The sequence below is a fragment of the Nocardia sp. NPDC056100 genome (genome assembly GCF_042266325.1).
Lineage (GTDB): Bacteria > Actinomycetota > Actinomycetes > Mycobacteriales > Mycobacteriaceae > Nocardia.
Map to the genome: position 1 here is coordinate 86,941 of NZ_JBHJVY010000008.1, position 113,666 is coordinate 200,606.

Consider the following 113,666-nt stretch of genomic DNA (forward strand, 5'->3'; position numbering starts at 1 on the left):
GCCCCGGCGCCCGGCGCGCCGGTGTGGGGGAACAACACCACCCCCCCCTAATCCCCCCCCCCGGGGGCCCCCCCAACCGAGTGGGGGGGCGCCCCACCACTGTATCCAATCCGCAGTGATATCCGTCCGCGCTAACTGCCGACCGGATGCAGGCCGTGGGCCGCCGCGACTTCCGGCGAGTATAGCTCCCCCGCATCGGCGGTGAGCCCCTGCGCCAGACCGTGATCGGCATCGCAGGCCGCGCGCCACCCGCGATCCGCGATGGCGTGCACATACGGCAGCGTGGCATTGGTGAGCGCCACCGTGGCGGTGTGCGGTACCGCGCCGGGCATATTCGCGACGCAGTAGAACAGTGAATTCGCCACCGGGAAGGTGGGTTTCGCATGGGTGGTGGGATGTGAGCTCTGGAAGCATCCGCCCTGATCGATGGCGATATCCACCAATACCGAACCGGGCCGCATGAGCGCGACGAGGCTGTCCGGCACCAGCTTCGGCGCGCGAGCGCCCGGCACCAGCACCGAGCCGATCACCAGATCGGCGGCGGGAACGGCCTTTTCGACCTCGGCGGCATTGGAGCCGATGGTGGTGATCCGCCCGGCGAAGCGCGCGTCAAGTTCGCGCAATCGCGCGATATTGGTGTCCAGCACCGTGACTCGCGCTCCCATGCCGACCGCGACGCTCGCGGCATTGACCCCGGCGACCCCGCCGCCGAGCACCACCACATCGGCGGGCCGCACCCCGGGAACCCCGCCGAGCAGCACCCCTTCCCCGCCCTGCGGTGACATCAGCTGATACGCCCCGACCTGGGTGCCGAGCTTGCCCGCGACCTCGCTCATGGGCGCGAGCAGTGGCAGCGACCCGTCCGCCGCGCGCACCGTCTCGTAGGCGATGGCGGTGATCCCGGAGTTCAGAATCGCCTCGGTGCATTCCCGCGACGCCGCCAGATGCAGGAAGGTGAACAGCGTCCGCCCGCGCCGCATGCGCGAATACTCCTGGGCGATCGGCTCTTTCACCTTCAGGATGAGATCGGCGGCGGCCCAGACCTCATCCGCGGTGGGCAGGGTGCGCGCACCGACTCCGAGGTAATCGGCGTCCGGAAAACCGGAGCCGATTCCGGCCCCGGTTTCGATCAGCACCTCGTGTCCGCCGCGCACCAGCTCCCCGGCTCCGGCCGGGGTCAGCGCCACCCGGAATTCCTGCTCCTTGACTTCCTTCGGTACCCCGATTCGCATACCGCCATCGTGTCGCACGTACGGCCTCACCTGCGTGAACGCCACGAAGCGAATCGGCTAGCGGGCGGCGAGGGTGAGGGTTTCGCCCGGGGTGGGAATCCGGAGCTGATCCGCGCGGCCCGCGTAAGCGAAATTGCGGGCGAGGTAGTCCAGGGATTCGGAGAAGTGACCCCAGCCCTCACCGTGCACCGGCACGATGACCGCATCGCCGAGCGCCTCGGCGGCACGAACCGCACTGCGCCCGTTGAGGGTGACATCGCTGTCCCCGAAGCGATCCACATTGGCCGCACCGACGAACAGGATCGCCGTATCGATCCGCCCGATGCGATCGGCGATCTGCTGCACCAGGTCCACCGACGCGTTGTCGCCGGAGACATAGACGGTGGGCAGCCCCTCACCCTGCAGGACGAATCCGGTCACCACCCCGGAGAACGCTTCCGCGCCTTCGGGCCCGTGCAGTGCGGGCACACCGGTCACGGTGACGTCGCCGATCCGCACCGATTCCCAATTCGCCAGTCCCTGAACACCTTCCAGGCGTCCGGCGGCATCGTTGGTGGACAGCACCCGCGCCACGGTGCCGAGGAATTCGCGCCCGGAGTTGTCCAGGTTGTCGGCGTGCTGATCGTGCGAGAGCAGCACCACGTCCACCGGCCCGACCTGCTCGACGGGGATGGCGGGACCGGTGAGCTTGTGCAGCGTGATCGGCCCGGGGTAGTCGCCGGGCGCGTCGAACGTCGGATCGGTCAACCAGGTGAGGTTGCCGTAGCGCAACCGCACGGTGGGTCCGCCGATGTGCAGGATGTCGATGGTGGCGGTGGTGTTTTCGATCGTGTTCGTCATGAGAACGAGCTTGCTCCGCACGGACAGAGCACAACAGTGGCCCGGAGGCCGCTTATCGATAAGATCGGGCCATGCGTTCCGTTGCGGTGCTGGCGTTCGAGGGCATCAGCCCGTTCCACCTGTCGGTGCCGACCCTGGTGTTCGGCCGGGTCGGCGCGGGCGGCGACTCGTCGTACCGGGTGGACGTCTGCGCGGAACAACCCGGAATCCTCTCCACCCCAGCGGGTTTCGACATCATCGTGCAGCACGGCTTGGACACCCTGGAGCGCGCGGAGACGATCATCGTGCCGAGCTGGGAGCGCGATCGGCCGTTGACGGACCCGACCCGGGACGCGCTGCGCCGCGCGCACGCCAATGGCTCCCGCATCGTCGGCCTGTGCCTGGGCGCGTGGGCCATCGCCGCGAGCGGTCTGGCCGACGGCCGGGAGATCACCACGCACTGGTCCGCCGCCGACGAATTGGCCCGCGCCTATCCGGCCGTGCGGGTGCGCGCGGACAGCCTGTGGTCCGATCACGGTGATCTGATCACCTCCGCCGGCGTGGCCGCGGCCCTGGACTGCTGCCTGCATCTGGTGCGCACCGATCTCGGCAGCCGCCGGGCCACCGAACTGGCCCGCGCCCTGGTACTGGCCCCGCACCGCAGCGGTTCCCAGGCCCAGTACATTCCGGTGGCCGTGCCCGAGGCGATGGATGACGATCCGCTCGAGCACGCCATGGTCTGGGCGCGAACACATCTCGACGAGCCGGTCGACCTGGACACCTGGGCCCGCACCGCCCTCATGTCCCGCCGCACCTTCACCCGCCGCTTCCGCGATCGCACCGGTTCCAGCCCGCAGCAGTGGTTGCTGCAACAGCGCCTGGACCGTGCCCGCCTGTTGCTGGAGTCCACCGACGACACCATGGATCGCATTGCCGCGGAGTCCGGTCTGGGCACCGCGGTCAATCTCCGCCACCATTTCCATCGCCAGTTGGGCACCAGCCCGGCGACCCACCGGACACAGTTCCGGCGGGCGGCGGTAGCTTCCTGATCATGAAGATTCAGCTCGGCGATAACGCGCCCCAGATCGACGAGAGCGCGTGGATCGCGCCCAATGCCACCGTGATCGGCCGGGTGAAGCTGGAAGCCGATGTGAGCGTGTGGTACTCGGCCGTGCTGCGCGGCGATCTCGAGGACATCTCCGTCGGCAAGGGTTCGAATATCCAGGACGGCTCGGTGCTGCATGCCGATCCCGGCTTCCCGTGCACGGTCGGGGCGGGGGTTTCGGTGGGGCACAATGCGATTCTGCACGGCTGCACCGTCGGTGATGATGTGCTGGTCGGCATGGGTGCGACGGTGCTCAACGGCGCGGTGATCGGCGCGGGCAGCCTGATCGCGGCGAACGCGCTGATTCCCGAGGGTGCGCAGATCCCGCCCGGGTCGTTGGTGGCGGGTGTGCCGGGCAAGGTGCGGCGTGAATTGGGTGAGGCCGAGCTGGATCGCATTCGGCTGAATGCGGCCGTGTACCTGCACAACACGAGCCTGCACCGCAACGGTCAAGAGGTGTGACTACAGGGGGTGTGTGATACCCCCCACACTGAACAAGCGACCATATGGCCCGCTGTTAGCATTCGTCGAAGCGTTCCCGGCGGCCCGGGCTGTGCCGCCGCTTGCCGGGTGCGTGCTGTGCGCTAGCAGGAGGTTTCATACGGTGTTGTACGAGCAGAACGGTATACACCGACGGCCGATCAGCGTGGCCGATATCGCGGCCCAGCCGGGTGGCATCGAGGCACTACAGCGGCGAGTACACGAATTGCGTTCCAATGGAATCGATTTCGCCGCCAATGCGATCGAGCGCGAGATGAGCGCACTGAACGTCCAGTGACTGGACAGTAGGTTCACGGCGAGCGCCCGGTTGGCGTACCGCGATGCGATAATGCGGGTTGATCTTTCCCGCCACAGCCGTGGTCCCCGCAATGTCGCGGATGCCAACCGAATCGACTGGAGACTCGATGCCGTCCGTGCCCGCCATCCTGCAACGCATTCTGGAAAAGCCGCGGGCAGAAGGCGAACAGCTGCTGGAGAGCGCGCTCTCGGCCTTCCTGGATTTCGGTATCAAGCGAACCAGCATGGGCGAGATAGCGCGTCGCGCGGGCATCAGCCCCGCGACGCTGTACCGCCGCTTCGAATCCAAAAACGATCTGGTGGAGGCGGTGAGCGTGCGCGAGGCGCAGCAGTTCATCGCCGAGATCGATCAGCGCGTGCGCGAGGTATCGCACAATGGCCAGGCCGGTGAGGAACAGCTGGTCGAGATCTTCGTCGCCTTCATCACCAATCTGGCCAATAACAAACTGCTGCAACGCCTGCTGCGCACCGAACCCGATGTGATCCTGCCCCGGCTCACCACCGAGGCCGGTCCGGTGCTGGCGGTCGGGCGCACCTATCTGGCCGAGAAGCTGCGCGGGCTACAGGAATCGGGCAGCGTCCCGGATTTCGACGCCGATCTGGTCGCCGAAGTCCTTGCCCGCCTGGGGCAATCGCTGGCGCTCACCCCGGACGGGCTCATTCCGCTCGGCGATGAGCGCGCCGCGCGCGAGTTCGCACGGCGCACCATCCTGCCGATGATCGGCGTACAACCCGCCTGAAATCACCCGGCCCGCACCGGTTTCGCGGTGGATCTGCCCGCGAACCGGCGCATGATCGGCACATCCACCAGGTGGTAGAGCAGCGCGCCCAGCGCGAGCGAGACGACCAGGCTCAGCAGTGAGAATCCGGCCCAGCCGAGGATGCCGAACTGCTTGCCGCCGATGAGATATCGGGTGATCACCACCATCACCGGCAACTGCACCAGGTAGAACGCGAAGGTGATGTTCCCCAGCCATACCAGCCGGGGATGCGAGGTGATCCCCTCGATGCCGTGCATATCCCGCGCGCCGAGGGTGGCGACCACCGCGGTCATGGGTGCGAGCATGAGCGCGGACATCTTGTAGTTGACCGGCACCACCCAGGTCGCGGCGTAGGAGAGCGCCAGCACCAGCAGCGGCACCGTCAATCTCGTCGTGCGCCAGCGTCCTTCGAGCACCATGCGCGCGGCCAGCACGCCCAGGTAGAACTCCGGCAGTCGCGAGGCCGGGAAGGTGTAGCTCAGCCAGTACGACGGTGAGACCGGGATATCGGGCTGGGCGAACCAGGCGGGTGAGGAGTGCAGTTCGTAGTACGGCGAGGTGTCACCCGGAACCAGCCGGGGCACAAAGATATTCGCGATCCCCTTGGGCCCGTCCGCCCACAGGTAGAACGCGGTGTGCAGCGCCAGCACGAACAGCACCAGCAGGCCCATCGCGAGCAGCAGTCGCCGCGAGGGAATCCGCCGGATCAGCGGCAGCGCCAGCGGGAAGCTCAGATAGAACAGCACCTCGGCCGCCAGCGACCAGGACGGCACATTGAGCCCGCCGACCATGGTCCACTTGGGCACCCAGGTGTGGATCAGCAGCAGATTCGGGGCCCACACCACCAATCGATGCAGCGGAACCCCTGCCGCCACAATGAATGCCGCCGCCCCCAGCAGATGCGTGGGGTAGATCTTCAGTACCCGTCGCCGATAGAACCCGCGCACCGAATTCCCGGGCCGGAACGACCAGTAGATGATGAACCCGGACAGCACGAAGAAGAAGGTGACGCCCGCCGCGCCCAACTGCATCGGAAACCACTGGTGGATGGTCCGGAACAGTTCGGACTTCTGGAACGGATACACCGGCAGGAATACCAGCGCATGCACGGTGAACACCGCGCAGGCCGCCCACCAGCGCGCACCGGTCAGCGACGGCAGCGCCGGGCGCTCCCGATTCGCCCTGGCCGCAACGCTTTCCGATACGTCGCCGGGCGTCGCGGCCGGTGGCTGCGCCGCGCTGGCCGACGGTGGTGCGGACGCCGCCCGGGCGACCACGTCCTCCGCGCCCGCGGCGAGTTCCGGTGAGGTGGTCATCGGCCGTACCTCTCGTAGACCGCGTTCGCGACGACCGCGTCACCGTGGGCGGAGGGATGGAACGGCAGGCCGCCGATATCGGTGCGATAGTCCAGTACCCCGTTCAACCACGGGTCGGCCGAACACAATCCGTGGCCCAGCGTCGGGGTGCGGGTATCGAGGAAGTCGATGCCCAGCAGGGCGGCCGCTTCGCGCTGCGCCCGATCGATGCGATCGAGGTATTCGATGGCGGCCGCACCGCGCGGCTGTATGAAGGGTGCGACGCCGAAGAGGTTGATGCACAACGTGTTCTGACCGGAGGGGAACAGTTCCGGATAGCCGACCAGCACGATGCGCGCGTTCGGAGCGTAGTACTTGATGTAGGTGACCACATTGCTGATGCGCTGGGCGAAGACGGCGCCCGAGACACCGCGGTAGTCGGTCATCCGGCCCTGTTCGGCCGCTTCCGGACCACACCCGTCGATCAGGTTGAGAATGCATTTCTGCAGCGACCACCACATGATCATGTCGGTGTCGCCCCAGCGATCGTTGAGCCCGATCTGCATGGTCACCAGTTTGGTGCGCGGCCCGAAAGCCCCTGCCTTATCGGCTTTTTGGGCTTCCATGGCGAGGGTGTACCCGGGCGGGGTGTCGATCGAGGCCCCCGGACAGGATGCGTCCAGATAGTCGGCGGGCCGCATGAGCCCGACCAACTGCTGCGGCCAGGAGGTATCGCTGTGCACGCATTTGGCCTCCTCGGAGAGGAAGTCCCATTTATTGGCGGTGTACGAATCACCAAGGACCACAAGCTCTTTGCCCTCGGGCGCGGGATCGGCCGTCGCGAACCCGGTCCCGGTGACGACGGCGGTTGCCGCCATGGCGACGGCGCACAGCCAGCGCCCACTCCTGCCGAACAATTCCAGCTCCCTCAGTATCCGGCGCGCGGTTCGAACCCGGGCACGGCCAGGGTGGGGGGCGCGGGCTTCTCGACGGTTTGGGCGGGCAACTGCTGCACCGGTTTCGGCGCGGGCGCGACGGGTTCGGGCGCGGGCGGCTGCGCGGGCACGACGGGTTGCGCGACCGGCGCTTCGGTCGGCGCGGGCGCGGGCACGGCGGTACTCGCGGGTGCCGCGGTGCTCGCGGCCGCCGCGCTGGTCACCGGCGCGGCGCTGGTCACCGGGGCCACCGCGGTCGAGGTTTCCCCGGCCGATTCGCCCGAATCAGCGCTGCCGCCGCAGGCGACCGCCCCGCCGATCACTGTGAACGCACCGATCACGGCCGCGATCGCGCGGAGGGTTGATCGGACTGGGGCATGAGACTTCATGGCAGACCCTCGAATCATGAACTGAAGTGTTCGCTATTCACTTGCGCGGAAGTGTACAAACCTCCCGACCCCACCCCACCCCGATTCGCCCAAACCCCACGCCCCCAGTTCCGTGGGCATCGCCGCCCCCGCTACCAGCCGGAAGAGGATTCCGTCGCCCCGCGGAATTCGGGCAAACTGACGGCATGAAGGTCCGCGACGCACCCCGCGCCACCCGAGCCGCACTATCGAGGTGGCTGCCTCCGCATCGCGTCGCGAAGCTCCTAGCCGCCGCCGTCACCGCGGCCATCCTGGTCGGAGCGGGTTCGATCGCGTGGATCCGTCTAACCACCCGAAACCTGCAATACGACGTCGCGACCGCCCCGCCCGCCGATATCGCCATCGTGTTCGGCGCACAGGTCTATCGCACCGGCAAACCGTCGCCGTACCTCGCCGCGCGACTGGACCTGGGCCGCCAACTCCTGGCATCCGGCAAGGTGAAGGCAATCCTGGTCAGCGGTGACAACGGTGCGGCCAGCCATCACGAATCCGAGGCCATGCGCGCCTATCTGGTCGAGCGCGGCGTTCCGGCCGCCAAAATCGCGCTCGACGGCGCGGGTTTCACCACCTACGACTCCTGCGTCCGCGCACACGATGTGTTCGGCGTGCGCAGCGCAATCGCGGTGACCCAGGACTTCAGCGTCCCCCGCACCCTCGCGCTGTGCCGCGCGGCCGGTATCGACGCGGTCGCGGTCGCCGATACCGCCCGGACCCATGACGATGTCTATCGGAAGTGCTGGCTCCGTGACCAATTGGCCGCTACCAAGGCCGTGTACTCGATCCTTTTCCGTCCCGAGCCGAGGTCCTCGGGCCAACCGGAGGCCGCGGTGCGCGATGCGATGGCCGCGCCCTAGTTCTGTTCGATGGTCTCGGGCTCGCAGGGCTCGGACACCGCATTCGCGGCGTTCCGGTGTTGCCGCCATTTCCAGTAGCCGAACGCGAGTAGTGCCAGGACCGGGATGATGATGGCGAGGCCGGAGTCGATTTCCCTGGCGATCACCGTGAACGACTGTCCTACCAGGTAGCCCGCCAGCACCAGGGCCGCTCCCCACAGCAGCGCGCCCGCGAAACTGGCGGCGAGGAAGCGTGTATACGGCATCGCGGACATGCCGACCAATTGCGGGAGCATGGTCCGGAAGAAGGCGCTGAACCGGCCCAGGACGATTGCCCAGCCGCCGCGGCGTTGCAGGAAATCTCCCGCCCTGTCGAAATTCTTGCGATAGCGGCGCAGGATCTCCCACTCCAATACCCGCGCGCCGTAGATCTTTCCGATGGTGAATCCGATACTCGCGCCGACCACCGCCGACAGCACCACCAATGCCAGCGTGACGCCCAGATTCAAATGTCCCTGACTCGCGGCCACCCCGGCCAGAATGGCGGCGGTATCGCCGGGCACCAGCAGCCCGAATACCATCGCCTCCTCGGCGAATACCAGCAGCCCGATCACCAGGTAGGTCCACACCGGTGAGAATCCGAGTATTCGCTGCACGAGCGAGTCCATGCCACGACGCTATCGGTCCGCCCGCGCCGATTCGGTAGGACACTCCTCCACCACTGAAAGACGCCGGTAGCGGATCCCTACTTCCCCTACCGGCGTCCTCTTGTCAGCGGCTGACGCCGCGGCAAGTCAGATATTGCCCACCGTTGCGGCGGCGCTACCCGTTGCACCGGCGGCAATGGCGCTACCGGAGCAGAGCCCCGCGAACAGAAGTGCCAGGAGCATTACGAAACCTTTCGAGCAGTGCGTGAATTTCGGAGTGTCTGATGAGGACTCTCGAAAAGTACTGCCCCGCAAGCGAACATCCGATACCCTGAGCGATTCTCCCGGTAACCTCCATGACGATCCCCAGTAATCTCTCAGGCCCCGGTTCGTCGATTCTGTGCTAGGTCGAGAACGGCGAACCCGCACCCTCGGCGCGGGTGCCGCTCTTGCGGCCGGTCGCGGCGAGCGGCAGCGCGATATCCTCGAGCGAGCGGCCTTCCGCGTCCACCGCCAGCGCCCGGGCCACCAGCCCGCCCGTGATCATGACCGCGGCGCCCAGCAGATAACCGATGGCCAGGCGGCCCGGGTAAGAGCCGTCACCGATCAGCGCACCGTAGATGACCGGGCCGAGCGCGCCGAAACACTGTGCGATGGCGAAGAATACGGCGATCGCCTTGGCGCGCACCTCGAGCGGGAAGATCTCGCTCACGGTGAGATAGGCGGCGCTGGCGCCGGCCGAGGCGAAGAAGAAGATGACGCACCAGCAGATGGTCTGGGTGATGGCGTTGAGGACGTCGGCGTAGAACAGTCCCGCCGAAATGGCCAGCAGCACGCCCGAGAGCAGATAGGTGCCCGAGATCATGGTGCGTCTGCCGATGGTGTCGAAGAGGTGTCCGATGGTCAACGGCCCCAAGAGATTTCCCACCGCGAAGGCGATCAGGTAGATCGGGGTGGATTCGGACGGGACACCGTAGAACTTGCCGAGCACCAGCGTGTAGGTGAAGAAGATCGAGTTGTACAGGAAGGACTGGCTGATCATCAGCGTGGCCCCGAGAATGGCGCGGCGCGGATATTCGCTGAACAGCACCCGGGTCAGGGCGACGAAGCCGATCTGGGTGGCCGGTTTGACCTCCATGGCCTTGGATTCGTCCACTGCCGGAAGCGTTTTCCCGGCGGCCTCGACCTCGTGCTCGATTTCGGCGATGGATTTCTCGGCGGCTTCCGCGCGGCCGTGCATGATCTGCCAGCGCGGGCTTTCCGGCAGATGCCGCCGCACCAGCAGAATCACCAATCCGAGCACCGGGCCGATCAGGAATCCCAGCCGCCAGCCCAGTGACAGGCTCATATGGTTGAGCAGAATGTAGGTGCCGATGGTGCCGATAATCGCTCCGGCCCAATAGGTTCCATTGACGGCGATATCGACCCGGCCGCGATATCGCGCCGGAATCAATTCGTCGATGGCGGAATTGATGGCCGCGTATTCACCGCCGATGCCCATTCCGGCGATGAAGCGCGTCAAGTACAGGAACGCCACCCAGCCCGCCCCGTTGCCCAGGGTGAAGGCGGTGAGCCCGCTGCCGATCAGATAGATCGCGAGGGTCACCATGAAGAGATTGCGCCGCCCCAGCCGATCGGACAGATGCCCGAACAGCAACGCCCCCACCACTTCTCCGGCGAGGTATATCGTCGCGATCAAACCGACCGCCGCCGAGGACATATTGAGCGTTTCCGGTTTGGTCAGCGTATCGGCGACCGCGCTGGCGACGGTGATCTCCAGCCCGTCCAGCACCCACGCCACGCCGAGCGCCACCACCAGCCGGGTGTGAAACCTGGACCACGGCAACCGGTCTATCCGCGCCGGTACCAGTGTCCGCACCACCCCGTCCGCCACCTGAGCCATCCCGACCTCCAAGTCCGAACCCCGCAGAATCCCGACTACCCGGCCCAGGCCAGCGCAAACACCACACTGTCAATGACCGCACACCCGGGTGATCAGTAGCAGGCCAGACCTTACCGGCGGGATCGCCGACAACCCGGCAATCCCGCTGCGGCGGGTGCGAACCGGTCAGTCGCGGGCGCGGACCTCGAGGATTTGCAGGGCGCGGCCGATGGGGCCCTGTTCGTCGTGCAGCACGGTGGAGCACATGCCCACGCCGTCCGGTCCGATGGAGGTGGCGACCGACAGTCCGATCCACTCGCTCACCGGCAGCCGGAACAGATCCACGGTGAGATCGGTGTTGAGGAAGGTGTACTTCGCCGGATCGAGTTGCGCGCCAATGCCATTGGCGAGATCGGCGACCGCGAACACGGTGCCCAGCGGCGTCACCGGCTCACCGTCGACGACCGCGCTGTGCGAGCGCACCCAAACATGGCGCGCCCCAAAGGAATCCGGCAGCGCGCGAATATCGACGGTCCGTACATAGCCCACATCCCAGCCCGCCGGAATGTCCCAGCCGATCTGCGCGGCGGGCGGAATCGGCGGTAGCGGGGCGTCTGCGGTCAGCGCGACGCTCGCGGTATCGGTGGTCGCGATGCGCCAGGCGCTCGCCTTGGCCACCACCCGCCGGGTGCCGTCGGGCAGCAGCGCCGCGAGCTCGGCGGCCACCAGTTCGATGCGCTTGCCGGGCCGCTCCACCCAGGCCCGCACATCGATCTCGGCAACCGGAATCGGCCCGAGGATCTCCATGGTCAGCCGGGTGACCCGCATACCCTCGCGGGGCGCGCACCGCTCCACCGCCCGAGCCAGCAGGGCCGAGGGCGGCGCACCGTGCTGCATGGTGTGCGCCCAGACGCTCACCGTGGATTCGGTGGCCAGGTACCGTTCGTACCCGCCCTCGACGGCTCCGACCGGAACGAAGTACGCGGGTGTTGCCACTCGATCGCCGGTCTCCGCCGCATCGGTCCGGGTCGTCTCGCTCACTTGGCTCACCGAGCCAAACTACCAACCCGTTCGACTCGCTAATCACCCCTGGCGGTCGGGCGCGGGCGCACTGTCGAACTCAGTCCAGCGGTTTGGGTGTGCCACGCTGTTCGGCGGCGGTTTCCAGGTACGCGCCGAGCTCGGATTGCAGTACGCGATCCAGGGCCTGCGCGAGGCTGGTCTGCACCGCGGTGACACCCAATTCGCGCAGGTGGTTGAGCATCTTGGTGAGGGCGGCGACCTCGGCGTCGGTATCGGGCAGCCAGCCGGGACCGTGGTCGGCGACGATCTGATCCTTCGCCGAGACGACCATGAGCCGGGCGATGTCCTCCACGCGCTTGACCACCGCGGCGTAGACGTCGATCAATCCGGTGAGCCCGTAGCCGTAGCCGTGCAGGGCGGCGAAGGTCGCCAGCAGTTCGGGCTGGGTGAATTCGATGGTTTCCTCGTGCAGCCGGGCCAGCCCGACTTCGGCGAGGCGGTCCAGTTCCTCGGCGGTGACGGGCGCGGTATCGCCCTCACCGAGGAAACTGTCCATGAGTTCGCGCGGAACCTCCAGGGGCTCTTCGGTTTTGCCCCAGGTGGCGGTGACGGCCTGCTGGAGTCCGAGCACTTCGGACAGATCCTTGCCGGTCTCCCAGCTGGTGATGAAATCGCCGATGTGCGCGGTCGTGAACCCGCGTTGCAGCAGCGCGTCGATGATCTTGAGCCGCGCCAGATGCGAATCGTCGTAGATCAGGGCGCGGCCCGCTCGCCGGGTGGGCGTGGTGAGCAGGCCGCGTTCCTGATAGGCGCGCACATTGCGGCTGGTGGTCCCGGCGGCGCGGGCGAGATCATCGATGCGGTAGTCCGCCATCCTGGTCTCGCCCTCCCCGTTTCCCGATAGCCGGTCCATGTCGTGTCGACATTAGCCGAGCGAGACGGCGATTCCACGGTCGGCACCCGGGGCGCGCGCGGCGTCCCTGGGGGTGAGGACGTAATCGCCGAGTTCGACGCGGGCGAGCTGTCGCACGTACTGGGTGCCGAAGCCCGGATACATGGTGGCGTTGAAGCCGTCCTCGGTGAGATACCAGCTGCTGCAACCGGAATTCCAGGTGGTGGACTCCAATCGCCGCTGAATCCCCGCGTTGTACGCGTCCTGCCGATCACGCCGCACCTCGAGCATGCGCAGATCGCGGTCGAGCAGCAGGCCGATGGCATCGGTCAGATATTCGATCTGCGCCTCCATGTAGACCAGCGCCGAATTGTGCCCCGGCCCGGAGTTGGGGCCGAAGGTCAGGAACAGATTCGGATAGCCCTCGACCGCCACGCTCTTGAAAGCGTATGCGCCCCTGCTCCATTCGTCACCGAGCACGCGTCCGTCGCGGCCGGTGATCGGAATCGGCGCACCCGCCTTGGAGATATCGAATCCGGTGGCGAAGACGATGGCGTCGAATTGGTGCTCGATACCCTCGGCGGTGCGAATCCCCTTCGGGGACAACTGCGCGATGGGCCAGGTGACCAGCTTGCAGTTGTCCTTCTGCAAGGCCGGGTAGTAGTCATTGCTGATCAGCAGCCGCTTGCAGCCCGCCCGGAAATCCGGGGTGAGCTGACGCCGCATCCACGGATCGCTCACCTGAGATCGCAAGTGCAGCAGTGCGACCCGCTCCACCACCCGGGTCAGCGGGGTATTCCACACCACGCCCAGCGCCACCGATTCATGCCCCCAGAACCAGGCGTCGCGCGCCAGCTTCTGCGTGATCGGAGCCTGCCGGTACAGCTGCCGGGTCACGGCATTGGTGCGCCGGTTCACCCGCGGCAGCACCCAGCCGGGCGTGCGCTGGAAGACCTTCACCGAGGCGGCCTTGTCCACCAGCTCCGGAATGATCTGCACCGCACTGGCTCCGGTGCCGACGACGGCGACCTTCTTACCGGTGAAGTCGTAGTCGTGATCCCAGCGCGCGCTGTGGATCTTGCGACCCTCATAGTCGTCGATGCCCGGGATATTCGGCAGGCTGGCATTGGAGAGCGGACCCGAGGCCACGACCACGCTGCGCGCCTTCACCTTTCGCCGCCCCTTGGTGAACGACAGTTCCCACAGCCCGGTCATCTCGTCGAATTCCAGACCGGTGACGGTGTGCTCGAACCGAATGCTGGGTCCGATGCCGAACTCCGCCACCATGGATTCGATATACCCGAGGATCTCACCGCTGCCGGAGTAGGTGTGCGACCAATCCGGATTGGGCGCGAACGCGTACGAGTACAGCCGCGACGGAATATCGCACGCCGCACCGGGATAGGTGTTGTCCCGCCAGGTGCCGCCGACCCGGGTATCGCGCTCGAAGATCGCGAAATCCGTGATCCCCTTCTGGCGCAACCTGATAGCCGCGCCGATACCCGCGAATCCGGCACCGATGATCGCCACATCCAGTGGCTTGGCAGCCGCGCTCATGCGACGGGCTCGTAGGTGAGTTCCTTGGACCAGGTCGGCTGGGCTCCGAGGAAGCGTTCGGGAATGCGCGAGGTCACCTTGACCATCGCATCGGCGAACAGGTGGTACGGGTGGTCGCGGTTGATCACCCAGCTGGCATGCATTTTCACGATTCGGTACATGGGCACGCGATTGGCGATCGGCGCGCGCTCACCGACCGAGCGGAAGCGGCGCATGGCGGCGTACAGCTTCTCCTCGTCCACGCCCATTTCGACGATATTGTCGCGCATCTTGTTCAGCAGCGGCACATAGCTGAGCACGCCGACGATGAACGACGGTTTGGCCCAGCCGCCCACCAGATCGATGGCGAGCTTGCGCGCCGTGGAATGCCCGAGCAACTCCATCACCGCGTAATCGGTTGCCAGATGCCGGGATTCGTCGGCATTGATCTTCTTGAAGACCTCCTGCGCGACCGGATCGTCGATTTCATCGGTGATGAACTTGATCAGCGCGCCGTCCAGGGCGACCTCGAGCATGGGAATCACGGTGCCCAGGAACGAGAGCGACATATCGTCGGCATGCTTGTCCAGGAAGTCGATCACCAGCTTGACATTGATATTGGGCTCCGGGATCTCATCCCCGTCGAGCATGCCCCACCGGCGCATCAGCGCCAGTTCGGCATTGGCGTGCCGCTGCTCCTCGGCATGGAAGTACTTGTAGATCTGCTTGAGCGTCTCGGTCGGGGCCTTCTGCGCCATGGCCGCGAACCCGCGTGCGCCGACATTCTCGATCCACATGAGATCGGCCATGAACGGCTTGAGTTTGGCGTGCAGCTCGGGCTCGATGAGCTCGGCTCCCGGTGCGTCCCATTCGATATCGGCCAGCGCCCACTGCTTGGACGCGATCTTGCCGAGCATATTGTCGAAGTCGAAAGGCATGTCAGACTCCTGTCTTGACGGGTGCGGCGACCGAATCGTTCTGCGGCAGAACACGGTTCAGTACGCCGAGGGCATGGGTGTATACGGCCGGGAAGGTGCGCTTGAGCAGCCAGACCGCATGCGCGTCCAGCTGCGGCAGCACATAGAGGCGGCCGTGATCGTGGGCATCGAGGGTGGTGCGCGCGACGCGTTCGGGCGAGAACCCGGTCCAGCGCATCAGCTCGTCCGCGAGTCGTGAAGAGGCCGAACCGATTCGGCCGTCCCGCACTACATTGGTCTTGACGAAGGTCGGGCACAGTACGGTGACCGCGATACCGCTACCGGAGAGTTCGGCGGCCAGGGTTTCGGACAGGGACATGACCCCGGCCTTGGACACGTTGTAGACGGCCATCCCCGGCGCGGCGGCGAAGCCCGCGGCGGAGGCGACATTGATGATGCCGCCGTGCCCGGCGGTGCGCAGCAGCGGTGCGAAGACCTCGCAGCCGTGCACCACACCCCACAGGTTGATGCCGAGCGCCCATTCCCAATCGTCGAATCCGATGCCGCCCACCGGTTTTCCACCGATACCGACACCGGCGTTATTGATCACCAGGGTGGGCGGTCCGCCGAAGACCAGTTGGGCGTGGGTGGCCAGACTCTCCACATCCTCGCGCCTGGACACATCGCAGAACACCGCGTGTGCGGCGCGGCCGTGCGTGCGCCGAATCAATTCGACCGTCTCGTCGGCGCGATCCTTGTCGATATCGGCGCAGAGCACTTCACCACCGCGAGAGGCGATTTCGAGCGCGAAGGCGCGCCCGATACCGCTGCCCGCGCCGGTGACCACGGCCTTGGCATCATGTGTGCGGCGCGGGCCGAAGACCGGCAGCACACCGTCGAGAATTCCCATGATCAGCTCGCTTTCGCCTGGAGTCGCGCCTGTTCCAGCGCGGCGTGAATGAACTGCCGGGTGCGCCGCAGCGCGTCCGCCGCCTCGGGCACCAGCAGCGGCAGCGCCTGGAAGACGTGAATGCGACCCGGCCAGAGTTCGAGTTCGCAACTCACCCCGGCGGCCGTGGCCATGGCGTGCAGATGCCGCGCGTCATCGGCGAGCATCTCCCCCGCACTGGATTGCACCAGCAGCGGCGGCAGTTTCGCACCGTCCGGGATGGTCAACCGCAGGCGCGGCGAATCCTGCCGCTGCCCTTCGGTATACAGCTCGATCAGACGGCGGCCCACCGGTGCGGGTGCCATGGGATCCGCGAGCTTGCGATCCCGGACCTCGGCCAGGGTCAGCGTGAGATCCATGACCGGGGAGTACATGAAAACCCCCGCGGGCTGTGCGATTTCGCCGCGCAGATTCTGCAGCAGCAGATCCAGCGCCAGATGTCCGCCCGCCGAATCACCGCCGATCACCAGATCCTGTGCGCGGTAACCGTTGTCGAGCAGCCATCGGTATCCGGCCTCGACATCGTCGGCCGCGGCCGGGAACCGATGTTCGGGCGCGAGCCGGTAATCGATCAGAAAGACCGGCAGCCCGGCGATTTTCGACAGCCGCGAGGCCAGCCCGCGATGCGTGCGCGCCGAGCACACCACATAGCCGCTGCCGTGAATGTAGTAGATAGCCCTATCGCCCTGGGTGACCCCGGCCGCGCGGACCCATTCGCCGCGCACCGCGCCCGATCGCACCGGGGTGACCCGGGTGCCCGGCAATACCGGCCCGAAGGCCGCCATCACCCCGGCGATCAGTCCGCGTCCCGCCGCGATGCCCACCCGATTGGGTGGCAGCAGTCCATTGATCCGTCGCAGGCCGACCACCGACGCCGATGCCGCCAGCCGCGCTTGTCGCGAGGCCGCCACGGGTACCACCGCCGATCCGAAGGTCGCCATTGACCCTGTTCTCGTCATGTCGCAAGAATCATCCACCAATGCGCCAGTTGTCAATGGCACATTGAGAACAGGGTTTTATCGACTTGGAAACAACCAGCTCAGGGCATGGAAAAAGCGGAGCCCGGGTCCAGAAGACCCGGGCTCCGCTCTCGACGAGACGGGCTTTACGCCTCGATTTCGCTGCGGTCACCGCTCCACAGCGTGTGGAACTTGCCGGGGCCGTCGATGCGCTCGTAGGTGTGCGCACCGAAGAAGTCACGCTGACCCTGGGTCAGCGCGGCCGGGAGACGCTCGGCGCGCAGCGCGTCGTAGTACGACAGCGAGGACGCGAACGCCGGAACCGGAATGCCGAGCAGGGTCGCGGTGGCGACCACGCGCCGCCAGCTGTCGATGGCGGTCTCTATGGCCTCGCGGAAGTACGGGGCCAGGATCAGGCTCGGCAGCTCCGGGTTCTCGTCGTACGCCTCCTTGATGCGGTTCAGGAAGCGGGCGCGAATGATGCAGCCGCCGCGCCAGATGGTGGCCAGATCGCCGGGATGCAGATCCCAATTGTATTCGGCGCTACCGGCTTCGATCTGATCGAAGCCCTGCGCGTACGCCACGATCTTGGAGGCGTACAGCGCCTGCCGGATGGCCTCGGTGAATTCGGCTACGTCCGTGGGCTTTTCGGCGAGCTGACCCGAGGCCAGGCCGACGGCGGCCTTGCGCTGGGCGCGCGAGCCGGACAGCGCGCGGGCGAAAACCGCCTCGGCGATACCGGTGACGGGCACACCGAGATCCAGGGCGGACTTGACCGTCCAGCGGCCGGTGCCCTTCTGCTCGGCGGCATCGACGATGACGTCCACGAGCGGCTTACCGGTCTTGGCGTCGACCTGGTTGAGCACCTCGGCGGTGATCTCGACCAGGTAGCTCTCCAGCTCACCGGAGTTCCAGTCGGTGAACACATCCGCGATCTGCTTGGCATCGAAGCCGAGCGCGTCGCGGAACAGGTTGTACGCCTCGCCGATGAGCTGCATATCGGCGTATTCGATGCCGTTGTGCACCATCTTGACGAAGTGGCCGGAGCCGTCCGGTCCGATATGGGTGCAGCACGGCGTGCCATCGACCTGTGCCGCAATGGATTCCAGCATCGGGCCGAGCGATTCGTAGGATTCCTTGGGCCCGCCGGGCATGATGGCCGGACCGTTCAGCGCGCCCTCCTCACCACCGGAGATGCCCGCGCCGACGAAGTTCAGCCCGCGCGCGGCCATCGCCGCCTCGCGCCGAATGGTGTCGGTGTACAGCGCGTTACCGCCGTCGATGATGATGTCGCCGGGCTCCATGGCCGCGGCCAGTTCCTCGATGACGGCATCGGTGGGGTCGCCCGCCTTGACCATGATGAGCACGCGGCGCGGCTTCTCCAGGGCGGCGACGAATTCCTCGACGGTCTCGGTGCGCACGAAATCGCCGTCGCCGCCGTGCGCCTCGAGCAGGGCGTCGGTCTTGCCGATGCTGCGGTTGTGCAGAGCGACCGTGTAGCCGTTGCGTGCGAAGTTGCGGGCGATATTGCTACCCATGACCGCGAGTCCGGTGACGCCGATCTGGGCGCGCGCTGTAGAGGTCGCCATGAAACAGCCTCTCTCCATTCGACAGATGTAGTTGCGTGGCCGCACGAACCGGGTTCGTCGGCGGCACCCCGAAAACGTGCGGAACGCCTGACCTTTTCTACCGCACGCCCGATTCGTCATTCAGCGCGGATACGGGCGACCGCGCCGAGGGTCAGCCCGGCGCGGGCAGCTCGAAGCCGACTTCCGCTCCGCCGCCGGGATTGTCGGCCGCGAAGACGGTGCCGCCGTGCGCGGTGACGATGTCGTGCACGATGGCCAGGCCCAGTCCGGAGCCGGGGGTGGCGCGAGTGCGATCGGCCCGGTAGAAGCGATCGAACACCGCGCGCTGGGCGGCCGGATCGATACCGGGACCGTGATCGCGCACACTCACCCGGGTGCGATGAATCACCAGTTCGACATCGGTATCGGCCGGGCTGTACTTGGTGGCGTTGTCGAGCAGATTGTCGACGCAGCGGGCCAGGGCGTGCGGTCCCGCGGTCACCGTTGCCGGATCGTCCAGGCGCACGGTGATGGTGCGCTCGGTGCGGCGGCGGAAGCGCTGTGCGCACTCCTCGGCGAGTTCGGCGAGACTCACCTCGCTCGCGGGTTCGGCGGTGTGCTGATCGGTGGCCAGTTCCACGAGTTCGGCGACGAGCGCGTCCAGGGCCTTGGCCTCCTGGACCAGGGTGGTGAGCACCTTGGCCTCATCCTCGGGACCGAGCCTGCCGCGGGCGCGCTGGAGCAGTTCGGCGCTGCCGCGCACCGAGGTCAGCGGTGTGCGCAGTTCATGACTGGCGTCCTCGACCAGCCGCTGCTGCTGTGCGCGCGAGACGCGCAGTGCGGCGAGCATGGAATTGAAGTTCCGGGTGAGCTCACCGACCTCATCGTGGCCCGCGTCCGGAAGCACGGTGGACAGATCCCGGGTGGTCGTAATCCTTTGCGTCGCATCGGCGAGACGGCGCATGGGACGCAGTATGCGGCCGATGGCGAGCCAGCTGATCAACGCCGCCGCCACGACCGCTATCGAGGTGAGTGAGGCTGTGCTCCACAGGAACTCGTTGTCGACGCGGGTGACCTCGTCATAGTTCTGGCCCACCATGACCGCACCGCCACCGGCTCGGCCGTGGGTGAGCACCCCGTAGGTGGTATCGCCGATATCGACATTGGTCTCATTGCTGCCCTTGCCCGCACGGGCGATCTCCCGATCCAAATCATTGACCGGCAAGGGATTCCGCCCCGGGGTGAGCGGCTTGACGGTCCCGTCCGGGAGCAGCAGCTGTTCGGTCATATCCGGCCGCTCGGGCAGTTCCGCACCCGAATCCAGCAGGGCCAGCACCACATCCGCCCGATCGGCGAGTCCGCGATCGACCTGCGCCGCGACCAGCGGTGACACACTGCGGTACGCCATGACCAGGGTGGTCAGAATGGCGGCCACCGTCACGATGACCGCCACCAGGGTGAGCCGGGCCCGCAACATCACGCGGTCTTGACGGTGTAGCCGACATTGCGGACGGTCTGGATGAGCCGGGGCTCCCCGCCCTCCTCCGTCTTGCGGCGCAGGTAGCCGATATACACATCCAGCGAACGGGATTCGGTGTCGAAGTCGAAACCCCAGATGTGCTCGTAGATCTGGCCGCGGGACAGCACCACCCGCTGATTGCGCAGCAGTAGTTCCAGCACATCGAATTCGGTGCGGGTCAGATCGAGAAGTCGTGTCCCCCGGTGCACTTCGCGCGTCGCGGGATCGAGGGTCAGATCGGCGGCGGTGAGCAACGCGGACGCGGGCTCATCGGGTGCGCTGCGGCGCAGCAGCGCCCGCAGCCGGGCCAGCAGTTCCTCGGTATCGAACGGTTTGGCCAGATAGTCGTCGGCTCCGGCGTCCAGGCCCGCGACCCGGTCGCCGACCTGATGCCGTGCGGTGAGCACCAGGATCGGCAGCCGGTCGCCCTTGCGGCGCAGTGCCCGGCACAGGGAGAGCCCGTCCATGCGGGGCATCGCCACATCCACCACCGCCAGATCGGGACGATCGGCCTCCAGCGTCGCGAGCGCGGTCAGGCCGTCGTCGGCCAGCAGCACCCGGTAGCCCTCGAACCGCAGGAGCTGGTCCAGGGTGCTGCGTACATTCGGATCGTCCTCGACCACGAGCACCGTCGCGCTAGTCATCGGCTCAGTCTGGTCGGCGGTGGTCGCGGTCATGGATTCCGGCCTGTCAGTTCGTGACCGGGGCCACGGCGATGGGCGGGACCGCCGCGATGCAGGCGGTGTCGCCGGGCTTGCCGTTGCGGACGAAATCGGCGATCACACCGACCACGCAGCCGCTGGGCTCCAGGTCCGGGACGTGTCCGGTGTTCGGCACCGAGATGAAGGTGGCGTCGGCGAACTTGGCGGCGACGAGCTTGCCGTTGGCATCCGGGGTGATGGCGTCGAGATCACCGGAGATGACCAGTACGGGCACATTCGGCAGTGCGGTGCGCACCTGATCGGGACGCTGGTGATCCTTGATGCCGGGCCAGTTGATGCACGCGTCACCGCCGTCACGCTGTCCGGCGGCGAAGCCCTGCGGGCTGAACGCGCCGAACGCGCCGGGGGTGCCCGCCTGGGCGAGCGCGTCGCGGTACTGCTGTTCGCGCTGCGGCAGCGCGGCGTCCCGGGACCACAGCGGCGCGTAGTCGTTGCAGGCCACGGTGATGTAGAGGCCGATGTTCTCGTAGCCGTCCTCGGCCGTGGTCAGTTTGGTGAATTCGATGAGGCCGCTGTCATCGCCGCGCACGGCCGCGTGCAGGGCGGCGGGCAGCATGCCCAGCGGGGTCATGGCCTGCGGGTCCGCGCCGATATTGCTGGTGGCGGATTCGAACACCAGGCTGGCGAGCTTGGCCTCGTCGAGCTGGATGACGCCCTTGCCCTGGACGGTGAGCGGCTTGTCCCGCAGCCGAGCGGCAACGGCGGTCAGGTCGTTGACGGCGGTATTGCCGTCGCACACCCGGCTGCGCTCGCAGATGCGTTGCAGTGCAAGGGAAACCGCCTGGGCATTGGGCCGCTGCATCGAATCGGTGTCATGCGGGTACGCACCCGAGAGCACCATCGACTGCACATGCTCGGGATGCCGCTGGGCGTAGATCGGCAGCAGGTACGTGCCGTAGGAGATGCCGTACGGAATCACCTTGTCGATGCCGAGTTGCGCACGGACGGCGTCGAAGTCGTCGACGGTCGCGGCCGAGGTGTAGCCCTCCGCCTTCGGGCCGAGCTCCTGGGCACAGCGCGCGACCGCCTGCCGCTGTTGTTCGCGGGTGCCCAACTGGTATTCGTCCTCGCTCACACCGCATTTCACCGGGTTGGAGACCCCGGTTCCGCGCGGGTCGATCAGCAATACGTCGTACTGATTCAGCAGTCCGGCCGCCACCTTGGACGCGTCCTCGGCATGCCCGATCATCGGCACGCCCGGACCACCCGGGTTCGGCAGGATGGTGCCCGCCGCCGCACCGCCCGCACTGTGCTTGATGCGGGCGTACCCGACATCGATGGTGCCCAGATCGGGTTTGCCCTCGACCAGCGGGCGTTGCACCACACCGCAATCCACCGCGTAGCCCTCGACGGTCGGGCACCACGGCGTGGCCGTGGTGGCTTCCCGCGCATCGCCGCAGCCGGTGACCAATCCGGCCAGTACGGCCGCTGCCAGCCCGAATCCCATTATCGATCGCACTCCGGCGCGCATACCGGGCTCCCTCCGCACTCTCACCCGGTGTGTCCGGGCGACTGAGGTAATCGTGCGGGCCCTCCCGCAAAGCCTTTTCAAACAAACGTCAAAGCGAGGTAAGAATCCACGGCGGGTGACGCGTAGCCTGTTGACGTGCCTCTCGACCACGGTGATCCCGGTGATGCCCCCTCGACTCCCCCGCCGCTGACGGCGGTGCTGAACGAACAGCGGCCGTCCCCGGCCGAGGAGACCAGAAGCGTTGTGGCGGCGACGAATACCGCGACGCTGGCCTCGCTGAGCGGCGATGGCGGGCCGTGGGCGTCCTTCGTCACCTACGGGCTGCTCGACGGTCAGCCGGTGCTGTGCGTATCGCGCTTGGCCGAGCACGGGCGCAATCTCGCCGGTGATCCGCGCGCCAGCCTGTCGATCGTGACGCCCGATCTGCCGACCGATCCGCTGGCCGGTTCCCGGGTGACCCTGGCGGGCCGGGTCGAACGGCCGACGGGCGAGGAGGCCGCCGCCGCACGTGAAGCACATCTGGCCGCCGTGCCGTCGGCCAAGTACTACATAGACTTCAGCGATTTCACCGTGTGGGTGCTGCGGGTGGAGCGGGTGCGCTGGGTCGGCGGTTACGGTCGCATGGATTCCGCGAGCAGCGCGGACTACGCCGCCGCGCGCCCCGATCCGATTGTGTCCGTTGCCGGTCGGGCCATCACGCATCTCAATGACGATCATGCGGACGCGCTGCTGGATATGGCCAAGGCGCGCGGCGGCTATCCCGATGCCACCGCCGCGGTCTGCGAGCGCGCCGACCGCTACGGCCTCGATCTGCGGGTCACCACCCCGCGCGGCATCGCGGTGACCCGCGTGGGCTACGTCGCGCCCATCGATACGATCGGTGAACTGCGTTCGGCGACGGTCGAATTGACGCGACTGTCGCGCGAGGCGTGATCAGCTCAGATCGTTGATGCAGTAACCCTCCGGGCCGATGGTGGTCTTGAACAGCATCGGCTGGGTGACCCCGGACGAATTCGTCACCGGCACAGTGACATCGACATCGGAGATGCCGGTGGGCTGGGTGCTGAACTCACCGAATCCGGTGGTGCCGGTGAGCCTTCCGGGATTGTTCGACAGCACCGATCCGGGGCACACCAGCGGGTACTTGCCCTCGATATCGTTCACGTCGACGGGTTTGCCGACCCAGCGGGACAGGTAGCGCTGCACGGCATATCGCGCATCGGCCTCATTGAAGGTGTTGACGGTGCCGTTCGCGGCGACGCGCGGGCAGGCGTAGCCGGAGCCGATCTCACTGCGCTTGGCGCTGACGGTCAGCGCCGGTCCGGTCCAGATCGCGGCGAATTGCCCGTCGACGCCCGGCTGTGCGACGGCCGCGAGGATTCCGTCCTTGTCGGCGTACATATTTCGCGCGTTCTGCGGTTCGATGGTCCAGCATTTGCGCACCAGCTGATCCATATCGCCCGCCAGCAGGTTCCGAATGAACGGCCGCAAGGCCCTGGCCGCGGCCTGATATCCGGGAACCTCGCCGATCGTCACCTCCGGATCGGCCGCGACGCTCGACTTCACCGCTGAGGCGGACGAATTCTGTTGCGGTAGTGCGGCTATCGACTGCGAGGTCTGCGAGGAATGTCCTGAATGCTCATCCGATCCCCCGCAACCGGTCAGCAGCGCGGCCAGCGCGACGGCGGCCAGCCCGAACGAACCCAACGCTCCGCGTGTGCTCATCTCCCAGATGCTAATGCTTCGTCACCGACCGCGATGGGGGCATCGGGACCAAGAGCCATGCCGAATTGTGGACGGCCGTCCGGGGCGAAGGCCATCGGCTGGGCACGCACGCTCCGGCCCGCCCAGCCGGTGCCGGGATCGAGCCGGGCGTGATAGGTGATCCACTGCCGGTCACCGACGGTGAAGAAACCGTTGTGCCCGGGCGCGATCGAGCCGGGGCCGCCGGGCAGGATGGGACCGCCGGATTTGGTCCACGCGGCCGGATTCATCGGATCGCCGCCCGCGGCCAGGCGCAGCAGCCCGAGGCGGTAGCTGTCATCGAAACTGGCGTTGGCGGAGAAGGTTACGTAGAGGGTGCCGTCCGGCGCGAACAGCGGCTGCGGCGCTTCATTGATGAGCAGATTCGCGTCATTGGGGACGGTCTCCCAGTCGGCGGTGGGGGTCGAGATCACCACGGATTCACCGATGGGCGTCAGCGGATCCGACATGCGGATGGCGCAGATCTGCTGTACGAGTTCGTTTTCCGGGTCCAGGCAGGACCACAGGAAATAGCCCTGTTTCTTATAGGGCAGGTAGACCCCGTCGATGGCGACGCCGCCGGGCAGATCCATCGGGCCGAGGTAGTCGTACGGACCGGCCGGATCATCGCCGGCCGAGCGCAGCGCGTACATCCGGTGCGACTGATGGCTGTCGTTCTCCTGGCCCGCGTAGTAGATCCACCAGCGATCGCCGATGTGCTGCAATTCGGGAGCCCAGATCTTGGTGCACGCGGGGGCCGGACAATCCGGATGCCGCCACACCACCGCCGGTTCGGCGTCGCCCAATCCGCCGAGGGTGTCCGAGCTGCGAATGACGATATTGTCGCCGTTGTAGAAATCGCCCTGTACCAGGTGGAATCGCCCCTGGTAGTAGGCGATGCTCGGATCCGCGCCCGCACCCAGGATGGGATTGGTGAACTCCTCGCGATGCGGACCGTAGGCCGCGGCGTGGGTCGGCGATAACACCGGGCCGAGGATCGCGACGCAGATCAGTCCCGCCATTGCCCGCCAGCCCGCCACGACCACCTCCAGCACCTATGAAGAATCCAGTTTCCGGCTTCGCGGTGGCAAGATCGGTGATTCCCGGACAGTCCGGCGTTTCGCCCAGGAGGATTCATGACGGTCGACGGCCCGCGCATCGTTGTCGTCATGGGCGTATCCGGGTCCGGTAAGTCGACCGTGGCCGCAAAGCTGGCGGACACCCTGGGCTGGGAATTGCTCGAGGGCGATGATCTGCATCCGGCCGCCAATATCGCGAAGATGGCGGCCGGTCATCCGCTCGACGACGCCGACCGGCAACCGTGGCTGGAGGCCATCGCCGCGTGGATGTCCGAGCGGATCGCATCGGGGCGTTCGGGTGTGGTCACCTGTTCGGCGCTCAAGCATTCGTATCGGGACACCCTGCGCGGTGCGATCATCGATCATCCGGAAGGCCGGGTCACCTTCCTGCTGCTGTCCGGCACCCGGGAACTGCTCGAAGAGCGCATGACCGCGCGCACCGGCCACTTCATGCCGCCCGGCCTGCTCGACTCCCAGCTCGCGACCTTGGAGCTCCCCGGCCCGGACGAGGACTTCGTCACCGTCGAAATCGGCCCGCCCCCAGCGGAAGTCGCGGACGCGGCGCTGGCGGCCCTGCGAAAATAGCTGGGCAGCACCCGGTTTTCGCCGATACAGTGCCCGAATGACACGTTTGAATCAGATTGTCGCCGTGGAGAAAGGGATCAAGTCCCGAACCTTTTCCGAGCTCACCGAGGCACATCATCAGCTGGGCAAGAATCCGCTGCTGAGCGGAATCTCGCGGACCTACCGCCCCAAGGATGAGGAAGGCGAGCAGTTGCCGCCGGAATCGACTCGCGTGCAGGTGAAGTCGGAAGAGGTGCTCAAGACCACGGCGGAGATTCTGACCAAACTCTTCGATGTCGTCGCCACCAAGGATTGGGCGAACTGCACGGCCACCGCCGATGTGGTGGTGGACGGCCGCACCCTGGTCAAGGACGCCCCGGTGACCTATCTGCTCTTCCTGGAGAAGCAGCTGGTCGACCTGCACACCTTCGTGCGCAAACTCCCGGTGCTGGACGCGGCCGAATCGTGGGAGTACGACACCGCCGCCGACTGCTACGCCACCGAACCGGTGAATACGGTGCGCACCAAGAAGATTCCGCGCAACCACGTGAAAGCCGAAGCGACGGAGAAGCATCCGGCGCAGGTCGAGGTGTATCACGAGGATGTGGTGGTGGGTTACTGGCGCACCATCAAGTTCTCCGGCGCGCTGCCCGCCAAGCGCGTCAACGATCTCACCGAACGCGTCGAAAAGCTGCAGCACGCGGTGAAATTCGCGCGCGAGGAGGCCAACAACGCCGAGATCACCCAGCGTAAGCCGGGTGCGGAGGTCTTCGGATATTTGTTTGGCTGACCGGCCGTAGCCCGCTAGTGTCGGTGGTGCGCAAGAGCGCAAGCTGAATCAGAAGTTCAATGTGACTGGCACACCGGCACAGTGGGGGTTCGAATCCTCCTCCCGCCACTCGCGGCGGGATAGCCCAATCGGCAGAGGCACCGCGCCATCAAACTCACGTTATCGCTCCAGTTTCAGCATTTCCGCCGAACGTCGAATCGAAGGAACGGACCGGGATCCAGAGGTTGCGGGTTCAACTCCCGCCGGCTCAGCCACCAATGGGCCGTAGCTCAATCGCAGAGCGCTGGACAATTTCAAGCTCATTCCGTTCTTAAACGTGTCGATGTGTCGCAAATCGGCGGACACCGAGGCCCCGGGGCAGGCTAGTCCCCGGGGCTTCCCCATATCCGGAGTAGGTTGCCGCTGGTACATCTCACAGCCCGAGACTTAGGTTTGCCTTACCTTATGGCCGTGTGTAACCTCGGCGCGGCAATGATGAACATAGACACTTCGGATAATCAGTCGATCGCCATCATCGGTATCGGAGTTCGCGTACCGCTGGCACGCACCGCTCCCGCTCTGTGGGACAACCTGATCGCGGGCGCCACCGCCATTCGGCGCTTCAGCGCCGCGGAGCTCACCGCCGCCGGGGTGCCCCGCGCGCAGTTCGAGCACCCGAGTTATGTCCCCTACGGCACCGAACTCGCGGGCATCGCGGACTTCGACGCGGAGTTCTTCGGCTTCTCCCCGCGCGAGGCCAAGGTCACCGATCCGCAGCAGCGCATCTTCCTGCAAACCGCCTGGGAAGCCATGGAGGACGCAGGCGTGACGCCCGCGCGCACGCCGCGCATCGGGGTGTTCGCCGCGACCACCATGAGCACCTATATGCTGCGGAATCTGCAGCGCAACAGCGAATTCCGGCCCGACGGCCTGGATTACCAGACGCTCATCGGCAATGACAAGGATTTCATCGCCACCCGGGTGGCATTCAAACTCGGTCTCACCGGACCGGCGCTGACGGTCCAATCCGCCTGTTCCAGTTCGCTGGTCGCGATTCATCAGGCGGTGCGGTCATTGCGCGCCGGGGAAAGCGATGTCGCACTGGCCGGAGGCGTCAGCATCGTCACTCCGCAGCTCGCCGGATATCACTACGAAGAGGGCGGGATTCATTCCCGCGACGGACAGTGCAGGCCCTTCGACAAGGACGCCTCCGGCACGGTGCGCGGCAATGGCTGCGGAATCATTGTGCTCAAACGACTTTCGGACGCGGTGGCGGACGGGGATCGCATTCACGCGGTGCTGGCCGGATCGGCGATCAATAACGACGGCTCGGACAAGATGGGCTTCACCGCACCCGGTATCGCGGGACAGGCTGCCGTGATCGGGGCCGCGCTCACCGACGCCGGAATCGCGGCGAGCGAGATCGGATACGTCGAAACCCACGGCACCGGAACGGCATTGGGTGATCCGCTGGAGTTCCGGGCGCTGTCCCGGGCGCATACCGCCGCCGGTGGACCCGCGCCGGACTGCATGCTCGGCAGCATCAAGGCCAACCTCGGGCACCTGGATGTGGCGGCGGGCGTACTGGGCGTGATCAAGACCGCCCTCATCCTGAGCAATCAGACGGTGCCGCCACAGCTCGGCTTCGAGACTGCCAATCCGCATGTGCCGCTGGGGCGTTCGGCCTACGACATCAACACCGAGCCGGTGGCACGCGAGCTGCGTGCCGCCGCGGTGAGCTCCTTCGGCCTGGGCGGCACCAATGCGCACTGTGTCCTCACCCCCGCGCCACAACTCGCCGAACGGCCCGAACCCGAGGCGCGGCCCTACCGGATCACGGTGACCGCGCGCGATCGGAATGCGCTGACGCGGCTGTGCGAAGCACTCGCCGGTGCACTGCGCGGCCGGTCGATCCGCATCGACGACCTCGCCCACACCCTGGCCGAGGGACGCACAGCCTTCGCCGAAAAGCTGGAATTCGCGGCGCATTCCAGCGCCGAAGCGGCGGAAATCCTGGATCGCCACCACGGCGATTCGGCCCCGGCCAACCCGAATCTCGCCAATCTCCCCGCCGCGCGCGGTCGCAAGATCAGCCTGCCCGGCTATCCATTCGACGCCACCCCGCACTGGGTCGACCCGGATCCGGCTACCTCCGACGGCGTCGCGTCCGCCGCCGAATCCGCATCTGCTGCGGCCACGTCGGCTTCCGCCCTCGCCGGGGCGGCCGTCGATCCGGACCGGCTGGCGGCATTCGTGCTGGAGACCGCACGCCAGCTGCTGGGTGACGAAGCCCTGCAACTCGATTCGGATTTCTACGCCTCGGGCGGCCAGTCCATGACCTTGGTGCGGCTGGTCAGTACGGTGCGCGACACCTACGAACTCCCGCTGGGGCTCGAAGGATTCGAGCGACTGCGCACCATCGAGCAACTGGTGCAGCACATTCGGCTGGTATTCGAGAATCCCGGTCAGGCCGCTCCCGCCGTTTGTCACCATCGCCCCGGGCGACGGACCCGCGCTATTCCTGGTGCCGCCCGCCGGTGGCACCAACTTCTGCTACCAGGCGCTGGCCACCCATCTGCCCGGTACGCATCCGATCATCGCCTTCACCGCCGCACCGGCCACCGATGAGCTGACGGTGCGAGAGTTGGCCGCCCGCAATATCTCCGAGATGCGCCGCATTCAACCCGAGGGCCCGTACCGGGTCGGCGGCTACTCCTTCGGCGGCAATGTCGCCTTCGAGATGGCCATTCAATTGGAGGCGGCGGGCCACGAGGTCGCCGATGTGGTCATCTTCGATTCGAATCCGCCGGAGGCCTACGTCGGCGGCGGCTTCGACGACAGCGAATTCTTCAAGGCCCTGGTGCAGATGGTCACCACCGCGTTCCCGGGCATCGAGGTGAGCGATGACCAGATCCCGACCTCGATGGCGGAACTGCCCGCGCTCATGCGGCAGTATCCCGAGGTCGCCGCGTTCACCGAACACGATGCCATTCGCTTCGCGCACCTGTGGCGGCAGAACCACGATTCGATCAAACGGCATTACCCGGATCGCAAATACGGTGGCACGCTGACGATTCTGCGCGCCACCACGGCATTCGTGGCCGATCAGGAGACGCTGCGCATCCGGCAGGTCGGCAAGGACGTCTGGCGCGGGCACGCCACCGGGGCCGTGCGCATGGTCGACGTACCCGGCAACCACTACACCATTTTCACCGATGCCACCCTGATCCCGCAGGTCGCGGCGGCACTACAGCCGCTGCTCGGCTGAGCCAGGAGATATCCGAATGACCGTGCGCGGCCGCCGCCTGTCCCCCACCCAGCACACCCTGTACTCGCAGCAGCGATTGTTCCCGGAGGACCCCGCGTACAACGTGGGATTCCTGTACCGGGTGCGCGGGGACCTCGATTCCGAGCGACTGCGCCGGGCCGGGGAATTGATGGCGGCGCGCGCCGTCCCACTCAACGAGTACTTCGTCGAACGGGACGGGACGGTCAGTGCGGAATACGATCCGGACAACCACTACCGGGTCGAATTGGATCGCCGAACCGGTGACGCCGCAGCGCAATTGACGGCGGAGATCTCGGCGGAGCTGGATCGGCCGATCCCGATGGATCGGTGGCCGCTGTATTCGGCGCGCATGGTCCAGGACGACACCTCGACCTACGTGGTGCTCATCGCCTCGCATATGGTCGCCGACGCGCTCACCTTCTACAACCTCATCACCGATCTCGGAAAGCTCTACGGGGACCTGGATTTCGTACCGCCGGGCGGGGAACTGCTACCGCTGCCACCGGCGGCGGACCCGGAGCAGGCGCGCGCCGCCGTCACGTACTTCCGCTCGAATTTCGGTGCGCTGGAAACTCTTTCGACACCGGACTGGGAGGTCGACCGGCAGCGGGACGGGCAGTTGCCCGGCGAGCACGTGACCATGGACCTCGGCCCCGAGCTGAGCGCAGGCGTACACGCGGCGGCCAAGGAACTGAAGGCGGGCAAGGTCGCCTTCTTCCTGGCCGTACATCTGCTGGTGCTCGGCTGTCTCACCGCCTCATCGCGCGTGACGACCGCGTTCCCGCTCGCGAACCGGCGTCGGGATCGAAAACTGCTGCGGGCGTACGGATATCACGTCAATACGCTGCCGCTCTCCATCGACCTCGACGAGTACGAGACCTTCGATCAACTGTGCGCGGGCGTACAGGAACGGATCGACGCCCTGGTCGCGTTCGAGGACATCAGCCTCGGTGCGCACGCCCGGGAGATCTTCGACCATCCGGCGGCTGCCGTATCCCGCCCGTCCAGCAGCTTCACCTTCTATCGGCAGAAACTGTCGCTGCGCATCCCCGGCTGCGAATTCACCCCCATTCCCCTCCCGCGCGCCCGCCTCATCTGCCCCTTCGTGGCGAATGTGGAACAGCACGACCGGGGCTACACCTACTACATCCAATCCAGCTCCCGGGTAGCGGATTCGCGCCCGCAGGATGTGCTGCGCGCGGTACTCAGCCATATCGCCGGACAACCGCGCACGCGGCTCGACGCGGTGCCCTGGCTCGGTGCGCACGAACTCGCGGAACTGCGCGAACAAGCCGGTACCCGGGTGGAACCTCCGGCACACCAGACGATTACGCATGCCTTCGAGGAACAGGCGCGGCGGACCCCGGAGGCCGTCGCGGTCTCCTACGAGGGCGTCACGCTCACCTATGCGGAGCTGAATCACCGGGCCGACCGCCTGGCTGCATGGATCGACGCCGAACTCCCCGGCGACTTCACCGGCATCGCCATGCAGCGCTCACCGGAGCTGATCACCACGATTCTGGCGGTACTCAAGGCCGGTCGCGCCTACGTCCCGATCGACCCCGCCGCACCCGCGCAACGCGTGGAAGCCATTGTTTCGCAGTTTGATTCACTGCACGTGCTGACCGACTCGACCGACCTACCCGCGGTCGCCGCACTGCGCTGCCACGATGTCCACGCCGCCGGACGCGCCGCAGCGGCCAACCCCGCACCCTTCCGCCCGGCGGCCGGACGACCGGCGTACGTCATCTTCACCTCGGGATCCACCGGGACGCCCAAGGGTGTCGTGGTCACCCATGCGAATGTGCTGCGACTGTTCACCGCGACCGCCCGGGAGATCGACTTCGGCGCGGATGACGTGTGGTCGCTCTTCCATTCGTACGCCTTCGATTTCGCGGTCTGGGAGATGTTCGGCGCGCTGCTGCACGGCGGCAGGCTGGAGATCGTCCCGGAGTGGACCCGGCGCTCCCCCGCCGATTTCGCGGCGTTTCTGGCCGAACGCGGGGTCACCGTGCTCAGTCAGACGCCATCGGCCTTCCGCACGCTGAGCGCCGCGCTCACCCCCGCGCTCGCGGACGAACTGGCCGTGCGCACCGTCGTATTCGGCGGCGAGGCACTGCGATTCGAGACCCTCGCGCCTTGGGTCGAGCGGTACGGGCACCGCGCCGAACTGATCAATATGTACGGCATCACCGAGACAACCGTGCACGCCACCGCGCATCGCGTCACACCGGGCGATCTGAAGTCCCAGCGCCCCAGCGTGATCGGCCGCGCCCTGGACGACCTGCGCATCACCCTGGTCGATACCGCACTCCGCCCGGTCCCGGACGGGGTGGCCGGTGAGATCCTGATCGCCGGTCCCGGCGTCTCGAACGGCTACCTGAACCAGCCGGAGCTGACCGCCGAGCGCTTCCCGCGCCCGCCGTTCGCCGACGAGATCCACTACCGCTCCGGGGATCTGGCCCGCCGCGAGGCCAACGGCACGCTCATCTATCTGGGCCGGATGGATCGCCAGATCCAACTGCGCGGCGTGCGAATCGAACTGGGCGAGGTCGAGGCGGCGCTACTGACCCACCCGGCCGTCCGGGAATGCGCCGTGCGCCTGGATGAGCGGCGGCCCGACACCCCCGAGTTGGTCGCATTCCTCACCGGATCCACCGCGACCGATGCGGACCTGCGCCTGCACCTGCGCGATCGACTGCCCGCCGCCATGCGGCCGACCCGATTCGTCCGCACGGAACAGCTGCCGCTGACCGTCAACGGCAAGCTGGACGACGCCCGTCTGCCCTGGCCGGAACTGCTCGAGCCGGACAACAACGGCACCGAGATCACCGCCGCCGCGTCCACGCCCGCCGAAATGGTGCGCAATGCCTGGTCGAAGGTGCTGGGCCGCACCGATTTCGGCGATGCCGAATCCTTCTTCGACGCGGGCGGCACCTCGATCCAACTGGTCCAGCTCCTGGAGGAGCTGCGCGCCGGTTGCCCGCACCCCGATCACCTGGAGATGGTCGACCTGTTCGAGTTCACCACGGTGCGGGCGCAATCCGCGCATCTGGCCACGCTGCTCTGACCTGCGCGAACAAGCGATTCCACGCAAACCTGCGGCAAAACGAGAACACGTTCTATATGCTGACGCGTGATCGGCCGGGTACGAGCCGAAGCTGTGACCGGCAGGCCCCGCCGCCGGTGCGCGCCGCGACATGCGGCGCGCCCATTTCCTGAATAGCGCAAAAGGCGCTGAATAATGTCTTTCCCATGCCTTTATTCGATCTTTCGAAAGACCGATCAACGAAGTGACATGACATATTTTCACTAGTTTTCCAGAAACCCTGGACGAGCGTCCAGCTGTCCGGTTTACTCATCCTCCAGGCGGCCTGTCACGGCAATTCGAGACGGGCCGCTCATCGATGAGGATATTGGTTCCGGGATGTGCCGGAGCCGCTGGAAGGAAACATGCTTCAGACTTCACGATTGGCCGCCGGAATTGCGGCCTCCACCTTGATCGTCGCCGGTGCGGGCGTTGCCCTTGGCACCGGAGTGGCCACCGCCGATACCGCTACCTGCTCGGTGACCAGCCATGACACCAAGAAGGACATCAGCACCGTCGGCATCACGCATGTGTACGACAAGACGGCCAGCGCGGAACAGATCGGCGTCGGCACGACCGTCACCTACACCATTGTGGTCGGTACGACCAGTATCGGTAACCCGTACGTAAATACCATTACCGATTACCCGCCCACCGGTTTCGCCGCTCCTGTCAAGACCACGATTACCGCGTACCACGCGATCGGCGGTCAGAAGGAAGAAACCGTCACGCCCGAGCCGAATGCGGGCGGCTGGAAGGTGACCAGCACCGGCTGGTTCGTCAATTCCGGTAACCCGGTCACCATGAAGATCACCTACAACGTCCCGGCCAGCGTCAAGCAGGGCCAGATGATCACCAGCGGTGGCATCGGCGTGGCCGGCACCGTCGGTGTCGGCGCCAACTTCCCGAACCTGACCGCGTGCTTCACCGCGCGGGCGGCGAATCCGGGCGAGTCGGTGCAGGGCAGCCTGAGCAATAACGGTCTCGGTTCGTCCGACGGCCAGCTCAGCTCGACCGGTTCGGTCACCGACATCCTGTCCGGTGTGCTGAAGAACGTCATTCCGGGCAGCTGATCGCTCCCCGGCCGTGGCCGGTGCGGTGCGACCGCTCCGGCCACGGTCCGGGTACCATCCGGAATCACGTTATCCGCCAATCTTTTTCGAGGACGAAGTTCTTGCTCGCGCGTAAATCAGCGGTACTCTTCGCCGCTTCCGCAGTCGCCCTGTCCTTGTTGTCGGTCCTGCCGGGCTCGGTTGCCGTGGCGCAGCCCGAACCGGCCGTCTCGCATTTGGACCACATCGACCGGCCCGGACAGCGCCAGCAGGTCTTCTACGTCTATTCCGCGGCCATGGATCGCATTATCCCGCTGCAGATCCTGACCGCTTTCGATCAGAGCGAACCGCGCCCCACCCTGTATCTGCTCAATGGCGCGGGCGGCGGCGAGGATCTCGCCAGCTGGTACAACCAGACCGATATCGTGCAGTTCCTCGGTGAGAAGAACGTGAATGTGGTGACCCCCTCGGTCGGCGCGTTCTCGTATTACACCGATTGGCAGCGCGATGATCCCAAGCTCGGCCGCAATAAGTGGGAAACCTTTCTGACCCGCGAACTCCCGCCGATCATCGACGCACAACTGGGCGCTTCCGGCGTGAATGCGATTGCCGGAGTGTCGATGTCCGCGACCTCGGTGCTGTACATGGCGGGCGCGGCCCCCGATCTCTATCGCGCGGTCGGCTCCTTCAGCGGTTGCGCCTCCACCCTCGATTCGGCCGGGCGCACCTATATCGATCTGGTGCTGGCCCGTGCGGGCGCGAGCCCGAAGAACATGTGGGGCGAGAACGGCGATCCGGCCTGGCGCGATCACGATGCCGTGCTGAACGCGGAACGCCTGCGCGGCAAGGCGATCTACCTCTCCAGCGCCACCGGGCTGCCCGGTGAGGCCGAGGAGATCCTGCCGCCGTATTCGGTCGGGCAGGTCATGACCAAGGCCAATCAGATGGTGCTGGGCGGACTCATCGAAGCCGCCACCAATACCTGCACGCACCAATTGGCTGACCGGCTGGCCGAACTCGGCATTCCGGCCCAGCTCGAATACCGCGCCGCCGGATCACACACCTGGCATTACTGGGAACAGGATCTGCACAAGTCCTGGCCCATGTTCGCCGCCGCGCTCGGCATCTCCTGAGCGCTGGTCCATTTCGCGGGCGCTAGTCGAAGACCCGGCCGGTGAGCTGACCGCCCGACCGCTCCCGCACCAGACAGAGCTGTCGCGGCCGCGCGGTGAAGGTCTGCTCATCGCCGGGATACAGCGCCAGCGTCATCAGATCGGCGTGCTCGCGGGTACTGCGGCGGGCGAATTCGGCCGCGCAATCGGTTCCGGAGCGGATCGACATCAGGCTCGCGCCCGGCCACGCGATGGACGCGTCGAAGGTGTGGATGACCTCGGCCCGATGCGATTCCCGGCACGGCACCACCGTTATCCGGTCGGCGCTCGTGTACGCCTGGGTCACCGAATCCTTGGACTGCGGCGCGGGATTCGCCATCGGCGGCAGCTCATCCACGCAGTATCCGGTGCGCAATTCATCGACCGGCAGCGATTGCGACCGCACCACATCGGCGGGCGCGCCGCCCGAACCGTCCTGGCGAATCACCCACACCACGATCCCGGCGAGTATCGCCAGGGTCAGGACCGTCACCACCGCTATGAGCACGCCACGCGGCGACATCCGAGCGGACTCCATCGAACCTCCCGGTAGCGCGGTTGCCGATGAGATTTTGACACGACTGAGCGAATATCACGCGACTTGATGGCAATCAAACAGCAAGCGCCGTCCGGACTGGCTGGTTTCTTGGTATGTTCGCCCCGGCGCGCCCACCGCAGGCCGACCTTCGTCATCGTCGGCCGATCTCAGCCCGCAGCGGCGAGCGCATATGCCGAAGTGTTGCCGCCCCAGGTTCAGCGGGGCTGAACTGCCAACAACGTACGGTCCGAGCAAGGAGTGATGCGCCTTGTCCTTTGGAACAACACGAACTTTCAAGACGGCCTGTGCCGCCGTGGCCGCGGTCCTGGCCACCGCGACGGGGGTGCTGCTCAGCGGTGCGCCACAGGCGGCCGCGGCGCCCGGCGGCTGCCCGGATCTGAATGTCATTGCCGTACCCGGCACCTGGGAGACCACGCGGGACGATTCGGAACCCACCGGAATGCTGACCATGGTCACCCGCGGGCTACCCGGCAATGTGAAGACCAGCTACGTCGGCTACGCCGCCACCGCACTGCCGTGGGAGGGCGAGGTGTACGGGCGCTCCAAACGGGAGGCCGTCACCAATGCCCGCGCCATCATCGCCGATGTCGCGGCCCGATGCAGCGCAACGCGTTTCGCGCTGATCGGGTACAGCCAGGGCGCGGACGCGGCGGGTGATCTGGCCGCCGAGATCGGTACCGGGCACGGCGTGGTGTCCCCCGATCGAGTGGTCGGGGTCGGGTTGATCTCGGATCCGCGCCGCTCCCCCACCGATGCCCTGATCGGGCCGCCGGTACCGGGGACGGGTGCGGGCGGGGCACGCATCGGCGGGTTCGGCTGGTTGAGCCAGAATGTGCGAACCTTCTGCGCTGCGGGCGATTTGTACTGTTCGGTGCCGGTCGATGACATCGCCGGACGATTCGCCGGATTCATGACCCAGCTGTCCGCACCGGATCCCCTGCAGATCGGCAACTACCTGCTGACCACGCAGTCGATTCTGGCCGAGGCACTGCTGCCGGGCTGGTCGGCCATCATGGCCGCGCCGGCGGACAATCCGGCCGGGGAGCAGTGGACGCGACAGGTGCAGCAGTTCCTCACCTCCGGAATTCACCAGTCGTATCCGCGCTACGTGGTCGACAACAATGGGGCCACCGCCACGGCGTGGCTGCACAATTGGCTCGTGGATATGGCCACGACGGACTGATTGCGGCACCCGGCGCGGGGCCCGGCACCGATCGCGGTGCCGGGCCCCGCTGTCGATTCGGGTCAGCTCGCGATGCGCGCCCGCTGCCCCAAATGCGCGGGCATGCTGGAGTATCCGCGCAGCGTGAACAGCGGTCGCCTGCTCGGTTCGGCGGTGAGGGTCAGATCCGGGAACCGTTCGAAGAGCGCGCGCAAGGCGTGAATACCCTCCATCCGCGCCAGGCTGGCGCCGAGACAGGCGTGCACGCCGCTGGAGAAGGACAGATGATCCTTGGCATTGGAACGGGTGACATCGAAGGTGTTCGGATTCTCGAATACCGCCGGATCGCGATTGGCCCCGCCCAGTGACATCACCACCAGACTGCCCTTCTTCAACGGGACCCCGGCGATCTCGGTATCGCGCAGGGCGAGTCGCGCCGCCGCCTGGATCGGGGCCTCGAATCGCAGCATCTCCTCCACGGCGTTCGGCCACAGTTCCGGCTCATCGCGCAGGATCGCCAGCTGATCGGGATTCGAAAGCAGGTGCACCACACCGTTTCCGATCAGATTTACCGCGGTCTCGAAACCCGCGCCCATCAACAGCGTGGCAGCCGATTTCAGTTCACCGTCGGTGAGATCGCCCGCGCTCACCAGCGCGCTCAGAATGTCCTCGCGGGGTTCATCGCGCAACCGGGCGATGTGCTCGTCCAGATATCCGTCCATACCGCGCATGGACACCACGGCATTGCGCCACTGCCGCCAGGAGATTCCGATATCGAGCATCGGGCTCACCACATCACCCCAGGCCAGGAAGGTGTCCCGGGATTCGTCCGGGAACCCGAGCATTTCGGAGATGATGGCGATCGGTACGTGCGCGGCGAAATCGTGGATGAGATCGGCGGATCCGTCCGAGGGCAGCGCATCGAGCAATTCCGTCGTCACCGATTCCACCCGATCGCGCAAACGCCCGATCGCCCTGGGCGTGAACGCCTTCGACACCGATTTGCGCAACCGGGTGTGCTCGGGTGGATCGCTGATCAGCATGGACGGCTTCTCCACCGGATTGGGTGGAATCGGGGCTCGATCGGCGATCCGGCGCACCACCCCCGTGCGCTCGAACCCGGTGATCCCGTACACCCCCCAATCACCGTCCCGCAGAATCCCCCGGCTCACCTCGTAATCCGCGGTGCCCCAGGCGATCGGACTCGGCACCAGCCGCCCGCGCTCCCGCAACCGCTCGATCGGCGGAAACGGATCCCGCAGCCCCGCAACACTTCCCATCAAATCCGCCAGCGGATCATCGCGCAGTGTCTGCATACGAATCCCGTATCGCGGCGCACCCTGCTCCACCAGCCACCGCACCCAGTACCGTGCACCGATCATCACCGTCTCCTCATCATCGGATGACCTATCCGGCAATGGAAACCTATTGCGCCGCAAAAGATTCCGGAATCAGTCGCACCGGAACCCTTCGCGAAAACGCAAGACGAGGAAACTGGGGGCAGGCTCGATCAGGCGGGGCTGCCGTTCATCGCGGCCAAGCCCGCCCGATCCTGTTCTCCCAGTTGGGGATACGTCGGGTACTCGATGCCGGAGATGAACTGCACGGTGCGCACCACCTGGCAGGAGTAGCCGAATTCGTTGTCGTACCAGAGGTAGAGGATCGCGGTGTCGCCGTCGACGATGGCGGCATTGGCGTCCACGATCGAGGCCGCGCGCGAGCCGATGAAATCGCTGGAGACCACATCGGTGGCGGCGGTGTAGTCGAGGTTGCGGCTCAGCGGGCCGGACAGCGAGACCTGGCGCAGGTAGTCCAGCACCTCGGCCTTGGTGGTCTCGCGCTTCAACTGCAGGTTCAGGATGGCGACCGAAACATCCGGCGTGGGAACGCGAATGGAGTTTCCGGTGATCTTGGCCTTGAAGTCCGGCATGGCCTTGGCCACCGCGGAGGCCGCGCCGGTTTCGGTCATCACCAGGTTGAACGGCGCGGAACGGCCGCGGCGATCGGCCTTGTGGAAATTGTCCAGCAGGTTCTGATCATTGGTGAACGAGTGCACCGTCTCGACATGTCCACGCACGATGCCGAATTCGTCATCCATCGCCTTGAGCGGCGGCACGATCGCATTGGTGGTGCAGGAGGCGCAGGAGAAGATCCGTTGCGACACATCCTGTTCGCGATGGTTGACCCCGTGCACGATATTGGGGACATCGCCCTTACCGGGCGCGGTCAGCACGACCTTCGCGATACCGGGGCGCAGATGCTGCTCCAGGCCCTCGCGGTCGCGCCAGCGGCCGGTGTTGTCGATCAGGATGGCGTCATTGATGCCGAACTCGGTGTAGTCGATGGTCTTCGGGTCATCGCTGTAGATGAACCTGATGACGCTGCCATTGGCGATGATGGTGTCATTCGCGGCATCGACCTTGATGGTGCCGTTGAACTGCCCGTGCACCGAATCCCGGCGCAGCAGCGAGGCGCGCTTCACCAGATCGTCGGCGCTGCCCCGGCGCACCACCACCGCACGCAGATTCAGGCCGTTGCCCGAACCGGTCTTCTCCACCAGCAGCCGGGTGACCAGCCGCCCGATCCGGCCGAAGCCGTACAGCACCACATCGCGCGGGCCCTGCGGTTCGGCCTTGTTGCCGCCGATGACATCGGCCAGCACGTCGGCGGTGAACTCGGCGACCCCGAGTCCGCGCGCATCGGCGCGATAGGCCATGACCAACCGGCCCAGATCGATCTTGCTCGGCCCCAGGTCCAGGGCGCTCAGCACCTCGAGGAACGGCAGCGTCTCCTCGATCGAAAGCTCCTCGCCCTCGATCTGCCGGGCGAATCGGTGCGTGCGCAGAATGCTGATCACCGACTTGTTCACCAGCGACCGGCTGTGCAGGAGGATGGTCACCCCCTTCTCGCGATACAGCTTGCCGATGATCGGGATCATCGCCTCCGCCGAAGCCTCGTGAGCGTTCCAGCGGTCAAGATGGTCGGTAGTCAACACAAAGTCCTAGGGGTCGCCTCGAGATCTATACGAAAACGATGCTAACCAGCCCAAAACCATCACAATCCCCGGCTACCCCACTGTGAGACCTGCGTCATTGCGCGCCGCCCGGTGGTGGCCGCCCGAACGCGGTCGACCAGGATGGCTGCGAGACAAATCGAGCACAGGGAGATAACCGACAATGCAACTCATCGGCGTAATCGGTGGCGGCACCATGGGTGCCGGCATCGCCGAAGTGGCCGCCCGCGCGGGTGGCGAAGTTCTGGTGCTGGAGCGGGACGCGGCGGCGGCCGACGCGGCGATCGAGCGTATCGAGAAGTCGCTGGCGCGCGCGGTGAAGTCCGGGCGGCTGGAGCAGGATGCCGCCGACGCGGCGCGGGCGCGCATCACCCTCACCGTCTCGATCGACGACTTCGCCGATCGGGAACTGGTGATCGAGGCGGCGCCGGAGATCGAATCGCTCAAGGCCGATTTCTTCACCAAGCTCGACGCCATCGTCTCCCCGGAGACCATTCTGGCCACCAACACCTCCTCCATCCCGGTCATTCGGATCGCCAACGCGACCTCGAATCCGGGCCGCGTGGTCGGCGTGCACTTCTTCAACCCGGTGCCGGTGCTGCCGCTGGTCGAGATCGTGGTGACGCTCAAGACCGATCGCGCCGTCGCGGACGCGGTCACCGCGTACGCGCGCGAGGTGCTGGGCAAGCGCACCATCGAATCCAAGGATCAGGCCGGATTCATCGTCAACGCGCTGCTGATTCCCTACCTGTGCAATGCGATTCGCATGTACGAGACCGGTTTCGCCAGCGCCGAGGATATCGACGAGGGCATGGTCAGCGGCTGCGCGCATCCCATGGGCCCGCTGCGCCTGACCGACACCGTCGGCCTGGACGTCACCCTCGCGGTCGCCGAATCCCTCTACGCCGAATTCGGGGAACCGCAGTACGCGCCCCCGGTGCTGTTGCGCCGCATGGTCGAAGCGGGCTACCTGGGCCGCAAGACCGGCCGCGGCTTCTACACCTACTGAGATCTGCCCGGGCCGCTCACCTGCCGTGAGCGGCCCGGTGGCTCCGAATCCGGCTGTCGCGGTGCATGATCTGAGGATCATGTTCAGCACCGCGTTTCTCCAGTACTCCGGCACGGGTCCGATGCGCCATGAGGAGGCGCTGCTCTCGGAAGGGTTGCGGCGGCGCGGGATTCCGGTGCGGTACTACACGATCAAGCAGATCCATCGCCGGAAACTGCCGTTGGGGCCGGATGTGCTGATCGCCGGTGATATGGACGCGATGCACGGGGCGTTGCGGCAGTTGGGGATTCCGGTTCCCGCGCCCGACGACTATCCGGAACGCCTGCGCGAATTCCTGCGGCGTGAGGTGTGGACTTCGACCCTGGGTGAGGTCGAGCGGTCGCTGGAAATCGGTTCCCTACCACCGACATTCGTCAAACCTGCCGAGCGGCGCAAAAGCTTCACCGGTGCGGTGTGCTACTCGGAGCGGGATATCTCGGACTTCGGTCCGGTCAGCCGACGCCAGCGGGTGTGGTGCTCCGAGGTCGTCTCCTGGATCGCGGAATACCGTGTCTACGTTGCCGATCGGCGTGTGCTCGCGGTCGATCGGTACAGCGGTGATGAATCGGTTCTGTTGGATATGAGCGTGGTCGAGGCGGCGATCGCGGCCTATCACCCGGTTGCGCCGAGCGCGTACGGCATCGACTTCGGCGTGCTCGCGAACCGGGAGACGGCTCTGGTCGAAGCCAATGACGGGTATGCGCTCGGCGCGTACGGCATCGCCGCTGACGATTACACCGAACTGATCGTGCGGCGGTGGCGTGAACTGCTCGAATCCGCCCGGGGCTGAACAGGTTCGGGGCTCAGGCGATATCGGCGACCAGTACGCCGAAACGGCCGCCCGCGACGCGCGCCGGAAGCGGGAGGTCGGGACCGGCCTGCCCGGGTTCGACAATGCGCGGGTTGGTGATTCGGATGGTGCGGAATTGGGATTGCACATCGGCCTCGCCCGCCGCCAGCACATTCCGGACCCAATCGGTGACACCGTGACCGAGCACCACGGTGAACCTACCCTTCGAGCGGAAGGCATTGACGGGGGTCGTGTACGGCTTCCCGGATTTGCGTCCGGCGTGGTGGATCACCGCGAATGTGGGGAGGTAGGGCGCAGCGCGGCGCATGACCGGGTTCATGTATTTGACCTGCAGCCGGTCGAACCAGGCCGGGAACATCGATGCTCCGAGATCGGGTGTACTCATACCGCTCCTTCAATCTGTCTCGGACAGACTAGATCCCGCGAGGGGCATTCCACATCCGCTCACGGGTGGTCTTCGGCGGTCCCGGCGGCGAAGTGGCGGCGATAGCGTTCCGGTGTGGTGGACAGGCGGCGAGTGAAGACGCGATGCAGGGTCTCGCCGTGCCGATAGCCCACGGCCCGCGCGATGGCGGTAATGGTGAGTTCGGTGGATTCCAGCAGGCGGCGGCCCGCCTCGATGCGCAGGTCCTCCACGAATGCCGCCGGGGTGCTTCCGGTTTCGAGCCGGAAGGCGCGCGCGAAATGCCGTTCGCTCATACCGGCGCGCTCGGCCAGCATCGCCACCGACAGATCCGCGTCGAGATGGTCGGGCAGCCACTGCTGCACCGCGCGAATCGCCGGGGTGCGCGCGGGCTGGGCGCGCAATTGCGCACTGAATTGCGCCTGGCCGCCGGATCGCCGCGTGAAGACGACGAATGCCCGCGCGATCTCCTGCGCCAGTTCCCGCCCGTGATCCTCCTCGACCAGTGCGAGCGCGAGATCGATTCCGGCGGAAACACCCGCCGAGGTCCATCGATTGCGATCGTGCACGAAGATCCGATCCGGCTCCACGGTCACGCGCGGATAGGTCCGCGCCAGCCGCTCGGTCGTACCCCAGTGCGTGGTGGCCCGATACCCGTCCAGCAACCCCGCCGCCGCGAGCAGCAGCGCACCCGAACACACCGAGGTCACCCGCCGGGATTTCCGTGCCAGCGCGGGCAATTCGCACACCACCTCGGCGGACACCGGCCCGGAAATCCAGCCGCCGACCACCACCAGCGTGTCGATCTCCGCCGCCGAGGCGGCCAGCTCGTGCAGCGAATGCTCGACCGCGAGGGTCAATCCCCCGGCCGCCTTGATCGCCCGGCCGCCCGGCGAAGCCGTGATCAGCCGGTATTCCTCGCGTTCGACCAGCGCGTTGACGAAGACGAAAACATCCATCGGCCCGGCCAATTCGACCAACTGCATGCCCTCGTAGACAACGAAGACAACAGTCCGCGGCTCGCCCATCCCGCCATCATCGCAGTCCGGACGCCCGTCCGCCACGGTCAGCGGGTGACCGTGACGGCCGTCGAATTCCACCTCACCCGACGCGGTCGAACCCGGCATCCCGGGCAGGCGTCGCGTATCGCTCCAGGAATGGAAGCAACACCGCGGCAACACGATCGGGGAACTGGGCATGCGGGTAATGCCCGCCGTTCTCGACCATCACCACCCGCCCGACGCCCTCCGGCATAGCCGCCACAATGGCGTTCGCCTCGGCCTCGGGATCCGCGAAATCCGGATCCGCCGCCCCCACGATCACCAGTGCCGGGCACCGGACATCGGCCAACCGCGCATGCGCGTCCGCCGGGGTCGTCCGCCCCGTCTTGGCGAACTCCTCCCATCGCTCGGGCCGCCGCAGCACACCCTCCAAATCCGCGAGATACCCCTCGTAATCAGCCGGTTTCGTCGGATACGCGAGATCCAGATACCGCCGCCACCAAGTAAGCGACTTCAGCATCGAGGTGAGCCCGAGCCGCACCATCCCCCGCCGATACCGACGGCTGGTGACCATCGCCCCGACATGAAAGTCCTGAGTCAACGTAAACGGCCCGATCTCGACAATCCCCGACACCAGCCCCGGTTCCCGCGCCGCCGCAATGGTCGCCGACCCACCCGAAAGCGAATGCCCCACAATCACCGCAGGCCCCCCGAAATGCCGAATCACCCCCAGCAAATCCCCCGCCACATCGGCCCGGCTGATCGCCGCCTCCCCCGTCACAGAAGGCCAGTCGACACTCGACTCCCCATGCCCCCGCATATCCACATTCACCACCCGATACCCCGCCCCGGCCACCACCCCAACCAAATGCCGAAAGTCCTGCCGCACAGTCCCCATCCCATGCGACAACACCACCAACGGCCCCTCCCCCACCACATCACAAGCCAGCGTCCCGTACCCCAAGTCCACATACTCGGTCATCATCATTCCCTTCCAGCAATGGCCGCCTCCGCGACCTGCTGAAAGTGAACGCCGAAACCTCCCCCGAGCCGATGCCCGAGTCCGAATCAGTCAGTCGCCCGTCCGTTTTCATCAGCCACTGACCATTTGGGCATAGCGCTCCCGCCATGGTCGAGCAGCCATCAGCGGACGGAGCGGATAAGTCCCACGGCCTCGGCCATGTCGTAACGAGAGATCAACAACTCCAACATCTCCTCGATCGTCCGGGGCGGGTTGCGATACCGACCTGACATCGCCTTGATCGCACGCAGAGCCGCATCAGGCGAAACCGAGACCGTATCCGCGGCGAACTCGGCCGGTCGCAGAATCTGAATCTGTTCCGGCACTGCAGATCTGGGAAAATGCCGTATGTTGTCGGTCACGATCGCACCGGCGTTACCCACGACCGCAGCGGCCAGTACATGTTCGTCATAGGGGTCAGGAAGGCCGAAGGTACCCTCGTACGGTTCCCAGTTCTCCACGAGGGCATCATCGAATGCGGACTTGACGGTCGCGATCAAACGACGCGTACGCACCTCGGCAGTCCTCGGATCTTCCCCTCGATCAACAAGTTTGGCAGCCTCGCAGTGTTCCAACTCCGCAAGGATCGGTTCCGACCACAGTGGCCGATACAGTCCTTCCACAGCAAGGGACAGCAGGAAGTCGCGTTGCAGACTCGGCCAGAGCACACAGGTATCCAGCACCACGGCAAACACCTATGGCCACCTCAGCCCTTGGCCTTTCGCCGTTCTGCGACTAGGCGGCGGGCCTCATTGAGCCGCTGCCGGATCTGCTCGGGATCCTCGTCTCCGGTGATGTCAACCGAGGTAGTCGCCAACGCGTCGTACTGGCGCTGACGACGCGCTTCCCGGTAGTCGAGCACATCATCGAGCTTCAGGCGATGACGTGTCCCGATCCGTTCGGCCGGCAACTCGTTCTTCTCGATGAGCCGCTTGACGGTCGGGCGACTGACGCCGAGGAGATCGGCGGCCTGCTGTGAGGTCAGCGTCATATTCCGCGGTGCGACCGTGACCGCCTTACCCGCCAGCAGCGCCGCGACTACTTGTTTGAGCGCCTGATGCACCTCACGCGGCAACTCGATCCGGTCGTGTTCGATCGCACCGACCAGCGCATAGCTGGGCTTCGCATCGGTACCCCACCGCCGCTCATGCGCCTCGAGGAAGCTCAAAATAGGCGCCAACTGCTGGGCATCGGCCCCTGGAATGAACGTCCTCTCCTCCAAAGCCTGCGAACCCATGCCGCACCTCCAAGCGCCAACCGACCCGTTCGAACGTTTCAAAACCATGTTCGAATCTTTCGATTATCGTCCCACGCCGTCAGCCCATTGTCGAGTACCACCTGGTCAAACCATGTAGACAGTCACGAACCACCCCATCCCCGGCGACACGAATGGCTGTTCATCGCTGACGAGCTCGCCGGTCGTCGTCAGACGATCGCATCACCGAATCCGTTGTGGCGGCGCATGCTTGGATGGCGGGGTGAGTGATGAGTGTTTTCGGGTGATCGAGGCTGTTGCGATGGCGGAGGTCATGCCGCGGTGGGCGTTGCGGTTTCCGCAGTTCGACACTGTGGTGGGGTATTCGGATTTGGGGCATGTGTTTCTGGCGAAGCGGAGTAGCGGGGAGCACGGGGTGCTTTATCCGTATCGGGATGCCGCGAAGAACTATGGAGTGTTCGGGAGTACCGGGGAATTCGTTGACACCATTGTTCGTGATGAGTACTTCACGAAGGTGATCATGCTGGCCGAGCATGCGGCGGCGATCCGGGAGCGGCTCGGGGAGCTCGGGCCGGGGCAGGTGTATTTCCCTGTTCCGTACCCGTTTCTCGGTGGCACCGAGGATGTGCACACCTATGAGAGCGGCGATGTGTGGGTTTTTCTGGATATCGTCGGGCAGTTCATGGGGCAGGAGGCCGCACCGGCCGCGCGGCGGTGGCCGTGGTCTCGGCGTAAATGAGCAGTGCCCGAAAACCCAAGTGTGGCCTGGGTTTTCGGGCGGGGGACCCCGGGGTCAGCGGGTGGCGATGATGGCGGAGCCGTGGCCGAAGAGGCCCTGGTTTACCGCTATGCCGGCGCGGGGGTTGTCTACCTGGCGGCCGTCGGCTTGGCCGCGGAGTTGCCAGGTTAGTTCGCAGATTTGGGCGATGGCTTGGGCGGGGATGGCTTCGCCGAAGCAGGCCAGGCCGCCGCTGGGGTTGACGGGGATGCGGCCGCCGAGAGTTGTTGCGCCGCTGCGCAATAGTTCTTCGGCTTCGCCGGGCTTGCAGAGGCCGATGTCCTCGTACCAGTCCAGTTCGAGGGCGGTGGAGAGGTCGTAGACCTCGGCGAAGGACAGGTCCTCGGGGCCGATGCCCGCCTCCTCGTAGGCCGCGGCGGCGATGGCGGAGCGGAAGGTATTGCCCGAGGGCTCCACCGCCACAGCGGAATCGGTGGCGAAATCCGGAAGGTCCAGCACGGTCTTCGGGAAGGTGGGGGTGACCGTGGACAGTGCGCTGATGCGGACCGGGTCGGCGATGCCGTGCCGGCGGGCGTAGTCCATGGACGTCAGCACGAGGGCCGCGCCGCCGTCACTGGTGGCGCAGATGTCCAAGAGCCGCAACGGATCCGAGACGATGGCCGAGGCGGCGATCTCCTCCGCGGTGACTTCCTTGCGGTAGCGGGCGTAGGGGTTGTTCAAGCCGTGCTTGGCGTTCTTCACCTTGACCGCGGCGAAATCGTCGAGCGTCGCACCGTGCAATGCCATGCGGCGGCGGGCGTACAGCGCGAAGTAGATCGGATTGGTCGCACCCAGCAGATGGAAGCGCAGCCAATCCGGATCATCGCGGCGCTCACCGCCGACCGGCTGGAAGAACCCCTTCGGCGTGGTGTCCGCGCCGATCACCAGCGCCACATCGGTCAACCCGGCCAGAATCTGCGCACGCGCGTTGGCGATCGCCTGCGCACCCGAGGCACAGGCGGCGTAACTGCTGGAGATGCGCGCACCCGACCAGCCCAGTGCCTGTGCGAATGTCGCGCCCGCGACGAATCCGGGATACCCGTTGCGAATGGTGTCCGCACCCGCGATGTAACCGACATCGAGGTGGTTCACCCCCGCGTCCGCCAAAGCCGCACGCGCCGCGACCAACCCGTATTCGACGAAGTTGCGACCCCATTTGCCCCACTGGTGCATACCCGCACCGAGGACGGCGATATCGCGATCGTTGTCAGTCATTGACCGGCCTCCACATCCACACCGTGTGCTCCGCTTCCTCGTCCTCGTACAGCACGCCAACGGTCAATTCGACCGGCATGCCGACGGCGAGATCGTCCACGCTGAGCCCGCGCACCACCTGCCCGAGAATCACCAGCTTCTCGACCTCGAGCTCCACCGCCGCGACCACATACGGTTCGAACGGATCGGCGGAGACATAGGGCGGCGGCGGCTTGTACCGGGCGTCCGCGTACGACCAGATGCGGCCGCGGGTGGAGAACAGGTATTCGGCGAGCTCGGAACCGTCATGCGGTCCGGTGCACTGCGGATTGCGGCAGGCCAGCGTGTTCTTCGGGAAGTACGGTGTGCCGCAGTCATTGCAGCGTGTTCCCACGAGCCGCGTCACACCGTCATCCGTGGTGAACCAGTCGGCCACGGCGGGGCGTTGTTCTTTCTGCACAACCCGACCGTATAGGAACACGTTCTACTTTGGGGACGAAATCCGCTCCGGCCGCGCTCGCCCGGAGGTACGGTGGACGCGGATTGAGGAGTATCACACCGCGATGGGCACCAAAGCTATTGACCCGCAGTCGATCCGCAATGTCACGATCATCGGCGACCCGAATGAGACGGCATGCGTGGCACACCGCCTGCACCGCGATTCCGGCGATCGAGGCACCATCCGCTGGCCCGCGGACCAGGCCGAGTACACGATCCGCATCACGGAACTGTCCAGCCGCACCCCCAACGCCGAGCTGGAACGCTCGATCCGAGTGGCCGACGGCCTGATCGCGGTCGTCAACGCCGCGACCCGCCGCGATCCGCGCCTGGAAACCGTGCTGCGCATCGCCGATGACCATCAGGTCGCCAGACTCTGCCTGATCAACGGACTCGACCAGCCCGGCGCGGATTTCGACCGCTGGATGCACACCATCGCCGACATCCACGGTGCGACACCGCTGGCGTTGCACGTCCCGCTCGGCGTCGGCGCGGAGTTCCAGGACATCATCGACCTATTCCCGATGTGGGCCGATTCCACCGAGATCCCCGCCGAACAACTGCATCGGCGCATCCGCCGCCGCACCCGCATCGGCGATGTGGTGCCCATCCTGTGCGACGCCCCGGGCAATGCCCCGCTGCTGGACGCCATCGTCCGATACCTGCCGTCGCCCATGGATGTCTGCCAGCCCGAGCACGCCCTCGACTACTGAATCGTTCAGCACACCTAAACCGCTGTTGCGCAACCGATCATTGTTCGCACATCACCCGTCCCGAATCCTTGGAAACGCGGTTTTCAAGTGAGATGAGGAACGAGCCCCCGTGCAGAAGATCTATTACGCGGCACACACATACATGATCGTCGGCGTCATCAGCGGCCTGGTCTACCGCGAAATCACCAAATGGCAGGACTTCACCGGCGACACCCAGCTCGCCGTGGTGCACACCCATCTGCTGGCCCTGGGCATGCTGTTCCACCTCATCGTGCTGGCGCTGGAGAAGGCGTTCGGCCCGAGCGACGGAAAACTGTTCGACTGGTTCTTCCGGATCTACAACGCCGGTCTCGTCCTGACGGTCACGATGATGACCGTCCACGGCATACAAACCGTCTTCGGCGCGAAGACGAGCGCCGCGATCTCCGGCCTGGCGGGCCTCGGGCACATCACCCTCACCATCGGTTTGATCCTGTTCTTCATCAACCTCGGCAAACAGGTCTCCGGTGCGACAGCACGCCCCGATAACGCATCGCAACTGCACGATCAGCCCGCCTGATCTCGAAGGAGAGAGTCGAAAATGCTTGCCATCACCCAGGATTCGTTCGGCGGACCCGAGGTATTGAAGCTCGCCGAGGTATCCCGGCCCGAACCCGGGCCCGCCGAAGTACTCATTCGAGTGCACGCGATCGGCGTCAATCCGACCGATTCGTGGCATCGAGCCAGTGGCGGACTCGCTGGCGGCGAGACGCCGATTCGCCTGGGCTGGGACGTATCCGGGGTCATCGAATCCGTCGGCCCGGGCGTCACCATCTTCCAACCCGGTGACGAGGTATTCGGCCTGCCCCGGCATCCGCATCCGGCGGGCACGTACGCGCAATACGTGACTTCCCCTGCGCGACATGTGATCCGCAAACCGTCGCGACTGACGCATACCGAGGCCGCGGCACTGCCATTGGCCGCGCTCACCGCATGGCAGGCGCTGGTGGACACCGCCGACCTGCGACCCGGGCAGCGCGTTCTGATCCATGCCGCGGCGGGCGGCGTCGGCCACCTGGCGGTCCAAATCGCCAAGGCGCGTGGCGCATACGTGATCGGCACGGCCAGATCGGCCAAACACGATCTCGTGCTCGGACTCGGGGCGGATGAGGTAATCGACTACACCGCAGTCGATTTCACCACCATCGCCCGCGATATCGACGTGGTCCTGGATACCATCGGCGGCGAATACGGCCCCCGTTCGCTGACAACCCTGCGGCCGGGCGGCATCCTGGTCGCGCTGGCCTCCCCCGCCGAGGCATACCTGGCCGAGCAGGCGCGCCCGCTCGGCTCGCGCGCCGCGTTCATGATCGTCGAGGCCGATCGGGCGGGCCTGCATGAAATCGCCGCCCTCGTCGAAAACGGTTCGCTGCGACCGCATATCGATACCGTCCTGCCGCTCGAATGGGCCGCCGAAGCACACGCACTCGGCACCAGCGGCCGCACCTCCGGCAAGATCGTCCTCACCGTCGACTGACCGTCCGGCGGCCACCTCGAGGGGGCGCGCGCATACCGGGCGACCACATCGGATCGCCCGTGCAGCGCGCCGATACCGCCGGACCGGCACCGCGCTGGCTATCATCGCCGCATGTCGCCGCGACCGCAGAGCCATCGCGCCGCGGGCGCGGCACGACGCGCACTGCTGCTGGACGCCGCCATCGACGTGATCGCCGAGGGCGGGGTCAAGGCGGCGACTCATCGGGCCATCGCCGCGCGCGCGGGCGTACCGCTCTCCTCGACCAGTTATTTCTTCACCTCGATCGACGAATTGATCGCGGCCGCAATGGATGTGGCGGCGACCCGGCTGATCGGCAATATCCGGCAGCTGGCATTGGAGCCGACATCGCGGGAATCCGCACCGCAGGTGATCGACCGCTACCTGGATCTCTTGATCGGCGATGCCGCGCAGACCGGCGCGACCGGCGCGGAGAAGCTTTCACAGCTGACGCTGTATTTGCAGTGCCGCCACGATCCGGCGCTGCGCCCGATCGCGCAGCGGTTGATCACCACCTATGAAGAGGTAACCGAGTCATTGCTCGAGAGTCTCGGGGTGCCCGATGCGCATTTCCGAGCGCGCGTGATCATGGCGTTCATCGACGGTGCGGCATTGCAGAATGCGGTGTGGTCGCGCGGTATCGAGGATCTCGACTTCTTCCGCCGGGCGATCAAAGCGCTCATAAATAGCACCCCTGAGCAGGACTGATACTGCCTTTCCCCAGGTCGGATCGGTGTGATCAGCGCGACCCGCAAACATCGGACATTTGTCCGATGTCTTGGTAAAGTTGCTGGTGAATCGCTATGAGAAGAAGGAACCTCAACGGAAAGGCATTCTCATGAAGATCGCGATCATCCAGCACCTGCCCGAACTCGACTACCCCATCAAGGAGCGCCTCGAGCGCGCCTGCGCCCGCATCGAATCCCTGGCCGACCAGAACATAGACCTGATCATGCTGCCGGAGGAATGGCTCGACGGCGCTTTCATGGACGACATTCAATTCGCCGAACAGCACACCCTCGACGGCTGGGCCTTCACCCGCATCGGCGAATCCGTCCGCCGCGTCGGCGCGTACGTCCACGCGGGCACCTTCCAGGTGAAGAACGACGACGGCGGCCTCCCCTTCAACACCGCGATCTTCTTCGCCCCCAACGGTGAAATCCGCACCCGCTACGACAAAATCCACCTGCACGGCAAGTCCTACGCCTCCGTCTCTCCCGAGGACAAGGCGCGCTACCTCGGTGGCGCCAGCGAAGTCCACAAAGCCGAACCCCAAACCAACGGAAGCAAACTCGTCGTCCAAACGGTAACTCTCCCGCACAGCGGCCGCGACGTCACCTTCGGCTTCAACACCTGCGCCGACATCACCTACGGCGAACAGCAACGCGCGCTGGTCGACATGGGCGCGGACGTCCTACTCCTATCGGCCGCCTGGCCCACCGAATACGCCCACGCCTGGGACCTGCTCCCCGCCACCCGCGCCCTGGAGAACTGCGTCTTCGTCCTGGCCGCCAACAATCGCGGCCAACAGGAAGCCCTGGAGCTCTACGGCAACAGCATGGTCATCAACCCCTTCGGCAAGGTGATCGCCCGCGCCGGAAAGACCGACGAGGTTCTCATCGCCGAACTCGACCTGGACCAGGTCAAGGCCGCGAACATCATCGGCGGATTCAAACAGGACCGCGCGGTGGCGGAAAGCTTCGCGGGCAAAATCTGAAGTCACCCGTCCGTCCCTGTCGAAATCAGCCGTGCCCGTTCGTATAGGGGTGAGCCCGGTGCTGTGCCGGGCCTTCGGAAGGAGCGGATATGAGCGGCATTGTCGCGGTGGTCAGCGTGACCCTGGATGGGGTCATGCAGAGCCCGGGCCGGGCGGATGAGGACACGCGAGGCGGGTTCGAGGCAGGCGGATGGGCCGGGGGTTTCGCCGATGCGGTGCAGGGGCGGGTCATCGGGGAGCACATGTCCGCCAGGGAGCGGGCGCTGCTGTTCGGGCGGCGGACCTATGCGGATTTCTACGGGTATTGGCCGGAGCAGCGGGACAATCCGTTCACCGATGTGCTGAACAAGGCCGAGAAATTCGTGGTCTCCCGCACGCTGAGCGAACCGCTCCCATGGCAGCATTCGACATTGCTCTCGGGTGACGCCGTCTCCGCGGTGCGGCAGTTGCGGACCGCGCGGCCGGAATTGGATCTGGTGGTGCTGGGCAGCGGGGCGCTACTGCGTTCGCTCATGGGTGCGGGGATGATCGACGAGTATCTGCTTCAGATCCATCCGCTGGTACTGGGGACGGGGCAGCGGTTGTTCGACGGTGTCGATCTGGGCGAGCTGCGGCTGGTCGAGAGTGTCACCACGACAACCGGTGTCATCATCGCCACGTACCGGCCCACGGCGGAGGAGTCGCGGTGAAACAGTATCTGCTCGGCATCTATCAGCCCGATGACACCGATCCACCGGACAATCTCGACGAGATCATGCGTGATCTCGAGGCGCTCAACGACGAGATGCGCGACGCCGGAGCCTGGGTGTTCGCGGCCGGTCTGCATGCGGCCAGCACCGCAACCGTATTGCGGGCCAACGGTTCCGAGGTGCTGATCACCGACGGCCCGTATGCCGAAGGCAAGGAGCATATCGGCGGGTTCACCATTATTCGGGCGGCCGATCTCGATGAGGCGCTGGCATGGGGACGCCGACTGGCCCGCGTGGTGACGCTGCCGATCGAGGTGCGCCCGCTCCAGGACGGCTGAAATGAGTTCCGCCGCAGTCGATATCGCGATGATCGAGACGGTGTTCACCGAACACTACGGTCGCGCCGTCGCCAGTCTCATCCGCGTCTTCGGCGATGTCGATATCGCCGAAGACGCGGTGCAGGACGCGTTCGCCACGGCCGTATCACGGTGGCCCACAGCGGGATTGCCGCCGAGCCCGCCCGGCTGGATCATCACCACCGCACGCAATCGCGCTGTCGACCGGCTGCGGCGGGAAACCGCCGGACACGATAAATACGCCCAGGCCGCACTCCTGCACGAACGCGATGAACCGGTCGAGACCGAGGTGGTGCCCGACGATCGCCTGCGCCTGATCTTCACCTGCTGCCACCCCGCATTGGCCCCGGCCACGCAGGTGGCGCTCACGCTCCGGCTCCTGGGCGGCCTGTCCACAGCCGAACTGGCGCGCGCCTTCCTGGTACCGGAATCGACCATGGCGCAGCGCATTACCCGCGCCAAAGGCAAGATTCGCGACGCCCGAATCCCCTACCGGGTGCCCGCGCCCGCCGAATTGCCCGCACGCCTCGATTCGGTGCTGGCGGTGCTGTACCTGATCTTCACCGAAGGCCACACGGCAACCTCCGGCGAGAAGCTGACCCGCGCCGATCTGTGCGCCGAAGCCATCCGCCTTACCCGCGTACTTGTGGAGATCCTGCCGGGCGAACCGGAAGTCTGGGGCCTGCTCGCCCTCATGCTCCTCACCGATTCTCGCCGCGCAGCACGCACCACCCCCGACGGTTCGCTGGTCCCGCTGCCGAAACAGGACCGCTCCCAATGGAATCGGGCACAGATCGAGGAGGGCCAGGCGCTGGTCCGAAAATGCCTGCGCCACAACGCTCCCGGGCCCTACCAGCTACAGGCCGCGATCAACGCCGTACATGCCGACGCCCTCGACCCCGCCCACACCGATTGGGCCCAGATCCTGCGTCTCTACGACCATCTCTCCGCTCTTGCCCCCGGCCCGATAGTCGCCCTCAACCGAGCCGTCGCCCTGGCGGAAGTACACGGACCGCGATCAGCGCTCGATGTCCTCGATGAACTGAATCTCCAGCAGCACTACCTCTTCCACGCCATTCGCGCCGACCTATTCCGCAGACTCGACAACCACGCTGAAGCCGCACACGCCTACGATGCGGCCATCGACCGCACTCGCAATGACGCCGAACGCGCCTTTCTGATCACTCAGCGCGATGCGCTCGGCGCGCCACCCGGTGCGTGACATCGCAAGTCAGAGAACACCGTGCCGGGGCGGTGGCGTGCCATTGAGGATGTAGCGCCCGATGTGCTGAATCTTCCACCGCACCGGATCGTGCAGGGTGTGGGTGCGGGCATTGCGCCAATGTCGGTGCAGGTTCAGCGAATCCAGGGCCGAGCGGGTACCCGCCACCTCGAACAGGGCGTTGGTGACGTCCAGTGCGGCGCGGTCGGCGGCGGACTTCGCGGTGGCCACGGCGATGGACGCGGCGGCTGCGCTGTCATCATCCAGGGCGGCGGCCGCCTCGTCGATGGTGCGGCCCGCGACCGCGAGCAGGGCCTCGGCGGCGCGCACCGAGACCTCCAGTTCGCCGAAGCGCTGCACCGTCAGCGGATCCTCGTGGGCGTGCTCCACACCGGCTTCGAACCACGGGCGGCTGCGGGTGCGCACGAAATCGACGGCCTCGGTGAGGGCCGCGCGGGCGATACCGGCGTCGATCGCCGTATGGAGTACCTGGGCGCGAGCACCGTACAGTTGCGGTCCGGTGAAGGTGAGATGGTGCGGGACAACGTGATCCGCCGGGACCCGGACGCCATCCAGTTTCACGGTGCCGCTCGCGGTGGTGCGCTGGCCCATACCGTCCCAGTCGTCGACGACCGTCAGACCCGCGGCATCGGCGGGGACGAAGGCCACCTCGATCCGGTCCTCGTCATTCTTGGCCAGCACCGGAATCCAATGCGCGAAAAGGGCTCCGGTGGAATAGGACTTCACACCGTCGAGCACGTACCCGCCCTTGGGATGCGGCCGCAGCCGAGTGCGGTAGTCCTGCACATGTTTGGTGCCGACTTCGGACTGCGCGTTGCCGAATCGCCTACCCGCCAGCACTTCCGCGAAGAGCAGCCGCCGCAGCGATTCGGTCCCGTTCTGCCGCAGCGCGTTCACGTACACGAAGTGGCTGTGCGGAATCTGCGCGATATTGGGATCACCGGCCGCGAGCAGCCGGAATACCTCCGTCACAACCGAAGTCGGCAGATCCGCGCCGCCGTATTCACGCGGCACCGTGATGCCGAGCAGACCGCTGCCCGACAGCTCATCCAATTCCGCCGACGGCAGTTGCCGTCGGGCGTCCCGCTCGCTCGCACCGGCGGCGAATCGGGCGGACAGTCGCGCCGCGACCGCCAATGCCTCGGCGGCGTCGGCGATCACGGGCACGGTCACCGGACGATCGGCAATCTCGGTCATCGCACCCACCGGGCAGTTTCGGTCATTGCTTGTCCTTCCGACGTGGTGGGTTGCGATCCGAGGGTTTCCAGCCGCTATGCGGTGGCGAGACTGCTTGTGAAAGTTGAACGATCGAAACGTCCGGCCGGTTCGAAGCGGGCCAGCAGTGCGTCCGCGTTCTCCCCGGTCACCTCGGTGATGAACCTGCCCGCGGCGTCGAGGGAATCGATGCCCAGGAAAGGCTGCGGGCGATGCAGCAGGCCCACCAGCGCCGAGGCGAAGCGCGGCTCCACCGCGGCCGCCGCGAACAGGGTGTTCCCGATGTCCGCGAGTTCGGGATCGCCCAGGAACAGCCGGGTCACCCGATTAGCCGCATCACCGCGCGCCGCGAGGAATGAGCGGTACTGCCGCCCGATCCACTCCTCGTCGAACGGTCCGTCGTGTACGGCCGCCGCGGCGACCAGCCGCTGCGCCTGAATCAAACCGCTCTGCGCGCCCTGTCCCGCGATCGGATCGTAGGCGGCGGAGGTATCGCCGAGCGAGGCCACCGGATGACCACTCCCGGTATGCCCCACCCCGGCCCGAACCACCGGGCGCACAGCGCCTTTCAGCCACGAATGCGGATCCTCGGCGATGACCTGCGTGGCCTGCACCTCGGGCAGATCCCAATCGATGTAGTCGCGGTACAGCTCTCGCACGATCCGCAGCGCGGAGTCCGCGGAATCGGCTGCGGCGAAACGCTTCTCCCAGTCGCTGCCGGGCCGCGCCCAGCCCAGGAAAGCCCAGCTGGGTCCGGCGTCCTTGTGCAGGTACGGGCCCCACCAGCCCTCACCCTGCTCGGCGAAGATTGAGAAGCCGCTGCGCGCGCCGCCCGCGCGGCTGCGGTGCGCGAATACGCTGTCATCGTGGTCGAGCCCGGTGACCGTGACGGTGAGCAGTGAGCGCTGCGGAGCGCTGTAGGGCGTGCGGGACTCGTCCACCGGAAACAGCTCCGAGAGCCCGCCGCGACCGGTCGCGACCAGGGTGAGGTCCACTCCGGCGGCAATGCTGCCGAGCTTCTCCGGCGTCACCTGCTGAACGATGAACCGGCCGCCGCGCTCGGCGAAGGCGGTCAGCCGTTCATCGGCCTTGAGCCGGGTATCGACGGCCACACCGACATAGCCGTCGAAATGCCCGTCGAACGCGATGAGTTCCTCGCGCTCGGGTCCGGCGATCCGCACGGTCAGACCGGTGTGGCGGGGCGCGCGGGCGGTGTAGGTGTCCAGTCCGAGCGCGGATTCGGCCTGCTGCGTCTCGCCGAATTCCAGTGCGGTGCCGGTGGCGGGGACGTCATCGCGCAGCGCGCGCTGGTCCCTATCGCTGTAGAGCGTCACATCGAAACCGGCGTCGAGCAGGCCCAGTGCCGCGGTGACACCGGTCTGACCGGCTCCGATCACGGCAGCCGAGCGGGTGGATTTGCGCTGAGAGGTCATGAGCGGATCTCGCTTCCGGTCAATACTGCGGCGGGGGTCGAATCGGGATCGAGCGATGAATCGGGCACGGGGACAGCGGATCCCGGACGGGACTCGCCATCGGACAAGGCGGTCGACGCCGTACCGCCGAGGCGATAACTCGCTCCTCGATGTTCGGGCGGCAGCCGATCCCCGGCCTCGAACAGGGCGTTGCGCAGGGTGCCCGGGACGTACTCATCGGCGTACGCTCCGCGTGCGGTCAGCACCGGAACAACATGGCGCACAATGTCTTCGAAACTGCCCGGGGTGATGGCATAGGCCAGGTTGAAGCCGTCCAGATCGGTATCGTCGACCCACTCCTGGAGTTGATCGGCGATCGTCTCGCCGGAGCCCACGAAAACCGGTCCCATACCGCCGATTCCGGCCCAGCGGCCGATATCGCGGACCGTCCACTCCCGGCCGTCATCGTCGAATTCCTGGAACGCTGCCACGGCGGATTGGATGGCGTTGCTCTCCACCTGGCCTATGGGAGCGTCCAGGTCATAGGTGGACAGGTCGATGCCCATCCAGCCCGACATGAATACCAGGCCGCCCTCCACACTGGCGTAGGACAGGTACTCCTGGTGTTTGCGGTGCGCGGCCTCGTCGGTCTCCGCGGTGATGATGGTGGCCAAGGCATAGATCCGGGCGGCGTTGCGGTCCCGACCGGCGGCTTCCAGCGCGTCACGAATACGGGAGACCGTCTGTGCCAGCACGCGTTTGGACGGTCCGGCCACGAAGATCGCCTCGGCGTTCTCGGCCGCGAAGCGCACACCGCGCGGTGACGCGCCCGCCTGATAGATCACCGGTGTCCGCTGCGGCGACGGTTCGGACAGATGGATGCCCGGGACCGTGTAGTGCTTACCACGGTGCCCGATATGGTGCACCTTCGCCCGATCCACGTAGACGCCGCGAACGGCATCGCGCACCACCGCATCGTCCTCCCAGGAGCCCTCCCACAGCTTGTAGAGCACCTCCAGGTATTCATCGGCCTGGTTGTAGCGCTCATCGTGATCGAGCTGATCGTCCGCGCCGAAATTCCTTGCGGCGGAAGGCAGGTAACCGGTCACGACATTCCAGCCGACCCGCCCGCCAGTCAGATGATCGAGGGTGGACAGGCGGCGTGCGAACGGATAGGGATGCTCGAATCCGGTTCCGGTGGTGATTCCGAAGCCGAGGTGTTCGGTCACCGTCGCCATCGCCGAGACCAGCAGCAGCGGATCGGCGACCGGGATCTGCGCGCCCTGACGCAGCGCCGCGATGTCATTGCCGCCGTACACGTCATAGGTGCCGAGCACATCGGCGATGAAGATCCCGTCGAATCGACCGCGCTCCAACAGCTTCGCCAACTCGGTCCAGTACGCGAGATCGGTGTAGCGGTGCGACTGATCGTCGGGATGCCGCCACAGGCCCGGCGATTGATGGGCGACGCAGTTCATATCGAAGGCGTTGAAGCGGATCCGGCGCGTCATGATCTCGCCTCCGGGGTCAACTCGCTCGCGCTCCGACGGATTCGGCGGTTCATGATCTCGCCTCCGAAGTCCACTCGCCCCACGCTCCAACGGATTCGGCGCGTCATGACGCCGCCTCGGGGGTTCGTTCGCCCGCGCTCCAGGCGAACGGCAGATCCGTGCCGTTGAGCAGGTGATCACCGATCGCGCGGGCCTTCTGGATCGCGGGATTGTGCACCGAGATGGTGCGGGCATTGCGCCAGTGCCGATCCAGGCGCAACTGCTCCGAAACCGCTGACGCGCCACCGACTTCGAAGAGCAGGGTGGTCGCGGGCAGCACCAGGTCGATCACCGCGAGCTGTGCGCGAGCGGACGCGAGTTCGGCTGCCACCACCAGACTTTCGTCCTGCGCTCGATCGTTCAACACCTCGTCGAGCGCATCGGCGACCGCGAGCACACTGGCCTCGGCGGCGAAGGCGGCGGCGGACAGGCGGCCGATCACCTGCTGCACCAGCGGATCCCGGCGGGGCAGGTCGGCGACCGAATGCGTATAGCCGCGGGTGCGAGCGGCCACCCACTCCCGAGCGTCCCGCTCCGCCCGCCGGGCGATCCCGGCCAGCACCGCAAGCTGAACCAATTGCAGATAGGCCGTCGCATAGGTGGGTCCGGGCGCACCGTATCCGGGGCCGAGCACATTGTCCTCGGTCACCAGCACATCGGTGAATTCCGTTGTCCCGCTGGCGGTGAGCCGCTGCCCGAAGCCATCCCAATCATCGGACTGGCGCACGCCCTCGGCATTCGCCTCCACCAGCACGCCGACCCGCTCGCCGTCCCGATCCGCCGCCGCCACAATGTAATCCGCGTACAGCGAACCGGTGCTGTAGAACTTCGTGCCATTGAGCCGCCAGTGCGCACCGTCGCGAGTCAGCTTCGTGCGGTAGTGGTCGACCGCGCCGACACCCGGTTCGGTAATGGCATTGCCGACCAGACTGCCCTGCGCCACCGAACGCAACCACTGCTCGCGGGCCGGACCGGGCTCGGCCAGTAACTGGTCCTCCACGAAGGAGAAATGCACCCGAAGCGCCTGCGGCAGATTGGATTCCGCGGCCGCCAGCGCGATCAGCTGCCGGAACAGCTGGCGGACCGTGACGCCGTACCCGCCGTATTCGACCGGTACCCGCAGCGCGCCGAACTTCGCGGCGCGCAGCAGGTTCACCTCCTCGAACAGCAGTCTGCGATCGGTTTCGCGTTGCACCGCGCCCTCACCTATGCGAGCGAAGATGGGGCCGAAGATCGCGTCCAGTTCGGCGTCGGTGGTGGACTTCGCCTCTACGGTGGTCATCGCGCCACCCCCACCGGCTCGGGAGTGCCCGCAAGCAATTCGTCTTCGAGTTCCCGCACGATCGGCAGCACCTGGCTGCCGAAATACTCGACTTCCTCGTGATAGTGCAGGAATCCGAGCAGCAGCAGATTCACCCCGCGCTTCTTGTACTCGACGATCCGGTGCGCGATCTGCTCGGGAGTGCCGATCAGCTTGGAGCGGAAACCGTCGTTGTACTGCACCAGATCCTCGAAGGAAGAATCAGCCCACATACCGCGCTTATCGCCGGCGGAATTGCCCGCCTGCTGCACCGCGCCCCGGAAGCCCTCCACCGCTTCGGGATTGGCCTTGGCGACGATCTCGCGCAGCGTCTCCTTCGCCTCGGCTTCGGTATCGCGGGCGATCAGGAATCCATTGAGCCCGAACTTCACCGTGCGGCCGTGCTCGGCGGCGGAGGCGCGGACCTCGGTGATCTGCTCGGTAATGCCGTCGTAGTCCTTGCCATTGCTGAAATACCAGTCCGACACCCGGCCCGCCATCGCGCGTGCCGCGGTCGAATTGCCGCCCTGGAAGATCTCCGGATGCGGGCGACCCTCCGAGGTCAACGGCTTGGGTTTGAGGTCGTATCCGCGCAGTCGGTAGAAGTCGCCCGCGAATTGAGCCGCATCCTCGGTCCAGCTCTTGCGCAGCACCTCGATGAATTCCTCGGAGCGCCGGTAGCGTTCGTCATGTTCGAGCCACGGTTCACCGAGCGCGGTGAACTCACCCTTGAACCAGCCGCTCACCACATTCACCGCGGCCCGGCCGCCGGAAAGGTGATCGGCGGTAGCGATCAACTTCGCCAATACGCCCGGCTGCCACAGCCCCGGATGAACGGCCGCGATCACCTTGAGTCGTTCGGTGGCCAACAACAACGCGAGGCTAAAGCTCGTCGACTCATGTTGGTACGCAGCGCCATAACTCGCCATATACCGCACCTGAGTCAACGCGTATTCGAACCCGTTGTTCTCGGCCAGCACCGCAAGTTTCCGGTTGTACTCATAACTCCAATCGGTGCGCTGCTCGATATCACTGATGACAAGACCGCCGCTGACATTCGGCACCCAGTAGGCGAATGTCAAAGGTTCTGCGACACTATCGAATTCATGGTCCACGGACATAGACGTACTCCATCGAAAGTAGGTAGAGGGGCTCAGCAAGCGCTGCGACAACAACTCTCGTCGATCATGATCCCTAGCCTGGAATTCCTAGAAAACCACCGCCCAACAGGCGTTTCGATGTGCCGATCCGCTTCCCTGCTCGTGCACATACTCGAACTGCTCGATCCGCATAGATCCCTCTCCATCAGCGATCCCGCACACCCTCCCCTACCCAAGAATGCAGCGTGCCCGCTCCCGAAAAGAGGGTTGCAATCACGAAGAATCAATACGCCCGAGCGGAAGCAGCCCTAACCGAGCGGTTGACGAATGACGACATCGAGGATCCAGCCCACTGCTCTGACCAGCTCCCCGTGAGTTCAGCGTGACTGTCACACCGAGGGGTCTCTACTTCCTGAAGGAGATCCCGGCCATTGATGTCGTGGCCCAGGGCTGGTGTCGTGAGCGCACCCGTGCGGGCAGCGGCAGGCGGAGTAGTCGTCGACGTCGGGGAGGTCTTCTGCGATGCTACAACCAAAGTAACGTCCAAACTCTGGGCATGGAGTCTTCGGATGACCGAACGCAGTACCAATCTTCAGCCGCCGATCCCGTCGATCCCATTGTTCGGACAGGCTTGGTACGAACGAGGTTTCGGATACTGGACGAAGCGAGCACTGATTTCGATTGCGCTCGGGCTCCTGCTGCTACTTTCGATTGTTTTCATCTGGGCCGTTGTAGCAACAATCATCGACAAGGCAAGCTCCTGGCCCAGGGTTGTGTTGTTACTCCTTGTGGCTGCGGGCGTCTCCTGGAGCCACTATGTCGGCTTCAAACAGGTTCAGGCACGCAATATCAAACCATCTTCGAACACCGTGGCCGGATCGGCAGGTGTTATCACAGGGGCCGCCGCATATGGCGGCTCCAGTATTGCCGGAGGTCTCATTCTCCTCGGCCAAATTTTTGCCGTCGGGTGGATCACGGCTAATTTCGCATACTCACTTCGGCGCTATGTCAGCACCTTTGAGGTTCGCGCGGTTGACCAAATGCAAGAGTGGTTTGTGGAACATCCAGAATTTCCAAACCATCAGCGCCCCAAGCAATTTCAGCAGTAACCTTTGCTCAGGGTTCGTACCGCATAAGCCAGTTACGCGGCCCGCCCTTCGGCAGCTCGAGCGTCGCAACCACTTCGAACCCGAACCGCTGGTAATACGGAACGTTCTCGGCTTTCGCCGTCTCCAAATGCGCCGGCAGCCCATCCGCCGCACACCGCGCCAACCCCGCCGCCATCAACACCCGCCCATACCCCCGGCCCCGCACCTCCGCGGCAGTCGCGATAGCCATCAGATGCCAATGATGTTCCGCGACATGCCCACCCGCCAGCTGCCGCGCCCCCTCCATCATCAGCGGCACCCGCGACCCGAAAATCCGCCGCCGCCTCACCCAGTCCGCCAGCGTCCGCGGCGTCCGCACCCGAGTGGTATTCATCCAGAGCGCCGCGCCCACAATCCGATCCCCATCCACAACGGCGAGATCGACCCCCTCACTCGTCCGCCCCGACTCCATATAGGAATCTTCGAACGCCATCCGCAACTCCTTCAACCGCGACCCCGTATGCGGATGCATCCACCGCGCATGCGGATCATCCTCGAACGCCTCCGCGAGCATTCGAGACACACGCGACCTATCGGACGGCAACCCGCCACGAACCGTCTCGAAACCGGTACCGCCACCGTCAACCACAACCGCACCCATCAGTCCCACATCGCCCACTACGACATGAATGCCACCACGAATCGATTCCCCAGTCCAGGGTGCTTACTCGAACCGTGCTGGCCAAGGGATCTGACGCATGAAGCGGGCACAGAGGGTTTCGAACCGTTCAGGATGAGTAGGCATCCTGAGCAGGCGAATTACTCCGCCCGCGTTGGCCCAGCTCGAGCGAGCTGGGTCTTCCCGTGGCAGTACCCGTTGCCCGCGATGAGCGGGTCTTCCGTGGGTTTCCAGCGGGCAAGTTTTTCGTCCCGACGCAACTCGCCGAGGACGTTCGAGCTATCGCCGCCAGGTTGCGAGCGGCGTTGAGGTCGCGATCGATGACGAGGCCGCATCGGTCACAACAGTATGTTCGATCGCGCAGGGAGAGTTTGGTTTTCACTTCCCCGCAGGTCGAACATGTCTTGGAACTCGGGTACCAGCGGTCGGCGACGTGAACCTGTGCGCCATTCCAGTTCGCCTTGTACTCCAGCTGACGCCGGAATTCACCCCACCCGACATCGCCGATGGACCGCGCCAGCCGCCGATTAGCCAGCATCCCAATAACATTCAGATCCTCGATCGCGATCGTGCCGAAAGAAGTAGCCAGCCGGGTAGTCAGCTTGTGCAGCGCGTCGCGCCGAGCATTCGCAACTCGCGCATGTGCGCGAGCAAGGCGCTTCTGGGACGCGAGCCATCTTTTCGATGGCGCCGACTGTGTCCGCGTATCCCTGCCACGGCGACGAACCACTTGTCGCTGCAATCGGCGAATACGACGCGTCGCGGCATCGAGATGCCGAGGGTTGGGCACAATCGTCCCGTCCGACAGCACGGCAAGCGACTGAATCCCGAGATCGACCCCAACCACCAGATCCGGCCGTGCCGGAACGGAATCGACACGCTCGACCTCGACCGAGAACGATACGAACCACCGCCCAGCCCGAAGCGATACCGTCGCCGAGCGGATGCGAGCACTGTCGAGCCTGAGATGCCGGGCAAGCTTGCGGGTTGACTCATGTGAGCGCACCACCCCGATCCGTGGCAGCCGAACATGACGACAATCCGTCGCAAGCCCGATCGCGCCGGTTGTGAATCGACAAGACATCGCACTGCTCTTCGTCTTGTATCGAGGGAAGTCCATCGCGCGCCCCTCGCGCGCTCCAGCCCGAGAGTCGCTCCAATTCTTCAACGCGGCAGACAGATTCGCGAGCCCAGACGCGTACGACTCCTTGGAGTTCTCCGGCCACCAGGGTGCGACAACATCTTTGACCTGATTCCACTCCTTGCGCAGCGCATAGGCGGACCACGCCACCACCGGGGTGAGTTGATCCCCGGTGAATCCATAGGACATCTCGGCGGCGCGTTGATCGATGTTCGCCTTGATGCGCCGCAGACCCCAGTTGTAAGCAAACCGCTGTGCCCCACAGTGCGACCGCAGCGCCTGATCCTGGACGGACGAGGGTTCGAGAGCAAACCGATAAGCCTGAATCACGACACCCACCCGAACCCCCATCAGATCCACCGACAAGAACTGGAATCGAATATCCGTTCGAACGATAGTTGGTCCGCATCGGCACGACACTCGAAACACAAAGAAAACCGGCAGGTACCTGTTGGTACCTGCCGGTTCGGAGTGGGTGCACGCGGTTTCGAACCGCGGACCGCTGGTGTGTAAAACCAGTTCCGTACCGAATGAGGTGCCATCCACACCTACCTGCGAATCTGGAACGAGAACTACCGCAGTTCAGCAGTTTTCGACGAACAGCACATCGGACACGCTGCCGCACTGCTGGACTTAGCTAGACACGTGTCCGCTCCATTTTGCCCCACGCACATACACTCATTGCCCCACACCGCCTGGGTCTCCAGTCAGAGGCCGACAGTCAAGCCCGCAGTGTGTATGACCTCGACATGGCTTAGCTACAAACTTGGGCATCCGTGATGACCTCCACCGCCAAGAAACGCGCTAACGCCACGTCCGGCCCCAAGGCTGCCGCCTCTCGACCCCGCGGGAGCAGCACTGGAACAGTCGAATACTTTGGATCATCTTTTGCGTGAACTATTCTATTTCGTATTCCGTATATCCGCGCAGATACTTGCGCCGTCAGCGATTTATGTGCGTTGGCCTTATTAAGAAACTCAACACCTTTTATCGGTCCATTCTTACCAAAGTGATGTTCATATTCTCGAGAACCCAGAAATTCCTCAAGCATATCTACACGTACAGAGTCGGCCATCAGAAGCGAAATCTGATCAGATTCGGTTGCCCTCGATCCGGATTCTGCGCATCTCGCAACCCTTAGAATCGATTCATCGGTCGCCTCGAATCGCGGGTCAGCCAACTCTCGACGAATATCCCGAATCATCGCGCGCCTCGCGGCGAAAGGAAAGAAATACTCCAGTACTTGATAATACGAGGTGAAGGCAAGTAGCGGATTATCTTTGACATTCTCAGCAAAAGAGAAAAGTTCCGATACCTCCATGGAAATCTTCGTTCGAGGAAACCGAATCTTAGAGGAGTTGCTAAAGATTCTGCTCCCCCAACCATTTCGATTAATTCTACTGCGCAACTCAATCGCCCAGTCATTCCGCGTCGCAAGTTCATAGAAGAACGAACCTGCAAGCCGCATGGCCTGAGCAGTTAGAACTTCACGTTTCAGCTCAGATTCAAAGGAGACCTTCAACGAGTAAGATAGATCCCTGGGGTATCGATCGCCTGACTGAAATGTATAATGATCCAGGTTAATCGGCGATGAGAATAGGACGCCACAGGGTGACAGCGGCGATAATTCAAGGCATGTCCCGCTAGCCGAATCAGCTACATGGATCACATTGCGATCCCTGGCCCGCAGCCCGGGGAACCGTTCCTTAGTGTCGTTACCGATGGACTCGTCAACGCGCGGCAGTGGATTATCCAGATGTCGACACTCCAATTCTCCACCGGAAACATCCAAATCAAGGTCTTTCAACATATCGAATGCATAATCAGCTTGCAATACCTCGATTTCAACATATCCGGAATTGAGAGTAAATCCAAAATAATCTTCGAGAAGCTCCGGTTTCAACGGTAGCTGTTCCGCGAGCGATCTAATGTTATCCGTTTTGATCAGAACAGGCTTTTCCCACCTATAACTGTAAGGTTGCGAGTTGGATTGCCGCAAATACAATCCCGAGTCAAGACAGTATAGGAGGTCATAGCCGACAATGGCTAGTTGCTCCCTCAACCGATCGACGTCATCAGAAACTATTTCATTCTCGCCCGCTGAAATGAGTGCTTCTTTGATAAAACGAACCCAACCATCCCTATATTCATAGTCCCTGTCTGCGCACATATCCCAAACCTTATGAATCACTGTCACGAATTGACATATATATCAAAATACGCCCCGCGAGCACGTATCGCATCGGGTTTTTCTTGAGCGGCCTTGCTCAGACCCTATTGATCACGACACGGAAGTCTGTCGTTACCGTCGATACGAGCTTCACCCTCAACGTCGAACGCCCCACCACAGTTGCCACAGTAGATCGGCCCGGCGTTGAAGACATTACGTGAGACGCGAATCTTTCGGTCGCAACCGCACTGCGCGGGTAGGCCATTGTTGCTGGACGTGCGTCCTCCTCGCCGCTCGGGTTCCCTCCGCCGATAAGCCACTAATGCGAAGGCCAACTCGTCCGGCTCCTCGTGGTACAGCTCTCGAGCATGTCTGACATGGGGTGGGCCGAGAAACTTCCGAGTGGTAGATACCGCGCTGTCTACCGAGACAAGCACGGCCACAAACGAAGTGCGGGAATCCTCACCTCGAAGGACATCGGCAGGCGCAAGGCCGCCGCCAAAGAAGATGCGGAGCGCGAGAATCCCTCACGCCCCACGCCTGCCACCACATGGTCCGAGTGGCTTCCCCGATGGACGCTGTTGCGCACCGTCGAAGAAGGCACCCAGAAGATCGATACCCAACGCATCAACAAGCACCTCGTACCGAAGTGGGGCAGCTGGTTGCTCACCGACATCACCCAGCCGGACGTCCAGGAGTGGGTAGTCGGACTGAGCAAGACTCTCGCACCGACAACCGTCGACAAGTGTTACCGCCTCCTCAGCGGCTCCATGAAAGCGGCGCGCATGGCCAAGCTGATCGCTGAAAGCCCCTGCGTCGACATAAAACTGCCCAAGCCCGGCCCTTCGCCGGAGCGGCACCTCGAAGACGAAGAGGTCAACGGCCTTCGCGATCCCCTGGAGCCGATCGATCAACTCATTGTCGACGTGCTACTTGGTACGGGCATGCGGATGGGCGAAGCACAAGGACTCCATAAGGAACACATCGACCTCAAACGTCAGACGGTGACGATCGAGTGGGCATGGGACAAAGCCGCCAGGCGGATGAAGGCTCCGAAAGATCATGAGCGCCGTGTCATCCCGATTGGGCCGACGTTGACCAAAACACTTGCCGCGGTGATCAAGCGCGATGGACTCGGTACGCCGGCCCCCGTCCCCTATGTCAGCGGTCGAACCGTGCGCAGCGGCCTCCTACTGGCTCACACGGACAACCGCCCGTTCGATCAAGACAACTTCAGGGATCGATTTGTCGCCGCAGCGCGAGTCGCGTGGGTGGGAGAGGGTGACGACAGACGCCGAATCGGGAAGGTGCGGCCCAACGATCTCCGGCACACCTACGCGAGTCGGCTGGTGCGCGCCAAGGTCCCACTAGATCAAGTGCAACTGCTGCTGGGTCACGCCTCGGTGCGCACGACCCAGCGTTACGCCAGGCAAGGAGAAAGCCAATGGCCCGATGTCCGAAAGACCCTCGGCTAACTGCCGGTGCCCCACGTTTGTCCCATGAATCGGGCCATGGGGCAAAAGAAACCGGCAGATACCTGGAGGCACCTGCCGGTTCGAGGTGGGCGCACGCGGTTTCGAACCGCGGACCGCTGGTGTGTAAAACCAGTGCTCTACCACTGAGCTATACGCCCGAGTCGTCCCGGCGGGGCCGGGTCGGATGTCGTTCGCGGATCTTGGGATTCGCGGGTGACGGGTTATGAATCTAGCGCGGCGAGGGCTTTCTCCCAAGCCTGCTGGTCACGGGCCTCTCCGGGGCCGTTCATTTCGGCGAAACGGATGATTCCGTCCTTGTCGATGACGAACGTTCCGCGGTTGGGGTAGCCGGATTTCTCGTTGAAGACTCCGTACGACTGGGCTACCGCGCCGTGCGGCCAGAAGTCGGACAGCAGGGGGAAGGTGTAGCCCTGTTCGGCGGCCCAGATCTTGTGGGTGGGCGGGGGGCCTACCGAGATCGCGAGGATTTCGGCGTTGTCGTTCTGGAACTTGGGGAGTTCGTCCCGGACCTTGCACAGCTCGCCCTGGCAGATACCCGTGAAGGCCAGGGGGTAGAAGACGACCAGGACGTTCTTCTCACCGCGGTAGCTCGACAGCGAGACTTCCTGGTTGTTCTGGTCCTTCAGGGTGAAGTCCGGTGCGACCGTGCCGACCTCTAGTGGCATGCGAAACCTCCATCGTGTCCGGGCATTCGAGGACGGCGTGCCACGACATGTGACACGCCGTCCATTCGAAGACCTTAGCGAAGACGCGGTCAGCGCTGCTTCGAGGGCGTCTTGGGTTGTACCAGGCGGCTTCCCGACCAGTCGTTGCCCAGGCTGATCGACGAGGTTTGGGTCAGGCCCGCCGGAGATGCGGACTCGGCGATTTCCGCCGGATCCACATGGCCACTATGGCCGGTCTTGGGTGTCAAGACCCAGACGATGCCGTCATCGGCCAGCGGGGTGATCACGTTGAGGAGTTCGTCGACCAAGTCGCCGTCTCCGTCCCGCCACCACAAAAGCACGACGTCGACGACCTCATCGGTGTCTTCGTCGAGCATTTCGGACCCGATGGCCTCTTCAACGGCGGCCCGCAGGCCGTCGTCGGTATCCTCGTCCCAGCCCAGTTCCTGAATCACCATTCCGTGAGTAATGCCAAGCTTCTGAGCGTAGTTCTGCGCGTCCGCCGCGGCGACCACGGTGGCGTCCTCCTCAACTCCAGACAATAGGTAGATGCAAGCGAACATGGTTATGGCCCGTAGCGCAAGCTGATCGGCCGAATTCGCACCCTAAATGTCGTATGTGAGACCTCACGCCCACCCGGATCACCGTGCCGGGCAAGCGTTCCGGACCGCGTTCAAAGCATCGTTGACCTTGTGACTCGCGTCATTGAGCGGTCCCACCGACGAGCTGTTCGTCATTTTTCGAACTTCCGCGGCCAATCCGCGCGCCGCGCCGATGTAATCGGTGAACTTCTGCGCCAGATCGGCCGCCAGGTCCGCGCCGGACGCGGTCACCCGCCCCTCGACCGTCTTCGCCGCATCGTCCAAAGCGTTCGCCGCGGCCTCCCGCTTATCGGCCTGGTCGGCGGTCTGCCCGTCGTGCGCGTCCACGAAATCGTTGTAGCGATCCACAGCGGTGCCCGTGGTAGCGCGGAACGGATCGCAGTTATCGGTCACCGCCTTCGCCTGCGCGGCGGCGGCTTTCGACGCCGCGGCCGCCGTCGACGATGCCGCGGCCTCGGCCTTGTACGAGGTCGCATCCGCCTGATTCACCGTCGCGGTACCCTCGACGGTGCTGGCGCAACCTGCGACAACAAGCCCCAGCCCGACCGTGACGGTCGCACATGCCAATCCGAACCCACGCGGGTTCAGCAGCTTCATCGTCTCCCCGTTCCTGCCTGAGCCGGTTCCCTGGAGAACGGTACTGGATCGTCTGCTGACATGATGAGCTGGGACGCATCATGCACAAGGATGTGAGATGCGCCCCAAACCAATCGTTACGGGTATGCCGCACACCAGCGACTGCCCGGGTGAATGACGCCTATCAGATGTCCCACCCTGTGTACGAGGAGCAATCGTCTTGACCGACCTGATGCACCCCAATCCTTCGTCGAGTCCCACAAACGGCACGGCACGAAATCGCCCGGCGGGGGGCCGGGTCCGAGTGATCCGCGAGGGGGTGGCGTCATATCTTCCGGACATTGATCCGGAGGAGACCAGCGAATGGCTGGACAGCTTCGATGAAATGCTCGAGCGTGAAGGACCGGGTCGCGCCCGCTACCTCATGCTGCGGATGCTGGAGCGTGCCGGCGAACGCCACGTCGCGATCCCCGCGCTGACTTCGACCGACTATGTGAACACCATCCCCACCGAGAACGAGCCCTGGTTCCCCGGCGACGAGGAAACCGAACGCCGCTTCCGCGCCTACATCCGCTGGAACGCCGCGGTCATGGTGCACCGCGCCCAGCGCCCCGGAATCGGTGTCGGCGGCCATATTTCGACCTACGCGTCGTCATCGGCCCTGTACGAGGTGGGTTTCAACCACTTCTTCCGCGGTAAGGATCATCCCGGCGGCGGCGACCAGGTCTACATCCAGGGCCACGCCTCCCCCGGTATCTACGCGCGCGCCTTCCTCGAGGGCCGCCTCACCGAAGACCAGATGGACGGGTTCCGCCAGGAGTACTCCCACGGCGGCCCCGGAGCCGGTCTCTCGTCCTACCCGCATCCGCGACTCATGCCGGACTTCTGGGAATTCCCCACGGTCTCCATGGGTTTGGGCCCGATGAACGCCATCTACCAGGCGCGTTTCAATCATTACCTGCACGATCGCGGTATCAAGGACACCTCCGATCAGCACGTGTGGGCCTTCCTCGGCGACGGCGAGATGGACGAGCCGGAATCGCGCGGCCTCATCCAGGTCGCCGCGAACGAGGGCCTGGACAATCTGACCTTCGTCATCAACGCCAACCTGCAGCGCCTGGACGGCCCGGTGCGCGGTAACGGCAAGATCATTCAGGAACTGGAGTCGTTCTTCCGCGGCGCCGGCTGGAATGTCATCAAGGTGGTCTGGGGCCGCGAGTGGGACTCGCTACTCCAAGCCGACCGCGACGGCGCGCTGGTCAACCTGATGAACACCACCCCCGACGGCGACTACCAGACGTACAAGGCCAATGACGGCGCGTACGTGCGCGAACACTTCTTCGGACGCGACCCGCGCACCAAGGAGCTGGTGAAGGGCCTGTCCGACAGTCAGGTCTGGAACCTCAAGCGCGGCGGCCACGACTACCGCAAGATCTACGCGGCGTACGCGGCGGCCATGGCGCACAAGGGCCAGCCGACGGTCATCATCGCCAAGACCATCAAGGGCTACGGCCTGGGCAAGCACTTCGAGGCCCGCAATGCCACGCACCAGATGAAGAAGATGACGCTGGACGACCTCAAGTCGTTCCGCGATGTGCAGCGCATTCCGATCACCGATGAGCAGCTCGAGGCCAATCCGTATCTGCCGCCGTACTACCACCCCGGTATGGACGCGCCGGAGATCCAGTACATGATGGGCCGCCGTAAGCAGCTGGGCGGTTTCGTGCCCGAGAGGCGTACCGCAGCAAAGCCTCTGCAACTTCCGGGCGATGAGGCCTACCGTTCGGTCCGCAAGGGCTCGGGCAAGCAGAGCGTGGCCACCACGATGGCCTTCGTGCGCCTCATGAAGGAACTGCTGCGGGACAAGGAAATCGGCAAGCGCATCGTGCCGATCATCCCCGACGAGGCCCGTACCTTCGGTATGGACTCGTGGTTCCCTTCGTTGAAGATCTACAACCGCAACGGTCAGTTGTACACATCGGTCGACGCCGAATTGATGCTTGCCTACAAAGAGTCGAGCATCGGCCAGATTCTGCACGAGGGCATCAACGAGGCCGGATCGACCGCGTCCTTCACGGCCGTAGGCACCTCGTACAGCACGCACGGCGAGCCGATGATCCCGCTGTACATCTTCTACTCGATGTTCGGTTTCCAGCGCACCGGGGACGGTCTGTGGGCCGCCGCGGATCAGATGGCGCGCGGATTCGTGCTCGGAGCAACCGCCGGGCGAACAACGCTGACCGGAGAGGGCCTGCAGCACAACGACGGTCACTCGCTGCTGCTGGCGTCGACCAATCCGGCGTGCGTCCCGTACGACCCGGCCTTCGCCTTCGAAATCGCCCATATCGTGCGAGATGGCTTGCGCCGCATGTACGGCGGCGGCGTCGGCATCACCGGATATCAAGAAGCCTTGCCGGGCACCGATCCCGAAGCGCATTCGGAGCATCACGACTTCGGCGGCGAGGACATCTTCTACTACATCACCCTCTACAACGAGCCGCAGTCACAGCCGGCCGAGCCGGAGAACCTGGATGTGGAGGGCCTGCTCAAGGGCATCTACCTCTACAAGCGCGGTGGTGAGGGCGCGGTGCGCGCCCAGATCCTGGTCGCGGGCGTCACCATGCCCGACGGCCTGCGCGCCCAGGAGATGCTGGCCGAGGAGTGGGGCGTACAGGCCGACGTCTGGTCCGTGACCTCCTGGGGTGAGCTGCGAAAAGAGGCTCTCGCCAAGGAGATCCAGAAGTTGCGGCATCCGGACACCGATCCGGGCCAGCCGTACATCACCCAGGCGCTCGGACAGGCCGAGGGCCCGTTCGTGGCCGCCTCGGACTGGATGCGCGCGGTACCGGATCAGATCCGCCAGTGGGTACCGGGCAAGTTCATCTCGCTCGGCACGGACGGTTTCGGTTTCTCCGACACCCGTCCGGCAGCACGCCGCGTCTTCAACGTGGATGCCGCATCGATCGTGGTAGCGGCCCTTTCCGGGCTCGCCGAGGCCGGAAAGATCGACCGCGCCAAGCTGGTCGAGGCAGCCGCCAAATACCGCATCGACGATGTGAACGCCGCGCCGAAGGCGGCACCCGGTAGTGAAGGTGGCGACGCATAACGCACGATTAACACCGTGGAACGTAAACCGCCGAGGCCGCGCCGGATCAACGAAGGCTCCTCCGAACACGAGGTCTACCTTCCGACCGGCGCGCTCTCGCCGAACCGCCAGACCCGAGATCCCCTACCGGACACGCTGCTCAAGCGGGTAAAACAGTTCTCGGGCCGACTCTCCACCGAGGCCGTGTCCTCGATGCAGGAGCGGTTGCCGTTCTTCGCCAATCTGGATGCCGCGCAACGCGCCGGTGTCCAGATGCTGGTGCAGACCGCGGTGGTGAACTTCCTGGAGTGGCTGCAGGATCCGGAGAGCGATATCAGGTTCAGCCTGGACGCTTTCCAGGTCATCCCGGATGATCTGGCGCGGCGGCTGACGCTGCGCCAGACCGTCGACATGGTTCGCGTGGCCATGGAGTTCTTCGAACAGTGGCTGCCCGCGCTGGCGCGCAACGACCGGCAGCTGGTGGCATTGACCGAGGCGGTGCTGCGATACGGCCGTGAGCTGGGCTTCGCGGCCGCCTCGGTGTACGCCAGCGCGGCGGAATCACGCGGTGCCTGGGATACCCGGCTGGAAGCGCTGGTCGTGGACGCGGTGGTGCGCGGCGATACCGGTCCCGAAATGCTCTCGCGCGCCGCGACTCTCAACTGGGATGCCACCGCACCGGCGACGGTGCTCGTCGGCACGCCCCCCAAAGATCAAGTAGCCGTGGTCGGTTCGGTGCATTCGGTGGCGGCTCGGCACGGCCGCAATGCCCTGGCTGTGGTGCAGGGTTCGCGCCTGGTCATGGTGGTCAGCGGCCATCTGGGCGACACCATGTATCCCTCGCCCTTCCTCGCCGACCTGCTCAGCGAGGCTTTCTCGGACGGTCCGGTGGTCATCGGCCCGACCACCCGCACGCTGTCGGTCGCACATATAAGTTCTGTCGAGGCGATGGCCGGTATGGAGGCCGTGGTGGGCTGGCGCAGCGCGCCACGCCCGGTGCACGCGACCGAACTTCTGCCCGAGCGTGCGCTTTTGGGAGATCGTGCCGCGGTAACCGCCCTCAACGAGCTGCTTGTGTTACCGTTGGCCGCCGCTGCGGGCGAGCTGTCCAATACCTTGGACGCCTACCTGGACTGCGGCGGTGCCGTAGAGACTTGCGCACGGCAACTGTTCGTTCATCCAAATACCGTCCGCTATCGGTTGAAGCGAATCGCCGACATCACGGGACGTGATCCGATGAACCCGCGCGATGCCTACGTGTTACGAATCGCGTCCACGATAGGTCGCCTGACGCGAATCCGTAACGAATCGCCTACTTCGGCCCCAGATGTAACCCCCGTCACAGAACCTAAAGATGGGATGTAACGCGTCTGGGGAATCGGACGATCCGACCAACCCACGTGCCCTTTTGTAGACTCCTCACAAAAGACTCCGGCAAGCTTCATTCGCGCCGACATCTCGTGAGATGGGCACCACAGTGTTTTCTAGAGACGTGATCGCAGTGTTCGCCCCAGGACAGGGCTCTCAGACACCCGGCATGCTCACCCCTTGGCTCGAACTGCCCGGCGCGGCCGATCGAATCGCGCTGTGGTCGAAGGCTTCGGGACTGGACCTGCTGCGGTTGGGTACCACGGCGACCGCCGAGGAGATCACCGATACCGCGGTGACTCAGCCTCTGGTGGTCGCGGCAGCACTTCTGGCCTTCGCGGAAATCCCCACGGATTCGCTTCCCGCGGATACCATCGTCGCCGGACACTCGGTAGGCGAACTTGCCGCCGCCGCCATCGCGGGGATCATCTCCTCCGATGACGCGGTAGCACTGGCCGCTCTCCGCGGTGCGGAGATGGCCAAGGCTTGCGCACTCGAGCCGACCGGTATGTCCGCGGTGCTCGGCGGTGACGAAGCCGTCGTGCTCGCCCGGCTCGACGAACTCGGCCTGATCCCGGCCAACCGCAACGCGGTCGGTCAGATCGTGGCGGCGGGTAGGCTGGACGCGCTCGCAGAGCTTGCGAGCAACCCGCCCGAAAAGGCGCGCGTCCGAGCCCTTCCCGTCGCAGGCGCTTTCCACACCGCGTTCATGGCACCCGCCCAGGACGCAGTGGCAGCGGCCATCGCCAAGATCGCTCCCGGTGAGCCGATCCGGACCCTGCTGTCGAACTTCGACGGTAAGCCGGTGAGCTCCGGACAGGATGCGGTCGATAAGCTCGCTGCCCAGGTCACGCGCCCCGTGCGCTGGGATCTGTGCACCGAAACCGTTCGCGCGGCAGGTGTTTCCGCGGTGGCAGAGCTGCCACCGGCCGGCACCCTGGTCGGCATCGCCAAGCGGGAGCTCAAGGGCACCCCGAATCTGGCGCTGAAGACTCCCGCGGACATCCCCGCGCTGGCCGAACTCACCACCACGGGCTAGCTTGACTCGCGGCTCGCTTCGTCAACGGCGACGAAGGCAAACGAGCCGCAAGCACGAAAACCAAAAAATCGACCCACTACAGGAATCAAGAAGGGAGCCACCACAGTGGCCGCTCTGACCCAGGAACAGATCGTCGAAGAGCTCGGCAAGATCATCGAAGAGGTGACCGGTATCGAGCCCTCCGAGGTGACCATCGAGAAGTCCTTCGTCGACGACCTGGACATCGACTCCCTGTCGATGGTCGAGATCGCCGTTCAGACCGAGGACAAGTACGGCGTCAAGATCCCGGACGAGGATCTTGCCAGCCTGAAGACCGTCGGCGACGCCGTCTCCTACATCCAGAAGCTGGAGGCCGAGAACGCCGACGCCGCTGCGGAGCTCAAGTCCAAGTTCGGAAACGAGTAGGACCGCAACTGTGACCACTCCTTCCACCTTGAACGGGAACTTCCCCAACGTTGTCGTCACGAGCATGGCGGCGACCACGTCGATCGCCGGTGACGTCGATGCGACGTGGAAGGGACTCCTCAACGGCGAGAGCGGCATTGACGTTCTCGAGGACGACTTCATCGAGGAGTACGACCTTCCGGTTCGCATCGGCGGACACCTGAAGGTGTCGCCGGACACGCTGCTCAGCCGGGTCGAGATTCGCCGTATGGCGTATGTCGAGCGGCTGGCGACCGTCCTCGGTCGCGAAGTCTGGAAGAACGCCGGCTCCCCCGAGGTCGACCCGCTGCGCCTCGGCGTCGCGATCGGCACCGGCCTCGGTGGCGGCGACGCGCTCATCGATTCGGTCGACAAGCTGAAGAACGGTGGCTATCGCAAGATCTCGCCGCTGGCTGTTCAGATGGTCATGCCGAATGGTCCCTCCGCCGTTGTCGGTCTCGAGCTCAAGGCCCGGGCAGGAGTGATCACTCCGGTCTCGGCGTGCTCGTCGGGTTCGGAAGCCATCGCCAACGCGTGGCGGATGATCGTCATGGGTGACGCCGATATGGTCGTCACCGGTGGCGTCGAAGGCTTCATCGATTCGGTGCCGATCGCGGCCTTCTCGATGATGCGTGCGATGAGCACTCGCAACGACGATCCGAAGGGCGCCTCGCGTCCGTTCGACAAGGATCGTGACGGCTTCGTCTTCGGCGAAGCGGGCGCACTCATGGTCGTCGAGACCGAGGAGAGCGCCAAGGCTCGTGGTGCGACCATCCACGCCCGGTTGATGGGCGCGGGCATCACTTCGGACGGCTTCCACCTGGTGGCGCCGGATCCGGAGGGCACGGGTGCCGGTCGGGCCATGCAGCGCGCGATGCAGACGGCGGGTCTGTCCCCCAAGGACATCACCCACGTCAACGCGCACGCGACTGCCACCCCCATCGGTGACACCGCGGAGAAGAACGCGATTCACAAGGCTGGCGTTGCCCATGCCTCGGTCTACGCACCCAAGTCCGCCCTGGGCCACTCGATCGGCGCCGTCGGCGCGCTCGAGTCGGTACTCACGGTCCTCAGCATCCGGGACGGCATCGTCCCTCCGACGCTGAATCTGGAGAACCAGGATCCGGAGATCGACCTGGATGTCGTGCACGGCGAAGCTCGTCGTCAGGACATCGAGTACGCGATCAACAACTCTTTCGGTTTCGGTGGGCACAATGTCGCGCTCGCCTTCGGCCGGTACTGACGCACCAACTGGTGCACCGATAACTCGGCACCGCAGCGCCGGTTTGTAAGACAAGTGGTCCCGGCGGGGATTCGGATGCGATCCCGCACCCGAATCCCCCCGGGACTTCGACATTTTCGCAGCCGCTCTCAGGCGACCGCACTTCCTTAATCAAGAGGAGAGTATGCGATGACCATCATGGCTCCGGCTCATGCCGACACCGCGCTCGATCCCCGCGACCCGCTGGGTCGATTGCAGCGCTTCTTCGATCCCGGGACCGTGCTCCCGCTGCATCCCCGTGACAAGTCCGGCGTACTCGCCGCCATGGGTGAGGTCGATGGCGTTCGCACCGTCGCCTACTGCTCCGACGCGACCGTCATGGGCGGTGCGATGGGTGTGGAGGGTTGCAAGCACATCGTCGACGCGATCGATACCGCGATCGACTCCAAGATTCCCGTTGTCGGCATCTGGCATTCGGGCGGCGCCCGGCTCGCCGAAGGTGTCGAGGCCCTGCACGCCGTCGGACTGGTCTTCGAGGCCATGGTTCGCGCGTCCGGTCTCGTCCCGCAGATTTCCGTGGTGCTCGGCTTCGCCGCCGGTGGCGCCGCGTACGGTCCCGCACTCACCGATATCGTGATCATGGCCCCCGAGGGCCGTGTCTTCGTCACCGGTCCCGACGTGGTCAAGAGCGTCACCGGCGAGAACGTGGATATGGCGACTCTGGGCGGGCCGGTCACGCACGGCAAGAAGTCGGGTGTGTGCCATATCGTCGCCAATGACGAGGCCGATGCGCTGCATCGCGGGCGTCGGCTGGTGTCGATGTTCGCCGAGCAGGGCGAGTTCGATCTGGTCGCCGCCGCGCACGGCGATGTCGATCTGAAGGCCATGCTGCCCGCGTCGGCCAAGCGCGCCTACGACGTGAAGCCGATCGTGCACGAGCTGCTCGACAATGTCGACGGCGAAAGCTCTTTCGAGGAATTGCAGGGCGGGTACGCGCGGTCGATCGTGACCGGTCTGGGCCGTCTCGGCGGGCGCACCGTGGGTGTGCTGGCCAACAACCCGATCCGCATGGGTGGCTGCCTGAACTCCGAAAGTGCCGAGAAGGCAGCGCGTTTCGTGCGCCTGTGCAACTCGTTCGGCATTCCGCTGGTGGTCGTCACCGATGTGCCCGGCTACCTGCCCGGTGTGTCGATGGAGTGGGAAGGCGTGGTCCGCCGCGGCGCGAAGCTGCTGCACGCGTTCGCCGAAGCCCGCGTCCCGCGCGTCACCCTGGTGACCCGGAAGATCTACGGCGGTGCGTACATCGCGATGAACGCCCGCTCGCTCGGCGCCACCGCCGTATACGCCTGGCCCGGTTCCGAAGTCGCCGTCATGGGCGCCAAGGCCGCCGTCGGCATTCTCCACAAGCGCGCCATCGCCGCCGCTCCGGAGGAGGAGCGCGAGGCCCTGATCGAACGCCTGACCGTCGAGCACGAGCAGATCGCGGGCGGCGTGGAACGCGCCGTGGCAATCGGCGTGGTGGACGAGGTCATCGATCCGAGCAAGACCCGCTCGATCATCGCCGCCGCACTGGCCGCGGCCCCGTCCCGCCCGAGCCACCTGAAGAACATCCCGCTGTAGGGATTCGCACGTAAAGCCCTGCGGGGCACAGTAAATGGGCGGCCTCCCCGGAGGCCGCCCATTTTCGTATCCGCACCAGCGCAGGCCGCTATGCGACCGGATCAGGCCGGGCGGATGTTGGCGTTGTGGTGCAGGATGTTGTCCGGATCCCAGGTGGTTTTGAGGGCGGCGAGGCGGGAGTACTTGTCGCCGTAGGTGTCTCGGATGCGCTGTTGGTCGTCGTCGACGAGGAAGTTGATGTAGCCGGCGTCCGAGCGGGCGTGCGGGAGCAGGGCGTCCCAGGTGTCGCGGACCCAGGCGCGTTCGGCGTCGAAATCGGCGGGGTCGGGGCACAGGGCGCTGAGGTTCACCGCCCAGCAGGGTTGCCGGGAGCCGCCGAATGCCGTTGCGTCGTCTGCTGTTTCGGAGTAGCGGCCGCGCAGGGGGAAGATGGGGGCGATGGTCAGGGGGGATTTGCGCTGGGGGAAGCGGGCCACCAGTTCGGCGATCACCTCGGCGTTGAGATCGTCTATGTAGAGCGACTTCTCGTAGGCGGGCAAGCCGCGCGGGGCGGCATCGTCGAACATCTGCTGGAGCGCGGTGTACGGGATGGGGGTGACCAGTTCCCAGGCGGGGGCCGGTGCCGCCGCGCGCAGGGGCGCTACCACCTCGGCCAGTTCCTCGGGAGTGCCGAAACCTACTACGGCAGTGACGAATCCGGGCTGACCCTGATACTGCTCGGGGACGAACGGCAGCGGCGGAGAGCTGACTGCCAGCAGTGCGCCGGTGTAACCGTCGGGCAGGGTCTGCATGCGCTCGACGCCCGCCGCGAGTCCCGCCTCCCCGTCCGCGGGGGTCCAGTAGAGCATGGTGAGCTGGGCCAGCGGCGGCAGATCATGCAGGGCGAAGGTGAATTCGGTGACGATGCCGAAATTGCCGCCGCCGCCGCGGATCGCCCAGTGCAGGTCCGGATTCTCATCGGCGGAGGCCGTGACGATATGACCGTCGGCGGTCACCACCTGCGCGGAAATCACACTGTCACAGGACAATCCGCAGCGCGCGGTGAGCCAGCCCATACCGCCGCCGAGGGTGAGCCCGCCGACGCCGGTATCGCTGATGAAGCCGCCGGTGACCGCGAGCGCATGCTCGGCCGTCGCCGCGTCGACCTGTGCCCAGGTGGCCCCGCCGCCGACGCGGGCGGTCTTGGTTGCCGGATCGACGGTGACATTCGCGAGCGCACCGAGATCGATGAGCATGGCGTCATCGGCGACCGCGTGCCCGGCGTAATTGTGTCCTCCACCGCGCACGGTGAGATCCAGTCCGTGCCGCCGCGCGTGCAGCAGCGCCCTCGCCACGCCCGCGGCGGACGCGGGTTGCACGATGACCGCCGGTCGGCGGTCGAAACTTCCACTCCAAACCTGCCGCGCCGCATCGTATTCGGCGTCTTTCGGGGTGATCACCACGCCGTCGATGGTGGCCCGCAGCCCTTCGATATCGAATCCAGCCGTAGTCACAGTGCCGCTCCCTCGCGTACCGCGTCAGATTCGCCGGGGGTGAGGACCGGGGTGCGTGGCGTAATCGCACCCCGCGCGGTCTCCACCGTCGCCCGGCACTGACGTGTGTCTGTCGCCACACCAGCACTACGGGCGTGCGCGGGGCGAAGTTCATCGCCCACGATGCGGTAGGGCGAGAGGGCTCGAAAGGGTGGATCCCGGCCAAAAGCACGCCGGGATGACGGTGGGCCACCCGCCCATGACCGGGACCGAGGTTATCTACGAGAGCATGCGCACCTTGTCGGCGGATTCGTTCTGGCTGGCGCACTCCTGGAACGGATTCGGATCGCCTTGGCGCTCACCGCATACCCAGCGCATATCGGCCACCTCGATGGCCACGTCCCCCTCGGACTTCTTGGTCCGCTCCTGCACATAGCTGGTGGCCACGGACAGCGCTGTGGGGCAGAAATCCGCGCCCTTGGTGGTGAAGGTGACCACGGCGAGCCCATTGGGCCCGGAGCCGCATTGCACGACCTCCTGCCCGGGGAGCGGCTGGGCCGCCATCGCGGGAACGGTGGTGGGTTTGGCCGCGCTGGTGACCGCGGCCGAACTGTCGCCGTCCCCGCACGCGGTCAGCGTGAGCGTCGTGGCGGCGAGTGCCGCGACGGCCAGCGGACCCAGGATTCCTCGCACCGCAATCTCCTTATCGCACAGAACCGATGATTACTGTCGGGCGTGTCGTGCGGCGGAGGCGACCGTCAGCCGACGTCGCGGCGCAGCCAGGTGACCTCCGCGCCCTCACCGCCGAGGCGGAAGGGTTCGAGGGCATCGTCCCATGCCGTGCCCAGTGCGCGATCGATCTCGGCGGCAATGTCATTGGCGGATCCGCGGCCGCGTTCGCGTGCCTCGGCGACTATCGAGCGCAGTCGCATCTCCCCCACCATGACATCGCCGCTGGCACCGGTCGCGCCGTGCCAGAGGCCGAGGCCGGGCACGAAGCTGTAGCGCTCACCGTCGACCCCTTCGCTGGGATCCTCGGTGACCTCGAAGGCTAGGACGGGCCAATCTCGCAATGCTCCAGCTAACCGTCCACCGGTACCGACTGGCCCGTACCAATCGGTGGTCGCCCGCAAATTTCCGGGGGCCGCGGGCTGTGCGGTCCAACGGAGTTTCGCGGGCGCCTTCAAGGTGGAGGTGAGCGTCCATTCGATATGCGGGCACAGCGCCGCCGGCGACGAATGAATGTAGACCACACCAGACGTCGCGTCGGCGAACTGACTCGTTCCGCGCACCACTAACACCTCCGGCTTCGACGGGGACGTCTTCCCCAACGACCCGCTCCAGCCAGTGTTGCCCGAGCTTACTGGAGTGCCCGGAGTTACGTGTGTTACTTGTCCGCCGTGTCGTGGTTCTAGGCAAACTCCGCGATCACGGCATCGCTGAGGGTCGGCCATGCCGCGCGCGCCCAGTCACCGAAATTTTCGTCCGCCAAAGCGAGACACGCCATGCCGACTTCCGGATCAACCCAGAGGAAAGTTCCCGATTGCCCGAAGTGCCCGAAGGTGCGCGCGGAATTCGCGCCACCGGTCCAGTGCGGGAGTTTGTGATCCCGAATTTCGAAACCCAGACCCCAGTCGTTGGGACGCTGCGACCCGTAACCCGGAAGTACGCCATTGCGTCCCGGGAACTGCACTGTGCTTGCCTCGGTGAGCAATTCGGCACTCAAGATAGTGGGATTCAGCAATTCACCGGCGAACCGCAGGAGATCTGCGACCGAGGATTGCCCCGCATGTCCGGCGGGCCCGGCCAGCACCGAGGACGTCATGCCGAGCGGTTCGAAGACCGCCTCGTGCAGGTAGCGATCGAAGGGAATCGCGGTTTGCTCGGCGACGAAATCGGCGAGCAGTTCGAATCCGGCGCTGGAGTAGATGCGCCGCAGACCCGGTTCGGCGAGCACCTCGGTGGTGTCGAAGGCCAGGCCGGAGGTGTGCGCCAGCAGATGCCGCACGGTGGAGCCGGGCGGTCCGGCGGGTTGGTCCAATTCGACCGCGCCCTCCTCGACGGCTACCAGAACCGCGTACGCCACAAGGGGTTTGGTCACCGAGGCCAGTCGGAACACCCTTTCGAGCTCGCCCTCGGAATCGGCGACACCCTTACCTCGGACCACGACACCGGCCGCGGCATGCCGGACCGGCCATTGACGAATCTGTTCCAGCGCTCGCACGATCACGAGCCTACGAGTCCGCGGTGATGGCGTCCGGCCGGGTCCGATTCAACGCGGACCGGCGACGGCCATAGCTGAAGTACACCACCAGCCCGACCGCCGACCACATCGTGAAGGCCAGCCAGGTGACCGCGGGCAGATTCCGCAGCAGCCACAGGCACATACCGACGCCGAGCAGCGGCACCAGCGGGACGAGCGTCCGGAAGGTGCGCGGCAGGTCGGGTTTGGTGCGGCGCAGCACCAGCACGCCGACATTCACCAGGCCGAACGAGACCAGGGTGCCGATATTGGTGGCATTGACCAACTCGCCCAACGGGATCAGCGCGGACAGCACCGCGACCACGCCGCCGACGATCAGGGTGTTGGTGGTCGGCACCCGCTTGGCCCCGACCTTGGACAGCACCTTGGGCATGAGGCCGTCGCGGGACATGGCGACCAGGATGCGGGTCTGCCCGTACAGCACGGTCAGCACCACCGAGGCGATGGCGATGACCGCTCCGGCAGCGAGAATCGTTGCGGGCCAGCTCCTCCCGGTGACCTGTTCCAGCACGGTCGCCAGCGAGGCCCCCGAACTGCTGACATCGTCCACGCCGACGGCGGCGACGGCGGTGAGCGCGACCAGCACGTACACCAGGGTCACGATGCCGAGCGAGATGATGATGGCGCGCGGGAGATCCCGCTGCGGATTCTTGGCTTCCTCACCGGCGGTGGAGGCGGCGTCGAAACCGATGAAGGAGAAGAACACCATCGAGGCCGCCGAGCCGATACCGGCGATGCCCGCGGGCGCGAAGGGGTGCAGGTTGTCGGAGTTGAAGGCCGTAACCGCCACCGCCACAAAGAAAATCAGCACCGCGATCTTGATCAGCGTGGTGACGGTGGTGACCCGCGCACTCTCGCGAATCCCGCCGAGCAGTACGGCCGCCGCGAGCAGCACCACGACCGCGGCGGGCAGATTGACGACCCCGCCTTCACTCGGCGCGGAGGACAGCGCATCGGGAATCCGCCAGCCGAGCGTCGATCCGAGGAATTCGTTCAGATACGCGCCCCACCCGACCGCGACCGCCGCCACCGAAACCCCGTACTCCAGCAGCAGGCACCACCCGCACACCCACGCGATGATCTCGCCGAGCGTGGCATAGGTGTAGGAGTAGGCCGATCCGGAAACCGGCACGGCCCCGGCCAGTTCCGCGTAGGACAGCGCCGAGAAGAGGGCAGCCAGGGCCGCGATAGCGAAGGAGACGACCACCGCGGGTCCGGCCAAAGGCGCGGCCTCCCCCAGCACCACGAAGATCCCGGTCCCCAGCGTCGCCCCGACCGATAACGCGATCAGCGGTACGAGCCCCATGCTCCGCCGCAAGGCGGTGTGCTCACCATCGGAGGTGAGCTGCTCCACGGGTTTGGTCCGCAGCAACGATGCGGTAATCGACGAGAGTCCTGACACGTCCCGCCACGCTACCGGCTCGAACCGCTCTTACCCGCACGCAACCCCGGTGATGAAGGATGCGAGCACAGATGCAGCAATCAGCTCGCGAAGATCGGGCATATCGCTAAAGGTGTGGATCCTGCCGGATGACTACGGCGAAGGTGGGTCGAATCAGGTTCCGTAGGGGCGGGATTGGACGGCTTGCTGTTGCCGGGCCAGGAGGGCGCGGCGGTGGGTCAGTTCGGCTATTTGGGTGTCGAGGCGGGTGAGGCCGTCGTGCACGATTTTTCGGGAGTGGTCGCAGTGGGTGATGCCGGTGTCGATGGCGCAGGGCAGTAGGGCGCGGATATCGCGGGTGGGCAGGCCCGCGTCGAGGAGTTCGCGGATGCGGTGGACTCGGGTGGGGGCGGAGTCGTCGTAGCTGCGGTAGCCGTTGGGGTCGCGGTGTGCGGTCAGCAGGCCCTGCTCCTCGTAGTAGCGGAGCAGGCGGGGTGCGACGCCGGTGGTCTGTGATAGTTCGCCGATCAGCACTGTGACCTCCGGCATTCGGGGTTGACCTTCACATCCATGTCAATCCCTAACGTCGCTGCCATGACGAACATTTCGCTCTCCACCACGGTCACCGGATCCGGCCCCGCACTGCTGCTCGCGCACGGTGCGGGCGGCGGCATCCAGGCGAATTTCGGCGGACTGATCCCGCTGCTCGCCGAACGGCATCTCGTGATCGGCCCCGACTACCCCGGCGATGACACCGTGCTGGAGCTGGATGCCCTGGCGGACGCGCTCGTCGCCGAGGCGGATGCGGCGGGAGCCGAGGAGTTCACGATCATCGGATACTCGCTGGGCACAGCGGTGGCCGTGCGCGCCGCCGTCCGCCATCCCGAGCGGGTGCGCGGCCTGATTCTCACCGCCGGTTTCGCCCGCCCGGACAATCGCGCGCGGCTCAATGTGCAACTGTGGCAACGCGCCCTGGCCCTCGGTGACCGGGAGTTGTTCGCGCACATCGCACTGCTGGCAGGATTCAGCGCCGATTTCGTGAACGCGCTCTCCCCCGAACAGCTTTCGACGGTACTGGAGCAGCTGGCCGCGAGCGTTCCGGGCGGGACGGCCGCCCAGGCCACCCTGATCGAGACCGTCGACACCACCGCGGATCTGGCGCGCATCACCGTGCCCACGCTGGTGATCGGCCTGACCGGTGATCTGCTCTCCGATCCCGCGAACGCGCGCCGTCAGGCCGAGGGCATCGCCGGTGCCGAATATCTCGAACTCTCTGGCGGCCATGTCGTCATGCTGGAGAATCCGGAGCCCTGGCATGCCGCGATTCAGGACTTCCTCGCGCGCATCCCCGCATCGGCGCACTGACCCCGCCCGGCGTGTCCGGTTACGATCGGACCCACCATGAGTGAGCAGGTCACGGTCCACGGTGAGGTGGACAGCGGGTTCGGTGCGGTCGCGGATGCTTTTCGGCGGAACTTCGCCGCGCACGGGGAGATCGGCGCGTCGGTCGCCGTCTTCGATGGCGACCGGCCGGTGGTCGACCTGTGGGCGGGTCATCGGGATCGCAAGCGCCGGGTGGCCTGGGAGCGGGACACCATGGCTCCGGTGTGGTCGTCCACCAAGGGCATGACGGCCTTCGTCATCGCATCCGCGGTATCGCGCGGGCTGCTCGATTACGAGACTCCGGTGGCGAAGTACTGGCCGGAGTTCGGGGTGCACGGCAAGGAGTCGATCACCGTCCGGCAGCTGCTGGATCATCAGGCGGGCCTGGCGGCGCTGGATCGCACGGTGCGCTTGCGCGATATGGCCGATCTGGACGGCCTGGCCGAGATTCTGGCCGCGCAGAAACCCTTGTGGCGACCGGGAACCCGGCACGGGTATCACCCGATCACCGCGGGGCTGTATCAGGGTGAGTTGATTCGACGGGTGGATCCCGCGCATCGCACGCTGGGGCAGGTGTTCGCGGAGGATTTCGCGAAGCCGCTCGGCCTGGACTTCTATATCGGCCTGCCGGAATCGGTTTCGCTGGATCGGGTCGCCGAACTCTCCGCCACCGAGGGCCTGGATATCCTGCGCTATGAGCGCGATCTGCCGGTGCGCATCGGCGTACAGCTGTACGCCAAGCGCGGACTCTCGTTCCGCGCCTTGAACTCTCCGCAGGTGGGTGCGCCCGCGCGCGCCGCGCGCCGGGAATTCCTGGAGGTGGAGAGCCCGGCCGCCGGTGGCGTCGGCACGGCTCGCGCGCTGGCGCGGGTGTACGGCGCGGCGGCGGGCGGCACCGGTGAGCTGCCCATCGACGCGGAACTGTTGGACCGCTTGGCATCCGCCGAGACCGCGAAGGACGTCCCGGCCGAGGATCTGGTGCTGCTCACCCCGAGCCGCTATCACCTGGGTTTCCGGAAGTCCTGCGGCAGTTTCCGTTTCGGCACCGATGCCCGCGCGTACGGCACCACCGGTTACGGCGGTTCCTTCGGATTCGCCGATCCGGCAACGGGTCTGGGCTTCGGCTACACCATGAATCGCCTGGGCATGGCGGTGCTGGACGATGTGCGCTCCCGGAATCTGCGCGAGGCTTTGCGTCGCAGCGTGTGACCGCGTTCCTACCCGGGACCGCCGGTCCCAGCGGCTAACCTCGTATTCGCCAGCGGTTTGCCCGCATATCCGGACGGGCGCCCACGAGGTCAGGAGCCGTTCGATGCAGCGATACCGCATGCCCGAGGAAGGCCGCCCGCACCAGCGCACCTGGATGGCCTTCGGTGCGAGCGAACGGGTCTGGACCGCGGATCTGCTACCGATGGCGCAGCGCACGCTGGCCGATATCGCCCGCGCCATCGCGCGCTTCGAACCGGTGTCCATGCTGGTGCGCCCCGAGGAATTGGCGGTGGCACGCGGTCTGGTCGGCCCCGATATCGAATTGCGGGAAGCGCCGCTGGACGATCTGTGGCTGCGCGATTCCGGTCCGGTCTTCGTGGTCGACGAGACCGGCGCGCAGGCCGGTGTCGACTTCAATTTCAATGGCTGGGGCGATAAGCAGGAGCATGCCGAGGATGCCCTGGCGGCCAGTTTCGTGACCGCGCAGGCGGGCGCGGAGGCGGTCCACACCGAACTGGTGCTGGAGGGCGGCGGTATCGAGGTGGATGGCGCGGGCCTGGCCATCATCACCGAAAGCTGTGTGCTGAACGACAATCGGAATCCGGGCTGGACCAAACCGGAGGTGGAGCAGGAGCTGGAACGCCTGCTCGGCATCGAGAAGATCATCTGGCTGCCGGGTATCGCGGGTCGCGATATCACCGACGGCCATACCGATTTCTATGCCCGTTTCGCCCGGCCGGGCGTGGTGGTGGCCGGGCTGGAGAACGATCCCGACGCCTACGACTACGAGGTCACCCGCACGCACGTGCAGATCCTGCGCGAGGCCACGGACCAGCATGAGCGGCCGCTGCGCCTGGAGGTGATCGAGGGCCCGGACACCGTCCGCCCGGAGTGGATCGACGCCGATTTCGCTGCGGGCTACATCAACTTCTACGTCTGCAACGGCGGTGTCATCGCCCCGGAGTTCGGTGATCCCCCGCGCGATGCCGCCGCCAAGACCACCTTGGCGCGGTTGTTCCCCGATCGTGAAGTGGTGCAGTTGAATATCGACGCCATCGCGGCGGGCGGCGGCGGTATCCACTGCACCACGCAGCAGCAACCGCGCGTCTAAGCCGTTGCGGCGCTCCGCTTCTCGACATCGTGCACATGGTGTACGAGATCGTGCAGGAAGTAGCTGCCCAGGGTCCGCACGGTGAACAGCGATCCATTGCTGCGCTTGGCCGGGCGATCGAGTTCCGCGGTGGGCACGGATTCGTATGCGCGAGCGGTGTTCTCGGCGGCATCGCGCAGGTCGGCGGCGACCTGCGCGATGCGCTGCGCGGCGTAATCCTCCGCGAGCGCGGTCTCGTCCTGATCCCAGTTGGCGAACATGGGGATGCCGGATTCGTCGATGACGACCGAGGCGTCGTATCCGCCGATCACCGGTCCGGGCCGCGCGGACCCGGTGCGGGTGATATCGAGCCGATGCTCGAAGATCCGGCACACATCGCGCACGTGCGCGGCGTATTCGAGGGTGGACCAGGTCGAATCATCCGGCCGCACAGCGGCACTCGGGTCATCGAGGGCGGCGGTCAGAGCGGCGGCGCTGCTGCGCACCTGACCCGGAATGGCATCGAAACGCACGGCGCTCGGGTCGTACCCGCATTCGTCGCAGGTGCGCTCGAGCACCCAGGTCCAGTCCTTGGCATCGGGAACGATCGGCATGCGAACAACGTACGATGGCGCAAGCTTTTCGGCCACCAATATCCCGCCAGGAGACATAAAGATCGCGACAAGTTTGCCGAACCGCGAGTGCCGCCCCGCCCGAGCGGGGCGGCAATCCGGTCTCACTCCATCAGCTGATGCGCCTTGCCGAACAACTCCAGGGTGATGGCGTGCAGGAAATCACCAACCTGCTTGGGCGCCTTGCCCGCGGCCGCGCGCGCATACGTGCCCTCCAGCACGATGCCGAGCTTGAAGCACGCCAGCACCGTGTACCAGGTGACATTGCTCAGATCGCGGTCGGAGAACTTGCCGTAGTGCTCGATCATCTCCGCGGCGGTGGGCAGGCCGCCGACCGCGCCGAGGGTGCCGATGAGCGCGGCCCCGGTGGTGCCGGGTTCCGGGCGGGTGGCGATCTGCCAGCCCAGATCCAGCAGCGGATCGCCGATGGTGGACATCTCCCAGTCGACCATGGCCGCGACCTCGGGGCCGTCGAAGGAGAACATCATGTTCGCTAGATGGCAGTCGCCGTGCAGGATGCCGGGCGTCCACTGCGCGGGGCGGTTGCGGTCGAGCCAGTCGCCGACCCGGTCCACGCCCGGGATCTCGGGCCCGGCATAGCCCTCGTTGACGCTGTAGGACTCCAGTTCCTTGAGCCAGCGCGGCACCTGACGTTCCAGAAACCCTTCGGGCTTACCGTAATCCGCGAGTCCGAGCGCCTCGTGATCGAGCGAGCCGAGCCGGGCGATGGCCTCCACGGCGGACAGGCCCATCTGCCGCCGGATCTCCGGATCGCCCGCGTGCAGCGGTGGCAGTTCGTTCTGCGGGTTGAAGCCGGTGATCGGTTCCATGAGATAGAAGTTGGCCCCGATGAGCGATTCATCGGCCCCGGCCGCGATCACCCTGGGCGCGCGGATACCGGTTCCGGCGAGAGCCTCGAGAATGCGCGATTCGCGGCGGATCACGTTATTGCTCGCGGCCCGCAGGTGTTTGGGCCCGCGCCGCAGCACATAGTCACGACCGCCTCGGCTGAAGCGCAGCATGATGTTCTGGGTGCCGCCGCCGAGGGGTTTCACCTCCTCGAAGTCACCGCCGGGCAAGCCCTGCTCATCCATCCACTTCCCGACAACGGCGAAATCGACGATGTCGCGATCCACATCGACCGGCTGCACTTCAGACATGTCCCACATTGTGCCGTAACCGTCCAGCACAACTGAAGGCATATGCCCGCAGAAGTGGTTTCGGCCTCGTTCACGCAGGTCGAGACCGGGGGCGCGAACGGTGGTGGCGTAAAGTTGCCAGCCAAATGCGCACGCTGCTGATCGACAACTACGACTCCTTCACCTACAACCTGTATCAGCTGATCAGTGAGGTGAACGGGGTGGAGCCCGTTGTCGTGCGCAATGACGAGGTGCGCGAGCTGTCCGAGTTGGAGCTCGGCCGGTTCGACAATATCGTCATCTCCCCCGGACCCGGCCGCCCCGATATCGCGCGCGATTTCGGTATCTCCGCCGCGCTCATCGCGCATGCCGAACTGCCGTTGCTCGGCGTCTGCCTCGGCCATCAGGGCATCGTGCTCGGTGCGGGCGGGCTGGTGACCGCCGCGCCGCGGGCCCGGCACGGGTTCCCGGATCGCATCACCCATGACGGCCGCGACCTGTTCGCCGATGTGCCACAGGATTTCACGGCCGTGCGCTATCACTCGCTCGCGGCGGCCCGGCCACTGCCGGAAGCGCTGGAGGTCACCGCGACCACCTCCGACGGTGTCGTCATGGGGGTGCGACACCGCACCCGGCCGCAGTGGGGCGTGCAGTTCCACCCGGAATCCATCGCCAGCGAGTACGGCGCGCAGCTGCTGCGGAACTTCAAGTCCCTCACCACCCTTCACGCCGGACGCCGATGGCTGCGCGGCGCGGTGGTGGCGCTGCGGCCCGCCGAGAGCGCGGATGTGCCCGCGCTGGCGGCGATTCGGGCGACACCCGAGGTGCGCCGATGGTGGCAGACCGACACCGATCCGAACCCGCAGATCGAAGCCGAACTCGCGGACCCGGATTCGCGGGGCTGGGCGATCGAATACGACGGCCGGGTGGCCGGGCTGATCCAGTGGTACGCGGAAGAGGATCCCGAATACCGGCACGCCGGAATCGATATCTACCTCGATCCGGCATTGCACGGGCGCGGTATCGGCACCGACGCGGTGCGCACGCTGTCCCGGCATCTGTTCACCGAGCAGGGCCATCACCGGCTGGTCATCGATCCGGCGGCGGACAATGCCGCGGCGATCGGCTGCTATCGCAAGGCCGGGTTCCGCCCGGTCGGCCGGATGCGGCAGTACCAGCGCGGCAGTGACGGCAGCTGGCAGGACGGGCTGATGATGGAAATGCTCGCCGACGATATGGTCGCCGAGCCACTCACCCCGGAGACCGAAAGCACCCTGCCCGCAATCGATTACACGGTGGAACAGGTCGTGATAGACCGCGCCGTGGACACCGAGGCATTGTTCCTGCGGCTCTACGCGGACGCACCGGCCGCCTTCTGGCTGGACAGCGAACATGTGGAACCCGGCCTGGACCGCTTCTCCTTCCTCGGCGACGGATCGGGTCCGCTCGCCGAAATGGTCCGCTACCGCGTGGGATCCGGTGCGGTGCAGGTGGATTCCGCGACCGGCACCCGCACGGTGCCCGGCGGGGTGCTGAATTACCTATCCGGCGAACTACGCCGCCGCCGCATCGAATTCCCGGACGTACCTTTCGATTTCGTCGGCGGCTACGTCGGCTACCTCGGCTACGAGATGAAGGCGGACTGCGGAGCCCGCACCGCCCATCACTCCCCCGCCCCGGACGCCCAGTGGCTCTTCGCAGATCGCGTCATCGTGGTCGACCACGAGGCCGGACGCACCCACCTGCTCGCCCTCGCCGAATCCCGCACCGCCACTTCGGATTCGCCTGCCGCCGCGCGGGATTGGCTCGTCGCCACCCGGGCGATCGTGGAGACGCTGCCGACCTGGGAGAATCCGCCGGATCTGGCGCTGCGCACGGATGAGAGCGTGGTCGCGCCGCTGCTGACCCGGGGCCGGGAGCGGTATCTCGCCGATGTCGCGGCGTGCCAAGAACAGTTGCACGCGGGCGAGTCGTACGAAATCTGCATCACCGACAGCGCGTACCTCCCCGCCGACAGCGACGGGTTGAGCGTCTATCGCACGCTGCGGCGCTGTAATCCCGCGCCCTACGCGGCTTTTCTGCGTTTCGAGGACCTAGAGGTGGCGTGCTCCTCCCCCGAGCGTTTCCTCAAACTGGATCGCGCCCGCACGGTGGAGAGCAAACCGATCAAGGGGACCGCGCCGCGCGGGGAGACGCCCGGCGAGGACGATCGGCTGGCGGAAACCCTGGCGCTGGATCCCAAGACGCGCGCCGAGAACCTCATGATCGTGGATCTGCTGCGCAATGATCTGGGCCGAGTCTGTGAGATCGGCTCGGTGCACGTGCCCAAGCTCATGGCGGTGGAGACGTATACGACTCTGCACCAACTGGTTTCGACGGTGCGCGGCACCCTGCGCCCCGGACTCGGCGTGATCGACGCGCTGCGCGCGTGCTTCCCCGGCGGCTCCATGACCGGTGCGCCGAAGCTGCGCACCATGGAGATCATCGACGCCCTGGAATCCGAAGCCCGCGGCATCTATTCGGGCACCATCGGCTTCCTCGGCCTCGGCGGCACCGCCGACCTGAATATCGTCATTCGAACCGCGGTGCGCCACAACGGTTCCTGGCGCGTGGGCGCGGGCGGCGCGATAGTCCTGGACTCCGACCCGCACGACGAATACCAGGAAATGCTCTGGAAGGCCGCCACCGCCCTGCGCGCCCTGCCCGGCCTGGCTGTCGCGCCGAAGGCGCCCCTCCCCTCGGCCTGAACGCGCGATATCCGGGCGCGAACGCTATTTGATGCGACGGGGTTTGGGCGCGGGTTCCGGCGCGGCGGTCTCGCGAATGGCTCCGGTGAGGCGGCCGAGCAGGGAGACGCCGGGGAGCTTCTCCAGGCGGCCGAAGGCGTCCTCGGCGACGGCGCTGAGGCTCTCCAGACGGGTGAGGAGCTTGTCGTAGGCGACGAAACCCGGCTCGGCCAGCGCCAGGGTGCGGTCCAGGCGGTCGATGGTGGAGTTGAGGCGTTCGATCGCGATGGTGAGGTTTTCGATGAGGTCGGGCAGTTGCGCCGCCAACTGCATCGACGCCGGTGGCAGCCGCACGGCGGTGTCGAATGCCTGGGTCGCGGTGAGCTGGGCGGAGTCGAGCGCATCGCCCGCCGCGGCCTGTGCGGCCAGCACCGCGGCCTGTGCGGCGGCGAGAATATCGCTGGGCATGGGCACGCGCGGGGCCTGCGGCTTACCGCGCGGCGGCTGCTGGCCCGGTTCCTTCGGTGAGGTCATGAGTCCACTGTGCCGCAGTGGCGGCCTCCCGTAAATCACGTTCGGACCGGGTGTTTTCCGGCGGCTCCGAAGCTGTCGGGGGTGCGTGGCATAGTTCGATCACAATGAAACTCACCAAGGGTGGCCATGCGCCGGTTCCGACATCGCTTCTGACGGTTGTCCTTTCGTGGCAATCCGATCATGAGGTGGATGCGCACGCCTTGTTATTGGCCGATGACGGCCTGGTCCGCTCGGACAGAGATTTCGTTTTCTTCAACGCGCCCCGGCACGTCTCGCAGGCGGTGACGCTCGATCCCGAGCCTGCGCCGGGCACCGCGCGGCTGTCGGTTTCCCTGCCGCGCACCGAATCCGAGGTCGCGCGGATCGCGGTGACCGGTTCGGTGACCGGCTCCTTCGCCGACGTCCCGGGCCTGATCCTCACCGTCTTCGACCACAATCGCCCGGTGGCCTGGTTCGAGGTCACCGCGGCGGAACCGGTGCGCGCCATGCTCTTCGGCGAGTTCTACCGCCGCGACGGCGACTGGCGGTTCCGCGCCATCGCCCAGGGGTGGGCGAGCGGATTGGCCGGAATCGTCACCGAATTCGGGGTGCGGGTGGATGATCCGGCCGACGCGGGGCGGGCCGAGCCGCCCGCCCGTGCGCCCGGCTCGGAGCCGTCACCGCGTCCGGGGCGGCGCGGATTCGCCATCGAACGGGAGGTGCCGCCCGCGCCGCCGGTGCTGCCGCCGAATCCCGAACGGGCGGACTGGCATCCGGATCCGCATGGGCCGGGGCTGCGGTGGTGGGATGGGGAGGCGTGGACGGCGACCACGCGCGCGGCACTGTCCGTGGACGCCCGGCACTGTGCGCGCTGCGGGCGGCCGCGCCGGTGGCGATTGTTCGGCGGACCGGCGCTGTGCCGGGAATGCTCGGAGGAGATCGAGAAGTACCTGTCGGGGTGGCGCGGCCGCGCCGAACGGGTCTTGCGCACCGCCGGACCGCGGGGTTCGGAGTGGGACAAGCTGTGGGCGGCGCTGCGCTATCAGCGCATCGAGGCGGCGGCCGGATTCGGCACGCTGCGGCCCGCGGCGCAGGACCATATGGAACGGCTGGTGACGTTCGCGTTCGCGGACGGGGTCATCGATCAGTCCGAACTGGACGATTTCGAGGCCGCGATCGCCGCGCTGGCGCTGGACGGTCCGCTCATCGAGGATCTGCGCCGTCGCATGGGGCGCGGCCGCATGCTGACTCGGCTGCGCTCGGGTGAGCTGCCGGTGCTGGGCGCGACCGGCCTGCACCTGGATCCGGCGGAGCGCCTGCATCTGAATGTGCCCGCCATCCACATCAGGCAGTTGGCGCGCGGTCCCAAGCTCACCGAGGGCCGCCTCATTTGCAGCAATAAGAAGCTGCGTTTCACCGGCCCGGATACCGGCACCGAAATGCCTTGGGCACGTGTGGTTTCGGTGACCGCGATGAGCGGCCGGGTCTCGGTGGCCGCCACCTCCGCGCGCGGCGGCGCGGTCTTCGAGGTGGCCGATCCCGATCATGTCGCCGCCACCATGGAGGGTGCGCTGCGGGTGGCCAAACGCCTGACGCTGTCACCGGGCCGCCGCGATACGCGCAGTATCTCGCAGGAGATCAAGGCCCAGGTCTGGCAGCGGGACGGTGGTAAATGCGTCGAGTGCGGCGAGAGCCACTATCTCGAATTCGACCACATCATTCCGTTGAGCCGGGGCGGAGCCACCAGCGCCGCCAACCTCCAGATCCTGTGTCGCGCCTGTAATCGCGCGAAGGGTGCCAATCTCTGACCGTCGTGCGCCCCATTGCGCAAACCCCCCGACCACGCTGTCGGGACGCCGTCACCAGATCCGATGGAGCCGGGTCTATGACCTGACTCCATTCTCGGCGGCCGTGACCAGGCACGACATCGGTAATTCCCCCGAGATACCCCGTATTTCTCCCGGGGTACGTATGGTCCGCGCGGCGCAGTCGCCGTCACCTTCGCGGCGTAGTCGCCCGGGGGCCGGTCAGTTGCGGCGCACGCGCTGCACGGCGGGTTCGGCGCAGAACTGCTGGGTGGCCTCGCCGAGGCTCAGTCCGGTGATGTTCAGTCCGCCGGAATCGATTGTGGTGCAGGTGGTTCCGGCGACCTTGCCATTGCCGTCGTCGATGGGGCGGACCTGGGCGGTCAGCAGCGGATGCAATTTGTCCGTCACGAAGGTCCAGAATTCGATATCCCAGGCGGCATAACCGGCGCGCGAGGACACCACCACGTAGTTCGCGGCCGAGGTGTCCATACCGACTCCGGCCAGTTCGCCCGAGCGGTGATAGTCGAGGGCGTCACCGGTGGCGTGGTAGATCGCGTAGCGCGCGTTGGCGGTGGCCAGGGCGAGCGGAATGATCAGTTCATCGCGTCCGTCATTGTCCAGATCGCGGAGTTTGGGGACGGTTCCGGCGACATCGGTATCGGATTCCACGATGGTCTGGCGGGCCGAGCCGTTCGCATCGAGCACCGCGACGGTGGTGGTCATATGCGCCCGGCTGCCGGTATGCCGGATCTCGAAGCCGAGTCCGGCGATATCGTGGGATTGCAGCCGGCAGTCGGGAGCCGTTGCGGCCGTGCCGATATCGCCGCAGGGCTGCATCACCGCGCCGGGGGCGGCACTGGGCGGGGTGGCGGGTTCACCGGTGGGCGCGACGGTGGTCGAGACGACCGGGGCGGCGCTGCCCGCGAGGTTCGGCGCGGGTTCGGCGCTGCCATGTGAATCGCAGCCCGAAAGTAGTAGTGCGGCGACTGCGGCCGCGGTGCCGACCGCCGGGTTCCTCCCCATACCGGCGAGGATAGCCGCCTGCCGCCCGCTACACGACATCATGTGCACATCTGCGCACTCATTGGCGTATGCTCGGCGCCATGCTCGATGTCCTGCGGCACACTCGATTCCGGCGACTGTTCACCGCGCAGGTGGTCGCGCTACTGGGTACCGGCCTGCTCACCGTCGCGCTCGGCCTGCTCGCCTACGATCTGGCGGGCGCGCGGGCGGGTGTGGTGCTCGGCACCGCGCTCGCGGTCAAGATGCTGGCGTATGTGGCTGTCGCGCCGGTGATTTCGGCGCTCACCGAGCGGGTGCCGCGCACCGTGCTGCTGGTCTCGGCGGACGTCCTGCGCGCCGCGATCGCGCTGGCGCTGCCGTTCATCACCCGCACCTGGGAGATCTATCTGCTGATCGCGCTGCTGCAATCGGCGTCGGCGACCTTCACCCCGGCATTTCAATCGGTGATTCCCAACGTGCTCCCGGATGAGCGGGATTACACCCGGGCGCTGTCGCTATCGCGTCTGGCCTACGACATGGAATCGCTGCTGAGCCCGATACTGGCGGCCGCCGCGCTCACGGTGATCAGCTATCACGCGCTGTTCGTCGGCACCGCGGCCGGTTTCGTGGTGTCGGCGACCATGGTGCGCGCCGCGCGCCTGCCCCGGCTCACCGGTGACAGTTCCGGACCACTGTGGGCACGGATCACGCATGGGGCGCGCATCATGACGCGGCGCCCGGTGCTGCGCGGCCTGCTGGCCATGAATCTGGTTGTGGCGGCGGCTACTTCACTCGTCGTGGTGAATACCGTCGTCTATGTCCGGGATCGGCTCGGCGGCACGAATTCCGATGTGGCGCTGGCGCTGGGCTGTTTCGGATTGGGCTCCATGCTGGTGGCGCTCATGCTGCCTCGGATCCTGACCGGCGTCCCGGACCGCGCGGTCATGTTGACCGGATGCCGCATCCTGCCGGGGGCATTGGCCGTGGCGGCGGTGATCCCGCTGCTCGGCCCATTCACCGGCAGCGCACTGCTGTCCGTGACCTGGATCGCGCTCGGTGCGGGCACCTCCATGATCAACACCCCGTCCGCGCGGCTGTTGCGCACCGAATCCGATTCCGCCTCCCGCACCGCGGTTTTCACCGCGCAGTTCTCGCTCTCGCACGCGTGTTTCCTGCTCACCTATCCCATCGCGGGCGGGCTGGGCGCGGTGGCCGGGCTGCCGATCACGGCGGTGGTACTCGCGGTGATCGCTACACTGGCAGCTACGACGGCCGCGCGGGTGTGGCCCGCGCTCGCCCCGGTGGGTGGTGAGGTGACGGCAGGAAGGTGAGCCATGGTGAGCAAGAGCAATGCGAAACCATTGCCCGCCGCTGCCAGTCTCACGCATCCGGTCGATCCGGACCAGGCCCGCCTGGACGCGGCGACCGCCACCTTCCGCATGCTGTCCGACCCCACCCGCCTGCATATTCTCTGGATTCTGGCCGACGGCGAAGCCGATGTCACCGCGCTCACCGAGGCGTGCGGCGCGTCCCGTACGGCGGTCAGCCAGCATTTGGCCAAGCTGCGATTCACCGGTCTGGTGGATACCCGGCGCGATGGCCGCCGCATCATCTATCGCATTCGGGACGGTCATCTGGCGCGCCTGGTCCGGGAGGGCCTGAACCACGCCGATCACATCGTCACCGGTGAACCCGCGCACGAATAGCGCGCACTCCCCCGTCGTTCCGAACGGGTCTTTTCTCGTCTGTCTCCTGGTCAGTGGGACGTACCCTCGCGGCCGGTCGCCGCGCGCTCGACGATATGCCTAATCGAAATAGTTTCTGAATGAAGTCGAGAGGGCACGCATGCATGCCAGCGCCGAGCAGGCCGAACAAAACGATGTGATCATCATCGGCGCCGGATTCGCCGGTCTCTACGGTGTCCATCGGGCCGCCCGGGCCGGATTGAACGTGCTGGGCCTGGAGGCCGGCGAGGATGTGGGCGGCACCTGGTTCTGGAATCGCTATCCGGGCGCGCGCTGCGATGTGGAGAGCGTGGACTACTCCTATTCGTTCGATGACGATCTGCAGCAGAGTTGGACCTGGACGGAGCGTTTCGCCGCACAGCCGGAGATCCTGGCCTACATCCGGCATGTGGCCGATCGCTTCGATCTCAAGCGCCACTACCGTTTCGAGCAGACCGTCACCGCCGCGCATTTCGATGACGAAGCGGCCGTGTGGACGATCACCACCGCCTCGGGCGATGAATTCCGTTCCCGCTTCGTGGTTTTCGCCACCGGCTGCCTGTCCGCGCCGATCAAGCCGAATATCCCGGGCGTGGAAACCTTTGCGGGCGAGGAGCTTTTCACCGCGCGCTGGCCGGAGGAGGGCGCGTCCTTCGAGGGCAAGCGGGTCGGCGTGATCGGCACCGGCTCGTCCGGTATCCAGGTCTCCCCCATCATCGCCCGGGAGGCCGAGGCGCTCACCGTCTTCCAGCGCTCCCCCAATTTCAGTGTGCCCATGCCGAATCGGCCGTGGACCGCGCAGGAGCAGCAGGATATCCGCGCCACCTACGGGCAGCGCCGGGAGAAGTCCTACTACGCCCCCGCCGCGACCCCGCATCCCAGCCTGCAGACCAAGGCGCTGGAGATGAGCCCCGCGGACCGCGAGGCCGCCATGGAGGACCGCTGGAACGGCGGCGGCGTGCTGTTCAACAAGGTGTTCCCGGATCAGAACAGCGATATCGCGGCCAATGAGATCGTGCGCGATTTCGCGGTCGCCAAGATTCGCGCCAAGGTCGAGAGCGATTCCGTGGCAGCGGATCTCATTCCCACCGATCATCCGATCGGCACCAAGCGCATCTGCACCGACTCGGGCTACTACGAGATGTTCAATCGCCCGAACGTCACGCTGGTGAACCTGCGCCGGGAACCGATCGAGGAGATCACCCCCACCGGCATTCGTACCGGGGACAAGTTCATCGAGATCGACACCCTGGTCTACGCAACGGGATTCGACGCCATGACCGGCGCGCTGTTGCGCATCGACATCCGGGGCGCGCGCGATACCCGGCTGCGGGACACCTGGGCCGACGGTCCGGTCACCTACCTGGGCTTCGGCATTCACGGTTTCCCGAATATGTTCAGCATCAACAGCGTCGGCACCCCGTCGGTGATGGCGAATATGGTGCTGCACTCGGAACAGCAATTGGATTGGGTGCTCGCGCTCATCGAACACTGCCGCGCACAGGGGATTCGGCAGGTCGAGGCCCGCGAGGAGGCGGCGGCCAAATGGACCGATCACCTCATGGAGGTCGCCGAGGGCACACTGTTCGTCAAGGCGAACTCCTGGTACATGGGCGCGAATGTGGAGGGTAAGAAGCGCGTATTCATGCCGTACATCGGCGGTTTCGGCAATTACCGCCGGTTCTGCGATGACGAGCGCGACAGCGGGTATCCGAGCTTCGAACTCAGCTCGTAATCGGTAACGAGAAACCGGCTCGCCTCCACATCCCCTTGGAGGCGAGCCGGTGTCTTTGTGTGCGAAGAACTTCCGGTCAGGCGGGCAGGCCGAGTCCGGCTGCCAGCACCGGCCAGGAATTCTTCAGGTCATCCTGCCAGTAGCCCCAGGAGTGGGTTCCGGTCGGTGTGAAATTGAAGGTGGCCGGGATGCCGAGCTGGCCGAGTTTGGCCTGCAGATTATGCGAGCAGTAATTGGTCGCGGCTTCCAGGGTGCCGCCGACGGTGACCTGATTGGCCAGGCCACCGACGCCGGGCAGGGTGTGCGTGCCGTCCAGGGTGTCCCACGGGCCGGGCAGGCCGGAGCCGCTGGAAATATAGAGATTGACGCCGCGCAATTGATCGGCGTGCACATACGGGTCATTGGCGGCCCACATCGGATCACCCTGCGGGCCATACATATTCGCCGAATCGCCGCCGCCCGCGGCGACGACGGTATTGACGAAGTTGTAGCCCAGCGGATCACTGATCTGGGCGCAGCCGCTGTACGAGGCCACCGATTGATAGAGACCCGGTGCGGCGATGGGCAGCTGCAATACCGACGTGCCCGCCATCGAGAGTCCGGCGATGGCGTTGCGCCCGTTGGTGTTCAACGCCCGATCGATGAGCGGCGGCAACTCCTCGGTGAGGAAGGTCTTCCACTTGTTCACGCCCAGTTTGGGATCCGGCTCGCGCCAATCGGTGTAGTAGCTGAATTGACCGCCGACCGGCTGCACCACATTGACGTTCTTATCGGACAGGAAGTTCAGCACATCGGTCTGCTTCTGCCAGGTGGCCGAATCCTCGCCGCCGCCCGCGCCATTGAGCAGGTACAGCACCGGGGCCGGGGCGGAGGTGTCGGCGGGGCGCTGCACATCGATCTCGATGTTCTTGTCCATGGCGGCCGAGTAGACCTGGAGTTTCACGGTGCGGTCGTCGCCGGGGGCGCTGGAGACGATCTTGGAGCCGTCAGCGGAGGTGCCGGAGGGGCTCAATGCCGATTCCGGTGCGGCGGACGCGGTACCCGCGGCGATTGGTAGCAGGACGGTTGCGGTCAACGCGACAACCGCGCCGCCCAAGGTCTTCGACAATCGCACGCGGGTGATCTCCTCGTTCAGATGGCTATTTCCGCTCGGAAAGAAATAAGCCTGCCCCAGTTCACTGAGCGTTTGCTAGCGCGAACCTGATGGGCCGCTGAGAGAGGTTCCTGACCAGCGCGAAGCACCCCGGAATCCGTGCTGTCGATGATCGGTCCGGCGCTGTCAGCGCACTGTCGGCCGACTGTCAGCGGCGCTCGGCAAGCTGATTTCAGACCGGATGAGCGGCACCGAACGAGCCGCCACCGCACCACGGAAGAGGTAATCGAAATGTCCGAAATCGCGCTCCAGAAATTCGTCGCCGCCACCGCCGAGAAGTTCGGCATCCCCGGCATCAGCGTCGGCATCCGGGTCGACGGCCGCGAGATCTTCGCCGCGCACGGCGTCACCAGTATCGAGAATCCGCTGCCCGTCGACAAGGACACGCTGTTCACCGTCGGCTCGGTCAGCAAGACCTTCACCGTCACCGCGATCATGCAGTTGGTCGCCGAGGGGAAGATCGAACTCGACGCACCGGTGCGCACCTACGTACCGGAACTGACCCTGATTAACGAAACCTCCGCCGCGACAATCACTGTCGGGCAGCTGCTGAATCACACCTCCGGACTCGAATGGAATGTCATCAACGACACCGGTGAGGGCGATGACGCGCTGGCCCGGTTCGTCGCCGAATTGGCGGAGATCCCGCTCATCGCCGCGCCCGGTGTGCGCGCCTCCTACAGCCAGGCCGGATACAACCTGCTGGGCCGCGTTATCGAGAAGGTCACCGGGCAGCCCTTCGAGGATGTCGTCCGCACCCGGGTGCTGGCCCCGCTGGGCCTGACCGCCACCGGCTACCTGCGCAATGAGCTCATGACCCGCCGCTTCTCGGTCGGCCACGAGCGCGGCGAGGATGGCGAACTGTCGGTGATCCGCGCCTGGAACGGCACCCGCGCCAATAACCCGGGCGGCGGCATCTCCTCCACGGTCACCGAGCAATTGCGCTGGGCGCGTTTCCAACTCGGCGACGGCACCACCGAGGATGGCGAGACCGTCCTGCCCGCCGCGTGGCTGGATCTGATGAAACAGCCCACCGTGCAACTGAAGTCGAGCACCCTCGGTGATGCCCTGGGCCTGTGCTGGTTCCTGCGCGATGTCGACGGCGTCCGCACCGTCGGCCACGGCGGCTCGGCCTTCGGCCAGTTCGCGGAGCTGCTGCTGGTGCCCGAACGCGATTTCGCCATCTCGGTCATGTCCAACGCCAGCCCCGACGGCATCCCCGCCAATGTGGCCATCGTCCGCTGGGCTCTCGAGCACTACCTCGGCGTCATCGACTCCGATCCCGAACCGATCGCCCACGACCCCGACCGCGCCCGAGAACTGGTGGGCACCTACGACATCGACGCCATGACCATGACCGTCCTGATGGACGACACGGGCCTATCCCTGGAATGCAAGATCAAGCCCGAAATCCGCGCCGCCTCCGACACCGACCTCCCCCAGGACCACCCACCCTTCCCCTTCGGCCTGCTCCCCGGCGACGACGACGAATACATCATCACCGAAGGCTCCTTCAAGGGTCAGCGCGGCTACTTCAGCCGCAACACCTCCGGCAAGATCACCGGCCTCGACCTGGCAGGCCGCCTCTTCACCAGGGTCTAGCACCACCGGGTGGCGGACTACCCGCCACCCGGCTCGGCGTCAGGGCATCGGTAGTTCGGCGCGGAGGCGGGTCAGGGCTTCGGTTCGGGGGAGGTCGGAGCCGGTGAGGTAGGCGGTTCGGAAGGGGTGTTCGCCGAGGCGGGTGATGAGGTCGGTGATGAGGGTGCGGAGTTCGGGTTCGCCATCGTCGAATACGCCTCGGATTACGGCGCTCAGGCCCAGTGAAGTGGCTGCGGCGGATGGATCGTCTTCCAGCAGTTGCAATTTGGCCAGTAGTTCCGCCGCCTGGGCGGTGGCCTCGGTGACCGCCGCGACGTCGCCGTAGACGAATGCGCCCTCGATGACCTCGGGGAGGAGTTTGCGGGCTGCGGCGGCGGAACCGTCGGCCAGCCGATCTGCCATGCGCGCCATCGCGATTCGGTTGAGTACGATGCCGTCGGGGACCGGCAACCGCCCGATGCGCTGTTCGAGCACATCCAGATCGCGCTCGGCCTGCGCCACATCGCCTGTGCGGCGGTGCAATTCGGCCTCGCTGAATCCGAGGACGGCCGTCATTCGGGCATAGCCGAGTTCTTCCGCCACCCGCTGCGCGGCGCGGATATCGTTCTCGGCTCCGGCGAAGTCGCCACTGCGCATGCGTTCCCGGGTCAGTTCGGTGCGACTGGTGAAGACATCGTCTTCCATGCCGAGTTCGGAGGCGATGACCACGGCTCGCCCGAAGGCCGCGATGGCTTCGTCGTGCGCGCCGCGCAGCGAATGATCCCGCCCGACCGCGAGCAGGGCCATGCCGAGCCCCCAGCGGTCGCCGGCGATCTCGAAGTCCCGCAGGGCTTCCCGCCGCTCCACGGCTCCGGCGAGCAGCTCACCGCGCCCGGTGAAGGCCATATCCCGCGCGAGGTGCGCACTGGCCCGCAGCCACGGGTCGGGCCATTCCAGCGCCCGCGCCAGCTGCTGCTCCCCCAGCTCATCCTCACCGGCTTGAAATGCGAGCAGCGAAGTCCACAGCGGCAGTGCGGGATGGAATTCCAGCGCCCCGGTCCGCACGCAGTCCTCGACCAGCTCGCGCACCGACACCGATTCATCGGCGGGCGCTCCGGCCATCAGCTGAATCACCCGGTAGGCCGCTCGCGCGTCCTCCGGTAGCTCGTCACCGAAACGCAGGACACCGGCGATAGCGGTCTCGAACTGGCTGCTCATCCCCCGAATCCCCCAGTACCAGAACATCGCCCGCGTGAACCGGCTCGCCAGCAGTGCCTGTCCCGCAGCATCGAACCGCCCTGCTTCGTGCTCTCCGGCGGCGGGTGGTTGGGTTGCACGGAGAGCGGCGGCCATATTCGCGTGTTCGGCGTCGAAAACCGCGATGGCGCTGAGTTGTTCGCCGGTGCGCAGCAGAGGTTCGAGTTGTTCGGCAAGGACCAGGTAGTGATGGGTGAAGACGGCGGTGAGGTCATCCCCTGAGTTCACAAGCTGCTCGGCGGCATAGGCGCGAATGGTTTCGAGCATGCGATAGCGGGGTTGATCGTCATCCGACGCCTGCACCACGGACTTCTCGACCAGTGCGCCGAGAAGATAGACGATATCGTCGGCGGGGAGCGCGTCATCGGCGCAAATGGCTTCCAGCGCTTCGATTGTCGCGCCGCCGGGGAACGCGGATAGGCGGCGGGCGAGAATGCGCTCCGAATCCTCCAGCAGATCCCAGCTCCACTCCACCAGGGCGAGCAGGGTGCGCTGGCGCGGCAGAGCGGTGCGGCTGCCGGAGGTGAGCAGCCGGAAGCGATCGTCCAGTCGGCGAGCAATCTGATCGATGCTCATGGCGCGGAGTTTGGCGGCAGCCAGCTCCAAAGCCAGTGGGACGCCGTCGAGTTGGCGGCAGATCTCCACGACCGGTCCGACAGTGCGATCGTCCAGGATGAACCCTGGGCGCACGGCGACGGCACGATCGAGAAACAGCTGTACCGCCGGGGACCGTTGCGCGACAGCGGCTTCGGTAACCGATGCCGGTACCGCGAGCGGCTCCACGTGGCACAGCGCCTCACCGGTGATGGCGAGCGGCTCGCGACTGGTGGCGAGAATCCGCAACTGCGGCAGCCGATCCAGCAGTCGCGCGGCGAGTTCGGCCGCGGCCGCGATGACGTGCTCGCAATTATCCAGAACCAGTACCGCCGCACCGACATCGAGCAGTTCGGCAAGTCGCGCGGTCTTATCCGTCGTGCTCCCGTCCGCGGCCCGATCCAACGCTCCCGCAACAGCATCGGCGAGTTGATCCGGTGCCCCGATCTCGGCCAGCGGCACGAAGAACACGGGTCCACCGCCATACCGGGACATGGCTTCGAGCGAAAGCCGAGTCTTCCCAGCCCCACCCGGTCCGACAATCGTGACCAGCCGCGATTCCCCGACCAGCCGTGCGACGGCAGCCAATTCCCCATCCCGCCCGACGAAGCTGGTCAACCGAGCGGGCAACGTACTCCCGACGGGTTCCCTACGCACGGGCGGACTTTCGAGCTCTCCACGCAACAGCGCGAGATGCGTATCGCGCAATTCCGCCGAGGGATCGATCCCCAGCTCATCTCCGAGCCGCTCGCGCATATCCTCGTACACCGCGAGCGCATCGGACTGCCGTCCCGCCGCGGCCAGCGCCCGAATGCGCAGCGCGGCGAGCCGCTCACTCAGCGGATGCGCACTCCCCTCGACCTCGAGATCCACGAGAATCTCCGCGAATCGCCCCACTTGAATCTCAGCGGCAAACCGATCCTCGACCGCCCCGGCCCGCATATCCTCCAGCCGCGCGGCCACGGACCGCACGAACGGCGCATCCTCGACATCCCCGAGCACCGGCCCGCGCCACAACCCGAGCGCCTCGGTAAGCGCCGCCGCCGCGGACTCCGCTCGCGCCCGCGCGGATTCACCCCGCCCCGCGCCCGATTCGGACTGCCCGGCCGCGAGTTCCCGCCGCCCCCGCTTGATCAGCTCCTCGAACCGCTCGGCATCAACCTCGATCCCGGGCAGTCGATACCCGCCCGCCCCGAGCTCCACGGTCCCCGCCCCGCCCAGTGCCCGCCGCAATCGCGAAACCAGCGCCTGCAATGCCCCCGCCGCATCCGCGGGCGGCTCCTCCCCCCACAACCCGTCGATCAGCACCCCCACCGGCACCGCCCCACCGGCCTCCAGTGCCAGCCGGGCCAGCAACATCCGCACCCGAACCCCACCGACCTCGATGGATGTCCCATCCTCGGCCCACGCCACCACCGGCCCCAACACACCTACCCGCACCCGCCGAGTCTGGCAGAACCGCACCGCCGCATGCGAGCCCGTGGTGAAGGCATGGACAGTCCGCATTACTCGCGAGGTAATCGACGCGGATCACTCCCTTCAGGCACAGTCGATCTCATGACTGAATCTCCATTGGATCCGATCGGCGCGAAGATCTTCAGCACCATGCCGTTCGCGGACCGGCTCGGTATCGAGGTGCTCGAGCATGGTCCGGAGCAGGTGCGCAGTCGGCTCGCCTGGGATGAATCGCTGTGCACGCTGGGTGGCGGTTTGCACGGCGGCGCGCTGATGGCGCTGGCGGATTCCACGGGTGCGGTGTGCGCGTTCCTGAATCTGCCCGAGGGCAAGCAGGGCACCACTACGGTGGAGTCGAAGACGAATTTCCTGCGCGGGGTGCGCTCGGGCTATGCCACCGCGACGGCGCGCCCGCTGCACGCGGGCCGCAGTTTCATCGTGGTGGAGACCGAAATCCGGGATGACGCAGGAAAACTCGTCGCCAAGGTGACCCAGACGCAGGCGGTGCTCTAACCGTCCCACCCCCGTGCTGCCCGTTGAGCCGAACCCGCCTGTGAACCGTGGTACCTGCTGGCGATAGCGTCATGACGAACGTTCGGCAGCATGAGGTGGTCAGATGAGGCAGATTCTTTTCGCGGTGATGATCGCGCTCGCGGTGTCGATAACCCTGACACCGCTGCTCATCAAGCTGTTCGCGAAAAGGAATGTCGGACAGGAGATCCGGTCCGACGGCCCGGCCAGTCATCAGGCCAAGCGCGGCACCCCGACCATGGGCGGTATCGCCATCCTGATCGGCATGTGGGCCGGGTACCTGGGCTCGCATCTGATCGGAATCCGCTATGACGCAGAGGGTTTGACCGTCTCGGGCCTGCTGGTGCTGGGCCTGGCGACCGCGCTGGGCATCGTCGGCTTCCTGGACGACTACATCAAGCTCACCAAACGCCGCAATCTCGGCCTCACCGCCAAGGGCAAATATCTGGGCCAGCTCACCGCCGCCATCGTCTTCGGTGTGCTGGCGTTGCGCTTCCCGAACAGCTCCGGCCTGACCCCGGGCAGCCGTCACCTGTCCTATGTCCGCGACTACACCTTCCTGTCGTTCGGCGTGGTCGTCTTCCTGATACTCGTGGTGTTCCTGGTGGTGGCCTGGTCGAACGCCGTCAATATCACCGACGGCCTGGACGGTCTGGCCGCGGGTTCCATGGCTCTCGCGCTGGGCGCGTACGTGATCGTCACGCTCTGGCAGTACACCAACGCGTGTTCCATCAAGCCCGGCCCGGCCTGCTATCAGGTCCGCGACCCGCTGGATCTGGCCCTGGTCTGCGCCTCGGGGGCGGCGGCCTGCATCGGCTTCCTGTGGTGGAATGCCAATCCGGCCAAGATCTTCATGGGCGATACCGGCTCGCTGGCGCTGGGCGGGCTTATCGCCGGCATCTCGATCACGACCCGCACCGAACTGCTGATGGTGGTGATCGGCGCGCTGTTCGTGGCCGAGATTCTGTCTGTGCTGCTACAGATCGCGGTCTTCCGGACCACCCGGACCCGGCTGTTCAAGATGGCCCCGTTCCATCACCACTTCGAGCTGAGCACCTGGCCGGAGACGGCGGTGATCATCAGATTCTGGCTGCTCGGGGGCATTTCCGCAGGCGTCGGCCTGATGCTCTTCTACGGTGAGCACCTCGCCACGGCACATTGACGGTTTAGCTGTTACTGGCGGTTCCATATATGCGTAGAATATTGCTACGCTCACGCAGCAAACGATGACCGGGCCCCGCGCCCGGCCGTCACGCCACAAAGTTGTGTCATTGGAACTAACCAGGAGTATCGATGAAGCTACTTCCGAAACTGGGCCGCCGTACGGTGATCGAACCCGGCGAGGTAGCCCTGCACGCCCGGAACGTGCGATTCGATTGGTCGAACACCAAACCGGTGTGGATGGCCTCCGAACCCATCGCCTCACATGTCCTCAATGCGCTGAGCATGCTGCTGCCCGAGGGCGAGCGCATGTTCCTGGTCACCTACGGCGAAGCCCTGGAACTGGTGCGCGACGAGAAGCTGCGCGAGGCCATGATCGGCTTCATCGGCCAGGAATCCATGCACGCCGAAAGCCATAACGGAGCCCTCGAAGAGGTGCTGGCCACGCACGGCATCGACGTGGAACCCTATGTGCGGCAGGCGGAATTCCTCTTCCGCAAGACCCTGGGCCACCGCGAGATGCCCACCGCCGCGGCCCAGCAGCAGGTGCTGGTGGAACGCCTGGGCGTGATCGCCGCGCTGGAACACTTCTTCGCCTTCCTCGGCGATTGGATCCTCAACGCCGATCTGGAGAAGTTCGACGCCGACCCGCAGATGCTGGACCTGTTCCGCTGGCACGGGGCCGAAGAGGTCGAACACCGCATGGTCGCGCACGATGTCGCCGAGTACTTCGGGGTGGGCTATGTCCGCCGCGGGGCGCTCATGCTGCTCGTCTTCCCGATCTTCATCGCACTGCTGCTGCGCGGCACCAAGTACCTGGTGCATCAGGATCCGGCGCTGCCCAATCACCGGTATCCGGTGCTGGTGCTGCGGATCTTCGCGTGCATGTGGCGCGGTTCGGTGCCCGGTATCCCGTCGCTGCTGATCAGCGCCCTGTCCACGTTCAAGCCCGGTTACAGCCCCGAACCCGTTGGCTCGACCGCGCAGGCCGTGGCCTACCTGGCGCAGTCCCCGGCGGCTCGGATCATGGCCTCGTGACCACCATGAACACCATCCGGCCGGTTCCCGCCACGCCGCCGGCGGACCTGTACGGCAGGGAGCGCGTCGATCGCGCCACCCGCGTGCTGGATCTGATCGCCGAATCACGGCTGCGCTGGACCACTTTCGTGAATCGGAAGCAGCCGCCCGCGGCCATCGACGACCGGCGCACCCCGCTGGTGCTGGTGGAGCGCCGGGTGGAGGCGCACGACACCGATGTCATCAGCCTGATGTTCACCGCACCGGACGGCCGGGCGCTGCCGGAATGGCGGCCGGGCGCGCATCTGGATCTGGAGCTGCCCTCGGGCAAGGTGCGGCAGTACTCGCTGTGCGGTGATCCCGCCGACCGGCACGCCTATCGAATCGCGGTGCGCCGCATACCGAATGGTGGCGGTGGCTCGCTCGAGGTGCATGAGGCGCTCACCGTGGGCACGGCGGTCACCGTGCGCGGACCGCGCAATGCCTTCCCGTTCGTGCTGCCCGGTTACGGATCCTCCGCCGCCCGAGTGCATTTCGTGGCGGGCGGGATCGGCATCACGCCGATTCTGCCGATGATCCGCATGGCGCATCGCCTCGGCGTCGACTGGACCATGACCTATGTCGGGCGCAGCCGGGACACGATTCCCTTTCTCTCCGAGGTGGAATCGTTCGGATCGCGCGTCAGCGTGCGCACCGATGACGAGCACGGACTGCCCACCGCGGCCGATCTGCTGCCCGGTGTCGGCCCCGATACCTCGGTCTACTGCTGCGGTCCGGTCATGATGACCCAGACCATCGCCGACGCCGTGCGCGATATGCCCGGCGTGGAAATGTATTCCGAGCGTTTCTCACCGCCGCCGGTGGTCAACGGCACCGCCTTCCAGGTGGAGCTGGCCCGCACCGGTGAGGTCATCGACGTTCCCGCCGATAAGTCGGTGCTCGAAGAAGTGCTCAAAGTCCGCCCCGACAGCGCGTATTCGTGCCGTCAGGGTTTCTGCCGCACCTGCCGGGTGAGCACACTGCGCGGTGAGGTGGATCATCGGGACACCGTGCTCACCGATACCGAGCGCGCCGCGGGCGACATGCTCATCTGCGTATCGCGTTGCACCGGTGACCGTTTGGTCCTGGACCTCTAGACCTCAGCCCTGGCTCCATTCCTCCGAGCTTCGTGGAGAAGACCGTGACCGAACAGACCATCATCCCCGCCTCCGAGCGCATCGTGCGCAGCGGCGAATTCGATATCGCCGTCTACGAATACGGTGAGCCGTCCGCGGAAACCATTGTGCTGGTGCACGGCTGGCCCGATGACAATCACCTGTGGGATCGGGTGGTGCCGCTGCTGGCCGACCGCTTCCACGTGGTCACCTACGACACCCGCGGGCACGGCCGGTCCACCCGCACCGATCGCACCGAGGACTACCGCCTCGAGCATTTCGCCGCCGACTTCTTCGCGGTCGCCGACGCGGTCAGCCCGGACGCGCCGGTACACGTGCTCGCGCACGACTGGGGTTCGGTGGAGATGTGGGAAGCGGTGTGCGAACCGCAAGCGGCCGAGCGCATTTCGTCCTTCACCTCGGTATCGGGTCCGAACCTGGACCATATGGGCGCGTGGATGCAGAAGAACGTGGCGCGCGGCAAGCTGTGGGGGCCGTTCACCCAGCTGCTGTCCTCCACCTACACCGGCCTGTTCATGACCCCGGTGCTGCCGCGCGTACTGCTGCGCCCCCTGGGCACCGAGAAGGTGTGGTCGCGGTTCGTCGGGCTGATGAACGACACCTCGCCGGAGAACATCAAGTTCGGGCCGGAGTTCCGCCGCGACTTCTTCGACGGTATGCGGATCTACCGCGCCAATATCGTGCAGCGGGTGACCGGTCCGCGCGAGCGTCGCACCGAGGTGCCGGTGCAGCTGGTCATCGCGCGCCGCGATGTGGCGGTGCGCGCCGCACCGTACGCCGATACCAAGGAGTGGGCGCCCAACCTGTACCGGCGCGAGGTCGGCGGCGGGCACTGGCTGCCGTTCTCGCATCCGGAACTGCTGGCCACCTCGACCATCGAATTGATCGATTCGCTGCGCACCGGGGAGACCACGCGGGCGCTGCGCCGTGCCGAAGTCGGCCGGGAGCAGCGGCCTTTCGAGGATCAGCTGCTGGTCATCACCGGCGGCGGCAGCGGTATCGGCCGTGAGACCGCGCTGGCCTTCGCCCGGCAGGGTGCGGAGGTGGTGCTCTCGGACATCAACCTCGATTCCGCCAAGGAGACCGCGGAACTCATTGCGCGCGAAGGCGGTACGGCGCACGCGTACCAGCTGGACGTATCCTCCGAGGCCGCGGTCACCGAGCACGCCGCCGCGGTGATCGCCGCGCACGGGGTGCCGGACATCCTGATCAACAATGCGGGCATCGGGCAGGCGGGCGATTTCTTCGACACGCCCGCCGCGGAATTCGATCGCGTGCTCAATATCAATCTCTACGGCGTGATCAATGGCTGCCGCACCTTCGGTAAGGCCATGGCCGATCGCGGGCTCGGCGGGCATATCGTCAATCTGTCGTCGATGGCCGCCTATACGCCGCAGCGCGGTTTCTCGGCGTACTCGACGAGTAAGTCGGCGGTATTCATGTTCTCCGACTGCCTGCGCGCGGAATTGTCCGGCAAGGGTATCGGCGTACATACCATCTGCCCCGGTATCGTGCACACCAATATCGTTGCCAACACGCGTTTCTCGGGTGTCTCGGCCGAGGTCGAGGCCGCCAAGCAGGAGCGCTTCGACAAGCTGTACGCGGCCCGCCGCTACGGTCCGGAGAAGGTCGCGGCGCAGATCCTCAAGGCCGTGGAGCAGAACCGCGACGTGGTGCCGGTGACCCCGGAAGCCTGGTTGCAGTACCGCTTCAACCGCTTCGCGCCGGCCGTGGCGCGGTTCTTCGCGGCGCGCGTGAAGCTCACGTAACACGAAATAAGCATGTGCCCCTCGCGGATATCCGCGGGGGGCTTTTTCGTGTCCCGAAATTGCGTGTACCCAGCAGCTCGGGCGTTCACACCCATTTCCATTCCCCGAATTGCGGGGTCTGTCGAGCCGTCTTGCGGCGCTGTAGTTTTCAATTACAACAAATGACACCGGGGAGGTGAATCGCAATGCATGGGATCATTGCCTGCATCATTTTCGTGGCTCTGGCGGTGCCGGTCGCGGTGTTGATCTGGTCGAGCAATCGCGCGGAGATCAAGAGTCGGGGGCGCCGCAATCGGAGTTCGAGCTACCGCTACGGCAGCAAATACGGCGGCAGCGGCAGCAGCGGTTCGGCAAGTTGCGGCGGCGGCGGTTGCGGCGGCGGGCACGGTCATGGCGGCTGCGGTGGCGGTAGCGGGTGTGGCGGGGGCGGCTGCGGCGGTGGAGGCGGCTGTGGTGGAGGCGGCGGCGGAAGTTGAGCTATCGATTGCGGCGCTGCGGGTTTCAGGCTTCGGCCCGCAGCGCCGCTTCGATGAGATCGACCCGCTCACCCGGGACACCCCACGGATCATCCACTCCCACAACGGTATCCAGGTCCCACAGCACGCACTTCTCATCCGGCTGCGCCACCATGCTCCAGGCGACCACGGTGCGGCCGAGTTGATCGGACATCGGATCATCCGGATTGCCCGAACCCTCACCGGCCGGGAAGTGGTGCAGGAAGCGGCCGTACGCGCTGTCGCAGAAGCGCTGATAGCGCATGGTGCACAGGATGAGTCCGTGCCAGGCTTCATCGACGGCGAACGACGGCATTCCGATCACCTGCCCGTCCCGCATGGCCGCACCGCAGCAGCGAAGCCATTGCCGCAGACCGGTTTCCACCAGATCGCGGGGCTGCCAGGGGCAGGTCTTGTAGACGGCTTCGGGGAGCACCAGGTCCCGCACCGCGTTATTGATCCGGTCGACCCCGAGTGGCCGGAAACGTTGCAGCATCATGATTCACGGTACTTCGAGAAGTCGGGGACGCACATGGCGGTGATTCTGGGGGCTGCCGGAACGGCGAACCGCCGGGCAGCGTGGCTGCCCGGCGGTATCGGCTCAGTTGGCGGTTTCGATGTCCCGGTTCTGGCCGCGGGTGGCGCGCAGGCTGGTGAAGGTCACCGTCGCCAGCACCACCACGATCACCACCAGCGAGGCGGCCGTCGGGATGGTCGGCACGCCGCTCCAGACGCCGTGCGCCCAGTGCAGCACCAGCTTCACGCCGATGAAGGCGAGGATCGCGGCCAGTCCGTAGGCCAGGTGCACCAGTCGCGAGAGCGCGGCGTGCAGCACGAAATACAGTGCGCGCAAACCGAGTAGCGCGAAGGCGTTGGTGGCGAAGACCAGGAACGGGTCACCGGTGACGCCGTACACGGCGGGCACGGAGTCGACGGCGAAGACCAGGTCGGTGACGATCACGGCGGCGACGACCAGCGCCAGCGGGGTGAGGGCGCGGCGTCCGGCCTCGATCACGGTCATCTTGGTGCCGCGGTAGTCATCGGTGACCGGCATGAACCGGCGCATCAGCTTCACCGATTTCATGGACGAGACATCGACCTCCTGGTCGTGCCCGCCCGCCGCGTCGGCCAGCAGTTTCACCGCGGTGACCAGCAGAATCAGACCGAACAGCAGGAAGGCCCAGTCCAGTGTGGCCAGGGCGGCCGCGCCGAGTGCGATGAAGATGCCGCGCAGGACCAGCGCGCCGGCGATGCCGTAGAGCAGCACCCGCTGTGCCAGCGCCACCGGGACCGCGAAGGCGGACAGCAGCAGCATGAACACGAAGAGGTTGTCGACCGAGAGCGATTTCTCCAGCAGATAACCGGTGAAGAACTCCAGCCCGGTCTCATTGCCGTTGCGCACCCACAGGAAGATGCCGAAGGCCACCGGCAGGGCGATATAGAAGACCGTCCACCCGATCGCCTCGCGCATCGAAACCTCGTGCGGGCGGCGGGTTATCGCGAAATCCAGGACCAGCAGCGCCAGCACCACACCGATGGTGCTCGCCCACAACCAGGGCGTTCCGATGGATTCGATGGCGGCGGGGCTCGCCAGGAATGATAGATCAGTACTCATAGGACCTCCTCGGGCAGGAAAAACCGCCTGAGGTCTCCTTCACCCGTGTCCATGGGCAACCACCCGGGGATCACGATGGCGCGATCCGTACTGACCGGAATGATTCTTGGGAAGTACTCCCCTCGTCCGCAGACGATAGCGGACCTTTAACTCACCTGTCCAACACGCCGCGCCGTGGTCTCGCTCACCCCGGCGCGGCTTTTATGCCTCTACCTGGGGCTGAGCACCACGACGGCGATTTGCCGGGAAGTCTTCTTCTGATACTCCGCGTATCGCCCGCCATTGACCTTGTCGACCAGGGCGAAGCGGCGCGCGTACTCCGGATCATCCGGATAGGTCGGCGTGGCGGTCACCTGAATCTTGGTGGTCCCCACCTGAATCTCGCAGTCCGGCTTGGCCTTCACGTTGGCCAGCCAGCCCGGCGGCCGCGACGATCCGCCATTGGAGGCCGTCACCAAGTAGTCCTTGCCGTCCTTGGCGTAGGTGAGCGCCGAGGTCCGCGGCTGTCCCGTCTTGCGCCCGACGGTCCGCAACAACAGCGTCGGATTCCCGAACAACAGTCGATGCCCGACCAGCCCGCCGCTCTTCTCATAGATCCACTGATGCCCACGTAGCACATTCACGAACAGATTCGCCATGACTTCCTCCCGCTGAGTGGTAACGCCACCCTATGCGGTTCACGATCTGCTCACGAAGCCGCCACTACGGTTGCCTCGCTCGCAACACCGGGAGCTCCAACTCCCCTACACACCACCAGGATTCACATGAACCCCACCCAGCTGGCCACCCCTATCAAAGAACGCAACCCCGTCCTGGTCTGGCTAGTCTGGCCCCTGATCACCCTGGGCATCTACTTCTTCGTCTGGTACTACAAGATCCACAAGGAAATGGCCGAACTCCGCCGCGACCCAGACGCCCCCGTCGCAGGCCCCCTCCTGGTCATGATCTTCCTGTCCTGGACCGGCATCGCCTTCCTGATCAGCTTCTGGCGCACAGGCGACCGCATCAAAGCTTCCCAAGAGGCAGCAGGCCTCGAAGGCACCTGCAACCCCCTCCTCGGCTTCCTCCTGAACTTCGTCTTCGGCCTAGGCATCCTCTACTACCAGCTCGAACTCAACAAGATCCCCGCCCGCTTCGCCCAGTAGCAGACCCCTTCTCCCCGTACCACTTTCGAACAAACGAATCCCCCGTCAACACCGTCGACGGGGGATTTCCACTTCAACCTACGACACCGTAGCCCCCAACTAGGCATCCCCCACCGCGCCGGGGTAACATCGCGAGGCCCGCAGCTCCCCGCAGCGGTCAGGGGCGGTAGCTCAGTCGGTTAGAGCCGTGGACTCATAATCCATTGGTCGCGGGTTCGAGCCCCGCCCGCCCCACTCGGATTGCATCGGCGGCTCATGCGCCGACCCGGTCGGCAGCGAGTTGGCCTGCCAGTTCCCAGGTGCGGCGCTCATCTTCCGAGCTGCCAAGATCGGTGCTGGTGATGACTACTTCGGTGGCTCCGGCTTCGAAATAGCGGTGGATGCCGGCGGTTATGGTTTCCTCGTCGCCGATCAGGGCCAGGTCTGCGGCTCGGGATGCGCCCTCCAAGTTGATTACTCGGCTGTAGGACGGGATCTGTTCGTAGAAGGACAGTTTGTCGTGGGCGTGGGCGCGGACCGCCTCGGTGTCGGCGGTGACCACGGCTGGGACGAAGGCGACCACGCGGGGTTTGGTGGCCGATGCGCGGGTGACCGCCGGGACGATGTGGGTGGACAGGGTTTTCGGACCGGCCAGGTAGGGGAGGACGCCGTCGGCGAGTTCGCCGCTGACGGCTAGCGCCTGCGGGCCCATCGCGGCCACCAGCACGGGGGGTCGGGGTTGAGCGCCGGGGACTGCTGTTGGCAGGGTCGGTGTGACGGTCAGCAGTTCGCCGTGGAAATCGGCCGTGCCGGTCTCTAGTAATTGCAGTGTCGCGGTGAGGAATTCACGCAGACGAGCGATGGGGTGGTCGAATGGCGTTCCGAACGCGTCGGCGACGAGGGTCGAACCTACAGCCAGTCCGAGGTGGT

At 65.8% G+C, this 113,666-nt stretch carries 102 protein-coding genes, 3 tRNA genes and 4 pseudogenes (1 of these 109 running past the window's edge); 51 read left to right on the plus strand and 58 right to left on the minus strand.

Annotation, left to right across the window (positions count from 1 at the left end):
- Nucleotides 1–131: 131 nt before the first annotated feature.
- A complete protein-coding gene (gene ald, locus ACFC0O_RS44265) occupies nt 132–1,232 on the minus strand; it encodes an alanine dehydrogenase (RefSeq protein WP_375968321.1) in 1,101 nt (366 codons plus the stop codon).
- Between the two features lie 57 nt (nt 1,233–1,289).
- Nucleotides 1,290–2,072: an MBL fold metallo-hydrolase gene (locus tag ACFC0O_RS44270; RefSeq protein WP_375968322.1), complete on the minus strand. Its 783-nt coding sequence runs from the start codon at nt 2,070–2,072 to the stop codon at nt 1,290–1,292.
- Between the two features lie 71 nt (nt 2,073–2,143).
- On the opposite strand from ACFC0O_RS44270, the gene ACFC0O_RS44275 reads away from it, so the two are divergent.
- The 4 genes from ACFC0O_RS44275 to ACFC0O_RS44290 all read left to right on the plus strand — a co-directional run bounded on the left by ACFC0O_RS44275 (nt 2,144) and on the right by ACFC0O_RS44290 (nt 4,694).
- Nucleotides 2,144–3,100: a GlxA family transcriptional regulator gene (locus ACFC0O_RS44275; RefSeq protein WP_375968323.1), complete on the plus strand. Its 957-nt coding sequence runs from the start codon at nt 2,144–2,146 to the stop codon at nt 3,098–3,100.
- 2 nt (nt 3,101–3,102) lie between these two features.
- Nucleotides 3,103–3,618: a gamma carbonic anhydrase family protein gene (locus ACFC0O_RS44280; protein ID WP_364638095.1), complete on the plus strand. Its 516-nt coding sequence runs from the start codon at nt 3,103–3,105 to the stop codon at nt 3,616–3,618.
- Nucleotides 3,619–3,760: 142 nt separating this feature from the next.
- Nucleotides 3,761–3,934, plus strand: a complete 174-nt coding sequence (locus ACFC0O_RS44285) for a hypothetical protein (protein ID WP_364638098.1) — start codon at nt 3,761–3,763, stop codon at nt 3,932–3,934.
- A gap of 127 nt (nt 3,935–4,061) precedes the next feature.
- A complete protein-coding gene (locus ACFC0O_RS44290; protein WP_364638101.1) occupies nt 4,062–4,694 on the plus strand; it encodes a TetR/AcrR family transcriptional regulator in 633 nt (210 codons plus the stop codon).
- A gap of 2 nt (nt 4,695–4,696) precedes the next feature.
- Here ACFC0O_RS44290 and ACFC0O_RS44295 read toward each other — a convergent pair whose 3' ends face one another.
- From ACFC0O_RS44295 to ACFC0O_RS44305, 3 genes are read right to left on the minus strand one after another with little or no spacing between them, the layout of a single operon-like run.
- Nucleotides 4,697–6,031 carry an acyltransferase family protein gene (locus ACFC0O_RS44295; RefSeq protein WP_375968324.1) on the minus strand — a complete coding sequence of 445 codons (1,335 nt, stop codon included), beginning with the start codon at nt 6,029–6,031 and terminating at the stop codon, nt 4,697–4,699.
- Nucleotides 6,028–6,927: an SGNH/GDSL hydrolase family protein gene (locus ACFC0O_RS44300; protein WP_375968325.1), complete on the minus strand. Its 900-nt coding sequence runs from the start codon at nt 6,925–6,927 to the stop codon at nt 6,028–6,030. Before ACFC0O_RS44300 ends, ACFC0O_RS44295 begins: the two co-directional genes overlap by 4 nt.
- Before the next feature lie 11 nt (nt 6,928–6,938).
- Nucleotides 6,939–7,334 (minus strand): hypothetical protein, encoded by a 396-nt coding sequence (locus ACFC0O_RS44305; RefSeq protein ID WP_375968326.1) that lies wholly within the window; start codon nt 7,332–7,334, stop codon nt 6,939–6,941.
- Between the two features lie 185 nt (nt 7,335–7,519).
- Between ACFC0O_RS44305 and ACFC0O_RS44310 the strand changes: the two genes are divergently transcribed.
- Nucleotides 7,520–8,227, plus strand: coding sequence for a vancomycin high temperature exclusion protein (locus ACFC0O_RS44310; RefSeq protein WP_375968327.1), 708 nt, complete (start codon nt 7,520–7,522; stop codon nt 8,225–8,227).
- Here ACFC0O_RS44310 and ACFC0O_RS44315 read toward each other — a convergent pair.
- The 12 genes from ACFC0O_RS44315 to ACFC0O_RS44370 all read right to left on the minus strand — a co-directional run bounded on the left by ACFC0O_RS44315 (nt 8,224) and on the right by ACFC0O_RS44370 (nt 22,291).
- Nucleotides 8,224–8,874 carry a DedA family protein gene (locus ACFC0O_RS44315; RefSeq protein ID WP_375968328.1) on the minus strand — a complete coding sequence of 217 codons (651 nt, stop codon included), beginning with the start codon at nt 8,872–8,874 and terminating at the stop codon, nt 8,224–8,226. The genes ACFC0O_RS44310 and ACFC0O_RS44315 overlap by 4 nt on opposite strands.
- Nucleotides 8,875–9,256: 382 nt before the next feature.
- Nucleotides 9,257–10,756 (minus strand): MFS transporter, encoded by a 1,500-nt coding sequence (locus tag ACFC0O_RS44320; RefSeq protein WP_375968329.1) that lies wholly within the window; start codon nt 10,754–10,756, stop codon nt 9,257–9,259.
- Nucleotides 10,757–10,921: 165 nt separating this feature from the next.
- The gene (locus ACFC0O_RS44325; protein ID WP_375968609.1) at nt 10,922–11,731 is read right to left on the minus strand and encodes a thioesterase family protein; all 810 of its coding nucleotides are present in this window, start codon (nt 11,729–11,731) and stop codon (nt 10,922–10,924) included.
- A 124-nt stretch (nt 11,732–11,855) separates the two neighbouring features.
- On the minus strand, nt 11,856–12,671 hold the full coding sequence (locus ACFC0O_RS44330) for a MerR family transcriptional regulator (protein ID WP_364638119.1): 816 nt from the start codon (nt 12,669–12,671) through the stop codon (nt 11,856–11,858).
- 12 nt (nt 12,672–12,683) lie between these two features.
- Nucleotides 12,684–14,207 (minus strand): flavin-containing monooxygenase, encoded by a 1,524-nt coding sequence (locus ACFC0O_RS44335; RefSeq protein ID WP_375968330.1) that lies wholly within the window; start codon nt 14,205–14,207, stop codon nt 12,684–12,686.
- Nucleotides 14,204–15,124 (minus strand): ferritin-like domain-containing protein, encoded by a 921-nt coding sequence (locus ACFC0O_RS44340; RefSeq protein WP_375968331.1) that lies wholly within the window; start codon nt 15,122–15,124, stop codon nt 14,204–14,206. The genes ACFC0O_RS44335 and ACFC0O_RS44340 overlap by 4 nt, the downstream gene beginning before the upstream one ends.
- Before the next feature lies 1 nt (nt 15,125).
- Nucleotides 15,126–16,013 carry an SDR family NAD(P)-dependent oxidoreductase gene (locus tag ACFC0O_RS44345; protein ID WP_375968332.1) on the minus strand — a complete coding sequence of 296 codons (888 nt, stop codon included), beginning with the start codon at nt 16,011–16,013 and terminating at the stop codon, nt 15,126–15,128.
- 2 nt (nt 16,014–16,015) lie between these two features.
- Entirely contained in the window at nt 16,016–17,011 is a 996-nt protein-coding gene (locus tag ACFC0O_RS44350; protein WP_375968333.1) for an alpha/beta hydrolase, read from the minus strand.
- A 146-nt stretch (nt 17,012–17,157) separates the two neighbouring features.
- Nucleotides 17,158–18,600, minus strand: coding sequence for an NADP-dependent phosphogluconate dehydrogenase (gene gndA, locus ACFC0O_RS44355; protein WP_364638134.1), 1,443 nt, complete (start codon nt 18,598–18,600; stop codon nt 17,158–17,160).
- Between the two features lie 151 nt (nt 18,601–18,751).
- Nucleotides 18,752–20,056: an ATP-binding protein gene (locus ACFC0O_RS44360; protein ID WP_375968610.1), complete on the minus strand. Its 1,305-nt coding sequence runs from the start codon at nt 20,054–20,056 to the stop codon at nt 18,752–18,754.
- On the minus strand, nt 20,056–20,742 hold the full coding sequence (locus tag ACFC0O_RS44365; RefSeq protein ID WP_375968334.1) for a response regulator transcription factor: 687 nt from the start codon (nt 20,740–20,742) through the stop codon (nt 20,056–20,058). The genes ACFC0O_RS44360 and ACFC0O_RS44365 overlap by 1 nt, the downstream gene beginning before the upstream one ends.
- A gap of 46 nt (nt 20,743–20,788) precedes the next feature.
- Entirely contained in the window at nt 20,789–22,291 is a 1,503-nt protein-coding gene (locus tag ACFC0O_RS44370; protein ID WP_375968335.1) for an alpha/beta fold hydrolase, read from the minus strand.
- 135 nt (nt 22,292–22,426) lie between these two features.
- Between ACFC0O_RS44370 and ACFC0O_RS44375 the strand changes: the two genes are divergently transcribed.
- A complete protein-coding gene (locus tag ACFC0O_RS44375) occupies nt 22,427–23,224 on the plus strand; it encodes a HugZ family protein (RefSeq protein ID WP_375968336.1) in 798 nt (265 codons plus the stop codon).
- Here ACFC0O_RS44375 and ACFC0O_RS44380 read toward each other — a convergent pair whose 3' ends face one another.
- Nucleotides 23,225–24,016 (minus strand): hypothetical protein, encoded by a 792-nt coding sequence (locus ACFC0O_RS44380; RefSeq protein WP_375968337.1) that lies wholly within the window; start codon nt 24,014–24,016, stop codon nt 23,225–23,227.
- Complete coding sequence (locus ACFC0O_RS44385; protein ID WP_375968338.1) at nt 24,013–25,089, minus strand: family 43 glycosylhydrolase; 1,077 nt, start codon at nt 25,087–25,089, stop codon at nt 24,013–24,015. Before ACFC0O_RS44385 ends, ACFC0O_RS44380 begins: the two co-directional genes overlap by 4 nt.
- 81 nt (nt 25,090–25,170) lie before the next feature.
- Between ACFC0O_RS44385 and ACFC0O_RS44390 the strand changes: the two genes are divergently transcribed.
- From ACFC0O_RS44390 to ACFC0O_RS44420, 7 genes are all read left to right on the plus strand, one after another.
- Nucleotides 25,171–25,698, plus strand: a complete 528-nt coding sequence (locus ACFC0O_RS44390; RefSeq protein ID WP_375968339.1) for a gluconokinase — start codon at nt 25,171–25,173, stop codon at nt 25,696–25,698.
- Nucleotides 25,699–25,735: 37 nt separating this feature from the next.
- On the plus strand, nt 25,736–26,467 hold the full coding sequence (locus ACFC0O_RS44395) for a hypothetical protein (protein ID WP_375968340.1): 732 nt from the start codon (nt 25,736–25,738) through the stop codon (nt 26,465–26,467).
- 474 nt (nt 26,468–26,941) lie between these two features.
- Nucleotides 26,942–29,074 carry a beta-ketoacyl synthase N-terminal-like domain-containing protein gene (locus tag ACFC0O_RS44400; protein ID WP_375968341.1) on the plus strand — a complete coding sequence of 711 codons (2,133 nt, stop codon included), beginning with the start codon at nt 26,942–26,944 and terminating at the stop codon, nt 29,072–29,074.
- Entirely contained in the window at nt 28,971–29,714 is a 744-nt protein-coding gene (locus ACFC0O_RS44405) for a thioesterase domain-containing protein (protein WP_375968342.1), read from the plus strand. The genes ACFC0O_RS44400 and ACFC0O_RS44405 overlap by 104 nt, the downstream gene beginning before the upstream one ends.
- Before the next feature lie 16 nt (nt 29,715–29,730).
- Complete coding sequence (locus ACFC0O_RS44410) at nt 29,731–32,805, plus strand: amino acid adenylation domain-containing protein (protein ID WP_375968343.1); 3,075 nt, start codon at nt 29,731–29,733, stop codon at nt 32,803–32,805.
- 383 nt (nt 32,806–33,188) lie between these two features.
- Nucleotides 33,189–33,896, plus strand: a complete 708-nt coding sequence (locus tag ACFC0O_RS44415; RefSeq protein ID WP_375968344.1) for a hypothetical protein — start codon at nt 33,189–33,191, stop codon at nt 33,894–33,896.
- Between the two features lie 101 nt (nt 33,897–33,997).
- Complete coding sequence (locus ACFC0O_RS44420) at nt 33,998–35,008, plus strand: alpha/beta hydrolase (protein ID WP_375968345.1); 1,011 nt, start codon at nt 33,998–34,000, stop codon at nt 35,006–35,008.
- 22 nt (nt 35,009–35,030) lie between these two features.
- Here ACFC0O_RS44420 and ACFC0O_RS44425 read toward each other — a convergent pair whose 3' ends face one another.
- Complete coding sequence (locus tag ACFC0O_RS44425) at nt 35,031–35,564, minus strand: hypothetical protein (RefSeq protein ID WP_375968346.1); 534 nt, start codon at nt 35,562–35,564, stop codon at nt 35,031–35,033.
- Nucleotides 35,565–35,832: 268 nt separating this feature from the next.
- Here ACFC0O_RS44425 and ACFC0O_RS44430 point away from each other — a divergent pair, with 268 nt between their 5' ends.
- Entirely contained in the window at nt 35,833–36,768 is a 936-nt protein-coding gene (locus tag ACFC0O_RS44430; protein WP_375968347.1) for a cutinase family protein, read from the plus strand.
- Nucleotides 36,769–36,830: 62 nt separating this feature from the next.
- On the opposite strand, the gene ACFC0O_RS44435 is transcribed toward ACFC0O_RS44430, so the two are convergent.
- Nucleotides 36,831–38,129 (minus strand): cytochrome P450, encoded by a 1,299-nt coding sequence (locus ACFC0O_RS44435; protein WP_364638171.1) that lies wholly within the window; start codon nt 38,127–38,129, stop codon nt 36,831–36,833.
- Nucleotides 38,130–38,257: 128 nt separating this feature from the next.
- A complete protein-coding gene (locus tag ACFC0O_RS44440; RefSeq protein ID WP_375968348.1) occupies nt 38,258–39,739 on the minus strand; it encodes a glyceraldehyde-3-phosphate dehydrogenase in 1,482 nt (493 codons plus the stop codon).
- Nucleotides 39,740–39,923: 184 nt separating this feature from the next.
- Here ACFC0O_RS44440 and ACFC0O_RS44445 point away from each other — a divergent pair, with 184 nt between their 5' ends.
- Nucleotides 39,924–40,769 (plus strand): 3-hydroxybutyryl-CoA dehydrogenase, encoded by an 846-nt coding sequence (locus tag ACFC0O_RS44445; RefSeq protein ID WP_364638180.1) that lies wholly within the window; start codon nt 39,924–39,926, stop codon nt 40,767–40,769.
- 79 nt (nt 40,770–40,848) lie between these two features.
- Complete coding sequence (locus ACFC0O_RS44450) at nt 40,849–41,598, plus strand: ATP-grasp domain-containing protein (protein WP_375968349.1); 750 nt, start codon at nt 40,849–40,851, stop codon at nt 41,596–41,598.
- 13 nt (nt 41,599–41,611) lie between these two features.
- Here the strand turns inward: ACFC0O_RS44450 and ACFC0O_RS44455 are convergent, their stop codons facing one another.
- From ACFC0O_RS44455 to ACFC0O_RS44475, 5 genes are all read right to left on the minus strand, one after another.
- Complete coding sequence (locus ACFC0O_RS44455) at nt 41,612–42,004, minus strand: nitroreductase family deazaflavin-dependent oxidoreductase (RefSeq protein ID WP_375968350.1); 393 nt, start codon at nt 42,002–42,004, stop codon at nt 41,612–41,614.
- Nucleotides 42,005–42,063: 59 nt separating this feature from the next.
- Complete coding sequence (locus tag ACFC0O_RS44460; protein ID WP_375968351.1) at nt 42,064–43,149, minus strand: GlxA family transcriptional regulator; 1,086 nt, start codon at nt 43,147–43,149, stop codon at nt 42,064–42,066.
- Nucleotides 43,124–44,005: an alpha/beta fold hydrolase gene (locus tag ACFC0O_RS44465; protein WP_375968352.1), complete on the minus strand. Its 882-nt coding sequence runs from the start codon at nt 44,003–44,005 to the stop codon at nt 43,124–43,126. The genes ACFC0O_RS44460 and ACFC0O_RS44465 overlap by 26 nt, the downstream gene beginning before the upstream one ends.
- Before the next feature lie 161 nt (nt 44,006–44,166).
- Nucleotides 44,167–44,739, minus strand: coding sequence for a PIN domain-containing protein (locus ACFC0O_RS44470; protein ID WP_375968353.1), 573 nt, complete (start codon nt 44,737–44,739; stop codon nt 44,167–44,169).
- A gap of 11 nt (nt 44,740–44,750) precedes the next feature.
- On the minus strand, nt 44,751–45,281 hold the full coding sequence (locus ACFC0O_RS44475) for a helix-turn-helix domain-containing protein (RefSeq protein WP_375968354.1): 531 nt from the start codon (nt 45,279–45,281) through the stop codon (nt 44,751–44,753).
- Between the two features lie 262 nt (nt 45,282–45,543).
- Here ACFC0O_RS44475 and ACFC0O_RS44480 point away from each other — a divergent pair, with 262 nt between their 5' ends.
- A complete protein-coding gene (locus tag ACFC0O_RS44480) occupies nt 45,544–45,999 on the plus strand; it encodes a T6SS immunity protein Tdi1 domain-containing protein (RefSeq protein WP_375968355.1) in 456 nt (151 codons plus the stop codon).
- A 54-nt stretch (nt 46,000–46,053) separates the two neighbouring features.
- Here the strand turns inward: ACFC0O_RS44480 and ACFC0O_RS44485 are convergent, their stop codons facing one another.
- Together ACFC0O_RS44485 and ACFC0O_RS44490 are read right to left on the minus strand one after the other, a co-directional pair.
- Nucleotides 46,054–47,253, minus strand: coding sequence for a lipid-transfer protein (locus ACFC0O_RS44485; protein ID WP_375968356.1), 1,200 nt, complete (start codon nt 47,251–47,253; stop codon nt 46,054–46,056).
- Nucleotides 47,246–47,668 (minus strand): OB-fold domain-containing protein, encoded by a 423-nt coding sequence (locus tag ACFC0O_RS44490; protein WP_364640349.1) that lies wholly within the window; start codon nt 47,666–47,668, stop codon nt 47,246–47,248. The genes ACFC0O_RS44485 and ACFC0O_RS44490 overlap by 8 nt, the downstream gene beginning before the upstream one ends.
- 127 nt (nt 47,669–47,795) lie before the next feature.
- Between ACFC0O_RS44490 and ACFC0O_RS44495 the strand changes: the two genes are divergently transcribed.
- The 8 genes from ACFC0O_RS44495 (at nt 47,796) to ACFC0O_RS44530 (ending at nt 53,961) form a co-directional block, all read left to right on the plus strand.
- Complete coding sequence (locus ACFC0O_RS44495; RefSeq protein WP_375968357.1) at nt 47,796–48,443, plus strand: GTP-binding protein; 648 nt, start codon at nt 47,796–47,798, stop codon at nt 48,441–48,443.
- Nucleotides 48,444–48,552: 109 nt separating this feature from the next.
- Nucleotides 48,553–49,002, plus strand: coding sequence for a DUF2871 domain-containing protein (locus ACFC0O_RS44500; RefSeq protein WP_375968358.1), 450 nt, complete (start codon nt 48,553–48,555; stop codon nt 49,000–49,002).
- Between the two features lie 21 nt (nt 49,003–49,023).
- Entirely contained in the window at nt 49,024–49,959 is a 936-nt protein-coding gene (locus tag ACFC0O_RS44505) for an NADP-dependent oxidoreductase (protein ID WP_375968359.1), read from the plus strand.
- A 111-nt stretch (nt 49,960–50,070) separates the two neighbouring features.
- Nucleotides 50,071–50,685, plus strand: coding sequence for a TetR/AcrR family transcriptional regulator (locus ACFC0O_RS44510; protein WP_375968360.1), 615 nt, complete (start codon nt 50,071–50,073; stop codon nt 50,683–50,685).
- 130 nt (nt 50,686–50,815) lie between these two features.
- Nucleotides 50,816–51,694: a carbon-nitrogen hydrolase family protein gene (locus ACFC0O_RS44515; protein ID WP_375968361.1), complete on the plus strand. Its 879-nt coding sequence runs from the start codon at nt 50,816–50,818 to the stop codon at nt 51,692–51,694.
- 89 nt (nt 51,695–51,783) lie between these two features.
- Nucleotides 51,784–52,383, plus strand: coding sequence for a dihydrofolate reductase family protein (locus ACFC0O_RS44520; protein WP_375968362.1), 600 nt, complete (start codon nt 51,784–51,786; stop codon nt 52,381–52,383).
- The gene (locus tag ACFC0O_RS44525) at nt 52,380–52,721 is read left to right on the plus strand and encodes a YciI family protein (RefSeq protein ID WP_375968363.1); all 342 of its coding nucleotides are present in this window, start codon (nt 52,380–52,382) and stop codon (nt 52,719–52,721) included. The genes ACFC0O_RS44520 and ACFC0O_RS44525 overlap by 4 nt, the downstream gene beginning before the upstream one ends.
- A 1-nt stretch (nt 52,722) precedes the next feature.
- Nucleotides 52,723–53,961 (plus strand): RNA polymerase sigma factor, encoded by a 1,239-nt coding sequence (locus ACFC0O_RS44530; RefSeq protein WP_375968364.1) that lies wholly within the window; start codon nt 52,723–52,725, stop codon nt 53,959–53,961.
- A gap of 9 nt (nt 53,962–53,970) precedes the next feature.
- On the opposite strand, the gene ACFC0O_RS44535 is transcribed toward ACFC0O_RS44530, so the two are convergent.
- The 5 genes from ACFC0O_RS44535 to sfnG all read right to left on the minus strand — a co-directional run bounded on the left by ACFC0O_RS44535 (nt 53,971) and on the right by sfnG (nt 60,580).
- On the minus strand, nt 53,971–55,179 hold the full coding sequence (locus ACFC0O_RS44535; protein WP_375968365.1) for an SfnB family sulfur acquisition oxidoreductase: 1,209 nt from the start codon (nt 55,177–55,179) through the stop codon (nt 53,971–53,973).
- A 74-nt stretch (nt 55,180–55,253) separates the two neighbouring features.
- Nucleotides 55,254–56,630 carry a styrene monooxygenase/indole monooxygenase family protein gene (locus ACFC0O_RS44540; protein WP_375968366.1) on the minus strand — a complete coding sequence of 459 codons (1,377 nt, stop codon included), beginning with the start codon at nt 56,628–56,630 and terminating at the stop codon, nt 55,254–55,256.
- Nucleotides 56,627–58,120, minus strand: coding sequence for an LLM class flavin-dependent oxidoreductase (locus ACFC0O_RS44545; protein ID WP_375968367.1), 1,494 nt, complete (start codon nt 58,118–58,120; stop codon nt 56,627–56,629). The genes ACFC0O_RS44540 and ACFC0O_RS44545 overlap by 4 nt, the downstream gene beginning before the upstream one ends.
- Nucleotides 58,121–58,223: 103 nt before the next feature.
- On the minus strand, nt 58,224–59,441 hold the full coding sequence (locus ACFC0O_RS44550; protein WP_375968368.1) for an acyl-CoA dehydrogenase family protein: 1,218 nt from the start codon (nt 59,439–59,441) through the stop codon (nt 58,224–58,226).
- The gene (gene sfnG, locus ACFC0O_RS44555; RefSeq protein ID WP_375968369.1) at nt 59,438–60,580 is read right to left on the minus strand and encodes a dimethylsulfone monooxygenase SfnG; all 1,143 of its coding nucleotides are present in this window, start codon (nt 60,578–60,580) and stop codon (nt 59,438–59,440) included. Before sfnG ends, ACFC0O_RS44550 begins: the two co-directional genes overlap by 4 nt.
- 548 nt (nt 60,581–61,128) lie before the next feature.
- Here sfnG and ACFC0O_RS44560 point away from each other — a divergent pair.
- Nucleotides 61,129–61,668: a hypothetical protein gene (locus ACFC0O_RS44560; RefSeq protein ID WP_375968370.1), complete on the plus strand. Its 540-nt coding sequence runs from the start codon at nt 61,129–61,131 to the stop codon at nt 61,666–61,668.
- Between the two features lie 7 nt (nt 61,669–61,675).
- Here ACFC0O_RS44560 and ACFC0O_RS44565 read toward each other — a convergent pair whose 3' ends face one another.
- The 4 genes from ACFC0O_RS44565 to ACFC0O_RS44580 form a co-directional block, all read right to left on the minus strand.
- Nucleotides 61,676–62,140 (minus strand): GNAT family N-acetyltransferase, encoded by a 465-nt coding sequence (locus ACFC0O_RS44565; protein ID WP_375968371.1) that lies wholly within the window; start codon nt 62,138–62,140, stop codon nt 61,676–61,678.
- A 295-nt stretch (nt 62,141–62,435) separates the two neighbouring features.
- Nucleotides 62,436–63,827 (minus strand): IS607 family element RNA-guided endonuclease TnpB, encoded by a 1,392-nt coding sequence (gene tnpB, locus ACFC0O_RS44570; protein WP_375968611.1) that lies wholly within the window; start codon nt 63,825–63,827, stop codon nt 62,436–62,438.
- A gap of 112 nt (nt 63,828–63,939) precedes the next feature.
- Nucleotides 63,940–64,015 (minus strand) — tRNA-Ser (locus ACFC0O_RS44575).
- 206 nt (nt 64,016–64,221) lie between these two features.
- A complete protein-coding gene (locus ACFC0O_RS44580) occupies nt 64,222–65,664 on the minus strand; it encodes a hypothetical protein (protein ID WP_375968372.1) in 1,443 nt (480 codons plus the stop codon).
- A 350-nt stretch (nt 65,665–66,014) separates the two neighbouring features.
- Between ACFC0O_RS44580 and ACFC0O_RS44585 the strand changes: the two genes are divergently transcribed.
- Complete coding sequence (locus tag ACFC0O_RS44585) at nt 66,015–67,112, plus strand: tyrosine-type recombinase/integrase (protein WP_375968373.1); 1,098 nt, start codon at nt 66,015–66,017, stop codon at nt 67,110–67,112.
- An 86-nt stretch (nt 67,113–67,198) separates the two neighbouring features.
- Here the strand turns inward: ACFC0O_RS44585 and ACFC0O_RS44590 are convergent.
- The 4 genes from ACFC0O_RS44590 to ACFC0O_RS44605 form a co-directional block, all read right to left on the minus strand.
- Nucleotides 67,199–67,270: transfer RNA gene (locus ACFC0O_RS44590), tRNA-Val, on the minus strand.
- Between the two features lie 63 nt (nt 67,271–67,333).
- Nucleotides 67,334–67,798: a peroxiredoxin gene (locus ACFC0O_RS44595; RefSeq protein WP_375968374.1), complete on the minus strand. Its 465-nt coding sequence runs from the start codon at nt 67,796–67,798 to the stop codon at nt 67,334–67,336.
- A gap of 89 nt (nt 67,799–67,887) precedes the next feature.
- Nucleotides 67,888–68,313: a DUF3052 domain-containing protein gene (locus tag ACFC0O_RS44600; protein WP_364638242.1), complete on the minus strand. Its 426-nt coding sequence runs from the start codon at nt 68,311–68,313 to the stop codon at nt 67,888–67,890.
- A 126-nt stretch (nt 68,314–68,439) separates the two neighbouring features.
- Nucleotides 68,440–68,997, minus strand: coding sequence for a hypothetical protein (locus ACFC0O_RS44605; RefSeq protein ID WP_364638245.1), 558 nt, complete (start codon nt 68,995–68,997; stop codon nt 68,440–68,442).
- 211 nt (nt 68,998–69,208) lie between these two features.
- On the opposite strand from ACFC0O_RS44605, the gene aceE reads away from it, so the two are divergent.
- The 6 genes from aceE (at nt 69,209) to ACFC0O_RS44635 (ending at nt 77,733) form a co-directional block, all read left to right on the plus strand.
- Complete coding sequence (gene aceE, locus ACFC0O_RS44610; protein ID WP_375968612.1) at nt 69,209–72,082, plus strand: pyruvate dehydrogenase (acetyl-transferring), homodimeric type; 2,874 nt, start codon at nt 69,209–69,211, stop codon at nt 72,080–72,082.
- 45 nt (nt 72,083–72,127) lie between these two features.
- A complete protein-coding gene (locus tag ACFC0O_RS44615; RefSeq protein ID WP_364640355.1) occupies nt 72,128–73,426 on the plus strand; it encodes a helix-turn-helix domain-containing protein in 1,299 nt (432 codons plus the stop codon).
- A 127-nt stretch (nt 73,427–73,553) separates the two neighbouring features.
- Nucleotides 73,554–74,468: an ACP S-malonyltransferase gene (locus ACFC0O_RS44620; RefSeq protein WP_364638248.1), complete on the plus strand. Its 915-nt coding sequence runs from the start codon at nt 73,554–73,556 to the stop codon at nt 74,466–74,468.
- 105 nt (nt 74,469–74,573) lie between these two features.
- Complete coding sequence (gene acpM / locus ACFC0O_RS44625; protein ID WP_364638251.1) at nt 74,574–74,873, plus strand: meromycolate extension acyl carrier protein AcpM; 300 nt, start codon at nt 74,574–74,576, stop codon at nt 74,871–74,873.
- 10 nt (nt 74,874–74,883) lie between these two features.
- Nucleotides 74,884–76,134: a KasA/KasB family beta-ketoacyl-ACP synthase gene (locus tag ACFC0O_RS44630; protein ID WP_375968375.1), complete on the plus strand. Its 1,251-nt coding sequence runs from the start codon at nt 74,884–74,886 to the stop codon at nt 76,132–76,134.
- 168 nt (nt 76,135–76,302) lie between these two features.
- Nucleotides 76,303–77,733, plus strand: a complete 1,431-nt coding sequence (locus ACFC0O_RS44635) for a carboxyl transferase domain-containing protein (protein WP_364638257.1) — start codon at nt 76,303–76,305, stop codon at nt 77,731–77,733.
- 101 nt (nt 77,734–77,834) lie between these two features.
- Here ACFC0O_RS44635 and ACFC0O_RS44640 read toward each other — a convergent pair whose 3' ends face one another.
- The 6 genes from ACFC0O_RS44640 to ACFC0O_RS44665 form a co-directional block, all read right to left on the minus strand.
- A complete protein-coding gene (locus tag ACFC0O_RS44640; protein WP_375968376.1) occupies nt 77,835–79,226 on the minus strand; it encodes an FAD-binding oxidoreductase in 1,392 nt (463 codons plus the stop codon).
- Nucleotides 79,227–79,484: 258 nt separating this feature from the next.
- Nucleotides 79,485–79,898 carry a hypothetical protein gene (locus ACFC0O_RS44645; RefSeq protein ID WP_375968377.1) on the minus strand — a complete coding sequence of 138 codons (414 nt, stop codon included), beginning with the start codon at nt 79,896–79,898 and terminating at the stop codon, nt 79,485–79,487.
- A 65-nt stretch (nt 79,899–79,963) separates the two neighbouring features.
- Nucleotides 79,964–80,497: a DUF3145 domain-containing protein gene (locus ACFC0O_RS44650; RefSeq protein ID WP_364638265.1), complete on the minus strand. Its 534-nt coding sequence runs from the start codon at nt 80,495–80,497 to the stop codon at nt 79,964–79,966.
- Nucleotides 80,498–80,616: 119 nt separating this feature from the next.
- The gene (locus ACFC0O_RS44655) at nt 80,617–81,429 is read right to left on the minus strand and encodes a serine hydrolase domain-containing protein (RefSeq protein WP_375968378.1); all 813 of its coding nucleotides are present in this window, start codon (nt 81,427–81,429) and stop codon (nt 80,617–80,619) included.
- Nucleotides 81,430–81,439: 10 nt separating this feature from the next.
- The gene (locus tag ACFC0O_RS44660; RefSeq protein WP_375968379.1) at nt 81,440–82,870 is read right to left on the minus strand and encodes an amino acid permease; all 1,431 of its coding nucleotides are present in this window, start codon (nt 82,868–82,870) and stop codon (nt 81,440–81,442) included.
- A 153-nt stretch (nt 82,871–83,023) separates the two neighbouring features.
- The gene (locus ACFC0O_RS44665; RefSeq protein WP_375968380.1) at nt 83,024–83,398 is read right to left on the minus strand and encodes a MerR family transcriptional regulator; all 375 of its coding nucleotides are present in this window, start codon (nt 83,396–83,398) and stop codon (nt 83,024–83,026) included.
- A gap of 45 nt (nt 83,399–83,443) precedes the next feature.
- Here ACFC0O_RS44665 and ACFC0O_RS44670 point away from each other — a divergent pair, with 45 nt between their 5' ends.
- The 3 genes and pseudogenes from ACFC0O_RS44670 to ACFC0O_RS44680 form a co-directional block, all read left to right on the plus strand.
- Nucleotides 83,444–84,214, plus strand: a complete 771-nt coding sequence (locus tag ACFC0O_RS44670) for an alpha/beta fold hydrolase (protein WP_375968381.1) — start codon at nt 83,444–83,446, stop codon at nt 84,212–84,214.
- A gap of 36 nt (nt 84,215–84,250) precedes the next feature.
- Nucleotides 84,251–85,441: a serine hydrolase domain-containing protein gene (locus tag ACFC0O_RS44675; RefSeq protein ID WP_375968382.1), complete on the plus strand. Its 1,191-nt coding sequence runs from the start codon at nt 84,251–84,253 to the stop codon at nt 85,439–85,441.
- Between the two features lie 112 nt (nt 85,442–85,553).
- Nucleotides 85,554–86,552 (plus strand): annotated as a pseudogene (locus tag ACFC0O_RS44680) (agmatine/peptidylarginine deiminase); the annotation flags it as partial.
- On the opposite strand, the gene ACFC0O_RS44685 reads toward ACFC0O_RS44680, so the two are convergent.
- Together ACFC0O_RS44685 and ACFC0O_RS44690 are read right to left on the minus strand one after the other, a co-directional pair.
- Nucleotides 86,549–87,145 carry a DinB family protein gene (locus ACFC0O_RS44685; RefSeq protein WP_375968383.1) on the minus strand — a complete coding sequence of 199 codons (597 nt, stop codon included), beginning with the start codon at nt 87,143–87,145 and terminating at the stop codon, nt 86,549–86,551. The pseudogene ACFC0O_RS44680 and the gene ACFC0O_RS44685 overlap by 4 nt on opposite strands.
- A 122-nt stretch (nt 87,146–87,267) precedes the next feature.
- Nucleotides 87,268–88,323 carry a phosphotransferase family protein gene (locus tag ACFC0O_RS44690; RefSeq protein ID WP_375968384.1) on the minus strand — a complete coding sequence of 352 codons (1,056 nt, stop codon included), beginning with the start codon at nt 88,321–88,323 and terminating at the stop codon, nt 87,268–87,270.
- 125 nt (nt 88,324–88,448) lie between these two features.
- On the opposite strand from ACFC0O_RS44690, the pseudogene ACFC0O_RS44695 reads away from it, so the two are divergent.
- From ACFC0O_RS44695 to pabB, 3 pseudogenes are all read left to right on the plus strand, one after another.
- Nucleotides 88,449–88,949, plus strand: a pseudogene (locus tag ACFC0O_RS44695) (anthranilate synthase component II); the annotation flags it as partial.
- A 96-nt stretch (nt 88,950–89,045) separates the two neighbouring features.
- A pseudogene (locus ACFC0O_RS44700) lies at nt 89,046–89,540 on the plus strand (GNAT family N-acetyltransferase); the annotation flags it as partial.
- Nucleotides 89,541–89,639: 99 nt separating this feature from the next.
- Nucleotides 89,640–91,049 (plus strand): annotated as a pseudogene (gene pabB / locus ACFC0O_RS44705) (aminodeoxychorismate synthase component I); the annotation flags it as partial.
- Nucleotides 91,050–91,073: 24 nt separating this feature from the next.
- Here pabB and ACFC0O_RS44710 read toward each other — a convergent pair.
- Nucleotides 91,074–91,562, minus strand: coding sequence for a hypothetical protein (locus ACFC0O_RS44710; RefSeq protein ID WP_364638288.1), 489 nt, complete (start codon nt 91,560–91,562; stop codon nt 91,074–91,076).
- Between the two features lie 104 nt (nt 91,563–91,666).
- Here ACFC0O_RS44710 and ACFC0O_RS44715 point away from each other — a divergent pair, with 104 nt between their 5' ends.
- A complete protein-coding gene (locus tag ACFC0O_RS44715) occupies nt 91,667–93,349 on the plus strand; it encodes a TerD family protein (RefSeq protein WP_375968385.1) in 1,683 nt (560 codons plus the stop codon).
- A 219-nt stretch (nt 93,350–93,568) separates the two neighbouring features.
- Here ACFC0O_RS44715 and ACFC0O_RS44720 read toward each other — a convergent pair whose 3' ends face one another.
- Complete coding sequence (locus tag ACFC0O_RS44720; RefSeq protein ID WP_375968386.1) at nt 93,569–94,372, minus strand: hypothetical protein; 804 nt, start codon at nt 94,370–94,372, stop codon at nt 93,569–93,571.
- Nucleotides 94,373–94,452: 80 nt separating this feature from the next.
- On the opposite strand from ACFC0O_RS44720, the gene ACFC0O_RS44725 reads away from it, so the two are divergent.
- The 3 genes from ACFC0O_RS44725 (at nt 94,453) to ACFC0O_RS44735 (ending at nt 97,810) form a co-directional block, all read left to right on the plus strand.
- The gene (locus ACFC0O_RS44725; protein WP_375968387.1) at nt 94,453–95,682 is read left to right on the plus strand and encodes an MFS transporter; all 1,230 of its coding nucleotides are present in this window, start codon (nt 94,453–94,455) and stop codon (nt 95,680–95,682) included.
- A gap of 3 nt (nt 95,683–95,685) precedes the next feature.
- Nucleotides 95,686–96,057 (plus strand): metalloregulator ArsR/SmtB family transcription factor, encoded by a 372-nt coding sequence (locus ACFC0O_RS44730; protein WP_364638300.1) that lies wholly within the window; start codon nt 95,686–95,688, stop codon nt 96,055–96,057.
- Nucleotides 96,058–96,196: 139 nt separating this feature from the next.
- The gene (locus tag ACFC0O_RS44735; protein WP_375968388.1) at nt 96,197–97,810 is read left to right on the plus strand and encodes a flavin-containing monooxygenase; all 1,614 of its coding nucleotides are present in this window, start codon (nt 96,197–96,199) and stop codon (nt 97,808–97,810) included.
- Between the two features lie 76 nt (nt 97,811–97,886).
- Here the strand turns inward: ACFC0O_RS44735 and ACFC0O_RS44740 are convergent, their stop codons facing one another.
- Nucleotides 97,887–98,918: an alpha/beta hydrolase gene (locus ACFC0O_RS44740; protein ID WP_375968613.1), complete on the minus strand. Its 1,032-nt coding sequence runs from the start codon at nt 98,916–98,918 to the stop codon at nt 97,887–97,889.
- A gap of 276 nt (nt 98,919–99,194) precedes the next feature.
- On the opposite strand from ACFC0O_RS44740, the gene ACFC0O_RS44745 reads away from it, so the two are divergent.
- Entirely contained in the window at nt 99,195–100,565 is a 1,371-nt protein-coding gene (locus ACFC0O_RS44745) for a serine hydrolase domain-containing protein (protein ID WP_375968389.1), read from the plus strand.
- A gap of 39 nt (nt 100,566–100,604) precedes the next feature.
- Here ACFC0O_RS44745 and ACFC0O_RS44750 read toward each other — a convergent pair whose 3' ends face one another.
- Nucleotides 100,605–103,835, minus strand: coding sequence for a BTAD domain-containing putative transcriptional regulator (locus ACFC0O_RS44750; protein WP_375968390.1), 3,231 nt, complete (start codon nt 103,833–103,835; stop codon nt 100,605–100,607).
- Between the two features lie 117 nt (nt 103,836–103,952).
- Here ACFC0O_RS44750 and ACFC0O_RS44755 point away from each other — a divergent pair, with 117 nt between their 5' ends.
- The 5 genes from ACFC0O_RS44755 (at nt 103,953) to ACFC0O_RS44775 (ending at nt 109,503) form a co-directional block, all read left to right on the plus strand.
- Nucleotides 103,953–104,363, plus strand: a complete 411-nt coding sequence (locus ACFC0O_RS44755; RefSeq protein WP_375968391.1) for a PaaI family thioesterase — start codon at nt 103,953–103,955, stop codon at nt 104,361–104,363.
- 103 nt (nt 104,364–104,466) lie between these two features.
- Nucleotides 104,467–105,543, plus strand: a complete 1,077-nt coding sequence (mraY, locus tag ACFC0O_RS44760; protein WP_375968392.1) for a phospho-N-acetylmuramoyl-pentapeptide-transferase — start codon at nt 104,467–104,469, stop codon at nt 105,541–105,543.
- Nucleotides 105,544–105,674: 131 nt separating this feature from the next.
- On the plus strand, nt 105,675–106,580 hold the full coding sequence (locus ACFC0O_RS44765; RefSeq protein WP_375968393.1) for a metal-dependent hydrolase: 906 nt from the start codon (nt 105,675–105,677) through the stop codon (nt 106,578–106,580).
- A 5-nt stretch (nt 106,581–106,585) separates the two neighbouring features.
- Nucleotides 106,586–107,695: a PDR/VanB family oxidoreductase gene (locus ACFC0O_RS44770; RefSeq protein WP_375968614.1), complete on the plus strand. Its 1,110-nt coding sequence runs from the start codon at nt 106,586–106,588 to the stop codon at nt 107,693–107,695.
- Nucleotides 107,696–107,739: 44 nt separating this feature from the next.
- Nucleotides 107,740–109,503 (plus strand): SDR family oxidoreductase, encoded by a 1,764-nt coding sequence (locus ACFC0O_RS44775; protein ID WP_375968394.1) that lies wholly within the window; start codon nt 107,740–107,742, stop codon nt 109,501–109,503.
- A 501-nt stretch (nt 109,504–110,004) separates the two neighbouring features.
- Here the strand turns inward: ACFC0O_RS44775 and ACFC0O_RS44780 are convergent.
- The 3 genes from ACFC0O_RS44780 to ACFC0O_RS44790 form a co-directional block, all read right to left on the minus strand.
- Complete coding sequence (locus ACFC0O_RS44780; protein ID WP_375968395.1) at nt 110,005–110,496, minus strand: hypothetical protein; 492 nt, start codon at nt 110,494–110,496, stop codon at nt 110,005–110,007.
- A 102-nt stretch (nt 110,497–110,598) separates the two neighbouring features.
- Nucleotides 110,599–111,612: a TerC/Alx family metal homeostasis membrane protein gene (locus tag ACFC0O_RS44785; protein ID WP_375968396.1), complete on the minus strand. Its 1,014-nt coding sequence runs from the start codon at nt 111,610–111,612 to the stop codon at nt 110,599–110,601.
- Between the two features lie 209 nt (nt 111,613–111,821).
- Nucleotides 111,822–112,250 carry a nitroreductase family deazaflavin-dependent oxidoreductase gene (locus ACFC0O_RS44790; protein WP_364638334.1) on the minus strand — a complete coding sequence of 143 codons (429 nt, stop codon included), beginning with the start codon at nt 112,248–112,250 and terminating at the stop codon, nt 111,822–111,824.
- A gap of 126 nt (nt 112,251–112,376) precedes the next feature.
- Here ACFC0O_RS44790 and ACFC0O_RS44795 point away from each other — a divergent pair, with 126 nt between their 5' ends.
- Both ACFC0O_RS44795 and ACFC0O_RS44800 read left to right on the plus strand, forming a co-directional pair.
- Nucleotides 112,377–112,757 (plus strand): DUF4234 domain-containing protein, encoded by a 381-nt coding sequence (locus ACFC0O_RS44795; RefSeq protein ID WP_375968397.1) that lies wholly within the window; start codon nt 112,377–112,379, stop codon nt 112,755–112,757.
- Between the two features lie 160 nt (nt 112,758–112,917).
- Nucleotides 112,918–112,991 (plus strand) — tRNA-Ile (locus tag ACFC0O_RS44800).
- A gap of 19 nt (nt 112,992–113,010) precedes the next feature.
- On the opposite strand, the gene ACFC0O_RS44805 is transcribed toward ACFC0O_RS44800, so the two are convergent.
- Nucleotides 113,011–113,666 carry the 3' portion of a TIGR03564 family F420-dependent LLM class oxidoreductase gene (locus tag ACFC0O_RS44805; protein ID WP_375968398.1) on the minus strand. It continues 268 nt past the right edge of the window, so the window shows 656 of its 924 coding nt (coding positions 269–924); its start codon lies off the right edge, out of view; it ends in the stop codon at nt 113,011–113,013.

What these genes read in the sequence shown, in the direction of transcription:
- ald (WP_375968321.1), bottom strand. Translation starts at nt 1,232, where the DNA reads ATGCGAATCGGGGTACCGAAGGAAGTCAAGGAGCAGGAATTCCGGGTG.
- ACFC0O_RS44270 (WP_375968322.1), bottom strand. Translation starts at nt 2,072, where the DNA reads ATGACGAACACGATCGAAAACACCACCGCCACCATCGACATCCTGCAC.
- ACFC0O_RS44275 (WP_375968323.1), top strand. Translation starts at nt 2,144, where the DNA reads ATGCGTTCCGTTGCGGTGCTGGCGTTCGAGGGCATCAGCCCGTTCCAC.
- ACFC0O_RS44280 (WP_364638095.1), top strand. Translation starts at nt 3,103, where the DNA reads ATGAAGATTCAGCTCGGCGATAACGCGCCCCAGATCGACGAGAGCGCG.
- ACFC0O_RS44290 (WP_364638101.1), top strand. Translation starts at nt 4,062, where the DNA reads ATGCCGTCCGTGCCCGCCATCCTGCAACGCATTCTGGAAAAGCCGCGG.
- ACFC0O_RS44295 (WP_375968324.1), bottom strand. Translation starts at nt 6,031, where the DNA reads ATGACCACCTCACCGGAACTCGCCGCGGGCGCGGAGGACGTGGTCGCC.
- ACFC0O_RS44305 (WP_375968326.1), bottom strand. Translation starts at nt 7,334, where the DNA reads ATGAAGTCTCATGCCCCAGTCCGATCAACCCTCCGCGCGATCGCGGCC.
- ACFC0O_RS44310 (WP_375968327.1), top strand. Translation starts at nt 7,520, where the DNA reads ATGAAGGTCCGCGACGCACCCCGCGCCACCCGAGCCGCACTATCGAGG.
- ACFC0O_RS44315 (WP_375968328.1), bottom strand. Translation starts at nt 8,874, where the DNA reads ATGGACTCGCTCGTGCAGCGAATACTCGGATTCTCACCGGTGTGGACC.
- ACFC0O_RS44320 (WP_375968329.1), bottom strand. Translation starts at nt 10,756, where the DNA reads ATGGCTCAGGTGGCGGACGGGGTGGTGCGGACACTGGTACCGGCGCGG.
- ACFC0O_RS44330 (WP_364638119.1), bottom strand. Translation starts at nt 12,671, where the DNA reads ATGGACCGGCTATCGGGAAACGGGGAGGGCGAGACCAGGATGGCGGAC.
- ACFC0O_RS44335 (WP_375968330.1), bottom strand. Translation starts at nt 14,207, where the DNA reads ATGAGCGCGGCTGCCAAGCCACTGGATGTGGCGATCATCGGTGCCGGA.
- ACFC0O_RS44340 (WP_375968331.1), bottom strand. Translation starts at nt 15,124, where the DNA reads ATGCCTTTCGACTTCGACAATATGCTCGGCAAGATCGCGTCCAAGCAG.
- ACFC0O_RS44345 (WP_375968332.1), bottom strand. Translation starts at nt 16,013, where the DNA reads ATGGGAATTCTCGACGGTGTGCTGCCGGTCTTCGGCCCGCGCCGCACA.
- ACFC0O_RS44350 (WP_375968333.1), bottom strand. Translation starts at nt 17,011, where the DNA reads ATGACGAGAACAGGGTCAATGGCGACCTTCGGATCGGCGGTGGTACCC.
- gndA (WP_364638134.1), bottom strand. Translation starts at nt 18,600, where the DNA reads ATGGCGACCTCTACAGCGCGCGCCCAGATCGGCGTCACCGGACTCGCG.
- ACFC0O_RS44360 (WP_375968610.1), bottom strand. Translation starts at nt 20,056, where the DNA reads ATGTTGCGGGCCCGGCTCACCCTGGTGGCGGTCATCGTGACGGTGGCC.
- ACFC0O_RS44365 (WP_375968334.1), bottom strand. Translation starts at nt 20,742, where the DNA reads ATGACTAGCGCGACGGTGCTCGTGGTCGAGGACGATCCGAATGTACGC.
- ACFC0O_RS44370 (WP_375968335.1), bottom strand. Translation starts at nt 22,291, where the DNA reads ATGCGCGCCGGAGTGCGATCGATAATGGGATTCGGGCTGGCAGCGGCC.
- ACFC0O_RS44380 (WP_375968337.1), bottom strand. Translation starts at nt 24,016, where the DNA reads ATGAGCACACGCGGAGCGTTGGGTTCGTTCGGGCTGGCCGCCGTCGCG.
- ACFC0O_RS44390 (WP_375968339.1), top strand. Translation starts at nt 25,171, where the DNA reads ATGACGGTCGACGGCCCGCGCATCGTTGTCGTCATGGGCGTATCCGGG.
- ACFC0O_RS44395 (WP_375968340.1), top strand. Translation starts at nt 25,736, where the DNA reads ATGACACGTTTGAATCAGATTGTCGCCGTGGAGAAAGGGATCAAGTCC.
- ACFC0O_RS44400 (WP_375968341.1), top strand. Translation starts at nt 26,942, where the DNA reads ATGAACATAGACACTTCGGATAATCAGTCGATCGCCATCATCGGTATC.
- ACFC0O_RS44410 (WP_375968343.1), top strand. Translation starts at nt 29,731, where the DNA reads ATGACCGTGCGCGGCCGCCGCCTGTCCCCCACCCAGCACACCCTGTAC.
- ACFC0O_RS44415 (WP_375968344.1), top strand. Translation starts at nt 33,189, where the DNA reads ATGCTTCAGACTTCACGATTGGCCGCCGGAATTGCGGCCTCCACCTTG.
- ACFC0O_RS44425 (WP_375968346.1), bottom strand. Translation starts at nt 35,564, where the DNA reads ATGGAGTCCGCTCGGATGTCGCCGCGTGGCGTGCTCATAGCGGTGGTG.
- ACFC0O_RS44435 (WP_364638171.1), bottom strand. Translation starts at nt 38,129, where the DNA reads ATGATCGGTGCACGGTACTGGGTGCGGTGGCTGGTGGAGCAGGGTGCG.
- ACFC0O_RS44445 (WP_364638180.1), top strand. Translation starts at nt 39,924, where the DNA reads ATGCAACTCATCGGCGTAATCGGTGGCGGCACCATGGGTGCCGGCATC.
- ACFC0O_RS44450 (WP_375968349.1), top strand. Translation starts at nt 40,849, where the DNA reads ATGTTCAGCACCGCGTTTCTCCAGTACTCCGGCACGGGTCCGATGCGC.
- ACFC0O_RS44455 (WP_375968350.1), bottom strand. Translation starts at nt 42,004, where the DNA reads ATGAGTACACCCGATCTCGGAGCATCGATGTTCCCGGCCTGGTTCGAC.
- ACFC0O_RS44460 (WP_375968351.1), bottom strand. Translation starts at nt 43,149, where the DNA reads ATGCCGGGTTCGACCGCGTCGGGTGAGGTGGAATTCGACGGCCGTCAC.
- ACFC0O_RS44465 (WP_375968352.1), bottom strand. Translation starts at nt 44,005, where the DNA reads ATGACCGAGTATGTGGACTTGGGGTACGGGACGCTGGCTTGTGATGTG.
- ACFC0O_RS44475 (WP_375968354.1), bottom strand. Translation starts at nt 45,281, where the DNA reads ATGGGTTCGCAGGCTTTGGAGGAGAGGACGTTCATTCCAGGGGCCGAT.
- ACFC0O_RS44485 (WP_375968356.1), bottom strand. Translation starts at nt 47,253, where the DNA reads ATGACTGACAACGATCGCGATATCGCCGTCCTCGGTGCGGGTATGCAC.
- ACFC0O_RS44495 (WP_375968357.1), top strand. Translation starts at nt 47,796, where the DNA reads ATGGGCACCAAAGCTATTGACCCGCAGTCGATCCGCAATGTCACGATC.
- ACFC0O_RS44505 (WP_375968359.1), top strand. Translation starts at nt 49,024, where the DNA reads ATGCTTGCCATCACCCAGGATTCGTTCGGCGGACCCGAGGTATTGAAG.
- ACFC0O_RS44510 (WP_375968360.1), top strand. Translation starts at nt 50,071, where the DNA reads ATGTCGCCGCGACCGCAGAGCCATCGCGCCGCGGGCGCGGCACGACGC.
- ACFC0O_RS44515 (WP_375968361.1), top strand. Translation starts at nt 50,816, where the DNA reads ATGAAGATCGCGATCATCCAGCACCTGCCCGAACTCGACTACCCCATC.
- ACFC0O_RS44520 (WP_375968362.1), top strand. Translation starts at nt 51,784, where the DNA reads ATGAGCGGCATTGTCGCGGTGGTCAGCGTGACCCTGGATGGGGTCATG.
- ACFC0O_RS44530 (WP_375968364.1), top strand. Translation starts at nt 52,723, where the DNA reads ATGAGTTCCGCCGCAGTCGATATCGCGATGATCGAGACGGTGTTCACC.
- ACFC0O_RS44535 (WP_375968365.1), bottom strand. Translation starts at nt 55,179, where the DNA reads ATGACCGAGATTGCCGATCGTCCGGTGACCGTGCCCGTGATCGCCGAC.
- ACFC0O_RS44540 (WP_375968366.1), bottom strand. Translation starts at nt 56,630, where the DNA reads ATGACCTCTCAGCGCAAATCCACCCGCTCGGCTGCCGTGATCGGAGCC.
- ACFC0O_RS44545 (WP_375968367.1), bottom strand. Translation starts at nt 58,120, where the DNA reads ATGACGCGCCGGATCCGCTTCAACGCCTTCGATATGAACTGCGTCGCC.
- ACFC0O_RS44550 (WP_375968368.1), bottom strand. Translation starts at nt 59,441, where the DNA reads ATGACCACCGTAGAGGCGAAGTCCACCACCGACGCCGAACTGGACGCG.
- sfnG (WP_375968369.1), bottom strand. Translation starts at nt 60,580, where the DNA reads ATGTCCGTGGACCATGAATTCGATAGTGTCGCAGAACCTTTGACATTC.
- ACFC0O_RS44560 (WP_375968370.1), top strand. Translation starts at nt 61,129, where the DNA reads ATGACCGAACGCAGTACCAATCTTCAGCCGCCGATCCCGTCGATCCCA.
- ACFC0O_RS44565 (WP_375968371.1), bottom strand. Translation starts at nt 62,140, where the DNA reads ATGGCGTTCGAAGATTCCTATATGGAGTCGGGGCGGACGAGTGAGGGG.
- ACFC0O_RS44585 (WP_375968373.1), top strand. Translation starts at nt 66,015, where the DNA reads ATGGGGTGGGCCGAGAAACTTCCGAGTGGTAGATACCGCGCTGTCTAC.
- ACFC0O_RS44595 (WP_375968374.1), bottom strand. Translation starts at nt 67,798, where the DNA reads ATGCCACTAGAGGTCGGCACGGTCGCACCGGACTTCACCCTGAAGGAC.
- ACFC0O_RS44605 (WP_364638245.1), bottom strand. Translation starts at nt 68,997, where the DNA reads ATGAAGCTGCTGAACCCGCGTGGGTTCGGATTGGCATGTGCGACCGTC.
- aceE (WP_375968612.1), top strand. Translation starts at nt 69,209, where the DNA reads ATGCACCCCAATCCTTCGTCGAGTCCCACAAACGGCACGGCACGAAAT.
- ACFC0O_RS44635 (WP_364638257.1), top strand. Translation starts at nt 76,303, where the DNA reads ATGACCATCATGGCTCCGGCTCATGCCGACACCGCGCTCGATCCCCGC.
- ACFC0O_RS44665 (WP_375968380.1), bottom strand. Translation starts at nt 83,398, where the DNA reads ATGCCGGAGGTCACAGTGCTGATCGGCGAACTATCACAGACCACCGGC.
- ACFC0O_RS44670 (WP_375968381.1), top strand. Translation starts at nt 83,444, where the DNA reads ATGACGAACATTTCGCTCTCCACCACGGTCACCGGATCCGGCCCCGCA.
- ACFC0O_RS44675 (WP_375968382.1), top strand. Translation starts at nt 84,251, where the DNA reads ATGAGTGAGCAGGTCACGGTCCACGGTGAGGTGGACAGCGGGTTCGGT.
- ACFC0O_RS44685 (WP_375968383.1), bottom strand. Translation starts at nt 87,145, where the DNA reads ATGCCGATCGTTCCCGATGCCAAGGACTGGACCTGGGTGCTCGAGCGC.
- ACFC0O_RS44690 (WP_375968384.1), bottom strand. Translation starts at nt 88,323, where the DNA reads ATGTCTGAAGTGCAGCCGGTCGATGTGGATCGCGACATCGTCGATTTC.
- ACFC0O_RS44710 (WP_364638288.1), bottom strand. Translation starts at nt 91,562, where the DNA reads ATGACCTCACCGAAGGAACCGGGCCAGCAGCCGCCGCGCGGTAAGCCG.
- ACFC0O_RS44715 (WP_375968385.1), top strand. Translation starts at nt 91,667, where the DNA reads ATGAAACTCACCAAGGGTGGCCATGCGCCGGTTCCGACATCGCTTCTG.
- ACFC0O_RS44720 (WP_375968386.1), bottom strand. Translation starts at nt 94,372, where the DNA reads ATGGGGAGGAACCCGGCGGTCGGCACCGCGGCCGCAGTCGCCGCACTA.
- ACFC0O_RS44725 (WP_375968387.1), top strand. Translation starts at nt 94,453, where the DNA reads ATGCTCGATGTCCTGCGGCACACTCGATTCCGGCGACTGTTCACCGCG.
- ACFC0O_RS44730 (WP_364638300.1), top strand. Translation starts at nt 95,686, where the DNA reads ATGGTGAGCAAGAGCAATGCGAAACCATTGCCCGCCGCTGCCAGTCTC.
- ACFC0O_RS44735 (WP_375968388.1), top strand. Translation starts at nt 96,197, where the DNA reads ATGCATGCCAGCGCCGAGCAGGCCGAACAAAACGATGTGATCATCATC.
- ACFC0O_RS44745 (WP_375968389.1), top strand. Translation starts at nt 99,195, where the DNA reads ATGTCCGAAATCGCGCTCCAGAAATTCGTCGCCGCCACCGCCGAGAAG.
- ACFC0O_RS44755 (WP_375968391.1), top strand. Translation starts at nt 103,953, where the DNA reads ATGACTGAATCTCCATTGGATCCGATCGGCGCGAAGATCTTCAGCACC.
- mraY (WP_375968392.1), top strand. Translation starts at nt 104,467, where the DNA reads ATGAGGCAGATTCTTTTCGCGGTGATGATCGCGCTCGCGGTGTCGATA.
- ACFC0O_RS44765 (WP_375968393.1), top strand. Translation starts at nt 105,675, where the DNA reads ATGAAGCTACTTCCGAAACTGGGCCGCCGTACGGTGATCGAACCCGGC.
- ACFC0O_RS44770 (WP_375968614.1), top strand. Translation starts at nt 106,586, where the DNA reads ATGAACACCATCCGGCCGGTTCCCGCCACGCCGCCGGCGGACCTGTAC.
- ACFC0O_RS44780 (WP_375968395.1), bottom strand. Translation starts at nt 110,496, where the DNA reads ATGATGCTGCAACGTTTCCGGCCACTCGGGGTCGACCGGATCAATAAC.
- ACFC0O_RS44785 (WP_375968396.1), bottom strand. Translation starts at nt 111,612, where the DNA reads ATGAGTACTGATCTATCATTCCTGGCGAGCCCCGCCGCCATCGAATCC.
- ACFC0O_RS44790 (WP_364638334.1), bottom strand. Translation starts at nt 112,250, where the DNA reads ATGGCGAATCTGTTCGTGAATGTGCTACGTGGGCATCAGTGGATCTAT.
- ACFC0O_RS44795 (WP_375968397.1), top strand. Translation starts at nt 112,377, where the DNA reads ATGAACCCCACCCAGCTGGCCACCCCTATCAAAGAACGCAACCCCGTC.